Genomic DNA, 114,343 nt, shown 5'->3' with positions numbered 1-114,343 from the left:
CCATTCCTGACTCCGGCGAAGCGGGGAATTGATCATGTCCAAACGAGCGTTCGTTCGCGAAAGGCGCACGCCGCCAACAAGTGTTGCGCCGGTGCGGGTGGCCGTGGCTGCGCCTCTGGCACTGCCCGAACGCGAGCCCCGCAACATCTTGCTGATGATCGCCCTGCCGGCTCTGCTGATCGGGATCGTCGGCACCCTGGTCGTGATGTACGCATCGGGCGTGCGGTCGCTGCAGTCGGGGTTCTTCCCGATGATCGGCCTGGTCGGCTTCGGTGCGCTGATGTTCGGCGGCCGCTTCGGTCGTGGGCGCCGAATCACCTGGGGCGAACAGGAAAAGCAGCGGCGCAGCTACCTACGCCAACTCGACGACGACCGCGAGGAAGTGCAACGAGCCGCCCAACAGCAGCGACGGTCCCAGCTGTTCATCCACGCCGACCCGCAACGGTTCGACAGCATCATCGGCGGCCCCCGCATGTGGGAACGGCGCCCCACCGATCCGGACTTCCTGGACGTGCGGCTCGGTGTGGGAGTACAGCAAGCCAGCGAATCAGCGGTCTCACTGCAGTGGCCCGACGTGCCGATCGGGGAAGAGCTGGAGCCCGTGACCGGCGGCGCACTAAGGGATTTCATTCTCGAGCAGAGCAAGATCCGGGATATCGGAAAGGTGCTGAGCCTCCGCTCGAAACCCGGGTTCAGTTTCATCGCCGAGGACCCGATCGAGCTGCATGGACTGATGCGCTCGATGCTCTGCGCGCTCGCGGTCTACCACAGCCCGCACGATCTCAAGCTCATGGTGGTGACCCGACATCCCGAGCACTGGCAGTGGCTGGTCTGGATGCCGCATAACCAGCATGACGAGATGTTCGATGCCTGCGGGCTGCGTCGGCTGGTGTTCGCCTCACCCACGGAACTGGAAGAGGCGCTCGATGCCGAGTTGCACCGCAAGGGTCGCGGACCCTGGACCCCGCCGGCGACGTCGAGCCCGACCTCCATGCCGTCACCGATCGAGGTGTCGTCGGCGCTGGGACCGCATTGGGTGATCGTGGATGACAACGTCGGCACACCCGAACAGTGGGAAGGCGTGACCGGTCAGAAGGGCATGGCCGGCATCACCGTATTGCGGTTGGCAACCCGGGTCGGAGTCGGCGTCGGCTTTACCGACGAGAGCCAGCGCTTCGCGTTGCGCGCCGGTAGGCTCAGCCACCGCAACGCCTTCTATGCGGTGGCGGACATGCTTGCCGACAGCACGGCCAACAGGTATGCGCGTGCGCTGGCCCGCTGGTCCCCGATGAGCGCGGACGAGCTGTCCGAAACCGAAAGCCAAGGCGGTGAACTACTTCGGGCGCTCGGCATCAACGATCCGAGAGAACTCGACGTCGACAAATTATGGGCCGAGAGCCGCGGTCGCGGAGACCCGCGATGGGCGATGGTGCCGGTCGGGGTCAAGCAGAGCGGCGAACTGCAGTACGTGATCCTGCGCGCAAAAGACTTCGGTGGCTACGGCTTTCACTCCGTCGTGATCGGAACCTCCGGTTCGGGCAAGTCGGAGTACTTCCTTTCTTTGTGCAGCGGCATCGCGCTGACTCACTCGCCGGAATCGTTCATCGTGATTTTCGTCGACATGAAATTCGAATCGGCAGCCCAGGACCTGCAGGGGTTCCCGCACGTCGCCGGATCGCTGTCCAATCTGGGCAAGGACGATCGGCACCTCGCGGAGCGGATGCGCAAGGCCATCAACGGCGAGATATCGCGCCGCTACCGGCTTTTCAAGGACGCCGGCGCCCGCGACGCCAACGAGTACGAAGAGATGCGTCTGGCGGGCCGGGATCTGGAGCCGGTGCCCATCCTCCTGGTGATCATTGACGAATACCTCGAACTGTTCATCCACCATCCGGAGTGGATCGACCTGGTCATCCACATCGGGCAGGAAGGCCGCGGCTGCAACGTCTTCTTCACCCTGGGCGGCCAGCGGCTGGATCTCTCGTCGCTCAGTAAAGCCAAGAGCAACATCGCTTTCCGGGTCGCACTGCGTGCCGAGACCGCCGAGGACTCCCGGGACGTCATCGGCAGCGACGCCGCGCTGCATCTGCCGTCGCAGGAGAACGGCTACGCATTGCTCAAAGTCGGGCCGCGCGACCTAGACCAATTCCGCTGCTTCTACGTGTCCGCGCCGTTCGTCGTGCCGAAGCGGGCGGCGGAGGTGGACCAGACGATCGCCATGAGCTTCTCCCAGCCGCGGGCCTACACCTGGGCGTATCAACCGCTCACCGAATCCGACAGCGCGGCGCTGGCCGTCGCCGACGAACCCGCAGAACCCGACGAATTCCTGTTCCACCCCGACGGCTTCCGCAAGAAGAAGCTGGTCGATGTCGTCCGCGAATCACTCATTTCGCACCCCGCGCGACCGCCACACCAAATCTGGCTTCCCCCACTGGAAGTCAGCGAACCGATCGACGCGCTGGTGGCGCGCTGGCGGGGACGGCCGTGGCATGTCGACTATGGGCGAAACCCCGGTCTGGTGTTCCCGCTGGGCGTGGTCGACATCCCGGAGGAGCACGACCAGCGGGTGCATGCGATCAACGCCGAGACCGACAACATCATGGTGGTCGCGACGGCGCAGCGCGGTAAGTCCACCACCTTGATGACAGTGATGACTTCGGCTGCGCTGATGTACCGGCCCGAACGGGTCACCTTCTTCTGTATCGGCGCGTCGCTGTTCCCCGTCGAAGACCTGCCCCATGTCGCGTCGGTGGTCAGTCCGACCGACGCAGAGGGTGTTTCGCGGACGATCGCCTCGATCGAGGGACTCATCCTGGCACGCGAGGCATCCTTCAAGAGGTACCAGATCGACATCTCGGAATTCCGGGAGCGGCGGTTCGGCGTGGACGGCCCAGGCAGCGACGGCACCGATCCCGACGACAAGTTCGGTGACGTGTTCCTCGTCATCGACAACTTCAGCGACCTCTATGACAAGGACGCCGCCATGGGCGAGCGTGCAATCGCGATCGCCCGCCAGGGACTGTCATATGGGGTGCACATCATGACCAGCGCGACCGCCTGGTTGGTGGGTCAGAAACAGCAGCTGGTCAATGTGTCGAACGCGCGCATCCAGCTGCGGCTGAGCAATCCCGACGAGACCCAGATGGGTGAGGGATTCGAGCGTAAGAAGGCGGCGCGGAACACGTTGGACCGGCCCGGCTTCGGACTGACCCGGGAGGGCTTCGAGTTGTTGGTCGCGGTGCCCGAGGTGGTCGGGGCGGCCGGTGACCGGGTGGGCACGCGCGACATCGGAACGCTGATCGCCGACGTGACCGGGGTGGGCAGGGTGGAGAGCCTGGCGCGGCTGCCCGAACGGATCGGCCTGGCCGAGGTCGCTGCCGCGTTCCTGGCCGGCGCCGGGCACGCGGACCCGTTGAACATTCCGTTCGGGATCGGCGAAACCGCCCTGCAGCCGGTCATGTTGCCGGCTCGTGTGGTGCCCAACCTCCTAGTGGTCGGACGTCAGGCCTGCGGGAAGACGACCACGCTGGCGGCGATTGGGCAGTCGATCGTGGCGCGGTGCACTCCGGAGCAGGCTCAGATCACCATCATCGACCCCAAGACCTCGCTGATCGGCAAGATCCAAGGTGAGCATGTGCGGGCCTACGCCTACACCGCCGACGACATCGACACCGTGATCGCCGAGTTGGCTGAATTGCTGCGGGACCGGCTACCGCCCTCGGGCTTGAGCCAGGAAGAGTTGCTCAGCCGCGGCGACTGGGACGGTCCACACCACTTCGTCCTAATCGACGATGAGCAGGAACTACGGCCGCACGGTCTGCTCGGCAAGAACGCGGCGACCGCGCCGTTGTGGGGCCTGATCGAACGAAGCCGCGAGATCGGCTTGCATGTGATCGCCTCGCGGCTGCCCGGCAACTGGGCGGGCGTCGCGGTTACCAACCCGTTCCTGCAGAAGATGACGGGCTCCCGGGCGCCGACACTGTTCATGGACAACGACCCCGCGGCGGTGAAAGTGTTCGGCCGAACCAGCGCTCAGCAGCTGCCGCCCGGCCGTGGTTTGTTGGTCACCACCGACGGAGTCATGGAAGGAGTCCTGGTAGGAGACCTGCAGACCTGAATCGACAGGCGAAGGCAGCCACCCTAGACTCAGCGCAACTTGCGGCCGCTCGGGCGGGTCGCGATCAATCGAGAGGCAGATATGACTGGGATGTTCGGCATGGTGCCGGGTGCCGTCGACTTGTCGGCGGCCACGGAGGCAGGGCTCAGCGAGGGGATGGCCGCGACTACCGCGGCCGGTGCCGCCGCACTCACCGGGGTGCTGCCGATGGCAGCAGACGCCGACTCAATCGAGTTCGCCGCTGCCCTGAATGCCGCCGGCGCCGCCTACCTCGCGACATCCGCGGAGCACATCGGGCAGCGGACCGCCTTCTCCGGCGCCCAGGGTCTGGCGTCTGCGGCCACCGTCGCCGCCGAGGCCGCCAACGCGACCGCGATCGGGCTGTAGGACGAGCAGATGCCGGATCCCCGGTGGACTGGCCCACCTGAGGTGGTCGCCGCCATCTTCGAAGCGGGCTCCCCCGCGTCGGTGATTGCCAACAATGTTGTGTGGGTGACCGAGACGGCCAACAAGGAGCTGTCGGCCGGGCTTTCCGCGTTGAACAGCCTGGCCACCGCGACGCAGTGGCAGGGCGTGGGCTCGGTCGCGTCCACGGTGGCGGTCACCGGGCTCAACGCCGGACTGCAGACGCTGGTGGGCTGGACAGCGGAAAAAATCAACGTGACGCAGGCCGCCGTCGAAGCCTTCACGCTCGCGCGGTCAGCTGTCATCCCCTCGGTGGTCTCGCAGACCAACCGCGACGAGTGGAGCGTGCTCAACGCCACGAATTTCTTCGGACAGAACACCCCGGCGATCGTCGAACGCGACGTCGAATACTTTGCCGAGCACTGGCCGCACAACTCGAGCGTGGGCTGGACGTACTCGGCCGCGCTGAGCGCGCTGGTTGCGGCGCTGGCGGTTCCGCCGCCGATCGCGCCGATGGGCGCTTCCCCGGCTGCTCCGGCGGCCGCGGCTCAGGCGGTGGCCCAGGCGGCCGCGCAGACCGGCATGCAGGGCGGCGCGCAGGCGTCGGCCCAGGTCGTGCAGACCGCCGGCCAGGCCACCGCGGCTCCGACCGACAGCGTCGGCCAACTCGGCTCGCTGCTGCAGGAACCGGTGCAGCTGGTGTCCGGTGCCACCGAACCGCTGAAGCAGCTGCTGCAGGCGCCGATGCAAGCGATGCAGGGCATCAGCGGCCTCCCCCAGGGCATGATGCAGGCGTTCGCCGGCATGTTCCCGTCGACCGGCGCCGCGGCCGAAGTCGCGGCGGTGACACCCGCCGGCTCGGTCCCGCTCGGCGCCGTCGGCGGCGCGCTCCCGGGAGGCGGCGGCACCCCGGGCTTTCCGGGCGCTGGGCTGACCAGCTACACCCGGCCCACCAGCAGTTTCGAGCCCGAAGCCGGTGGCAGGCCGACCAGCCTGCGCGCCGGGGTGCTCAACGCTGCGGAAGTCCGCGGCCCGACGGTCTCCACCGGAGGCGCTCCGGTGCCGATGACACCGGGGGGCATGCTGGCCCGCGGCCAGGAGACCGACAAGCAGGAAGTGGCGCGGGCGCGGGTCGTCGTCAGCGACGAACGCACCGACTCGCGCTAAGGCAGCGACAACTGGGCCCGTCCGGTGTCAGCGCCCCGGTCCCGGCGGGCCGGCGAACGCTTGGGCGATGCCCAGCCAGCGCCGGGCATCCTCCCCCACCGCCTCGATGTCCAGCTCGCGCAGCGCGCGGCGCTGGGTGACCAGGAAGCAGAAGTGTTCGGCCGAGCCGGTGACCCGCTGCGCGGCGTCGGCCGGGCCCCACGACCAGGTGTCGCCGCCGGGCGCGCGCAGCTCGACCAGGAAGGGTTCGGTCGGCGGCGTGAGGTTGTTGACGACGAACGCGTAGTCGCGGGTGCGCACACCGATGTGCGCGATCGAGCGCAGCCGATCGGTCGGCGGCCGGGCGACCCCCAGCGCGTCGGCGACGTCGAGCCCGTGCGCCCAGGTCTCCATCAGGCGCGCCGTGGCCATGGACGAGGCGCTCATCGGAGGCCCGAACCAGGGCAGCTTGCGTCCATCGGTCACCTCGAGCAGGGCGGCGTGCAGGCGATGACGGGTGGTCCGCCAATCGGCCAGCAGCTCCTCGGGTGGCACCGCGGCCAATTCTTCGGCGCCGGCGTCCACGAAACCGGCCGGGTCGGTGGCCGCGGCGGTCAGCACCTCGGCGAAGCCGCTCTCGTCGGTCACCGACAGCAGCGACACCCGGTCGGTCCACAGCAGGTGCCCGATCTGGTGGGCGATGGACCAGCCCGGCGCCGGCGTCGCCGTCGCCCAGTCCTGGGGTGCCAGGGGCGCCACCAGCGCATCGAGCTCGTCGCTCTCGGCCGCCAAGTCGGCGACGAACGGACCCGGACCTGCCATCTTCGCTACCTCCTACGTCGTCTGGCCGAGGCGGCCGACCAGGCCGTGCGTCAACAGTCCCAGCAGATAGACCCCTGAACCGCACAACACGAACGCCGGCGCGTGCCCGTCCGCCGGAATGAACACGGCCGCCACCGAGACCGCGGCGATGAACGATACCCAGAACAGGGCGTCCTGCACCGCGAACACGTGACCGCGCAGCGCGTCGTCCACGTCGATCTGCATCGCCGCGTCGGCGGACAGCTTGACCACTTGGCCGGCCAGCCCCAGCAGGAATCCGCACGCCACCATCACCGGCAGCAATAAGCTCGCACCGGCGCACTGGATGACGGCCGCGGCCACCAACGCGGCATTGGCCGTCGCGTAGCGGCCCCACCGGCGAACCAGCACCGGGTTGGCCACATTGGCCAGGAAGGCGCCCAACCCGGTGGCGCCGAAGAACACCAGGGCAGTGCCCAACCCGTCGCCGTCGACGTTCTTCATGTTGTGCACCAGCAGCAGGATGACCAGCGAGTTGATCCCCACCACCATGCGGTGGGCGGCCAGCCCGGACAGTGCCGCGGCAACCGTGGGACGCTGCACGACCGTCCGCACGCCGTGCAGCCACCCGGTCAGCACCGCATAGCCGGCCGACCCATGGATCGCGCGTTTCGTGTCGTCGGGACCCAGCACCCGCGGGCCGAACCGCCATGACAGCACCAACGCCAGCGCCACCGGGATGAGTGCGGTAAAGATCACCACCGCCGCGCCGTGGTCTCCGGCGCCGCCCAGCCACCGCGGCACCAACATGAAGTTCGCCCCCAGAAACGCCGCGACCGCCCCCGCCGCGGTGGCCAGCGAGTTCATCGTGACCACCTGCTCACGCGGCACCACATGCGGCAGGCTGGCCGAGAGCCCGGACGCGACGAATCGCGCCATGCCGTTGGCCAGCAGCGCGGCGCAGAGCAGCAGAATGTCGCCCGCGCCGACAGCCAGGCTCGTGCCGATCGCAACGATGAAACCGAGCCGCACGCTGTTGGCGCCGACCAGCACCAGCCGCCGGTCCCAGCGGTCCATCAGCGCACCGGCAAACGGTCCCAGCAGCGAGTACGGCAGGAACAACACCGCGAAGGCCCGCGCGATCGCCATCGGGTCGGCGGCCCGGTCCGGGTTGAACAGCAGCGCGCCCGCCAGACCGGCCTGAAACAGGCCGTCGCCGAACTGACTTGCCATGCGTACCTGCAGAAGTCGCCAGAAATCCGGCAGCTCGCGCACCGACCGCCACAATTCGGCGGGTGCGCTTGCCTGCATCCGGGTGCGAATCACTAAACCCACTTCCACGATCGGCACAGGCAAGGCTGGATCGGCTCTGCGCCGTCTCAATCACAGTACAAATCCCCGCCGACCGCGGCTGTTTGCGCCGACCTCCACGGCGCGGGTGCGATGATGTGTTAGTGGCGCCGCAGGAAGATCCCGACGACAATTTCGCCCCTCCCGCACAGCGGGTGCGGGCCGGCACGTTGCTGCTTGCCAACACCGATTTGCTGGAACCGACGTTTCGGCGCAGCGTCATCTACATCGTCGAACACAACGAGGGCGGCACCCTGGGGGTGGTGCTGAACCGGCCCAGCGAAACAGCGGTCTACAACGTGTTGCCGCAGTGGGCGAAGATCGCGGCCAAGCCCAAGACGATGTTCATCGGCGGGCCGGTCAAGCGGGATGCCGCATTGTGCCTCGCGGTGCTGCGGGTGGGTGCCGAACCCGACGGTGTTCCAGGATTACGCCACGTGGCGGGCCGCATGGTGATGGTGGACCTCGATGCGGACCCCGATGTGATCGCCCCGGCCGTCGAAGGAGTGCGGATTTTCGCGGGGTACTCCGGCTGGACCATCGGTCAGCTCGAGGGTGAGATCGAACGCGACGACTGGATTGTGTTGTCGGCGTTGCCCTCTGACGTGCTAGTGCCGCCCCGCGCGGACCTGTGGGGTCAGGTGCTGCGCCGCCAGCCGCTACCGCTGTCGTTGCTGGCGACGCATCCGATCGACGTCAGCCGCAACTAGTCGACTACTCGCAGGACAGCGTGCAGACGCCGCAGCTGCCGGCGCAACCGGCCGGCTGGGCGGCCGCTTCCCGGCGCAACGCGAACCGCGCGCTCTGCAACGAGCCGGTGGCCAGCGTGCCGAGCGCGCCGGCGACGCAGACGATGACCACCACCAGCGCCGTCTGCGCCGACGCCGCCAGCGCCACCACTCCCCCGGCCGCCAGCATCACCGCGGCCGCTAGCTGGGTAGGCGCCATCGACCGCAGCGCCAGCTGGGTGGGCTCGGAGGCGGGCGCCTGCGAAAGTGACCAGATCCCGAACGCGGCCGAAGCTATGGCCGCACATACGCACACCAAGCCCGCGATAAGCATGGGCTCACAATACGAGCCCGCCGAAGTTTGTGCGTGCCGGGGCTTCGCCGTTGCGCTAGCGCGCTGCGACCGGTGTCAGCGGCATTAGCGGCGGCAGCGCCGGTGTCACCGCGCTGGGAGCCGGACCGCCGAGCGCGGGTTGGCCGGGAACTCCCAGCGGCGCCGGGTGGACCGTCTGGGGCGCCGGTGCCTGCGGTGCCGGGGGTGCCGCGGGACGGGCGGGCGGCGCAGGCGCCGGTGCCTGGGGGGCCGGCTGACCGGCGGCGCCGGGGGCCGTCACCCGGAAGCCGTTGACGATGGCGTCGGTGGCCGGCGCGTCGCTGACGGCCTGGCTTGCCGCCGTCGTCACCGACAGGGACACCAGGTACTTGTCGTTTCCGGAGCTGGCCAGCACGTGACGCCGCGAGGTGTTGAGCGTCATGTCGTTTTCCCGGTAGGTGCCTTCGATGACCGACGACGGGAAGGTGCCAAGGTTGGTCAGTGACGCATTGGTCGTCTGCCAGGCGAGCAGCCGCTGGCTGTCGACGAACCCGTGCGTGATCGCCTCTGCCGGGTCGAAGTCACCGACCAGCTTGTACACCACCACCTGCGCGTTCGAGGTGTACACGCTATTGCCGCCGACGCGGTCGGCGATCACTACGAACGCGTCCGGCACATTCGGGTCCGGTACCTGCGTCCAGCGGGACGGCACCGGCAGCGTGATCTCGAGCGCCTTGAAGTTCAGCGGCCGCTGCGCCTCGAGCTTGACCCCTTTGCTTTCCAGGTACTCGCGCAGGGTGCCGGTGACGGCTGGGGTCGCCGCCGGGGGCGTGGGCGCTGCCGCGGCCGGGGCAGCGGCCTGCACCGGGGCCTGCACGGGGGCCTGCACCGGGGCCGGAATCGGCGCAGCGGGAGCCTGCAGGGGCGCCGGCGCCTGCACCGGTAGGGGAGCGATCCGGTTGCTGTTGGCACCGCCGGGAAACACCGTGGAGCTCTGGCCGGGGATGGTGGCCGGCTGCATGGGAACCGGGCCGGGCACGGCCGGCTGTGGGACCAGGGGTTCCGCGGATGCGGTTCCGCCGGCAATCATCACGAGGCCGACGGCGCCGGCGGCCATGCCACCGGCGAGTGTTCGCCAGGTGCGCGCGATCTGAATCATCTCGGTCGGTCCCTCCGGAATAACTCGGGGCGCTGGTTGTCGTTGAAGCCCACCTCGAGGCTGAATGTAACCACTGCTCAGGGTGCCTACCACGCTCGAAATCGAGCTGGGATGAACCTCTGACCGGTGCGCAATGGAACCGATATCAAGCTGTGGCCGCCGGAGCGGGGACGGCGGGTTGGGGCCTGCCCTTTACCCTGTTGGGCGTGACCGAATCGCCGACCGTGCAGGACGCGGACTCCGACGCGCCGCGATACCGCTATACGGCCGAGCTCGCCGCCGATGTGGAAAGCAAGTGGCAGGACACCTGGGCCCGGCTGGGGACGTTCCACGTGCCCAACCCGGTCGGCTCGCTGGCGCCCACCGACGGTTCGGCGGTTCCCGAGGACAAGCTGTTCGTGCAGGACATGTTCCCCTACCCGTCGGGGGAGGGCCTGCACGTCGGCCACCCGCTGGGCTACATCGCCACCGACGTCTACGCCCGATACTTCCGAATGCAGGGCCGGAACGTTCTGCACGCGTTGGGCTTCGACGCCTTCGGCCTGCCCGCCGAGCAGTATGCGGTGCAAACCGGCACCCACCCGCGTACCAGAACCGAAGCCAACATCGTCAATTTCCGTCGGCAGTTGGGCCGGCTGGGGCTTGGGCACGACAGCCGCCGCAGTTTCTCGACCACCGACGTCGAGTTCTACAAGTGGACGCAGTGGATCTTCCTGCAGATCTACAACGCCTGGTTCGACACGGCAGCCGACAAGGCCCGTCCCATCGCGGAGTTGATCGCCGAACTGGATTCCGGTGCCCGGCGTCTGGACGACGGGCGGGACTGGGCGACGTTGTCGGCGGGGGAGCGGTCGGACGTGATCGACAGCTTCAGGCTGGTCTACCGCTCGGATTCGATGGTGAACTGGTGCCCAGGTCTGGGCACGGTGCTCGCCAACGAAGAGGTCACCTCCGACGGGCGCAGTGACCGCGGCAACTTCCCGGTGTTCCGGAAACGGTTGCGGCAATGGATGATGCGGATCACCGCCTATGCCGACCGCTTGCTCGATGACCTCGACCTGCTGGACTGGCCGGAGAAGGTCAAGACCATGCAGCGCAACTGGATCGGGCGTTCGACCGGCGCCTCGGCGCTGTTCTCGGCCACCAAGGCCGACGGGTCGGGTGCGGACATCGAGGTGTTCACCACCCGGCCCGACACGTTGTTCGGCGCCACCTATCTGGTGCTGGCTCCCGAGCACGAGCTGGTGGACGAGCTGGTGGCTGACGGCTGGCCCGACGGCGTCGAGGTGTCCTGGACGTACGGCGCCGCGACACCCGCGGAGGCGGTGGCCACCTACCGACGCGCCATCGCGGCCAAGTCCGACCTCGAGCGCCAGGAGAGCCGGGAGAAGACCGGCGTGTTCCTGGGCAGTTATGCCACCAACCCGGCCAATGGTGAACCGGTGCCCATCTTCATCGCCGACTATGTGCTGGCGGGTTACGGCACCGGAGCGATCATGGCCGTGCCCGGCCACGACCAGCGGGACTGGGACTTCGCCCGCCAGTTCGGCCTTCCGGTCGTGGAAGTCATTGCCGGCGGTGATATTTCGGAGTCGGCCTACGCCGGTGACGGCGTGCTGGTCAACTCGGGCTTCCTGGACGGCATGGATGTGGCGGCGGCCAAGGAAGCCATCACCGCCCGGCTGCAGTCCGAGGGCAGGGGCGAGGCCCGGGTCCAATTCAAGCTCAGGGACTGGCTTTTCGCGCGGCAGCGGTATTGGGGCGAGCCGTTTCCGATCGTCTACGACAGCGAGGGCCGGGCCCATCCGCTCGACGAGGCAGCCCTGCCTGTCGAACTGCCGGACGTGATCGACTATTCGCCGGTGCTGTTCGACCCCGACGACGCGGACAGCGAGCCGTCGCCGCCGTTGGCCAAGGCCTCCGAATGGGTGCATGTGGAGCTGGACCTCGGCGACGGGTTGAAGCCATATACCCGCGACACCAACGTGATGCCGCAGTGGGCCGGCAGCTCCTGGTACGAGCTGCGCTACACCGACCCACACAACTCGGAGCGGTTCTGCGCGAAGGAAAACGAGGCCTACTGGATGGGTCCCCGGCCCGCCGAGCACGGTCCCCAAGACCCCGGTGGCGTCGACCTGTACGTCGGTGGTGCCGAACACGCGGTGCTGCACCTGCTGTACGCGCGGTTCTGGCACAAAGTGCTCTACGACCTTGGTCACGTCAGTTCCCGGGAACCGTTCCGCCGCCTGGTCAACCAGGGTTACATCCAGGCGTTCGCCTACACCGACGCCCGCGGTTCTTACGTGCCCGCCGAGGAGGTGATCGAGCGCGACGGGAAGTTCGTCTACCCAGGTCCCGACGGCGAGGTCGAAGTCTTCCAGGAGTTCGGCAAAATCGGTAAGAGCCTGAAGAATTCGATCTCCCCTGACGAGATCTGTGACGCTTACGGCGCGGATACACTGCGGGTCTACGAGATGTCGATGGGCCCGCTGGAGGCGTCACGGCCATGGGCCACCAAGGATGTCGTTGGCGCACAACGCTTTCTGCAGCGAGCGTGGCGGCTGGTGATCGACGAGGAAACCGGTCAGACCCGGGTGGTTGATCGCGAGCTGGAGACCGACACGCTGCGGATCTTGCACCGGACGGTGGCCGGAGTGTCCGAAGACTATGCGGCGCTGCGGAACAACACCGCGGCGGCCAAACTCATCGAGTACACCAACCACCTCACCAAGCAGCACCGCGACGACGTCCCCCGTGCGGCGGTCGAACCGCTGGTGCTGATGCTGGCGCCGCTGGCTCCACACCTGGCCGAAGAGCTGTGGTCGCGGTTGGGTCACTCGAAACCGTTGGCGCACGGGCCGTTTCCGGTGGCCGACCCGGCCTATCTGGTGGACGACACGGTCGAGTATCCCGTCCAGGTGAACGGCAAGGTGCGCGGCCGGGTGGTGGTGGCCGCGGATTCGGACACCGCTGCGGTGCAGGCCGCGGCTCTGGCCGACGAGAAGGTGCTGGCGTTCCTGGCGGGCGCGTCCCCGCGCAAGGTGATCGTGGTTCCCGGCCGGATGGTCAACCTGGTCGTGTGATCTACCCGGTTACCTACCGTGGCCGGATCACCACTTCGTGGACGTGACCGTCCGGCGGGGTGGCCACCACCTGGGCGACGACTTCGGCGACGGTCTCAGGCCGCAGAAACTTGCCCGGGTCGTACTCGCCGCCCTCGTAGGCGACCAGCTCGCGCTGCATATCGGTGTCCACCCGGCCCGGGTGCAGCGAGGTCACCAGCAGTGCGGGCTCGTCCTGGCGCAGTGAATCGGCGAAGGCGCGCAACGCGAACTTGCTGGCCGAGTAGGAGGCCATGCCCGGTGACACGTTGCGTCCGGAGCCGGAGTTGATGAAAACCACGTGGCCACGCGCCTGCCGCAGCGCCGGCAGCAGCGTCAGCGTAAGGGCTACGGCGCCAATGACATTGACAGCGAAGGTAGCGCGCCACTCGTCGACGTGAGACTCGGCGACCCGGCCGGGGACGGAGACCCCCGCGTTGTGCACCAGCACGTCGAGTTCGTCGATGACTTCGCAGCTGGATTCGATGGAGTCGGTATCGGTCAGGTCCAGCGGGAACGTGGTGGCGCCGAGCTGCTCTGCGACGGCGTCCAGGCGCCTAGATGGCCGGCCGGCCAGCAACAACGTGTGCGTGGGGGCCAGCGCCGTGGCGATGGCGGCGCCGATGCCGCCGCTCGCGCCGGTGATAAGTGCGGTGGGCATGAGTTCAGCAGTTACCGAACTTGTTGAAGTCAAACACTTTCAGGGCACTCAGCGGAGCCGGCGGGCTGCCCGGCCGGTTCGCTGCTGGCCAGCCGGTCCAGCGGCGGCAACGCTTTCATCAGCGTTTCCTGGTCCGACTCGGGCAGCTTGCTGAGCATTGCGGCCAGGGCGGCGTGCCGGTTGGCCAGCGACTCGTTGTGCACCGCCCGCCCCTGCGGGGTGATGTCGACCAGGACCGCGCGTAGGTCGGACGGGTCGCGGGAGCGCTTCACCAGACCGATCTTCTCCAGCCGGCGGATCGCCACGGTGGTGGTTGGTGTCCGCACCCGTTCGTGCGCGGCGAGATCGGTCATCCTGATTGGCCCCCGATCAAGCAGAGTGATGAGAATCGACAACTGTGCCAGCGTCAATTCGCCGGCTACCACGTTGTTCGGGTCGCCGCGGCGCAGAATCGCAAACAGCTTGGACAGTGAGCGGTGCAGTCCCTCAGCGAGCTCCGTCACCTCCGGAGCCGTGGGTTCGCTGTCCGCCATAAACCGGCAGTCTATCCCGACACGCCGGTGGGCGGAGACACCGTGTCGCGCGGGCGTGCCCGCCGGGGAAAAAGCCGGGTCAAAGCGCCTGGGAGGGAGTCCGCCGCAACCTTTCGGCCGCCACACCATCGAGGATCTGCTCGGAAGCTCCGGACTCCACGACTTTGCCGTGGTCGGTGAACACGACGGGCGGGGAGGTTTCCAGGTGGTCCCGCGGCACGAAGACCCCGCGCCGGCACAGCTCGGCGATCATGGTCTTGGCCATCAGCTCGGAGCGGCCGACGCAGGCGGCCCGGGCGGCTTCCGGGTCCCGCCGGTGCATCGCGTCGTTCTCATTTTCGTAGAACGGCAACATGTCGTCGCGGCCGTGCTGGTAGGTCATGAAGAACACACGCGGGATCAGGTTCTGCGACGCGCGGATGGTGGCGTGCAGTCGCGGGCCTGCGTACTCGTCGTTGACCACCCGCCGGTACTCCCAGGCGATCTCGGCGAAATTGCGGGGCTCCTTGGCAATCCGCAATGCCCGCAGCAAAGCGTCCAGTTCGCCCAGGATGCGCGGGGTGGGGTTGGCGGCCGCTCGCGCCGACGCGATGCCGTTGAGCAGCCCGTCCAGTTCGTGATGCTCCAGCACGGTGGCTTCGTCGAAGCGCTCGACGAACGCGCCACGGTGGTATCGCGTCGAGATGATCCCGTCGTGTTCCAGCTGGACCAGTGCCTCCTGGATGGGCACGCGGCTGATGCCCAGACCCTGGGCGATCTCGTTGCGGTCGACGCGGTCGCCGCTGCGCAGCCTGCCAGTCAGGACCAGGTTGAGGATGTGGGTGACAACCTGGTCCTTCTCTTTGGTTCCGTACTTCTTCGGCATTGGTCCTAGCAGTCTCTTCCAGGCGGCCCACCGCCCCTAGCGGGCAAGTTTCTCATGACCGGCGCGATACGTAGAGACGTTTTGCCGATGAAACTCCGATTAACGGGAGCTGTCTCGCCACCTGCAGAGGGCTTCGGCGGCCGTCAGGTCGTAGTCCGGCCCGTCGCAACCGACCGTCAGCAAAGTGACGCCCAAACCGGTGAGCGCCTCGGCGTTGGCGATCAGCTCTTTGCCGCCACCGACCCCCGCGGACCGTTCGATGCTGGCCGGATCCCGGCCCACCGCCTCGCAGTGTTTGGCGAGGACTTCCGACTTCGCCGGATACTCGTCCGCCGAGCTGAAGCTGTGCCACAGGTCGGCGTGCTCGGCGACCAGGCGCAGCGTCTTGCGTTCGCCGCCGCCACCGATCAGCACCGGGATGTCGCGGGTGGGGACCGGGTTGAGCTTGGCCAGTCGCGAAGTGATCCGGGGGAGCGCCTCGGCCAGGTCGTCCAGCCGGCTGCCGGCGGTCCCGAACTCGTAGCCGTACTCGTCGTAGTCTTTTTGCTTCCAGCCGGATCCGATGCCCAGGATGAGCCGGCCGTCACAGATGTGGTCCACAGTGCGAGCCATGTCGGCCAACAGTTCTGGATTGCGATAGGAATTGCAGGTCACCAACGCGCCGATTTGAATGCGCGAGGTTTGTTCGGCCCAGGCCCCCAACATCGTCCAACACTCGAAGTGCGCGCCATCGGGATCACCGTAGAGCGGGAAGAAATGGTCCCAGTTGAACGCGACGTCGACGCCCATGTCCTCGCAGCGACGCACGGCGTCGCGGATGTCGCCGTAGTTGGGGGCGTGCTGTGGTTGCAGCTGCACACCGATACGAATGGGACGGCCGGGCTGGGCGGGGGAAGTCATAGTAACCACCGTAGGCGCTCGGCCGCGCCGGCGAGGTCAGATGCTGCTGTGCTGGCGCACAACACAATGCGTTCCGGTGTATACGGTGGGCATGCACTTCATGCAGTGGATGCACAGACCGTCGCTGGCCACCCCCCGATGAAAATTGTTGACCAGATAGGGATCTCGCAGCAGTGCCCGCGCCATTGCGACGAATTCGAAACCCTCGGCAAGCGCTCCTTCGACGGTGTCGAGCCGGTTGATTCCGCCGAGCAGGATCAGCGGCATGGACAGGGCCGCACGGAACTGCCGGGCAAGCGGGAGGAAGAAGGCTTCTTCGAATGGATAGGCACGAAACATGCGGCGACCGATGACACGCAGGCCCAGTCCGACCGCGCGCGGCTGCGAGGCGATGAATTCGTCGAGGGGAACGTCACCTCGAAAGTAGTACATGGGATTCTGCAGCGAACTCCCGCCGGTCAGCTGTAGCGCATCGAGGTGTCCGTCGGATTGCAGTAGGCCGGCGGTGGGCAGGCTGTCGGCGAGCCAGAACCCACGGCGTACCCCGTCGTCCATGTTGAACTTCGCGGTGACTGCAACGGACTGGCCGACCGTGCGCCGAACCCGCTCGGCTACCCGGCGCGCCAACTCGGCGCGCCGAGTGGTGTCGCCGCCGTAGCTGTCTCGCCGCTTGTTCAGGCTCGGGCTAAAAAAGGAGCTGAGCAGGTAACCGTGGCCCATGTGGATTTCGACCGCGTCGAATCCGGCTTCGACGGCATTGCGGGCGGCAGCTCCGAAGTCGTCGACAACCGCCTCGAGCTGACCGGGTGTGGCAGCGCGGACCAAACCCATGGCCGGGGCGCTGAGGCGGGTGGACGGCGCCAGGGTCGCGGTCTGGTTCGACAGCGTGTTGGCTACCAGCCCGGCGTGCCCGATCTGCGCGCAGACATGTGCACCCGCTGCATGAACGGCATCGGTCAAGCGGCGCAACTGCGGTACCCGATTGCGGTCGAGCACAACGGTGTCACGGTGCACTCGTCCGCCGGGGGAGACCGCACAGTAGGCAACGGTGGTCATGGCCGCTCCGCCGCGGGCTACTTCAGTGTGGAAGTCGACCAGTGCATCGGTGACCTGTCCGCGAGGCATCACACCCTCGAATGTCGCCGCCTTGATGAAGCGGTTCTTCAACGTCAGAGGACCGAGCCGCATAGGGGCGAATGCAAGTTTCGATACCATTGGCACCGAAATATATCACCGGGCTAAGGCTGATCAAAGCCCGGCCGCAGAAATTTCCGCAGGTAGCCGACGATGCGCCGCGCTGGTACCGGTCGCGGCCAGTCCTCACCGCGGAAGTGGGCGTCCGTGCCACCATCGACGAAAATGATGCTGCCGCAGAGGAACTCGGCGGAATCGGACAGCATGAAGCAAACCCACTGGGCCAGCTGGTCCGGGTCGCCGAAGCCGCCGACCGGAACCGGAAAGCGCTGCACCGCCCGACGCTGCCGGGGGTCTGCCAACTGCTGCTCGAGCAGCGGCGTCAACACCGCACCCGGTGCCAACGCGTTCAACCGGATCCCGGCCCCGGCCCATTCCGTTCGGACCGCGTGGCGCCGCAGCCACCGGCTGACCGCAATCTTGGACGCGGCGTAGACCATGGCGGGCCGGGCCGGGCCGAAGACACGCACGCTGCGCACGGCCCGATCGACATCGCCGGCCAGCAGGGCACGCACCGTCCGGGCCGGAACCATCGGTGTGGTTGTCGTCGAGTTACTCGACACCACAACGACTTTCGCTCCGCCTGCGGCAGCCAGCGCTGGCCGCCACCGATCGAGAAGGTCCACCACCCCGAGGTAATTGACCTCAGGGATGCGGCGAAGGTTGCCGGGCGTGGGGCCGATGCCGGCGGCCAGGACAGCGCCGTCGAGCCGGCCGTCGGTCGCCGCGAGCACTTCGCGTGCCGCCCGCGTGCGGCCCTCCGCCGCGGAGAGGTCGGCGACGACCTCGGCGTCCCGAAGGTCGACCCCGATGACGGTGTGGCCGTCGGCGCGCAGCCGGTTCGCGGTGGCACGGCCCATGCCCGACGCCGATCCGCTGATTGCGTAGATACCCATGATTGTGCTGACCGGCCCACCAGAAGTCGAAGTTACGATGCCGTTGGCATCATAAAGCCTCTCAAGGCCCGGAAGGCTATCATCGCTCGAACGCAGGTACCGTCGCGGACTTCAGCAACTGCGCAATGCGGTTTCGCAGAACTTCCGAATTGTCTTCCACGCCAACGGTTGTCAGAAACAATGCAGCACCGGCCGCCATCGCCAAGGTGGCCCGGGCGTCCAGCTCGGCGCGGTGGCGCTCCCGCCGATTGGACGGCTGTGCCTTTTCGGCGAAGAGTGCCACCGCGGGCCCACTGAAGGCGGCCCACAGCGTCTTCCGGAGGTCGTCGTTCTCTTGTAGAGCGAGCAACAATCCCGGTACCGCCGTCCGCACGTCTGGTCGATCGAACAATTCATGGCTGCCGCGCACCACCCATTCGATCCAACCCGTCAGGTCGGTGCCCTCGAATGGCGCCAGGTCCGGGGACTCACCCAGGATCGCGTGCAGCACCAATTCGGCTTTTGAGGACCAGCGCCGGTTCAGGCTGGACCGGCCGACTCCCGCTCGGGCAGCAACCAGGCGCACGCTCAGATCGTCCCAACCGACCTCGAGCAGCAACTCACGCGTGGCTGACAGCACCCGATCGTCGATGGAGGTGTCCCGCGGGCGACCGGCGGGCCTGGATCGATCGTTACTGGGCATCCGGCGATCGACCTCGACCGGCATCGATCACTGCGCGCACCAGTTCGATCAGCGCCCGCGGTTGATCGCTCTGCACCGAGTGCCCCGAGTTCTCGACGATGTGGGCGCCGCGGAATCGCGGTGCGCGGCGGCCGAGTTCGGCGGCGTCCTCGTCGGTGACGAAACCCGATGAGCCGCCGCGGATCAGGGTCACCGGGGCAGCCAAGCCGGCGACGTCGTCCCACAGCGTGCTGAAGTCGGGGAAGACGCGGATGGCGTCGTAACGCCACGTCCAGTTGCCGTTGTCCAGGCGGCGGGAGTTATGGAACACGCCGCGACGCAGCGCCTTGACCTCGCGGTGCGGCGCCGCAGCGATCGTCAAGTCCAGCATGGCCTGGAAGCTGGGGAATTCCCGCTCACCGTGCATCAGTGCGACCGTGCCCTGCTGTTCCTTGGTCATCTCTGAATGCCGTTGCAGCGCAGACGGAGTCACGTCGATGAGCACCAGCTGATTGACCAGGTCGGGGGCCTGCGCGCCCAACCGAATGCCGGTCAGCCCACCCAGCGACATGCCGACCACGAACTCGGCGCTCGGTGCCAGCTCGCGCAGTACCGGCACCAAGGTGTCGGCGTTGTTCGCGGGGGAGTAGTCGCCGTCCTCGCGCCAGCCGGAGTGGCCGTGGCCCGGCAGATCCACCGCCAGCGCAGGCTCACCGAGGCCAACGATCACGGTGTCCCAGGTGTGGGCGTTCTGGCCGCCGCCGTGCAGGAAGACCACCCGCGGTTCGGGACCACCCCAGCGCAGCGCACTGATCCCGCCGGCCCGCACCCGCTCCACCGGCGGTAGGGGACCGCTGACACCCGCCTGTTCGGCGTTCTCGGCCAGCAGGTCGAACTCGGAAAGAGCTGTCAGTTCGTCATGCGAGGTGTCGGTCATCCTCGCGACTCTACGAGCTGGGCCCGCCGGAGACTCTACGAGTTACGCCTCGATGATGAACTCTTCGAGCTGGGCGCGCGCGATGTCGTCGGGCAGCTGCTCGGGTGGGCTCTTCATCAGGTAGGCCGACGCCGGGATCACCGGGCCACCGATGCCGCGGTCCTTGGCGATCTTGGCCGCCCGCACCGCGTCGATGATGACCCCTGCCGAGTTCGGCGAGTCCCACACCTCGAGCTTGTACTCCAGGTTCAACGGCACATCGCCGAAGGCGCGGCCCTCCAGCCGCACATATGCCCACTTGCGGTCGTCCAGCCAGCCGACGTGGTCGGACGGCCCGATGTGCACGTCCTTGGTCTTGAACTCACGCTGCAGGTTGCTGGTGACGGCCTGCGTCTTGGAGATCTTCTTGGATTCCAGGCGCTCGCGTTCGAGCATGTTGAGAAAGTCCATGTTGCCGCCGACGTTGAGCTGCATGGTGCGGTCCAGCTGCACGCCGCGGTCCTCGAACAGCTTGGCCATCACGCGGTGGGTGATGGTCGCGCCGACCTGGCTCTTGATGTCGTCACCGACGATCGGCACACCGGCATCGGCGAACTTCTTGGCCCACACCGGGTCCGAGGCGATGAACACCGGCAGGGCGTTGACGAACGCGACGCCGGCGTCGATGGCGCACTGGGCGTAGAACTTGTCCGCCTCCTCCGAACCCACCGGCAGGTAGGAGACCAGCACATCGACCTTGGCGTCCTTGAGGGCCTGCACCACGTCGACAGGCTCGGCGTCGGACACCTCGATGGTGTCGGCGTAGTACTTGCCGATGCCGTCGAGCGTCGGGCCGCGCTGAACCGTCACATTGGTGGGCGGCACGTCGGCGATCTTGATGGTGTTGTTCTCCGAAGCGAAGATCGCCTCGGACAGGTCGAAGCCGACCTTCTTGGCGTCGACGTCGAACGCGGCCACGAACTTCACGTCGCGGACGTGGTACTGGCCGAACGTCACGTGCATCAAGCCCGGCACGGTGCTGTTCTCGTCGGCGTCGAAGTAATACTGGACGCCCTGAACCAGCGAGGACGCGCAGTTGCCGACGCCGACGATGGCGACTCGTACCTCGGACGCCTGGGGCGCGTTCTGCTCACTCATTGGGCGTTCTCCTAACCTCGTAACTCTGTGTCTCTACGTTGTTCGATCTTGTGTTTCGCGAATTCACGTCTGTTCGACGTGATTGGGTGCGGCCAGCTCCGCAGCGATGAGCTCGTTGAGCCACTTGACTTCCCGCTCGCTGGACTCAAGCCCGAGTTGATGAAGCTGGCGGGTGTAGCGATCGAAGGAACTGCTGGCCCGCGCCACCGCTTCGCGCAGACCTTCCCGGCGCTCCTCGACCTGACGGCGTCGGCCCTCCAGAATGCGCATGCGCGCCTCCGCCGGAGTGCGGTTGAAAAACGCCAGGTGCACCCCAAAACCGTCATCGGTGTAGTTGTGCGGTCCCGTGTCGGCGACAAGTTCGCCGAACCGGCGGCGGCCCTCGTCGGTCAACTGGTAAACGCGGCGGGCCCGCCGCACCGGTGTGCCGGCGGGCGCGGCGTTCTCGGCGATCAGCCCGTCGGCCTGCATGCGCCGCAGCGCCGGGTACAGGGAACCGTACGAGAACGCGCGAAAGGCCCCGAGCAGGCCCGTCAGCCGCTTACGCAGCTCGTAGCCGTGCATCGGAGATTCGATGAGAAGACCCAGAATGGCAAGTTCCAGCATCGTCACACCTCCCTTTTGCGCAGCTGATTACGACTGATTACGACATTACGACGCCTCGCGTCATCGTATCGCCCCGATATATTAGCGACAACACCACCGCCCGTTAATGCGCAGTTCGTCACACGCTCAGCTCACGTAGCGGACCTGTTTGACCGTGCCGTCGCCGGCCAGCTCGATGGACCCGCTGCCGTAATCGCCGGAAACGTAGATGGTCAGGGACAGCGCTCCCGGCGTGGTCGGGTCCTTCGCCGGCTCCACGATCAGATACGTCGACTTCACGTCCTGGGGTTTGATGCCGACGGTTTCCGGGGCGCCGCGCAGGATGCCGACCACAGCTTTCACGTCGAATTTGCCGAGGTCGACGAGCGCGGTGTCGGTGCTGCTGTTCTTGGCGGTACTGCTCGGATCGCCCCAGCCGCCGCGGTAGGTGTAATCGAGCACCCGGCGCTCGTCGGTGGGATCCTTGCGGTCGATCGACGCATAGTCGGGATAGACCAGCAGGCGGTAGCCCATGGTGTCGCCGAATCGTTTCCGCGTTTGTTCCAACAGCCCCGTGAGTCCTCCGAGCGAATGCAGCTGCTTCGGCGGCGTCAGCACGACCGCCGCGATGCCGTCGGACTTGGCACCCGGATCTGAGGTGAAGTCCAGCGGCGACGTGGTGTTCCCGTACAGCCCCCAACCGATTGCGATGCCCAGCAGCGCCGTCACGCCGAAGGCGGCCACCACCAGACCCCGCCCGGTGGACTTTCTCTCCCGCTTGACCACGGGGTTCTGCACCGGCTGCGCGATCTCCGCGGACTGCAGGTCATCCACCAGCAGCTGCAGATCGTCCAGTGTCACCGCGTTGGTCGCCATGCTGACGCGTTCACGGTGTTCCTCCATCGACAACTCGCCGTCGTTGAAGGCGTCGTCGAGAATCCGGCATGCGCGTTGCCGGTCGCTGTCCTTGGCCCGCGTTGTTCCCCAACCGCCACGAGATTTCGCCACGTGGATGATCGTAGAAGTCGGGTGCCCGAGCGGCACACCGTGTGAGCACCGGTAACTTCACGCGCCCCTGGCCGCCCCTGCTTCGTGCGGCGCGACAACACCCGCGGCTGCGTATCGGTGCTGGGGAAGGCGACGTACTCTGGTCAGCGTGCGACTGCAGCGACAGGTAGTGGACTACGCCCTTCGGCGGCGCTCGCTGCTGTCCGAGGTGTATTCGGGACGCACCGGCGTCTCCGAGGTGTGCGACGCCAATCCCTATCTGCTCCGCGCGGCGAAGTTTCACGGGAAACCGAGCAAGGTGATGTGCCCGATCTGCCGCAAGGAACAGCTCACGCTGGTGTCCTGGGTGTTCGGCGAACACCTGGGCGCGGTGTCGGGGTCGGCGCGCACGGCCGAGGAGTTGGTTTTGCTGGCCAGCCGGTTCTCGGAGTTCGCCGTCCACGTCGTGGAGGTGTGCCGGACCTGTAGCTGGAACCACCTGGTCAAGTCGTATGTATTGGGTGCGGCAGTTCCCGCACCTCCCCCCAGGGGGAGTGGCGGCCGGCGGACGGCGCGCAACGGCGCCCGCACGGCCAGTGAATAGCGAAGGGCGCCACCACCAGTCGTCCAGCGACACACCGGGCGAGCCGGTGTCCGGTGGGAAGCGTCCCGGCGGTGACCGCGGTGGCCCGCCGCCGCCGCGACGGCCGGTGCCTCCCGACGACCGGTTGACCACGATCCTGCCGCCGATCGTCGACGACGACTCGGCGCGGCATGCCGACCCGATCGACAAGGTCAAGGCCGCGCTCAACAATCCGCCGTCCACTCCCGTCGAGCACGACGCGCTCGATCAGGTCAAGGCCGCGCTGGATGCCCCGTCGCCGCGGTCCGGCCGGGATCGGCTCGGCGGCTCCGGGCGCCCACCGGGCGGACCGCCGCCGCCCGGCCCGACTGGGCCCTCGGGTGGCCGGGGACCGCTCGGCGGCCGGAGGAAGCCAACCTGGTCCGAGCAGATCAATTGGCGGTGGGTTCGGCGCTCGATATACCTGAGCGCGGCGGTGCTGATCTTGCTGCCGATCATCACCTTCACGATGGCCTATTTCATCGTCGACGTGCCGCGGCCCGGTGACATCCGTACCAATCAAGTCTCGACAATCCTGGCCAGCGACGGTTCGGAGATCGCCAAAATCGTGCCGCCTGAAGGCAATAGGGTCGACGTCAACCTCAGCCAGGTGCCGGTGCACGTCCGTCAGGCGGTGATCGCCGCCGAGGACCGCGGCTTCTACAGCAACCCGGGCTTCTCGTTCAGCGGGTTCGCCCGTGCGGCGAAGAACAACCTGTTCGGTGGCGACCTGCAGGGCGGCTCGACCATAACGCAGCAGTACGTCAAGAACGCACTGGTCGGTTCCGCGCAGCACGGCTGGAGCGGAGTGATGCGCAAGGCCAAGGAATTCGTCATCGCCACCAAGATGGCGGGGGAGTGGTCGAAAGACGATGTGCTGCAGGCCTACCTGAACATCATCTATTTCGGCCGCGGCGCCTACGGAATCTCGGCGGCATCCAAGGCCTACTTCGACAAACCCGTCGAGCAACTCACCGTCTCCGAGGGCGCGCTGCTGGCCGCGCTGATCCGCCGTCCCTCCACGCTGGACCCGGCCGTCGACCCCGAAGGGGCGGTGGCCCGCTGGAACTGGGTCCTGGACGGCATGGTGGAGACCAAGGCGTTGGCCGCCAATGACCGCGCGGCGCAGGTCTTTCCGAGGACGGTGTCACCGGACCAGGCACGGGCGGCTTACCAGACCACGGGCCCCAATGGCCTGATCGAGCGGCAGGTCACCAAGGAGCTGTTGGAACTGTTCAACATTGACGAACAGACGCTCAACACGCAGGGACTGCAAGTCACAACCACAATCGATCCGCAGGCGCAACAGGCGGCGGAGCGGGCGGTGTCGAAGTACCTGGACGGGGAGGATCCCGACATGCGGGCCGCGGTGGTCTCGATCGACCCGCGCACCGGAGCGGTGAAGGCTTACTACGGCGGGGCCAACGCCCAGGGCTTCGACTTCGCCCAGGCGGGCCTGCAGACCGGTTCGTCGTTCAAGGTGTTCGCTCTGGTTGCCGCTCTCGAGCAGGGCATCGGTCTGGGTTATCAGGTGGACAGTTCGCCACTGACCGTCGACGGCATCAAGATCACCAACGTCGAGGGTGAGAGTTGCGGGACCTGCAACCTTGCCGAGGCGCTGAAGATGTCGTTGAACACTTCCTACTACCGGCTCATGCTCAAGCTCAAGGGCGGCCCGCAGGCGGTTGCCGACGCCGCGCACCAGGCCGGTGTCGCCGAAAGCTTTCCCGGCGTCGCGCACACGCTTTCCGAGGACGGCAAGGGCGGACCGCCCAACAACGGGATCGTGTTGGGGCAGTACCAAACTCGCGTTTTCGACATGGCTTCGGCCTACGCCACCCTGGCCGCGTCCGGCATCTACCACCGTCCGCACTTCGTGCAGAAGGTGGTCAACTCCGAGGGTCAGGTGCTCTTCGACGCCAGCACCGCGGACAACAGCGGCGACCAACGCATCCCGAAAGGCTGTGGCCGACAACGTGACCGCGGCCATGCAGCCGATTGCCGGCTACTCGCGTGGCCACAGCCTGACGGGGGGACGGGCATCGGCCGCCAAGACCGGGACGACGCAGCTCGGTGACACCACCGCGAACAAGGATGCGTGGATGGTCGGGTACACCCCGTCCCTGTCCACCGCGGTGTGGGTGGGCACGGTCCGAGGTGACCAGCCGTTGGTAAATGCCTCCGGCGGTGCGGTGTACGGCTCGGGCCTGCCGTCGGACATCTGGAAATCGACGATGGACGGTGCCTTGAAGGGCACGCAGAACGAAACCTTCCCCAAGCCGACCGAGATCGGCGGCTATGCGGGCGTCCCCGCTGCACCGCCACCACCGCCGCCGCGGCCCTCCGAGACTGTCATTCAGCCCACCGTCGAAGTGGCGCCAGGAATCACCATCCCGGTGGGCCCGCCGCAGACGGTCACCGTGGCACCGTCAGCACCACCGGGCGCGCCGGGTGTGCCGGGATCGCCAGCGCCGCCGGGGGTTCCCGGACTTCCGCCGCCGGCTGACATTCCCCAGCCGCCCCCGTGACCGAGGTCCCAACCGCACGCGCCACCATCTCGCCACTGCCGATCGCTGCCGATCGGCGTAGCGCGGACAATCGCGACTGCCCCAGCCGCACCGATGCGCTCGGGTCCGCCCTGGCGGGCGTCATCGGCGGACCCGTCGGACGGCACGCGCTGATCGGCCGGACTCGCTTCATGACCCCGTTGCGGGTGATGTTCCTGATCGCGCTGGTGTTCCTGGCGCTTGGTTGGTCGACGAAGGCCGCGTGCCTGCAGAGCACCGGCACCGGGACGGGTGATCAGCGGGTCGCCAATTGGGACAACCAGCGCGCCTATTACGAGTTGTGCTACTCCGACACGGTGCCACTTTACGGCGCAGAGTTGTTGAGCCAGGGCAAGTTTCCGTACAAGTCCAGCTGGGTCGAGACCGACAGCGGTGGCCGACCGCAGGTCCGTTACGACGGCAAGCTCGCGATCCGGTACATGGAATATCCGGTGCTGACCGGGGTTTACCAGTACCTTTCGATGGCGGTCGCCAAGACCTATACCACCCTGAGCAAGATCGCGCCGCTGCCGGTGGTGGCCGAGGTGGTGATGTTCTTCAACTTCGCCGCGTTCGGGTTGGCGCTGGCCTGGCTGGCGACGGTGTGGGCAACGGCGGGCCTGGCCGGTCGCCGGGTGTGGGACGCGGCGCTGGTAGCCGCGTCGCCATTGGTGATCTTCCAGATCTTCACCAATTTCGATGCGCTGGCAACGGCTTTCGCGATGGGCGGCCTGCTGGCTTGGGCGCGGCGCCGGCCGGTGCTCGCCGGGGTGCTGATCGGACTCGGCGCCGCGGCCAAGCTGTATCCGCTGTTGTTCTTGGGGCCGTTGTTGGTGTTAGGCATCCGGTCCGGGCGGCTGCGGGGGGTGGCGCGCACGGCGCTGACCGCCGCGGCGACCTGGCTCGCGGTGAATCTGCCGGTGATGGTTCTCTATCCGCGTGGTTGGTCGGAGTTCTTCCGGCTCAACACCCGTCGCGGCGACGACATGGATTCGTTGTTCAATGTGGTGAAATCGTTTACCGGTTGGCGCGGGTTCGACCCCGCACTGGGCTTCTGGGAGCCGCCGACGGTGCTCAATGCCGTGGTCACGGTTTTGTTCCTGTTGTGTTGTGCGGCAATCGGTTACATCGCGCTCACCGCCCCACACCGACCGCGACTGGCGCAGCTCGCCTTCCTGGTGGTGGCGGTCTTCTTGCTGACCAACAAGGTGTGGAGTCCCCAGTTCTCGCTGTGGCTGGTGCCGTTGGCGGTGCTGGCGGTGCCGCACCGACGGGTGCTGCTGGTGTGGATGACGATCGATGCACTGGTGTGGGTGCCGCGGATGTACTACCTGTACGGCAACCCGAACCGTTCGCTGCCTGAGCAGTGGTTCACGACGACGGTGCTGTTGCGTGACATCGCGGTTATAGCGTTGTGCGCGCTGGTGATTCGCCAGATCTACCGGCCGAGCGAGGACTTGGTGCGCTGGCAGGGCCGGGTAGACGACCCTGCGGGCGGAAGCTATGACCTGGCGCCTGACGCGCCACCCGGCTGGTTACCGATGTGGTTGCGGCCCAAGTCTTCGCGGCAGCAACCGGCGGCAGACCCGGAAGCCGAACTGGTCGGGGAGAGGCCCTGATGCAGATCGCCATTCCGTTGTTTCCCCGATTCACGGCCCTGGACGCCATCGGGCCGTACGACGTCCTGCAGCGCCTGCCTTCGGCGCAGGTGGTGTTCGTGGGTCGACAGCGCGGTGAGGTCCGCACCGAAAACGGCATGCTGGGCGTCACGTGCGATGCCACCTTCGACGAGGTGGATTCGCCCGACGTCGTGGTGGTCCCTGGCGGTATCGGCACCCGCGTGCTCATCGGTGACGAAACCATCAGCGGCTGGCTGCGAGCGGTTCACCCGCGCACCACCTTCACCACCTCGGTCTGCACCGGAGCGCTGCTGCTCGGCGGGGCCGGATTGCTCGACGGGCTCACCGCGACCACCCACTGGGCCGCCGTCGACGAGCTGAACAAGTTGGGCGCCCGATATGTGCCGGAGCGGGTCGTCGAGCATCTGCCGCAGCGCATCATCACCGCCGCGGGGGTGTCCAGCGGCATCGACATGGCGCTGCGGTTGGTGGAACTGCTCGTCGACCGCGAGGCCGCCCAAGCCATCCAGCTACTGATCGAATACGACCCGCAGCCCCCGTTCGCCGCGGGCTCGGTGGCCAAGGCCGATGACGCGACGCGGGCCAGGGCCGCGGAGTTCCGGACGACGCGGAAGTGATTTCCCAGGTCGGTACGGCGTCCGGTACCCTGATGCGGTTGCCGACGCAGGCGACCCTCCTGCCACGGAACGTCCGTGGCCGCTCAGACCAGAGGAGGTGATGAGGTCCCTATGCGTCCATACGAAATCATGGTCATCCTTGACCCCACGCTCGACGAACGCACCGTCGCCCCGTCCTTGGAGACGTTCCTGAACGTCGTCCGCAAAGATGGTGGAACGGTCGAGAAGGTCGACATCTGGGGCCGGCGGCGGCTGGCGTACGAGATCGCCAAGCACGCCGAAGGCATCTATGTCGTCGTCGACCTCAAGGCCGAGCCCGCGACGGTTTCCGAGCTTGACCGCCAGCTGAGCCTGAACGAGTCGGTGTTGCGCACCAAGGTGATGCGCACCGACAAGCACTAGACGCCCCTGTCGGGGCCGATGCCTACGCTCGTTCGTGAATAACCATCAGGCCAGGACCAGGTAAGAATCAGGCGGGACCAAGGAGGACATTGTGGCTGGTGACACGACTATCACTGTCGTTGGAAACCTCACTGCTGACCCGGAACTGCGGTTCACGCCTTCGGGTGCTGCCGTGGCGAACTTCACCGTTGCGTCGACGCCGCGGATTTATGACCGCCAGAGCGGGGAGTGGAAGGACGGCGAAGCGCTGTTCCTGCGCTGCAACATCTGGCGGGAAGCGGCCGAGAACGTGGCCGAAAGCCTGACTCGCGGCGCGCGGGTGATCGTCACCGGCCGGCTCAAGCAGCGGTCCTTCGAGACTCGCGAAGGCGAGAAGCGCACCGTGGTCGAGGTCGAGGTCGACGAGATCGGACCTTCGCTGCGGTACGCCACCGCCAAGGTCAACAAGGCCAGCCGCAGCGGCGGTGGCGGTGGTTACAGCGGCGGCGGCGGTGGCGGATCCCGGCAGTCCGCGCCGGCCCAGTCCGGCGGATCCGGTGACGACCCGTGGGGCAGCGCCCCAGCATCGGGTTCGTTCGGCGGCGGTGACGACGAACCACCCTTCTGATTTTTAAAGAACCTCAGAGCACGAGAACGGAAGAACAACAGACATGGCCAAGTCCACCAAGCGGCGCCCGGCTCCGGAGAAGCCGATCAAAGCGCGCAAATGCGTTTTCTGCGCCAAGAAAGACCAGCAGATCGACTATAAGGACACCACGCTGCTGCGCACCTACATCAGCGAGCGCGGCAAAATCCGCGCCCGCCGGGTCACCGGCAACTGTGTACAGCACCAGCGGGACATCGCGGTTGCGGTGAAGAACGCCCGCGAAGTCGCCCTGCTGCCCTTCACCTCCTCGACGCGGTAACAGCCGCGCGCGCAACGAAAGTACTCAACGATGAAGCTGATTCTCACGGCTGACGTCGACCACCTCGGTTCCGTCGGCGACACGGTCGAGGTCAAAGACGGATACGGCCGTAACTTCCTGCTGCCACGCGGTCTGGCGATCGTCGCGTCCCGCGGTGCCCAGAAGCAGGCCGACGAGATCCGTCGGGCCCGGGAGACGAAGACGGTCCGCGACCGCGAGCACGCCACCGAACTGAAGACCGCGATCCAGGCGCTTGGGTCGGTCGCCCTGCCGGTGAAGACCGCGGCCGACAGTGGCAAGCTGTTCGGTTCGGTGACGGCCGGTGACGTTGTGGCGGCCATCAAGAAGGCGGGCGGCCCCAACCTGGACAAGCGGATCGTGCGGCTGCCCAAGGCGCACATCAAGTCCGTCGGCACCCACCCGGTGGTGGTGCACCTGCATCCGGAAATCGACGTCGAGGTCTCGCTCGAGGTCGTGGGCCAGAGCTAACTCGCCATTGGCTTACTCACCCGGTGTGGCCGCATCTGATCGGCCGCACCGGGTTTTCGGCTGCCTGGAGCTGGCGAACAGATTGCGGTTGCCGACCGGCCGACGGCGTAACCTGCCATTCACGCGGCGAAAATCTGACCGAAAACCAACACGCCCGAGGCGATAACCTGCGCCGACACGCCGTAGCAATTCTTGTCCACACCAATTTCCTGGCGTTGTATGGCGGTCAGCAGCAGTGATGTCCTAACACCCCGCAGTGATCCACAAGTTCTCCACACCCCCCTTAACACTGGCGTCAACGGATATGCACACGCGATGCACAGCTTCATGAACAACCACCCTTGGACGATGCGCCAGCAACGTTTACGTTCATCCCGGCGCCTTGGCCAATTGGGGCCATGAGGTGGGACGGGGGTGGGTGTCAGTGCCTTGACTTACGCTCTGAATCGCATCTTTCGAATATATGTTCGGTGCTAAGTCAAGAGGAGGTGAGGGCCGATGGCGGTCGTTGACGATCTGCCACATCCCGGGATGGATTCCCCGCCTCCGAGTGAAGATTACGGTCGTCAACCGCCCCAGGATCTCGCCGCAGAACAGTCGGTGTTGGGCGGGATGTTGCTGAGCAAGGACGCTATCGCCGACGTCCTGGAGCGGCTGCGGCCCGGCGATTTCTACCGGCCGGCGCATCAGAACGTCTACGACGCCATTCTGGATCTCTACGGCCGTGGTGAGCCGGCGGATGCCGTGACGGTGGCCGCCGAGCTGGATCGTCGCGGGCTGCTGCGCCGCATCGGCGGGGCGCCGTATCTGCACACCCTGCTCTCCACGGTGCCAACCGCGGCCAACGCGGGCTACTACGCCACCATCGTCGCCGAGAAGGCCCTGCTGCGGCGCCTGGTCGAGGCCGGCACGCGGGTTGTGCAGTACGGCTATGCCGGGGCCGACGGCGCCGACGTGGCCGAGATCGTCGACCGGGCGCAGGCCGAGATCTATGAGGTGGCCGAGCGTCGGACGTCCGAAGACTTTGTGCCGCTTGAGGATCTGCTGCAGCCGACGATGGACGAGATCGATGCGATCGCGTCCAACGGCGGTATCTCGCGTGGTGTGCCGACCGGCTTCACCGAGCTGGACGAAGTCACCAACGGCCTGCACCCGGGGCAGATGATCATCGTTGCGGCGCGCCCGGGTGTGGGGAAAGCGCTCGCGTTGGACACGCCGCTGCCCACTTCGTACGGGTGGACAACGATGGGCGACGTCGCGGTCGGTGACTGGCTCCTCGATGCGGACGGCATTCCGACTCAGGTCATGGCGGCGACCGAGGTCATGCTGGGCCGCCCGTGCTACGAGATCGAATTCTCGGACGGCACAGCTATCGTCGCGGACGCAAACCACCTCTGGCCGACCGGCTGGGGTATTCGAACGTCGGCACAGCTGCGCAGCGGTATGGACACCATCGCGCCGGCAGGATCGTTTGGACGTGACGTTGCGGTTCTCGCGCCCGCGCTGCAGATCGTTTCGGTCCGCCGGGTGCCCAGTATCCCGGTGCGCTGTGTCGAGGTGGATAACGACCGGCACCTGTACCTGGCCGGCGAGGGGATGGTGCCGACGCACAATTCCACGCTCGGTCTGGATTTCATGCGCTCATGCTCGATCAAGCACCGGATGGCCAGCGTCATCTTCTCCCTGGAGATGAGCAAGTCCGAAATCGTCATGCGGCTGCTGTCGGCGGAGGCCAAGATCAAGCTCGCCGACATGCGGTCCGGCCGGATGACCGACGACGACTGGACGCGGCTGGCGCGGCGGATGAGCGAAATCAGCGAAGCGCCACTGTATATCGACGACTCGCCGAACCTGACGATGATGGAGATCCGCGCCAAAGCGCGGCGGCTGCGGCAGAAAGCCAACCTGAAGCTCGTCGTCGTCGACTACCTGCAGCTGATGACCTCCGGCAAGAAAGTCGAGTCACGTCAGATCGAAGTGTCCGAATTCTCCCGGCATCTCAAGCTTTTGGCGAAAGAGCTGGAGGTCCCGGTGGTTGCGATCAGCCAGCTGAACCGCGGTCCCGAGCAGCGGACCGACAAAAAGCCGATGCTGTCCGACCTCCGTGAGTCGGGGTGTCTGACGGCGGCCACCAGGATTCTGCGCGCCGACACCGGCGCGGAGGTGACGTTCGGCGAGTTGATGCGCACCGGCGAGCGACCGTTGGTGTGGTCGTTGGATGAACAGCTGCGCATGGTGGCACGGCCGATGACCAATGTTTTCCCGAGTGGACGCAAAGAGGTGTTCCGGCTCCGGCTGGCCTCCGGGCGTGAGGTCGAGGCCACCGGTAACCACCCCTTCATGAAGCTCGAAGGCTGGACTCCCTTGGAGCAGCTGAAAATCGGTGACCGCATCGCGGCGCCGCGGCGGGTGCCCGAGCCCGTCGACACACAGCGCATCGAGGACTCAGAAGTCATCCTGCTTGCCCACATGATCGGCGACGGATCGTGCGTGCAGCGCCAACCGATCCGCTACGCATCGGTGGACGAGGCCAACCTGCTGGCGGTGACCTTCTCGGCCATGCCTTTCGGCGTAACAGCGGTGCGCGACGAGTATCCGGCGGCCCGTGTCACGACCCTTCGGATGCCGGCCCCGTACCGCTTGGCGCATGGCCGGCGCAACCCGATTGCGGCCTGGCTCGACAGTCTGGGTTTGTTCGGTAAGCGCAGTCACGAGAAGTTCGTGCCGGCAGCCATTTTCCGCGCGCCCAACGACCAGGTGGCGCTATTCCTGCGGCATCTGTGGGCAACCGACGGGTCCGTGCGGTGGGACGACAAGGTGGGCCAGGGGCGCATCTACTACGCCACGACAAGCCGACGTTTGGCCGATGATGTTACGCACTTGCTGTCGCGTGTCGGTGTTTTCGCACGGATCAAACTGGCGAAAAAGCTTGGTTACCGGGATTCGTGGCGCGTGCACATCTATGGTGCCGAGAATCAACTCAGGTTCCTTCGCCACGTCGGCGTGCATGGCGCGAAGTCGGCAGCGGCACAAGAGGTGGTATCACACCTTGAGCAGCTGTTGCGTAATCCGAACCTCGACACGGTGCCGCAGGGAATTTGGAGTCAAGTCCGGGATGCATTGATCCGCAAGGGGATAACGCATCGTCAGTTTGCCGGCGCGATGGGTGCGCAGTTCTGCGGGTCAACGACGTGGAAGCATGCGCCCAGTCGATCCAGGTTGCATCGCGCCGCAGCGGTGCTTGAGGACCGTGAAATCCATGCATTGGCCACCAGCGACGTCTACTGGGACACGATCGTCGAGATCACCAGCCTCGGTAAGGACGACGTCTATGACGGGACCGTGGCTGGCACACACAATTTCGTTGCCAACGGCATTGGAGTTCACAATTCCTTAGAACAAGATGCGGACATGGTTATCCTGTTGAATCGCCCCGATGCCTTTGAGCGGGACGATCCACGCGGAGGAGAAGCGGATTTCATTCTGGCCAAACACCGTAACGGCCCAACCAAGACCGTGACGGTCGCGCACCAGTTGCACCTGTCGCGGTTCGCGAACATGGCGCGATAGGTCGCAGACCACTGTAAAGATCCAGCGGGGATTAGCAAGCGGCCCCTGATCGTTTGACCAAGTGCGAGCTGTCAGGCCAGATTTCACGCGAACGTGACACCCGTGAGCTCTTCCGATGCCGCCCACAACCGTGCTGCGCTGGCGTTGTCGCGCAACGATTTCCAGAGCTTCTGTTCACCAGGAGGCCCACCCACGTTCCCCACCCCTTGAGGTCCGTAGAACCCGGCGTCTTTCGCTTCCGGTGATACCGCGGCCATCAGTGCCGGCAGCCCTGCGCTGCCGATCGTTCCGACGATCAGGTGCCGCGCCGAAAGCCAGCGGATCACCTTCACGCCGGTCGTGTCCTGCGCCCGGCCCACCTCCTCGCGCGCAGCGAGAAGGCTGGTCGGAGCGACTCCGGGATGCGAGATGTTACTGCTGATGCCCCAGCCCGCAGCCAGGCTGCGCCGGCTGAGCTCGATACCGAAAAGCCCCACCGCGAGCTTGGATTGACCGTAGGCGCGCATCCCGTCGTACGCGAGTTGCCATTGGAAGTCATTCCAGTTGATCGCGCCGCGGCGCGCCGCGATGCTCGTCTGCGAGGTCACCCGCGCCCGTCCCGCCTTGAGCAGTGGCAGCAGGTGGCCGGTCAATGCGAAATGGCCGAGGTGGTTGGTGCCGAACTGCAGCTCGAACCCGTCAGCCGTGGTTTGTCTGTCAGGTGGCGTCATGACACCTGCGTTGTTGACGAGCAGGTGGATCGGAGCTGCCTGGGCTATTAGCTTTTCTCCGAGCGCCGCCACCGACGCCAGCGACGACAGATCCAGCTGCTCGAGCGACAGTTTCGCTTCAGGATGTTGTTTGCGAATCGTCGCGACGGCAGCCTCACCCTTGCGTTGGTTCCGCACCGGCATGACGACCTCGGCGCCGGCGCCCGCAAGCGAGGCAGCGATGCCGATTCCGACGCCGTCGCTGGCGCCGGTGACCACTGCTCGCTTGCCGGTCAGATCGGGAATCGTGATGTCGTACTGCCTTGCGGGCATGTGTTCGCTCCATTCGACGCGCTGATGGCTTATGACGAAAGGGTGTCCGAGACCGCGACCGGTATCCAGGACCCGACGATCCGTGGCTGAGCGATCGATTACACGACAGGATGCTCACATGATCGATCGCGTAGGACTGGCTGAGTTTCTTCGCCATCGCCGTGAGTCGCTGCAGCCGGGCGACGTGGGGCTGCCTAGCGGACAGCGCCGCCGGACCACCGGTCTGCGCCGCGAAGAAGTGGCTGCACTCTGCCACATGTCGACCGATTACTACGCGCGACTGGAGCAGCAGCGAGGCCCGCAGCCCTCCGAGCAGATGATCGCCTCCATTGCCCAGGGGCTACACCTTTCGCGCGACGAACGCGACCACCTCTTTCACCTTGCCGGACACCGACCACCGGCCCGTGGATCGCTTATTGATCACATCAGCCCCGGGATGCTGCGAATTTTTGACAGGCTGACCGACACCCCGGCCGAGATCGTCACCGAGATCGGGGAGACTCTGCGGCAGACACCGCTCAGTGTCGCCCTCGTTGGGGACCTGACGCGATACACCGGCGATTCGCGAAGCATCGGCTACCGCTGGTTCACCGATCCGTCGGTGCGCCACATTCATCCGCCCGAGGATCACGAGTTCTACTCGAGAATGTACGTTTCAGGATTGCGGGGAGTGCTGGCCTTGCGTGGCCCTGAGTCGAAGGCCGCTCGACTGGCCGAGCAATTGAAGGTACGAAGCGATGAATTCCGAACCCTATGGGAGAGGCACGAAGTCGGTATCAAGCCACGCGACGTCAAGCGTTATCAGCACCCCGACGTTGGCTTGTTGGAATTGAACTGCCAGGTCCTGCTGGACCCTGATGAATCGCACACGCTCTTGGTGTACACAGCGGTACCCGGGAGCGAAAGCTACGAAAAGCTTCAGTTGTTATCAGTGATCGGCCCGGCCCCGTCGGCATGACATTCACGCGTCGCTAGAGCACGCTGCATACCTCGGAGGCTGCCCGCTCGCCAGCGCGCACGGCACCGCCCCAGGCCGCGTCGCCGGATGGCTCACTCCCGTCGCGGTCACCAGGAGCGAGGACACGATGTATCCCGGTCCCGTGACCGCACAGCCAGTGGCGAGGTCTGCTGCAGCTGCAAACATTCGCCGCTGTCGGTCGCGTGCTCCCGCCCACTGCGGCCCGCGACACACCCGCACCCGGCGGTCAGCCGCACCGCCGCACACACAAGCGGTAGCCAACCCGTTGGTGTATATGCAACAATAGCGACCATGAGTATTTCCCCGGTGGAGGAGATCGTGGCTGACTGCGTCGCGTTCCGCACCCGACTTCTCGGCCGGGCGATGACAAGTCTTTACGACCGCGCCTTGGAAGGCCACGACCTGAGCATCGCTCAGCTCAACCTCCTGGCGGCGCTGGGCAAGGTCGGCCCGTGCTCGCCGGCACGGTTGGGCCAGCTGCTGATGCTGGATCGATCCACGGTCAGCCGCAATCTAAGTCCGCTGCTCAAACAGGGCTGGGTGGCCGCGGTGTCTTCAGACGCCAAGGGGATCCGGGAGATCGAGCTGACCTCGTTGGGGCGCAAAAAGATTCACGCCGTCGTGCCCGTCTGGCGGCGAGCCCAGCACCAAGCGGCCGCACTGCTTGGGGCGCAAGGAGTGAATGCGGTCAAGGCACTGGCCAGCACAGTGGGGGACCTGCCGACCGATTGACAAGCACCCTCGGTGGAGGGAAGCCCCCAACTAACCATATGTTGTATCTACACCAAAGGAGATCACATGAAACTCGACTTCACCAATAAGGTCGTGCTGATCACCGGCGCCTCCAAAGGGCTCGGCAAGGGCATTGCCTTGGAGTTCGCCAGGCGGGGCGCCGCGGTGGTCCTGGTTGCGCGCTCAGCCGTCCCTCTCGAACAGCTCGCACAGCAGATCCGGCTGCTGGGCGGTGAGGCATTGGCGGTGCCGACCGACGTGACGTCCGCGGAGCAGGTCAGCGCGCTGGTGAGTAAAACGATGGACCGATTCGGCAGGATCGACGTGCTGGTCAACAACGCCGGCATCGCCAGAGTCGGTCCCGTCGAGTCACCGACATTCGCTGATGACGCCCGACAAACTATGCAGGCCAGCCTGTTTGGTGCGATCAGCCTGACCCAGCAGGTGCTGCCGATCCTGCGTCGGCAGGGCTCGGGCACGGTGGTCAACATGTCTTCGGTAATGGGTCGCAAGGCCATCGCTCGCTTTGGCTCCTACGGACTCGTGATGCACGCGATGTCGGGATTCTCCGACGCGCTTCGCCAGGAGTTGGCCGGCACGAAGATCAACGTGTCGGTGATCTATCCTGCGCTGACCGCCACCACGCTGCTTGAGGAGGTCGACGAGGCCGCCATGCCGCCGGCGTTTCGCTACCTGACTCCGCTGACGGTAGACGCGGTGTCGCGCGCGGTGGTCGTAGCTGTTGGTCGCGGCAAGCGCCGCGTCGTAATCCCGAGAATCGTCACGTTGCTGCTAGTCACCGAAGCAATCTCCTCGCGCATGGCCGACCTTTTCCTCACCGGGCTGGCGCGTTACCGCTGGTTTGGCTGGCCGGTAGGGCTAAGTCGTGGAAAGACCTACCACCAGAGCATCCCGCGATCCAGCGGCACAGTGTGCCGCGCCAGAGCATGAGGCAGCCGGCGGTGGCGGTACCGGTCACCCCGGTCACGACCAATGCGTGAGGATAGATCGGCGATGCGCTCACGGCTCTCCTCGCAGGTTGTGCTGGCCGGTATCGGGCGCAAACATGATCGGTGCGGGAAGTGGCAACGTGTTATCCGTGAAGCGCGAAAGCGTCCCGCATGGCCGCGACGGCCTTTCTGTCGCCCTCGAAGCGGACCCGGCGCAGGGCGGATTTTCGGGTGGCAGTGTCGCCGCCGAGGCGGCTGGCGATGAGGTCGGCGGCGGTGGCAGTGACGGTGACGGCGGGCTCACCCTGGGCTTTGGCGAGATGTCCGTTGCTGACCGCGAATTCGAAACGGCGGCCGTCGATGTCGATGCGGTAGGTGGCGTCGAGATCGGTTGCTGTGGCAGGGTTAAAGGACAGCAGCAGGCCGGCCAGAAAGCCGTTGAGTGGGGTGATGGCGCTGGCGTCCATCGCGTCGATTTTGTCGAGTCCGAATAGCGCGATGGCTTGCACGATGGGCAGCACGCGTTGCCAGGCGTCGTCGGTGAGGGTGTACACGGTACGGCCGATCGGCGCGGGTAAGTCGGTGCGGTCGATCAAGCCGGACTCTTGAAGCTCTTTGAGCCGTTGCGCGAGCAGGTTGGTGGCGATGCCTGGCAATTCGGCTCGCAGGTCGCTGTAGCGGCGGGGCCCGCCGATCAGTTCGCGCACGATCAGCAGCGTCCAGCGTTCGCCGATGACGTCGAGACCGCGTGCGATGGGGCAGTTCTGGTTGTACACCCGTGTCGGCACCAGAAGATCTTAACAATTGTAGATGTGTTAATACACCGTGAGGTTGATTTATTTGTTAAGACGCTTTAGTGTCATGTCTCTAGCCACGTTGCGGGTCGTTCTAGATGGACCGGTGATGCCACCAGGTGGCTGGCATCGAGAGGTTGGAGTTGCGGTGTGAAGAAGCACTTTGAGGACAAGGTGGTGCTGGTTACCGGCGCGTCACGCGGTATCGGCAAGGCGGTGGCGCTGGCGTTCGCCGAGCAGGGCGCGCAGATGGTCCTTGCCGCGCGCTCAGCGGAGCGCCTCGCTGATGTCGCCGAGGGCGTGTCGGGGTTGGGCTCGCAGGTGCTGGTGATGCCTGCTGATGTGACGTCACACGCCGATGTTGTGGCTTTGGTGGATGCCGCTTTGCGGCGATTCGGTCGAATCGATGTGCTGGTCAACAACGCCGGCATCGGGCGGGTGGGTTGTGTCGAGTCCGCAGAGTTCAGTGACAACGTGCGGGACACGCTTCAGGCCAGCCTTTTCGGGATGGTCGACGTGACCCAGCAGGTGTTACCGACGATGCGGCGGCAGGGCTCAGGCGCGATCGTCAACATGTCATCGGTGATGGGCCGCAAAGCGTTTGCGCGTTTCGGCTCCTACGCCATTGTGATGCACGCGGTGTCGGCGGTGTCGGATGCGCTTCGTCAGGAGCTGGCGGGCAGCAACATTCGGGTATCGGTGATGTATCCCGCGCTGACCGCCACCGACCTGTTACGCGATGTAGACGAGGCGCAGATGCCGCCGCCGTTTCGCCACATGACTCCGTTGACGTCAGAGGCTGTCGCCCACGCTGTTGTCACGGCAGTGCATCGGGGAGCACCACGGGTCGTGATGCCAGGACCAGCGAAACTGCTGCTGCTCGGCGAGGCGTTTTCGCCCCGGATCGGGGACCTGATGGCGTCAGCTCTGGCGCGGCGCTCTTTCATCCGGCTGGTGGGCATGAGCCGGGGCAAGACCTACCACCAGATGATCGGTGTCGGCTCAGGACCATGACACCACCAGCCACGCCACCGGTCAGCTGTTGCGGCAACGCATTTCGGCGGTAATCACTGCGGCCGGTGACGACGGGCCGCTGCACTTCTCAAGGACTGACGAGGTTCACCCATGGCGGCGTCAACAGCTCGCGTCGAGGACACATTGTTCACGATCTTGGCTCCACAAATCATCCATCGTCGCGAACTTCCGCCAGAGCCAACCCACAGACACCGAGCTCCGGTCTCCTGGGCCAGTTTCACCGCCACCCGCAAAGTATCGAGCTGGCTGGCACCAACTAACTGACGTCGTGAAGGGCTGCCCTGCAGATTCGCGCATGCCGGTACTGATGGTGGTGCACGCGCATCCCGACGACGAGTCCAGCCAAACGGGCGGCACGTTGGCGTGTTGCGCCGCAGCCGGTTGGCGCACGGTCCTGGTGACATGTACCGACGGTAGCCAGGGGGACGGCGGTGACGGAGTCAAGCCGGGCCAACCGGGTCACTACCCGCAGCAGGTCGCCGCACAGCGCTCACGCGAACTAGCCATCGCTGCAGACATTTTGGGCGTATCTGATCTGGTCACGCTGGGCTACCCCGATTCAGGGATACCGGGCGACTACGATCCGCCGTCACCGTCCGGGGCATTCAGTCATCTTCCGCTCGCACCGATGGCGGACCGGCTCGCGGGGTTGCTGCGCGCCTACCATCCTGACGTACTCATCACCTATCCGCCCAACGGATTATCGGGCCATCCCGACCACATCCGCACCCACGAGCTGGTCCGCGCAGCGCTTGACATCACCCGCGTAGCCACGGAAGCGGCCGCGGCCGTTGCTCCGCAGCTGTACTACATTGCCATGTCCCGCAGCCGGTTAGCCTCACTGGCATCCCAGGCACGCGCCGAGCTGGGGCCCGAGGCCTGGTCTCCACCCGAGTCGATGGCGATCGACGACGCCCAGATCACCACCGCCGTCGACATCACCGACTATTGGGACATCAAGCTGGCCGCACTGGGCGCCCATGCCAGCCAGTCCGATGCTGCCGCACTGCTGACGCTGTTCACCGCCGCAGGCCGGCACGACGATGCCAGGTGGTTCGAGGAATATGTCCGCGCTGAACCCCACGCCGATCCATCCCGCACCGGCGAAACCAGAGGACAGTTGATTTAGTTGTTCTAACACTTTAATATCTTGTCCTATGAGTACACGTCTTCCCGTTTTCCGTGATCGCCCCGTCGCCGCGTTGGCGGTGATCTGCTTGAGCGTCTTCGTGATCAACGTCGACGCCACCATCGTCAACGTCGCCCTGCCGACCTTGTCGAACCAGCTGCACGCCGATACTGCGCAGCTGCAGTGGATCGTCGATGCCTACACCTTGGTCATGGCCGGGCTGCTGTTGTCGGTGGGCAGCCTAAGCGACCGCTATGGCCGGCTCGGTTGGCTCAACGGTGGGCTCGCACTGTTCGCGCTGACGTCCGCGATTGCTGCGCAGGCTAATTCGGCGGATCAGCTGATCGCCGCGCGAGCCGCGATGGGCGTCGGTGCCGCGGTAATCTTTCCGACCACATTGGGTTTGATCACCAACATCTTCATCGATCCGGTGTCGCGGGCCAAGGCCATCGGGCTGTGGGCAGCCATGGTCGGTGTTGGCGTCGCGGTCGGACCGATCAGCGGGGGATGGCTGCTGGAGCACTTCTGGCGGGGCTCGATCTTTATGGTGAACATCCCGATCGCGCTACTGTCCATCGTGGGTGGGATCCTGTTCGTGCCCGCCTCGCGCGACCCGAATGCCCCGCGCGTCGACGTCCCCGGCTTGCTGCTGTCCGCGGCAGGGATCACCACGCTGGTCTATACGGTTATCCAGGCCCCGACATGGGGGTGGACGAACACCCGGACCGTCCTCGGATTCGTGCTCGCCGCAGTCGTTTTGGCTGGTTTCGGGTTTTGGGAGCGGCGTAGCACCCATCCCATGCTCGACGTCTCGGTATTCGCCAACCGCCGCTTCTCGGGAGGCAGCCTGGCCGTGACGGCAAGCTTTCTCACGCTGTTCGGCTTCATTTTCGTGGTCACCCAATACTTTCAATTCGTCAAGGAATACAGCGCCTTTCAAAGCGGAGCCCGCTTGTTGCCCGTGGCCATTTCGATCGCTGCGACCAGCATCCTCGGACCACGCCTCGTCGAGCGCATCGGTACGACGGCGATGGCGGCGGGCGGACTTGCTGTCTTCGCGGCCGGCCTAGGATGGTCCTCGACCGTCAGCGCCGCAACTACCTATCCCGAGATGGCCATGCAAATGTGTCTGCTGGGCGGCGGTTTGGGCCTGACGATTGCACCGGCCACTGAGGCCATCATGGGATCACTGTCCACCGAAAAAGCCAGCATCGGCTCGGCAGTCAACGACACCACCCGCGAATTCGGCGGTACGCTGGGCGTGGCTATCGCCGGCAGCGTCTTCGCCTCGATCTACAGCTCTCGTATTGCCTCAGCACCCAGCCTGGCGGGACTGCCGGCCGACCTACACTCTGCGGCTGGCCACTCAATGGCGGTGGCGCACAGCGTCATCGGCCACATTCCACCCACGCTCATCCCTGAGGTACGAGCGGCTATCAACGCCGCGTTCCTCGACGGCTACCACGTCGCCACCCTGGTGTGTGCGGCCATCGCCCTAGGCGCGGCCCTGGTCGTGGCCTGGCTGCTTCCCGCCCGGGCCGATCAGACCATAACCGCGGACGAGACCCTCGAACCGGCCAACGTCACAGCGTGAGTTCACCGAACCAGATTCGGCCCGGTCGGACGGAAGTGGGCAGGACCGGATCGTCGAGGAAATCGTCGGGTCCGCCCACGCGGGCTGGGGCTCGGTACGCCTGTCGGCCGAGCCGACGCACTAGAGCACGCTGCATACCTCGGAGGCCGCCCGCTCGCCAGCGCGCACTGCGCCGTCCATGTACCCGGGATGGTCATCCAGGGATGCCTCCGCGCCGGCCCAGTGCACGTTGCCGACCGGCCTCACAATCGCGTCTCTGCACTGACTGCGCGATCCCGGGGCGAGCATGTTGACGCAGCCTGAAATCCATGGCTCGTTCGTCCAGAGCTTTTCCAAATACTGCGAAGGCTGGCCAGCCTTGGAACCAAACAACGAAATGAGGTCTCGCGTAAGCGCTTTGCGTCGGGCATCGCTGCTCTCGAGAACTTCGTCGGTCCACCTCAAGGTGGTGTGACCGGTGGCCGGGAGCATGAACGTCACGAGGATGCCCACGCTGCCATCGGGCGGCGAGTTGTCGGACACGAACGGCGTCATCATCAGATCGCTCAACGCCTGCCCGTTCAACCCGTCGTCGCGCCAGAAGGGGCGCTCGTACACCATGAACAACTTGTTCATCGAGCCGCAGCCCCCACCGTGCTGCAGTTTGGTGCGCCGTGCTGGGAGGTCGGGCGTGAACCGGATGCGCTGCGCGTCCCCGGGCGACATTGCGACGATGACTTGCCGGCAACGCACGGTGGCGCGCCGCGACTGTACCGCGATCTCACCGCGGCGCGACTGGTCGATTGCCTCGACCGGTGAATCCAGAATCACGACACCGGCGGGCAGCTGCTCGGCGAGTGTGATGGCGATGCGTGCCGAGCCGCCAACGATCCGCGCTTCCTGCGCCCCGCCCTTCACCTCGATCGCCCCGGACATTCCGCCCGTTGCAGCAAAAAGATGCAGCACCGAGAGCAGCGACACCGAACGTGGGTCCTGGCTGAGAACGATGGAGAACGCGAGCCCCATGAGCCACTTGGCTTCAGCGGTCTTCGCATGTCGATCGATCCAGTGCCCGAACGTCGTGCTGTCCCATTCCCCCGCCCGGGGTGCCTGCCACGGCGTGGCCAACGGTACGCGGCGAGCCATTCGCTCCAGCCGGAATTGCAGGTGCGCGTAGTCCAGCATCACCAATGGGTGCAGGGGCGGGACCACTCCGTCGTACAACTTGCGTCTGCCATTCCGCAGGTAAATCGCCTTGCCGTCCGTGTGGGTGGGAAAGGTGGACAGTCCCAACTCGTCGACCAGCGCCAGCACGGCATTCTGTCCGGGTCCGACCCACTGACCGCCGCCCTCGGTGATCACGCCGTCAACCACGTCGATGTTCATCGTTCGGCCGCCGACCCGGCCGTTCGCCTCCAAGACGACGACCGAATGCCCGGCTTCGACCAGCCGGCGCGCGGCCGTCAGGCCCGAAATACCGGCTCCCACCACGACGACGTCGACATTGTCGTGCATGCACAGGCTTCCTTCAGAGCGATTCGACGATCTGGTCACGCGGGACGCCCACCGCCTCGAGAGCGTCGTAGAACTTCTTGGGATCGGCCCAGTCCTCCGGCGCGAAAGCGCCCGTGCGCTGCTCGGCGTCGTCCAGAGCGAGCAGCGCGAACGCGGCACATGGCGTGCCGGTCATGCCTCCCATGTTGTTCATGACGTTGCCGTCGGCCATGCGCGTGCGCCGGCTCGACACCGCGGGCTTGCCGTCCCGCAGGCCGTGGACCTGAACCAGTAGCCCGCCCCGGTAGGGGTAGCGGCGACGCGCCGCCGACAAGACGAAAAACTTGAGCATCTCGCCGCGGCTGATCTCGCTCCGACGGATCTGTGCGCGCATCCCGTTGAGGGCGTGCTTCCAGCCGGCGGCCGATCCCAGCCCTCCTGTGGCGACGCTGAAGACGAAGTCCACGCCATCCTGCATCGAAATCTCGCCGTTCTGGATGGCGAGAGCGACACCGCGGAAGAGGCCGTTCATCGGGGCCGGGTCCAAGCCTCCGACGCAGCGGATGCGTGATGCCTGGAAGTACTTGCGCGGCAGCGTAACCGGCTCGGGGTGAGCTGTCTCGTAGAGGAGAACCTCTTCCTGATCCGCCAGGATTGGAAACGTGCCCGCCGGCAGGAAGGACTCGTGAACGGTGCGGGCGCCGTGGTCCCAGGTTTCACAGTCACCGGCCGAGATGGACAGCATGTGCTCCAGGACTGCTCGCCCGACATTCGGTCGTTCCTCGCCGACGAGCCAGCACAGGTCGATCCGCTCGACGGTGTCGAGATCGTCGGCAGCATCGACGGCCATGACGTTGGACATGCCTGGTGAAGCGCCGCACCCGACATAGATCGGGATGCCCGCCTGCTTGGCTCTGCCATCGAGAGAGAGTGCATGCTCGGTGCTCTCGACATCGTCGTCGTAGTCGAGATACGGGATCTTGAGTTCTAGACACGCCTCGATGACCGGGGCGGAAGTGCGGACGTACGGACCAGCGCCGAGGATGACGAGCGATGCCCCGGCAATCGTGGCGCGTAGCGCGTCTGCATCGTAGAGGTCGAGTTGCTGCGCCGTAGCGCGACCATCCAACTTCCTGGCCAGGGGTTCTACCAGCTCGGGTCTGATGTCGCTCAGGACGAAGTTCAGATCGGTTGGCGCCTTGGCCAGCGCCTCGACGGCGACCCGGCACATCTCACCAGCCGCCCCGATGAAGACCACCTTTTTCGTAGCCACGTCGCACCTGTCCTTCCAGTAACCAAACTCGATTCGAATTCGACTCTTTCATAGGACCGGCACGCTGTCAACGTCTGATACGATCTCGACTCGTGTTCGAAAAAGCCGCGGCGGGCGACGTCTCGTCACGTCGGCCGGTGGTGCAGCGACGTGGGCGAGAGCGGGTGCAGGCAATTCTTGATGCCGCCTCAGCGCTGCTAAGCGAGCAGGGCTACGAGGCGGCCACGCTGAAAGCGGCCGGTGAGCGGGCTGGCATCCCAACTGCATCGCTGTATCACTATTTCTCCGACCGACACCAGGTCGATGCGGAACTGGCACGGCGCCACCTGCGCGAGCTCGAGGCTGAGCTGTCCACGGTCGCGGACAACACCAAGCTGCGCACACTGCGCGACGCCATCGACGCGGTCATCGACCCCTACGTCGCCTACTTCCGCGAACACCGCGACTTCCTTCAGCTCTGGTTTGCGGGCCGCAGCCCGACCCTTAGCGCATTGGCGCGCACCTTCGACGAGATGCAAGCCCGGCGGTTTTGGGGCTTGCTCCTCGACCGCAACCTCATTGGCTCCGATACCCCCGAGTTCGTCGTGCAGCTGGCGTTCGAGGCCGGCAACCGCCTATTCGACGTTGCATTCCGGCTATCACCGACAGGCGATGACACAACGATCGATGAGGCGCGTCGACTCCTCACCGCCTACCTTGAGACCTACAAACCGAAGCAATCCAAGGCGCGGCGACCAGCGGTGCGTGAGGCCTGAACCGCGCGCCACTGCCAGCCTTCGATCGCCTCACGGACGGCATCGGTGGGTCACGTACTGTGCAGACCGTGGATATCAACGGAGCTAGCGCAATCGTCACCGGAGGGGCGTCCGGGATCGGAGCCGCCACCGCCCGCCAACTCGCCGCCAAGGGTGCCCGAGTCGTCGTCGCCGACCTGCAGGCCGAACGAGGCCGGGAACTCGCACACGAGATCGGCGGCGTGTTCGTCAACGTCGACGTAACGAACACCGAACAGATCGAAGACGCTGTCAACACCGCAACCGACCTCGGCCCGTTACGGGCACTGGTGAACTCGGCCGGCGTGGGCTGGGCACAGCGCACGATCGGCAAGGACGGTGAGTTCGCCTCTGCGCACAACCTGGACGCGTACAAGAAGGTGCTCGCGATCAACCTGGTCGGTACGTTCGACTGCATCCGGCTGGCCGCCACGGCGATGAGCCGGAACGAGCCGACCGAGACCGGTGAACGCGGTGCGATCGTGAACATGACCAGCGTCGCCGCCTTCGACGGCCAGATCGGCCAAGCCGCCTATTCTTCCTCCAAGGGCGGCGTCGTCGGATTGACCCTGCCGGTTGCACGCGACTTGTCCGCGGTCGGTATACGCGTCAACACCGTGGCGCCCGGCCTTATTGACACCCCGATCTACGGCGAAGGCGAACATTCGGAGGCCTTCAAAGCGAAACTGGGTGAATCCGTGCTCTTTCCGCACCGCCTGGGCAAGCCCGACGAATTGGCATCCATGGTCATCGAGTTGATCACCAACTCGTACATGAACGCTGAAGTCGTTCGTGTCGACGGCGGAATCCGGATGCCCCCGAAGTAGATTGCCGCTGCTATTCGACCGTCCGGCAGCCAGTAAGTCCCGAGACGGGCCCGCTGCCGGGATCGGCCGATGTCAGTGGGTCGGGGCACCCTTGCTCGTAACTACGAGAGAAGGGTGGTGGGATATGTGCTGGCAGTGCGACAACCCCCACGGCACCATCGACGATTACCTGGATGAGTTGCGCGACATCATCGCGGATCACGGTTGGGTGGTGCAGTACGTCGAGCACGACGCACGGCCGTTTGCGTACACGATCGGGCTGACTGATCGGGGTCTGCCCGAATTGCTGATCACCGGGATGCTTCCGCAACGGTCAACGCGCATCTTGAATTCGATCGCACACCAGATCGTTGATGACGGCATGGTCCTGCAGCCCGCCGTCCACATCGATTACCAGGGAGAATTCCTGCTCGAAGTGGTCGAGGTCGAAAACCCAGATGTGCACCTGAAATTCGCGGTCCGGTTGTGTGAGCCGCCCCTCCGCGCATTTCAGCTGGTCTGGACCGACGATCGGCGCCGCTGGCCGTGGGATCGCGGGTGGAGCCACGGGCGACGCCGGCAGCCGGTGCTGGGCATCCGCACTCCGCTGACGGAGTGAGAATCGAGACGTCTCGGCGCGACGTTACGCAATAGCTTGTCCTGCAGCCTATTGCGGCGCATAGCAACCGCTTAATCGCGCCCAAGCCCACGATCGGGCGCACTCATGTCACCGGTGGCGGGGATGCCCTCGGCCAAGCCATAGCGCAATAGGACCGTGCCTTTCCCGCTGGCCGCGGGCGGTTCGAGAAGGGTGAGGTTGGTGGGTACCGTGCCGCCGCCGAACACCTTCTTACCGACGCCGAGCATAAGCGGGTGCAGCCATAGGTCAATTCGGTCAAAAAGCCTCTCGCGCAACAACGTTTGTACCAAGTCCAGGCTGCCGACGACCTTGATGTGCTCGTGCCGATCACGGATATCGCGTACCGCGGCGGCCAGGTCCGCGCCGAGCAGAGTAGATCCGTGCCACGAGAGGTTCGGCCGCCCGCGCGAAGCCACATACTTCGGCACCCGATTGAACAGCGCCGCGATCCCGCTGTCCTCGCCGCCTTCCTGGTGCGGCCAGTATGCGGCGAAGATGTCGTACGTCCGCCGACCCAGCAGTAGCGCGTCGGTGCCCTCGTACGTGGCACCAACCTGCGCGCCGGCAACCTCGTCCATCAGGGGCGCCTGCCAGCCGCCGAACGGGAACCCGGTCGGGTCCTCCTCGGGACCGCCGGGCGCCTGCCCGACGAGGTCTAGGGTCGCGAACAGCTCGATGTGAATCAGGCCCATGCCTTGCTCCCGGTTTGAGTCAGTGCGGTCGGGAACTTTGACTTCCGAGCGCGGGCAAACTCACCGCGGCAACCTCATTCGTCAGACGAGTCCTCGCATTGTTCCTCGACAGCGGCCAGGACGTCTTGGGCCGCCTGCCGGAAAACCGCCAGACGCTCCGGCCCCAGCACGTCGATGAACAGCTCCCGCACCCGGGCGGCGTTCGCGGGAGCCGCCGACTCGATAGCGGAGCGGCCAGCCGGCATCAGCACGATCTGCGGATAGCGCGGATCAGCGGCCGGATCGATCTCGCGCCTGACCAGTCCGCGCTTCTCCATCCGGCTGAGGTGGTGGGACAGTCGGCTCTTCTCCCACATCGTGGCCCTGCCAAGCTCGTAGGCGCGCATTCGGCCACCCGGTGCCTCGGAGAGGTTCACCAAGATCTCGAAGTCCGAATCCGACAGACCGAACTCGCGCTGCAGGCATCGCGCAAGGTGTCGCTCCAGCAGATGGTGCATGTCGACGAAGCTGCGCCAAGCGATCTGCTCGTCCTTGTTTAGGTGCCAGCGCTCGGCCATGGTCGTCAGCCTACTCGCCCAGGTTGACATATCAACCCATAGCGCATACCGTCGATTGGGTTGACACATCAACCAGGAGGCAAAAACATGACATCGAAGAAGCTGATTGCAGTGGTGGGGGCGACCGGATCCCAAGGTGGCGGCCTGGTCAAGGCAATCCTCGGCGATCCGCATGGCCGGTTCGGCGTGCGCGCGCTGACGCGCAACCCACAGTCCGGCGCCGCCCGGGACTGGGCAAACGCGGGTGCCGAGGTGGTGGCCGCCGACCTCGACGACGGTGCAAGCCTGCGTAGCGCGTTCGAGGGCGCGCACGGGGCGTTCATCGTCACCAACTACTGGGCCCCCTTGTCGGCGGAGGACGAGGGCGCGCGGACGCGAGCCGACAGGGAGCTGGCGCAGGCCGACACGGCCGCGCTCGCGGCCAAGCAGGCCGGCGTGGAGCACGTCATCTGGTCGACCCTGGAGGACACGCGTGACTACTTCGGCGATGACGACCGCGTGCCGACCGTCGACGAGCGATTCAAGGTGCCGCACTTCGACGCTAAGGCCGAGGCGGACGAGTTCTTCCGCGAGTACGACGTGCCGACCACATTCCTGCGCACCACCCTGTTCTTCGAGGGCTTCACCGACGCGTTTGCCCCGGTGCGAGGAGACGACGGTCGACTCCGGCTGACGCTGCCGATGGCAGACCAACGCTTGTCGGGTATCGCCGTCGGCGACATCGGCAAGACGGCGCTGCAACTTTTCGCGCGCGGCGGAGCTTACCTCGGCCAGACCCTCAGCATCGCCGGCGACCACCTCACCGGTCAGGAATACGCGTCAGCGTTGAGCGAGGTGTTGGGCGAAACCGTCAGCTACGAACCGCCCAGCTGGGACGAATTTCGAACGCAGGGATTTCCCGGCGCGGTCGAAATGGGAAACATGTTCCAGTACTACGCCGAGAATTCTGCCCGTTTCGTCGGCGACCGCGATCTGGCTCAGGTGCGCGAAATCAACCCGGAGTTGCAGTCTTTCCGCGACTGGCTTGCGCTGCACCGCAACGAGATTCGGGCCGCCGGCTAGATCCGGCGCCGTTGTGCTCTGAGTGCTCCGGCCACTCGTTCAACGAAGGGATATAGGGTAACTCCCCGGTGTCGATGCGATGCTGGCCGACTCAGCTGAACCGGATGTCAACCGTCGCTAGACCGAAGATCTTCTTCCCCGCCGACTTCGCGCCGACCACGATGACGCCGGTGCGGGCGTCGGGGTCCAGCGATTTGACCCGGCCGTTGAATTCGATGTCGGCGCCCTCGGCGGCTGACACGATCGCGGGAGCCGACAAGCGCACCGCGTAACGGGTCACCGCGCCCGGGTCGCCCGACCAGGCGGAGACGAATCCGGCGCCCAAACCCATCGTTAGCATGCCGTGTGCGATCACGTCCGGCAGCCCGGCCAGTTTGGCCAGGTTCTCGTCCCAGTGGATCGGGTTGGCGTCACCAGCCACTCCCGCATAGTTGACCAGGTCGCCACGGGACAAGCGGGCGTGGTGCACCGGCAGCTCGTCGCCCACCTGGACATCCTCGAAGGGCCGCGTGCCGGGGGTGCGCGTTCCGCTTCCCCCGGAGATGTGCACATCTCCCTCGGGACGCACCGTCTTCTGATAGGTGGCGTCGGATTCGCTGATTTCGATGATGTTGAAGTCATGCATCATCGCGTTCTGCACAGCGGACTTGATCGCGGGGTCCACATCCTCGGCGGTGACGCCGACGACCGTGGTGTGCAGGGTGTGCACCCGCTCCCCGGCGGCATCGGTGAAAGTGTTGGTCACGGTGATCAGGTCGCGGCCGGCGATCCTGCGCACCGAGGTCAGCTCGACATCGACGTGCAGCTCGTCGCCCGCGACGATCGGGCGGTGCTGCTCGAAGACTTCCTCGGTTTGCACGTAAGTGTCGTATCCGACGACCACCGATTCGAACATGCGGCGATTGCATGCCATCCCCGGTACCGAGGTGAACGTCAGCGGCGCCACCAGTTCCGGGTATCCCAATTCGGCGGCCGCGGCGACATCCCAATGCGCGGGGTGATAGTCCTGCACCGCGCGGGCGTACTCGCGAACCTTTTCGCGGCCGACCAGGTACGTGCCGTCCATTTGGTAGTGGTGGCCGACCCGCGATTCAAGTGTCGACGACGTTGCTGCTGTCATGACTTTCGCCCAACTGTCCAATCGGCTTGTTTGTTCAGACCGACCTCAGCACAGTAACCCGCGGGCACCTGGGCGATACGCGCACGTGTTTCTCCGATTGCGACATCTGGTCGCTCGTGGGGTACCGGAACGGGTATAAGAGCTATCAGATCCCGTCACCGAAGACGCCTAGAGGAGAACAGCCATGCAGTCCGTCAAGGGAGTCAACGTCCTAGTCACCGGAGCCGCCATGGGCCTCGGCAAGCTGTTCGCCACCCAGGCGGTCAAGGAGGGTGCCGCCGCGGTGGTCCTCTGGGACGCCAACGAGGCCGCACTGAAGGAAACAGCGGCCGAGCTGGAAGCGGCGGGGGGCACGGTTCATTACGAAACCGTCGACGTCACCTCGCAGGACGTGGTGGCCGAGGCCGCCGAGCGGACCCGCACCAGCGTCGGGACGATTCACGTGCTGTTCAACAACGCCGGCATCGTGCGCGGCAACGGCTACTTCTGGGAGAACCCACCACGGGACTTCCTGCTCACCATGGAGGTCAACTCCATTGGGCCGATGCTGGTACTTCGCGAATTCCTGCCGGCGATGGTCGAATCGAACACACCGTGCCGCGTCGTCAACATCGCGTCCTCGGCAGGCCTGAACGCCATCCCTCGCATGGCCGCATACGCCGCTTCCAAATGGGCCGCGATCGGATTCTCCGACTCCGTGCGACTGGAGCTCGAACAAGCCGGTCATGAACACGTCAAGGTGACCACAGTCTGTCCGACCTACATCAACACCGGCATGTTCGAGGGCGCGAAAGGCATCCTGTTCACTCCGATGCTCGAACAGGAGGACGTCGTGGAAGCGACGTGGTCGGCGATGCTCAAGGGCCAGCCGTTTGTGGTGATGCCGTGGACGTCGAAGATGAACAAGGTGCTCAGCGCCGTGCTGCCGATTCGGTTGCGCGACATCTATCTTCGGCGGGTCGGCGTATACAACTCGATGGACGAATTCAAGGGACACTGAGCCCACGGGTCCATCGGGTGAGCCGCCGGCTGGTCGGCACGATCGACCTTGCCGACCTGGATGCGCTATGCGAACTTCGCGGCGCTGAATTCCTGCCGTATCCGCTTCTGCGCGAAGGTGTTCCGGGCGAATCCGGCGCCGGCGCCCAATCAGTCGCCGCCCGCTTCGACGACGGTGACCTACGGGTCTTCCGCCACTGGATCGAGACGCATGAACACGCCGAAGTCTGGGTGGAGTGCCGGGTGCTGTACCGCGACGACGACACCCCAGACACTCGATTGTCGGCTTGCCGTTCCGCAGGGTTGGGCTTCCTTGCGGCCCAGCGGCCCGGCCAAGACCTAGTGGATGTCTTTGAACTGTCACCGCCGGACATCGCGGCCGCGATTGCGCAAGGGGTCCGGCCGAGCGGTCCCGGTTCCCGCCCGCAGGTCGTTATCCCGAAGTACGTCAACTACTTCCGCGGGTCGGCAGCCGAGTTCGCCGGCTTCGACGACTTCGACGACGACTACGAGGTCACGATCCGGGCGGACCGTCCCGCGGTGGAACAAGCGACCGTGGTACGGGATGACGACGTTTTGGCGCTGGCTACCATTCAGTCGCACTGCGAGCCCGCCCGGGCGTGGGGTGTCGACTGGGCGAAGGACTTCCTGGTTTGGGTGCAACTCGATGCCGACGGCGACTACATCTACGATGCTGAATTCCAGCACGCGGTGCCGGCGACCTACGAGACATTGCGGAGTCGGATCGACCGGTTGGTCGAGGCGGACCTGGCGGAATCGCGGCGGCGCGGAACCCGTTGATTCGCGGTCTATTCCGCGGCCAGGATGGCCGGAAATGGGGTACGGTCGCGAGGCGTTTCGGCCGGGAAGCAAGGGGACGTAGCTTTGAGGCTCGGCGGTTCACCGGGCCGCGCCCTGGCTTCGATCTGCAGGCTGTACCCGTCGGGGGCATAGCCGAATCGGTTGGGTTTGTAGAAGCCGTCTCGTTCATAGACGTACCAGCCCCAGCGTTTCCAGATGTCACCGGCGCTGGCAACGAGGGAGCTGGTGTCGGTGCCGGGCGGCGGCTTGAGGTCCCCGATTGTGGTGAATTCCTCGGGCGGGTTCGCGGAAGTGTCGTCTTTGCACGGGACGCTGTTCGTGCCGCCGCTGTAGCGGGTCGCGTCCAAGGTGGTTCCGGGGGGAAGCTCCTGCAAAGTCCTTCGCAGGTAACCGATTACCGTGTCCTGCGCCTGCTGCTGGGTGGCCGGGACGGCGGGTTGCAGCTTCCAGCCCGGCGGCGGTGGGGGTGTGGATGTCATCGGTGGTCCTCCAAGGGGGGTAGCTCCGGACGGCGTTGGCGGGCCAAGCGGGGCGTGGTGCCCACACCCGCCCACGAGCAACGCCGCGGTGATTGCGCCGGCGCCGACTTTCGTTGTGACTCGGCGGTTTCGGCTCATCGTCCCGGCTCCACTCCGTTGGGGCCGATCACCTGTGGCGGTGGTACACCGGCGATGACGGCGCCCATGTTGGCCAGCGCGGGATTTCCGGCGTTCCAGTAGCTGCTGTGCGCCTCGACATTGGGAAGAAGTCCGAATGGGCCGAAACCGGGCCCCGGATCCGCCAACAGAGCAGTTGCCCCGAAATCGGATCCCTTGGGGTCGGGGCCCAGGGTCAATCCGGTGACGAGATCGATCGGGTCGTTCCAGGCCCGGATGGCGAACACCCTCGCTCCGGGGTCCAGGCTCAGGTCGCTGGCGTGGTCGACCAGCATCCCGGGGCTGCCCACGGCGATGACGTTGTTGGCGTCCAGGTGGTGCCCGCCGGATGCGGCCGCACCGACTTGAGTTGAGCCATAACTGTGTCCGACCACGGTGTCGATCGACGGTGTGCCGACGTGGGACGCGCGCTGCCCGCTTTGGAATGATTCCAGGGCCCCTGCACCGGCGCGGGCCGGGTCGGGCCAGGCCGCCTCAGTGAGGTCCATCGGTCGGTCGTAGCCCATCCAGGTCGTCACTGCCACGTCACCGGGACCCAGGGTCGTAGTCGCCTGCATCGCGGCGTTATACATGGCCAGCGACTTCTTGTCGCTGCCGTTGAAGGTCGCCATGTCCTGTCCGGTTCCCGGCACCAGGATGGCGTTGCGGGACGCCTTGTCAGGGTTGCCGATCGCCACCGCGGCATGTCCGTTCTCGTCGATGATGCCGAGATAGCGCTTCGGGCCGTCGGTACTGTTCAGCGTGCTCTGCACCGCCCGGTAGCCGTCGAGATCGTGCCGGGCTGCCAGCAATTGCGGCGCCAGCACCGCCAGTTGGTCGGCGGTTGTCGCGCTGTGGTCGCCCATATACTGTTGCGCGGCAAGCGCATTCAACCGCTCCTGCAGGCGATCGACCGTTGCCGCAGTGTGCTGTTCGAGCTCCGCGAGGTGCTGGCGGTTGTAGTGGTCCCTACCCAGGTGATCATCGGGATCCCAGGGCATCCCGGGGTGATTGCCGAGGTTGTGGTCTTGGCTGTAGAGCCAGTCCTTCTCATCCGGGGTCAGCTGCTGCCAGAGGTCGTGGAACGCCTTCGGGTCCTCCGGTAGCGGCTTGGACAGCGCGTCTTGGATATGCGGTCGCGGGTCGTGCGGAGGATGTCCGGCGGCGACCGGATTGAAGTTGGCCGCCAATGCTTTTCGGTCGCTGTCCAGCTGCCGCGCCACCGCCGATTCGGACTCCCACCACTTGTTCGCGGCGGCCCTGATGTCCCTCTCGAAATTGTCGCGGTCCTGGGTACGTTTGGGATCCGGCGCGCCGTTTGCCTGTTTCCTGGTGTCGGTGACCGACAGGTCGTCATTGACGCGAAACTGGTTGGCCTCCGCATCGGCGATCTTGGCTCGCGCCTCGTTGAGCCTGGGGATCACCGAGCTGTGGATGTCATTTGCGGCTCTGTCACCCATCGCGTCAATGGCGTCGCGCAACCGGTCAATCGCCGCGTAATCCTTGGCGGCCATGGCGACCGCCGCGTCTCTGGTGGCCCCCGACCATGGCTGGCCGCCCGGGAAGGTCACCAGCTGCCGGTAGGAGTCGGCGTGGCCGGCCATCTCTTTCGCCGACTTCTTCCAGGCGTCGACCATGTCGAGTACCGCCTGCGGACTGGCGGCGTCGATCTGTTTGCGGGTGACCATCCGGGCGCTTCCTCAGCTCCCGGGCGCCAGGGTGCCAGCGCTCTCGATCACCGTGATCAGGTCGCCGTCGGTGCGCGCAAATGCGTTGCGAGCCTGCTCAATCAGATCCCCCACCTTCGTGAACCTGTCGGCAACCACGGTCTGCAATCCGGGAATCGTGTCATAGCTCACCTCGCGGGCCGCGACCAGCGAGGGCGAGTCCGCGTCGGCATCCGGGACAGCACCGGCAGACGGACGGTGCGCGACCATCCGGAGCACTTCACCCAGGGTCCGCAACTCCGGGCGCAAGCGTCCCAGCGCCTCCAGTTCCAGCTCCAACTGCGTGGTCATCCGCTGAACCCCCCTTGGTTTCCGGGACTGAACGAACCCTAACAGCGGGTTCGGCGAAATTGGCGCGCCGATTTCAGGCCGGTCTTAGGGCTTGACAACATACAACCAATTGGTTGTATGTTGGGCCGGTGATTGTGGATGCCGAGGACCGGGCGGATGCCTTGTTCCAGGCGCTTGCCGATCGGACCCGGCGTGACATCATGCGCCGGGTCTTGACCGGTGAGCATTCGGTTTCCGCGCTCGCGATGAATTACGAGATGAGTTTTGCCGCGGTACAGAAGCACGTCACGGTCCTGGAAAGGGCCGGCCTGCTGACCAAGCGTCGCAGCGGTCGCGAACAGTTGGCCAGCGGCGACGTCGCGGCGGTGCGGTCGGTGGCATCCATGCTCACAGAGCTGGAACACCTTTGGCGTGATCGGGTTGCGCGCATCGACGAACTCATCGCATCCGATGCAAACAGGGAGGACTGAACCATGCCCGTGACCGACGTCCAACACGACCTCGAGAACCTGACCTTGACCATCATCGCCGACTTCGCCGCGCCGGTGCAGCGTGTCTGGCAGGTCTACGCCGATCCGCGGCAGTTGGAGAAGGTCTGGGGGCCACCGTCTCATCCGGCGACCGTCGTCGACCATGACCTGCGACCAGGCGGCCGCATGACGTATTTCATGACTGGTCCAGAGGGGGAGAAGTACGCCGGGTACTGGAATATCACCGACGTCGACGAGCCGAGAAGCTTCTCGTTCGACGACGGCTTCGCCGATGAGGACTTCAACCCCAACCCGGACTTGCCCGTCTCGACGAACGTTTACACCTTTGCCGAGCACGACGGCGGGACCCGCGCGACCTTCGTCAGCACCTTCTCCTCCGCCGAGGCGCTCCAGCAGGTGCTGGACATGGGCGTCATCGAAGGAGCAACGTCGGCGATCAACCAGATCGACGACCTGATTGCCGCCTGACCTTAAGCCACAAGCGGTTTCGGGTCGTCGATCACCGAATAGTCGCTGGCGTCGCCCTGGATCGCCTGGCTGCGTTCACCGCGGACGCTCACCGGGACGTCGCCGGCGAGAGTAATTCGGTGCACCCGGCGGGGTTGGTCGCCGAAGTCCGAGACGGCGTAGTGCTGGGTGGCGCGGTTGTCCCACATCGCGACGTCGCCGAGTTCCCAGTTCCACCGGATCGTGTTCTCCAGCCAAGTGATGCGGTCCTGGAAGATGCGGTATAAGGCCTGCGACTCGGCGCCGTTGAGGCCCACGATCGACTTCGCGAAAGAGCCGAGCAGCAACGCTTTTTCGCCGGTCTCCGGATGCACTCGCACCACCGGATGCAGCGTTTCGAAATGAGTCGACTGGAATTCGGCCGCATATTTCAGCATCGCTTCCGGGTTCGCCTGGGCTGCAGCCAGCTTGACGGGATCGATCTGGGCGTAGTCGAACGTGTTGTTGTGCACGGCCCACAGGTTTTCGGCGAGTTCCTGCAACGGTTGCGGCAGCTGCTGAAACGCGGCGACGGTGGAGGCCCACGTGGTGGTGCCCCCGTAGGAGGGCAATTCGACGGCGCGCAGGATCGAGGCCTTCGGTGGGCGGTCGACGAAGGTGACATCCGTGTGCCACTGATTGGCGCCGCTGCCCCCGACGGCCTCCAATCGCATGACCTTGCTGCCCTCGAACTTCAGCGTCGGATGCGGAGTCGTTGGTACGCCCAGGCTTTCGGCGAACGCGTAGTGCGAGTCGTCGTCCAGGTGATGTTGGCCGCGGAAGAAGATCACCTTGTGCGTGAGCAGAGCCTGGTTCACCGCCGCGGCGGTCCCGGCGTCGAGCTTCCCGAGCCGCACGCCATCGACGCGGGCGCCGATGTTCTCGCCCAGCTTCACCACACGAAGATCGCTACTCATTTGTCCGCGCCTTTCGAAGTATCCCCGCGTGTAGTCGCCTGTATACACACGGCTCACCGCAACGGTAGGCACGCGGCGCCGCCATCGCAACGCTTGTGATCAGGCTGGACGAAAACGGCTCAACCGGTTCTGCTGGCCACCGACACGTGCTCGTTGGGTACGCAGTGCGTCATCGTCAGTCCTTCGACGTCGCGAGGTCCGTTCTTGCCGAGGTTGGCGCGGCGATGTTCGTCGGCATCAGTCAGCGTCTGCGATTTCAGCGGTTCCAGGTGCCGGACATCGTCGGGCGTGATGCTTAGACCCTCGCCAACCCGGATCCCCAGTTCGTCGTCGCACATCAGGAAGTGCCACACCATGCGCTCCTGGACCTCGCGCACCGCCTCGGAGATGCCATTGACCAGGTTGAGCACCAAGTCGTCCTTCTCCCACTGCTCCATCAACTGGTAGCGCTGTCCGGCCTGGGTGTAGTCGTCAGTGCGCGCTATGCGCTTCTTCGTCAACCGGCCACGGATCTCGGGACCGACCTCGTCCGGGCGCTGGCTGGTGGCCTCCCGCAGGCCGCCAGTGATGGACGGCTCGTAGTTGACGTGCGGGTTGGCGCCGTTGTTGTCGACGCGGTACTGCATCTGCCCGCCCTGCTGGTTGGTGGACACCTTCGCGTTCTTCGCCTGGTTCACCGGAAGTTGCAGGTAATTCGGCCCCACCCGGTAGCGCTGGGTATCGGAGTAGGAAAAGGTCCGGCCGACCAGCATCTTGTCGTCGGAGAACTCGAGACCGTCGACCAGCACGCCGGTGCCGAAGGCGCTCTGTTCGTTCTCGTTGAAGAAGTCCGACACGTTGCGGTTGAGCACCATGGTGCCGACCAGTTTTGGCGGGAACTCGTTCTCCGGCCAGGTCTTGGTGTCGTCGAGCGGGTCGAAGTCGAGTTCGGGGTGGTCGTCGTCGGTCATCAGCTGCACCAGCAGCTGCCACTCCGGATAGTCACCGGACTCGATGGCCTCGTAGAGGTCTCTACTGGCGTGGCCGAGGTCTTCGGCCTGGATCGCCGCGGCATCCGCCTCGGTGAGGCTCTTTACTCCGATCTTCGGCATCCAGTGGTACTTGACCAAGTGACTCTCACCCTCGGCGTTGACCCACCGATAAGTGTTGACGCCAAAGCCCTGCATGGTGCGGTAGTTCGCCGGGATGCCGCGCGGGGAGAACAGGTTGACCAGCATGTGCATCGACTCCGGCGTCTGCGACATGAAGTCGAAAATGCGGGCGGGCTCCTGCCGGAAGGTGACCGGATCCGGCTTGAGCGCGTGGATCACATCGGGAAACTTCACCGCATCGCGGATGAAGAAGACGCCGAGGTTGTTGCCCACGAGATCCCAGTTGCCGTCCTCGGTATAGAACTTGACGGCGAACCCGCGCGGGTCTCGCGCTGCCTCCGAGGAGTCTCGGCCGCCGATCACCGTCGAGAAGCGAATGGCCAGGTCGGTGCGTTTGCCGGCTTCGGAGAAGACCTTGGCTCTGGTGTACTTCGCGATCGACTCGTCGCCCCACTTCCCGGTGGCCTCGAAGTAGCCGTAGGCGACGAAGCCGCGGGCGTGCACGACGCGCTCCGGGATGCGTTCCCGGTCGAAATGGCTGATCTTCTCCAGGAAGTGGTAATTCTCCAGGGTCGCCGGCCCGCGGGCACCGATGGTGCGTTGATTCTGGTTGTCGTAGATCGGGTGACCTTGGCGGTCGGTGAGGATGTCACGGGTGTCGTCGGGATCGGGTGGTATTGCGGACACATCGGTCATTAAGGCTCCTGGGCTTGTTCGCTACATCAGCTGATCGGTCGCGTACCCGTCCGCGCCGCGCCGAAACTCACGCGGTCCGGGGGCGGCTGCGCGCCTCGGACTTGGCCAGCAGACTGCGATACAGCGCAACGTATTTGGCGACCATCGCGGAGACGTCGTGTCGGGCGACCGCAATGCGACGGACCTGGGTGCGCGATAGCTCGGTGACGACTGGAATGCCGCGCGCCATGGCGGCCACGTCCCCGGGCGGCACCAGGCGGCCGCACCGTTCATCGACAAGTTCTGGGATGCCGCCACGAGCGAACGCCACCACCGGCGTCCCGCAGGCCATCGCTTCTGCCACGACCAGGCCGTAGGGCTCGTCCCACAGCGGGGTCACCAGCGCGGCGGCGGCTCCGCCCACCAGCGCGGCCAGGCGGTGCTGGTCGAGATGGCCCGCATACCGCACCCGGGCGCCCAGCTGCGGCCCGATCCTGCGGCGGAAGAACTCGTCATCGACGACTGGCCCGGCCAGCACAAGGGGGTGCCCGGAGTGCTGGGCCGCTTCGATCGCCAGATGTGGCCCTTTCTCGCCGACGATACGACCGGACCACACGACGTAGCGCCCACCCGGCCCTGCAGGCCACCGCGCGACGTCGATGCCGTTGGGGACGACGGCCGTATCGATGCCGGTGTGCGCCCAGACGGCGGCTGCCTGCCGGCTGACCGCCGCGAAGGTGAGGCCGCGTCGGCGAACCGCGCCGACCGCAGCTTCCAATACCGGGAACGGCGGTGTGTGCAGGGTCGTCAGCATCGGCGTCCCGAGCCGTGGCGCCATCAGGATCGGGACGTAGTGCAGGCTGTGGTTGTGGATCACGTCGTAGTCGGCGGCGCCGCCCTCGGCCAGCCACGTCATCAGCGCGACGAATGCTTTGTGGTCGGAATCCTTGACCGCGCCCGGCAGCGGGAACGGTCCGGAGGCCGCTGAACTGCGCTGCAGCGTATCGATCGCCAATCCCGGATGGGCCGGCCCCAGATCGGAGTCCGCCGCGGCGAACAGTGTGACCTGGTGACCCTCGCGCACCAACGCGCGGGCCAGGTGTCCTACGTGCGCCTCGAGTCCACCGGCATAGGGCTCCCGGATCGGGTGATGATTGTGCGCGATCACCGCGATGCGTTGGGGCGAGCGCACACGTACTCCCTTCGGCCGGATTGAGTCTGTGTGCAGATACCCGCGTCGCCGGTGCCCTAACACGGAACGGTACGTAGGCCACACGCTCGACGAATCGATGGCCCCGGGGACTCGCCAACCCCGGGGATTTTCACGGGCTCACCGCACGGCCGAAGGTGCGAATGTTGAGCCGAATCAACACGATCGAGGATGACCATGGACAGCAGTGTGATCAGCCAATTCGCCGCGGCGTTGTCTGGCCCTGACGCAATAGTTTCCGACGCCGGTGAGCTGGCTGCACGGGGCCGCGACTACTGGGGGTTCGGCGGGTTGCCCGGGGTTTCCGTCCGGCCGGTTTCCCGCACCGAGGTGATCTCGGTGCTGCGCATTGCGGCCGCACACCACATTCCGGTGGTCACCCGCGGCGGTGCGTCGAACTGCAGCGCCGGCATGATGGCCGCACCCGATCGGGTAATGCTGGACATGTCTGCGATGAACCGCGTGCTCGCGATCGATCCCGAGGCGCGTACCGCTCGCGTCGAGGCGGGTGTCATCAACGCCGACCTGCAGAAGCGGCTGATCGGCTACGGCCTGTGCTTCTCCCCTGACCCGGTCTCGGCGCCGCTGTCCACCATAGGTGGCAACATCATCGAAAATGCCGGGGGGCCACACGCATTGAAGTACGGCGTTACTTACAACCATATCCACGAAATCGAGGTGGTGCTGGCCGACGGCACCCTGGTGAACCTGTCCGCCGACGATGACGGGCCGGACCTGCTCGGAGTGATCATCGGTTCGGAGGGCACCCTCGGCATTGTCACCGAGGCAACCGTGGCGTTGCGGCCCATCGCACCGGTGACTCACAGCTTGATGGGCAGCTTCGCCTCAGCCCACGACGCCGCCGATGCTGTCGCGGACATCATCCGGACTGGCACGGTGCCCGCTGCGCTCGAGTGGCTGGACCGTGCCGGAATTGCGGGGTTGCAGGCGTTCACCGACACCGGCTACCCCACGGATGTGGATGCGATCGTGCTGGTCGACGTGGACGGCACCGTCGAGGAAGTTGAGCGTGACGCTTCGACAGTGGAAAAGGTACTGCGCCGCAACGCCATTGAGGTTCGGGTTGCCACCGATGACGAGGCTCGCGAAAGGCTCTGGTACGGCAGGCTGCACGCGCCGGACGCGGTGGTACGCAGCGGCCACGACTACTTCATCGGGGACGTCACCGTGCCGCGTAACCGGATTCCCGAGATGCAGGAAGCCATCCAGCGCGCCGCAGCGCGGCACACCGACGGACTGTTGTTCATCGCGGTGGCCGGGCATGCCGGTGACGGGGATCTGCACCCCATCTCCTTTTTCGACTCAACAAATCCCAAGGCGGCCGCGGCGCTGGAAGCCGCGAACAATGAAATCATCGACGCTGCACTGGAACTCGGCGGAACGTTGACAGGTGAGCACGGTGTCGGCACCGAGAAGCGCCAGTTCATGACCAAGCGTTTCAGCCCGGTGGAGATCGCCACGCAGCGCGCCGTCAAGCGCGTCTTCGACCCCACCGGCTTACTCAATCCGGGCGTGCTGCTGCCCGACTTGTCGCCAGACGAGCCCGCGCTCGCCTCGTTCGAGGCAACCGTTCGCGCCGCACTAGCGGGCCACCGGCGCCAAGATTCGGTGAAGAATGAGCCGGCGGCCGCGGCAGCCTTTGGCGATACCCAGATCGATCTCAACGCCGCGAATCTGAGCCTGACGGTCGGTGCCGGCGTGCGGCTCGATGAGCTGGCCGCCCATTTGACTGAGCAGCACATGACTTGTGCCGCACTACCCACTGTCCCGGACGGGCGCAGTGTAGGAGCGCTGATAGCCAATGCCGCTGGTACCGAGCGGCGCGCGGTGCGCAACAATCTGCTCGGCCTTCGGGTCGTCCTCGCAGACGGTGGCGCACCGGCCCGGTTCGGCGGCGAGACCATGAAAGATGTCGCGGGTTACGACCTCAAGCGGCTCTTCATCGGCGCGGTTGGGGCATTTGGCGAGATTGTGTCGGCCACGTTCAAGGTCAATTGCCTGCCGGCGGTATGAGCAAGGACGAGCCGTGTGTCCGCCGGGACTCCAGGTCGCGGTGCGCTCGGGCGGCCTCGGTCAGCGGATAACGTTCACCGATGGTGACATCGACCGTGCCGTCGTTGATCGCTCGGAAGAGTTCGGTTGCGCGCCAGGCGAACTCGTCGTAGGTCCGGTTGAAATGGCTGCGCAGCGGGCGAGTCAGGTACACCGAACCGGCGGTGCGCAGCCGCTGCGAATCGACCGGCGGCACCGGTCCGCCGGCGGCGCCGAACAGGACGAGCGTGCCGCGAACGGCCAGGCTGGCCAGGCTGGCGTCGAAGGTGGTCCGGCCAACTCCGTCGTACACCGCCGAGACACCGCGACCGCCGGTCAGTTGGCGAACAATGGACCCGAATTCGACCGGATCGGTTGGATAGGCGAGCACGTACGTCGCTCCGGATCGGCGCGAGAGGTCCGCCTTGGCCGACGTGGATGTCGTCGTGATCACCCGTGCGCCGAGGCTGACGGCCCATTGGGTGAGGATCAGGCCGACACCGCCGGCGCCCGCGTGCACCAAGATGACGTCACCCGGTTTGACCGGATAGACAGAGTTGACCAAGAAGTGTGCCGTCAGTCCTTTCAACAGGGCGGCGGCCGCGTTGTCGCTGCCGATGTCGGCGGGCACGTGAGCTACCAAAGCCGCTGGCGCGGTGCAGTATTCGGCGTAGGCACCCACGGCGTCGGCGCTCGCGACCCGATCGCCCTGCTGAACCGTCGACACGTTCGCGCCGACACTCACGACGGTACCGCACACCTCACTACCCGGAATGAAGGGCAGCGCGCGGGGGTACCTGCCGGATCGGAAATGGGTGTCCATGAAGTTGACCCCGATCGCCTCCGCCTTGATCACCACGCCGTTGGCAGCGGCTGTCGGCTTCCGGGCTTCGGTGTAGGTGAGGACCTCCGGTGCGCCGGTTCGGCTCACCGCCACCGCGTACATGGCGGCTCTGTCAGTGGCCTGCCAGCCACGCCTGTTCTTCCCCCGGGTTGGGCAGTACCCGCCCGCCCTCCATAGCGAAGTGGGCGGGGCTGTTCTGGATGATGACGAGAATGCGCGCCGACGGAATGCCGGTCACTCTGGTGGCAGCTTCGGCGACTTCGCTTAGGAGCCGGCTGGTTTCGTCGTCAGGGTGACCCGTGCGCACCCAGCCGCTGATGAGCAACGGCTGGGACTGCTGGGCATCGGTGTAGACCGCGTCCAGTGCAAGTTCGTGGAACACCACGTTGATGTAGGTGCTGGGAACGTGGTTGACGCGGGAGTGGATTCGGGTGATCTCCGCAGCCAGTTCCGCTTTGGTCTGCGCGTCGAGCGTCGAGGCGACGGTGGTGCAGGTGTAGATGGGCACTGATCGACCCTCAGCCCAGGAATGGAAGTTGAGGCACGGTGGGCACCACGATGACCGTCGGTCCGTCCGCGGCCAGCGCCGCGGAGAACTCACTGGCCAACGCATCGGTACTGTCGACGGTCACCGCCCGGCAGCCGAATCCCTTTGCCAAATACTCGATGTCGAGACCGGGTAGGTCGAGGCCCGGTACGCCCGGTGTCTTCTCCAGGAGCGCGAAAGACTTGAGGATCGCGTACTCGCCGTTGCGCAGGACGACGTAGACGACGGGCAGCTTGTGTTGCGCGGCGGTCCAGATCGCCTGAATCGAATACTGGAAGGAGCCGTCGCCAATTGTGGCGACGATGGTGCGCTTGACGCCGCGGGCACGGTCCCCGAGCGCGACACCGACCGCGGCCGGTACGCCCCAACCGATTCCGCCGCTGCCGGTCGCGTAGAAACCCGCACTGCGCGTGGTGGGCAACCAAGTCTGCTGTTCGGCAATGGTCGACGTCGACTCCATTACCAGCGCCGAATCCTCGGGCTTGAGCGTGCTGAGCACCTCGTACACCGCGTTGGCGGTCATCGGCGCGGACGCCGGCACGTCGGATTTGCGTTGGTGCGTCAACGGCGGCGGTGCCTCCCGGCCGGCGGGTACCCGGACCGTCTCGGTCAGGTACCTCAAAGCCTGCCCGACGTCACCGACCAGACTGTCCCCGACGGGCGCCACCGCAGCGCGTTCCGGACTGGCGGTGATCTGTAGCAGTTCGGTGCCTTCGGGCAGATACTCGCCGGCCACGTAGGGGTAGTAGCGGAAAACCTCCGCGCCGACCACGACCACCAGGTCGTAGCCGTGCAGCACCTGCTCCACGCCGGCGATGGTCATCGGCAGCATGCCGGCATAGAGCGGATGGTTTTCGGGAAACGAGATGCGGTCGGGCAGTGAGCTGCCGTAGACGGGTGCCTTCAATTTCTCGGCGAAGGCGACCCCGGCATCCCAGGCGCCGGCGCGGTCCACCTCCGGTCCCAGCACGAGGGCCGGACGCTGGGCACCGCTGATGCGCTCGGCGAATCGGCGCAAGCGATCGGGGTCGGCGGTGGTCCGGTCGGCAACCGTGCGCACGACCGCTGGACCGAGCGCGGGCTTCTCCCAGTCGTCGAGGGGTATCGACAAGAAGACCGGGCCGGCTGGCGGCTGCAGCGCCGTCGCATAGGCGCGCATGAACGCACCCGGCACATCCTCGGCCCGGGCCGGTTCGTACGCCCACTTCACCCACGGTTGCGGCAGCACCGTTGCTTCTTTGTTGGCCAGATACGGGTCACACAACAACATCTCGCGTGTTTGCTGGCCGGCAGTGACAATGAGCGGGGTATTGGCGCGGTACGCGGCCACCAAACTACCGACGGCATTGCCGGTTCCCGCAGCCGTGTGCAAATTGACCAGCGCCGGCCGCCCGGTGGCTTGGGCGAACCCGTCGGCAATGGTCAGCACCGACGCCTCCTGCAGCGCCAGGACATAGGTGAAGTCGTCCGGGAAGTCCCTCAAGAAGGATTGCTCGGTCGATCCGGGATTCCCGAACACCGTCGTCAGACCGAGCTTGCGGAGCAGTTCGTAGGTGACTTCGTGAACGTTCTTTACGTCGGTCATCGGAGCACACGGCCTTTCTCGTCGAGTGCGGAAGCGGCGGCCGCTCGCCTTCCACGGCGTCGAGTCAAGCACCGGTGGCCAGTTGCCGACCCCGGGTAAACCCCCGGTCTCCGGCGCGCCCCGGGGCGGTTTCGGTGCGAATATGTTTGCGTGCGCGACAATATTCGTGGGTTGCTGGGCCGGCGGCAGGAGCAGCAGCTGCTGGCCGGTTTGCTGGGCGGCGCCCGCGAAGGTCACAGCGGCGTGCTCGTCGTGCGGGGTGAGCCTGGCATCGGCAAGACCGCACTGATCGAGCACCTGCTTGAGCAGGCCTCGGATTTCCGCGTCATCCGCAGTGCTGGAGCCGAGTCCGAGATGGAACTGGTTCATGCAGGGGTGCAACAGGTTTGCGCTCCACTACAGGAATTGCTGGGCCGGCTTCCCAAACCGCAGCGGCTTGCGCTGGAAGTCGCACTGGGAGTCAGCGAAAGCGACGGGGCACCGGATCGGCTGCTGGTCGGTTTGGCTCTGCTCACCCTGCTGGCGGAGGCGGGGGCCAGCCGACCGACGATCTGCGTCGTCGATGACGCGCATTGGGTCGACCGGGCTTCGCTGCAGGCGATCGGCTTCGCGGCGCGGCGGTTGCTGGCCGATCGCGTCGTCATGATTTTTGCCGCGCGGGCCCCGGTCGCCGAATTGGCCGACCTGCCGGAGATGGTCCTGGAAGGTCTGTCGGACAGCGACGCCCGGGCGCTGCTCGCAGCACTGCTGCCGGGCCGGATCTCTGATCGCATGCGCGACAGCATCGTCGCGGAATCGAGGGGTAACCCGCTGGCGTTGCTCGAGTTGCATCGGTCCCTTGACCCGACCGACCTCGCCGGCGGTTACGGCCTGGCGCACGGGAAATCGATTCCCGGGCGCATCGAGCACAGCTTCATCGAGCAGTTCAATGAGCTACCGGCACCCACGCGCACGCTGTGTCTGATCGCCGCTGCGGAACCAACCGGGCAACCGACCTGGTTGTGGTCGGCGGCGGCCCGGCTGGAAATCGGTGTCGAGGCCGCCGCGCCCGCCGAAACGGCCGGCCTGTTATCGATCGACGGCCGTATCCTGTTCCGTCACCCGCTGGTTCGCTCCGCGATCTATAGTCACGCACCGCTCTCGGAACGGCGGCGGGCACACGAAGCACTCGCCGCTGCAATCAGCGATGCTCCCGACCACCGGGCCTGGCACCGTGCGCATTCCACTGCGGCCCCTGACGAGGAGGTCGCCGCCGAACTGCTCGCCGTTGCCGAGCAGGCACGGGCGCGCGGCGGTATCGCGGCCGCCGCGGCGTTTCTGGCAGCGGCCGTCGACGCGACACCGGATCGTCAGCAGCGGGTACAGCTGGCATTGCAAGCCGCGCAGGCCAAGCTCGACGCGGGATCGCTCGACGCCGCAACACGGCTGTTGGACCTCGCGAGCGAAGTCTCCGACGACGAATCCGTCAGTGTCCGAGCTGATTTGATACGCGCGAAGCTGGCGTGGGCCGCTCGCCGGGGTCCCGATGCACCGCCGTTGTTGCTGGCCGCCGCCCAGCGGCTCACCGGGATCGACCCCGCGTTGGCGCGGGACACTTATCTCGAGGCGTTGATGGCCACCCTCATCGTGGGCCGCTTCTTCGACCCGGAGAATCCGGCGGGGCTCGTTGCCCGCGCCGCCAGCCGGGCCCTGGCCACCGGCCGGCGCGACACGGTCGACCTGTTGATGGAGGGGCTGATCGTCCGACTGACTGACGGCTACGTTGCGGCGGCACCGCTGCTGCGAACCGCGATCGCGGAATATGTACGGGAGACCCGATCGGGCACCTCGGATCCGCGCTGGCACGATGTCACCAACCGCATCTGTCTGGACTTGTTCGAGCAGGACGCCTATGACTTCCTCACCAGCCAGCAGGTGGAGATGCAGCGTGCCACAGGCGAATTGACGCTCATCGCGTCGTCCCTGTCAACCTACGCCGGGCTTTGTGTGACGCGGGGTGATTTCGCTGCCGCGGAGGCGGCGTTGCAGGAGGTGGAGATTTTGGCCACCGCAACCGGCACCCCGCCGCATCTCTCGATCGTGCCGTACCTGGCTGCCTACCGGGGCGAGGAGAAGCACTGTCTCGAATCTGCGAGGGTGATCATCGAGGGAGCCAGCGATCGCGGCGAGGGCACCGAAGTGTCGGTCACGCTCTATGCGACCGCCATCCTGCACAACGGTTTGTCGCAATACCCGAAAGCCTTGGCGGCGGCGCGGACCGGGCTCGAACACGACGATGTCGGCATGTCTTCGTATCTGCTCACCGAGGCGGTCGAGGCAGCCGCCTACTGCGCTGAAACGGACTTGGCCACGGAGCTTTTCGCCCAAATCGATGAACGCGCGCAGGCGAGCGGAGCCGAAACCGCGTTGGGCATCGCGGCGCGCTCGCGAGCACTTGTCGGTGCGAGCGCCGACCCGGGCGCGGACTATCGGGCAGCGGTGGAGCACCTGTCGCGCGCCCCGGTGGTCGTCTATCTGGCGCGCACCCACCTGGTCTACGGCGAGTGGTTGCGGCGGGTGAATCGCCGCGCCGATGCCAGGACTCAGCTGCGGCGCGCCTACGATTTGTTCGCTCAGATGGGCGCGGCCGGCTTCGCCGCTCGGGCGCGCCGCGAACTGCAGGCGACCGGTGAGGCGGTGCACAAGCCGGTGAAGGGCACCACGATCGGGCTCACCACGCAGGAACGGCAGATCACCCGACTGGCGCGGCAGGGGTGCACCAACTCCGAGATCGGCGCGCAGCTTTTCATCAGCCCGCGCACTGTGGAGTGGCATCTGGGCCGCATCTTCGCGAAGCTGGGCGTCAGCTCGCGGCGGGAATTGCGAAACCTGGCCTTGGAAATGGTTTGAGTAATGGCGTGACTAGGTCTCCGCGCCGCTCACCGTCTCACCGACGTGGTGCCGCGGAAACGACGAAATGATGGCCTCAACGGGGGACCGCCAGTTCATGCCGAAGTCGGCCAATGTGCGCGAATCATCGGTCGGTGTGGCCGCGATCAACAGCAGCGCGGCCTCGTAACTCAGCCCGTCACCGAGCGGCACGATCCCCGACAGCGCATCACCGACCCGGCTCAAAGCGCGGAATACCCGGTGATCTAGCGGGATACGGATGAAGCGACGGCCGGCTCCACGCTCGAGCGCGGTGATCATGTCGTCGAACGCGACGAGCTCCCCGCCACACACGTAGCGGCGCGGGCCACGTCCCGGATTCATCAGGGCGGCATGCACATCGGCCACATCCCGGACGTCGATCATCTGCATGCCGCCCCGCAACTTCGGCGCGATCCCGAGTCGCACTATCGGTGCCCAGCCGCGTTCGGTAACACCCGGTGCCGTGTGAAAGGCCGGTCCCACCACGCTCGAGGGATAGGTGATCACGACGGGCGCACCGTCGTCCTGCAGCTTGCGGGCCATTCGATCGGCATAGCCCTTGGTCTGCGCGTACGGGCTGCGACCCGGCGCTGTCGGGGTATCGGGGCCGATGATGCCGTCCGGCGGCGGGAACAAGGCGCTGTAGCTGCTCACCATCACGATCGGATCCAGACCCGTCCGCACTGCGTGCCCCAGCAGCGACTCCGTTGCGTAGGCGTTGACTTCCCACATCAGTGCCGCGCGACGGTTGTCAGTGCCGACGACGCCGGCGGCGTGCAGGACCGCGTCGCAGCCGTCCAGCAACGCCTCGATGGTGCGCTGCTGGCGGATGTCGCCCTGTTGCACCTCGACCTCGCCGAGTTCAGAAAGCTTGGGCACTACCGGAGCGTCCGCCGCCCCGGGTTCGATGAGTAGGCGGATGCGGTGGCCCTGGGCGAGCAGGGCTCGGACACAGTGAGCTCCCAGGTATCCGGTCCCACCGGTGACGCCGATCAGCATGGTTCTCCCTCGTGATGGCTCGTCCGGGCGACGGACCACCGCCCCCATATTACGATGCCAGTGGCATCGAAAACTAGAGGACACCGGCGGGCTTTGCTGATTACGCTGGCAGCAGTCCTGCTGGGGAGCGCCGCGTGATCACTTTGGACCGCCTGGTCAATGTGTTGGGTAGCTACGGGGTTCGGCTGCGCTCGGCGACGGTTCCGCGGTCGACCGAACTGGGCAGCGTGGTAATACACGAGGTTGCCCAGAACGGCCCCGTGCTGGGCGATGTCCTACTGGCCATCGATGCCGCGTCGTACCAGGAAGCGCTGCAGTGGGCGGTGTCGGCGCATGCCGTGGTGGTGTTGGTGCGCGCCAGCGCCATGCCCACGACCCCAGACGACGGCGCGCGGGTCGGCGCGGTGCTGCTGGTCGACGACGCGCTCTCCTGGAGCGAGCTGGCCGCGGTCGTCTACGGGCTGGTACTCGAGGGTCGCGAGACCGCCGCGGGCCGCGGTCCGACCGATCTGTTCGCACTCACCGACAGCTTGGCGGATGCCATCGGTAGTGCCGTGGTCATTCACGATCGCCTGATGCAGGTGCTGGCCTATTCACGGCTTCAGGAGCACGCCGACCCAGCGCGGGTGGAGACCATTCTGCTGCGGCAGACACCTGAGCGCCTGCGCAAGTTCTTCGAGGCCGACGGTGTGTTCGCCCACTTGGAGGGCTCCGATGACCCGCTGTTCGTCCCGCAGGACGCCGAGCACGGCCTGACCGGTCGGATGGTGGTGGCGGTGCGGTCGGGACGCGAGCTCATGGGCTCCGTGTGGGTGGCGTGTTCGGCGCCGCTGGACGGCGGGGCCCGAGCCGCGCTGGCCGACGGGGCGCACACCGTCGCCCTGCATCTGCTGCGGTCGCGGGCCAGTGCGGACCTCGAGCGCCAGGTCGAATCCGATCTGGTGATCCGGTTGTTGCAAGGCAGCCCCGACGCCGCCACGGTCATCACCAGACTGGGCCTGCCGTCGGGCCCGCTGCGGGTGATCGCGTTGCAGGCATCCATCGCCCGGGAGCGCGATGCGGCACTGCTGCTGGCATTCGAGCGCGCCACCGCCGGGTTCGGCTGGTCGCGACCCGGCCGCAGTGCCTTAGTCGCGAAAACGGTGTACACGCTGCTCCCCGGTGACGAGCCCGCGGCCGCGCGTCGCTGGGTCACCGGCTTGCGGGCCGCCTTGCCGGAAGGGGCGACAGTGGTGGCGGGCATCAGCGGAGCGGTCGACGTGTCCGACTTGCCGACCGCGCGCCAAGAGGCCGACGAGTGCTTGGCGCTGCATGAGGCGTCGCCGGCGGCCGCGACGCCGGTGTACGACGAATCGTGGGACGACATCCTGCTTCAGCGGTTGCGGACGGCGGCGCGGTCCGGTCGGTCCCCGGACCGCGGACCGGTGGCCGAGCTGCGGCGCCACGACACCGCGAACGGGACCGACTACGTGGCCACGCTGCGGGCCTGGCTGGAGGCCCAGGGCGATCCGGCGGAGGCCGGCGAGCGGCTGGGAGTGCACGAGAACACCGTGCGGTACCGGATGCGCAAGATGGCCGAGATCACCAATCTGGCGCTGGACGACGCCAAGAAACGGTTGGCCATGATGATCCAGCTTGCGGCCGGCGACATCGACTGATCGTCCTGTCGAAACGGGACAATGCCCGGGCTCGGGATTGTCCGGCTCCGTCAACGCGGGTGGCTGTCGGCCGCTTCACCATGGAGGTGTCGAAGAGAGAAGTACGCCCGACGCGCCTGCCCATAGGAGCTCCGATGCCTACCCCGCAACCCGATCAGCGACGGCGCGACCGCCAGCGCTCGGACGCGGGTGTCGGGATGGAGACTTTCACCCTGGGTCTGCCGCGGTGGCTTCGGGTGCTGTTCGGCCGCAATCCCTTGATCCGCAGAAGCGACCGAATCGAAGCGCTGGCTTTGGCGTTGTGCGTCGCGGTGACGCTGCTCGCCGCACCCTTTGCGGCCGCCGTCGGCACCGCGATTCACGATTCGCGCGCCCGCTCCTATGCCGAGCAGGCAGAGAGTCGTACTGCGGTCAACGCGACTGTCCTCGACCGCCCGGCTCGTAGCGACAGCACCTGGGTGCAGGCTCGGTGGTTCGCTGCCGGCACCGAGCACACCGGCGTGGTCCAGTCGGAATCGGCGCCCAAACCCGGTGAGGTGATCGACATCTGGGCGAATCCGGACGGCTCCTACGCCGGCCCGCCGCACATGTCCGCCGCGCGGGAGGCGGTGCTGGTGGCCATGGCGATCTGGTTGAACGCGGCCGTCGGCGCGGCGGCCCTCTTTGCGGCCACCCGGGCGGCGTGCAACCGGGCCCGCGACGCGGGCTGGCGGCCCGAGCTGGTGACCGGCGAGGGCAACGAGCAGCCCAGTCGGTTCTAACGAACTCTGCCCCCCGGACGGGGCCCTCCGAGTCGTCAGGGGCGGTTGCTGTCTTTCCGCCCGCCCCTGGCGACGACCACTTGGATAGGAAAGGACAGGCAGTGACGATTCATCGCAGTGCGCAGCGGGTGTGGATCTCGAAGCAGGCCTACGACCGGCTGCAGCGAGAGTTGGCGACGCTGCGTCGATCGTGTCTCGCCCCGAACGACGGCGGCGAGGACCGCGCCGACGACATACAACGCTGGCAGGCGCGGATCCAGGAAATCCACGATCTGCTGGTCGACGTCACCATCGGCCAGGACCCGCCGGATGACGGGATCGCCGAGCCGGGAATGGTCTTGACCATCCGCTACGACGACACCGGGGAAGTCGAGACTTTCCTGCTGGGTCTGCGCGGTGCCGAGCCCGGTGACCTTGAGGTCTACTCCGTCCAGTCCCCGTTGGGCGCCGCGCTGGAAGGGGCGCGTCCCGGCGAGCGGCGAACCTACGCCATGCCCAACGGTGCGCAGCTCACCGTCACACTGCTGCAAGCGGTCCCTTACGGGATCCACACGGGCGCAGCGTGATTCACGCGGCGCGCTGGTACTCGACCGGACTGCGGTGCGTCACCGCGCGAAGCGGCTCCCACCGGAACATGCCGGCGCCCTGCGCATAAGACAGGTGCCCACCCAGCGCGCCGCCCACACTGATCGCCGCCAGGCCGGCGAGGGTGTACACCCGCGCCGCCCGGAGCCGATTGTTGCGGTACGCCCGATAGGACAGAGAAAACATCACAACGCCGGCGAAGTTGGATAGCGCGTGCACGAGCCCCACCCGCTGCTGTCGCCGGCCGAGCAGTGTGTAGTCGGCCCACCCGGCCAGCAGCGTGGGTGGCGTGGCGGCCAGACCGACGGCAATCAGTCGGCGGGCGGTGGTGACGTCTTTGAAGATGACGTCGAAGACCGCCGACGTCATCCAGGTGCCGACCGGGATCGTGATGAGCAGCGGGTGCACGGGGTGGCCGAGCCAGGATCCGCGCAGGGCCCTGGCCAGGCCACCGCGCCCGACCACCTGTCCGGCGACACGAGCGGCGACCGCTGCGGGTTCGTCGAGTACCTCGAGTCGCTCGACTCCGCCCAAAACGTGATGCAGGTTCATTGCGCCTGACTACCCCGTTGCGCGGCGTCGAATCGTGCAATTGGAGCTTTACCTCAGGACCGCCGACAGGTAACCCGACGCGTTGCCGAACGCGGCCAGCTCGTCATCGGGAACCACGAATCCATGTGCGGCGTAAGCCTGTTCGGTGTTCCTTACCGTCACCCGCCATCCCAGCCCCGTCAGGTACTCGGCCGCGCTGTTGCGTTCCCCGGTGTAGAACAGTTCCGCCAGGTTGATATTGGAGCCGATGCGCCGCGACCGCTCGGTCAGCTTCTCTGCCCAGTCAGACGGGATGTTGCGCATGTCCATGTGTTCGGTGGCGATCCTGCTGCCCGGTGCCGACAGAGCGGAGATGTCGTCGAACAACCGGTCCTGCGCCTCGGGCGGCAGGTAGACCAGCAGGCCTTCGGCGATCCAGGCCGTCGCCTGCTGCGCATCGAATCCCGCCGCTTTGAGGGCCGACGGCCAGTCGTCACGCAGGTCGATCGCCACGGTGCGGCGCTTCGCGGCAGGTTCGGCGCCCAGGTCGGCCAACGTGCGCGTCTTGAATTCGATGACATCGGGCTGGTCGATCTCGTAGACGACCGTTCCGGCACGCCACGGCAGCCGGTAAGCCCGCGTGTCCAGCCCCGAAGCCAGGATCACCACCTGCCGAACTCCCGCCTCGGCCGCCTCGACGAAGAAGTCGTCGAAGAATCGGGTGCGCACGGTGATCTGCTCTTTCATCGCGCGGCGGGTCAGCAGGGGATCGTCAGTATCGCCGATCTCACCGTCGAGCAACTTGACGAAGGTATCTATGCCGACCGCCCGAACCAGCGGGGCCGCCCAGGGATCGTTGAGCAGCGCCTCGGGTCCTTCCGAAGCAATCGCGCGCGAAGTGGCGACGGCCGTGGCGGTCGCTCCCACGCTCGAGGCCAGATCCCAGGTGTCGTTGTCGGTCCGAGCCACGCCCGTCTCCTCTCAGCGGGTGCACCGCATAGTTAGCTTATATAACTTCTGAATCCACTGTACGCGCGAGCGGCGTGAGGGCTCCTCAGTGCTCTCGACGACTAGCGTCGCGCCCGCGCTCGGTCGACCCGTATGCCGCTGCGCACTTCTTCGCCGCTCGGCCGGAAATTTGAACCAAATATATGTTCCGGTTAGGGTTCGTCCGAGGCGGAGCAAAGGGGACGGCAATGGCGCGTGGGCGATTCAAGGCGCGTCCCATTGCGATGACCAACGGGGCGCTCCGGGTCGGCATGATGGTCCTGCCGCGGATTCCGGCTTCGGCGAAGCGCATGCTTGCCGGCGGCCGGCGGATCACGGTCGACGGCAACACACTGGATGCAACGGCCCAGTTGATACTTGCCGCGCAACGACTTTCGCGTACCGGCGGTCTCGGAGTCTCCGGCGATCCGGAGATCGCCCGTGCGCTGATGCGCGACTCGCACGCGGCGATGGCGCCCCGAATCCCTGTCCCGACGAAAGACCTCACCATCCCGGGCCCCGCCGGTGGGCTGCGGGCGAGGCACTACCGGACGACGGGCGCGACACCGGCGCCGTTACTTGTCTTCTTTCACGGCGGGGGTTTTGTCGTCGGGGACATCGAGTCTCACGACGGACTGTGCCGAATGATCTGCCGGGACGCCGCGGTGCACGTGTTGTCGATCGATTACCGATTGGCGCCTGAACACAAGGCCCCCGCTGCCGTCGAGGATTGCGTCGCGGCCTATCGATGGGCACTGCAACACACCGCGGAACTGGGCGTCGATCCATCTCGAGTCGGCGTCGGCGGTGACAGTGCCGGCGGTACCTTGGCGGCGCTTGTCACGCTGCGCTGCCGCGACGACGGCATCCCGCAGCCGGCGCTGCAGGTACTGCTCTATCCGGCACTCGATCTCGCCGGTCAAACCCGATCACGGAGGCTGTTTTCGGAGGGGTTCTTCATCTCCCGGTACGAGATCGAGTGGTTCACTGAATCGTTTCTCGGCGGCACCGATTTTGCACCCGACGATCCGCGGATGTCGCCGCTGCGAGCCGATCTGACGGGACTGGCACCCGCACTGGTGTTCACCGGCGGATTCGACCCGCTGCGCGACGAGGGCAACGAATATGCCGCCGCCCTGCGCCGGGCGGGGGTCGCCGTGCAGCACCAGCAGTTCGACACGCTCCCGCACGGTTTCGCCAGCATCGCCCCCTTGGGAGGTGGCAGCGCCGATGCGATAGCTTCGGCGATCTCGGCAATTCGGACCCACTTCGGCCACTAGGGAGCGACTTGATGGCGTCACTGGAAGGCAAGATCGCGTTCGTGACCGGAGCCTCGTCGGGCCTGGGTGCGGAAACCGCGCGACTGTTGTCCCACAGCGGTGCAACGGTTTTCGGTATCGCGCGGGACACCGGTCGGCTCGCCGAGGTATTCGCCGATATCGATCGCGGCGCATATGCCACGACGGACGTGAGCTCGCCGCAGGCCTGCCGGGACGCGATAGCGCAGTGTGTCGAGCGGTTCGGTGGGCTCGATGTGCTGATCAACATCGCGGGCCGGCACCAGATGCGCCGAACCGAGTTGATGAGCGACGACGACTGGGCCGACGACCTTGCGGTCAACCTGAACGGCCCGTTCTTCCTGTGTCGCGCCGCGCTCCCTCATCTGCTCGCCCGCGGTGGCAACATCGTCAACGTCGCCTCCATCGCCGGGGTCGAGGGCCAGGCGTATTCGGCCGGTTACTGCTCTGCCAAGCACGGTTTGGTCGGGCTGACCCGTGCGTTGGCGGTCGAGTACACCGCGGATCGGTTGCGGGTCAACGCCGTATGCCCCGGGGGCATGCTCACCCCGCAGATTGAGCAATTCACCGCCCCGGAGAATCCCAACTACGACCTGATTCTGCGCTCGGCCGCACCGCGCGGCATGATGCAGCCGCACGAAGTGGCCAGTGTCATCGCGTTTCTCGCCAGCGACGACGCCGCGGCCGTTCACGGCGCCGTGTACCGAGTGGACAACGGCAAGGGTGCCGGCTGATAGCGAGGCTCGGTTCACCGCCGGTAGAAGACGTCACCTTCAACGGTGATCGTCGACTGGTTCACCCAGAGCACGTTGAAGTAGACGGGCGCGGGTCGACGGGTCTGGCTGCTGATGATCGTCAGGATGCCGCCGTTGGACGACGCGTTCCAGCTGCACGGGCCCGAGGTCGTCGGCACCCCAGCGGCGTTCGCCAGGGAGCAACCGCTCTGGCTCACCAGCAGCTGTTCTGATCCGTTGCCCGTGATCCAGAAGCCCACCGGGGCAGCCGCGCCGCCCGCGTGGGCGATGCCCGTCGAAACGGCCAGCAGGCCGGCGGCCAAACCCGTTGCAGCAAAACACTTTTTAATGTGTATACCCCACATGATCGTGTCTCCTTTGCCGATTGACACGATCAGCGTCACCGACGCCGCTCAACGGATTCTTGTGGTTTCCTTGTTGGTCTCCTGGTTGGTCTCCTGGTTGGTCTGCTGGGCCGTCAGCAGCTGCGGCAGCAGGAATTCCAGCTGCCCCACCTCTTCGATGTTGTGCTTGACCCAGGCTCGCAACATGTCATCGGGGAAGCGCCGGTGGACCATGCGGTTGATCGCCGTGAAAAGCGGCGTGCGCGCTCCGACGTCGAGCACCGTCACGTAGTGCGCGCCGTCCAATCCGGCCGACCAGGTGTGCTCGAGCTGAAAGACGATGACGCCGGCGATCCGCGTCACCAGCCGAATGCCAGTCTCATCCAGCTTTTCCACGCGGTCGACGACGTCCACCCGGAACTCCGGCCGCGCGCCGAAGGCCTCCACGATGCGGAACCGCGCGCCCTCGGCGGCGCCGCCACCGGGTGCCGGACGGGCCAACTCCCAGCGGATGTGATCGATCGGATGCCAGGCGAGATAGCGGTCGATCGTCTGGCCGCCATACTCCATCGTGCCGCCGAGATTGGTGAACCAGTCCAGCAGCATCGCCGGGGTGACACCGGTCAGCACCCGATGGTCGATGGTGACGCGGCGACGGTGATGCGGGGCTCGGGTGAAGCGCACCGTCGCGGTGTCGACCGGTCGCAGCGGATAGAGAACGGGGCGAGCCTGCATGGCGACCTCCAAGATACGGTAACGTTTCTTGCTCTGAGGTTAGGTCGACGCGGCAAGAAACGCAAGCGTTTCTTGGAAGGGATTGGGAATGGCGCGACGGTACGGCGCGGAACTCGACAGCGCGATCAGGAACGCGGTCCTGCGCCTGGTTAGCGAGAACGGGCTGACCGGGGTCACCATGGAGGCCGTGGCCAGCGCCGCCGGAACCAGCAAGGCGGTGCTCTACCGGCGCTGGCCCGACAGCAGGGCGCTGCTGCGCGACACGCTGCTGCGTACCGCGGTCGCCGCGATCCCCCACGACGACACCGGCAGTTACCGCGAGGACATGTTGGGGATCCTGCGCGGCTGGGCTGAGCTGTTCACCGGTCCGCAGGCGCCCGTCGTCCGAGCCGGGATCGCCGCGTTCGCAACCGATCCCGAGCTGCGGGCGGCCTTCCGCACCGATGTGATCGGCTGGCGCAAGAAAGAAATGGCCGACCTGCTGGCCCGCGGGATCGCCCGCGGCGATGTTCGGGCGGACGTTCCGGTCGAGATCGCCCGTGAGTTGGGTCAGAGTGTGCTGTGGCATCGCTTGTTGGTGACCGGCGACCCGATCAACGACGAGCTGATCGTGCAACTCGTCGACGAGGTGCTGGTCCCGTTTGTGGCGCCGCGACCGTCCCGCGGTGCTGAAATGTGATCGGTCGCAACCATCAGCCGGCTTCGAGGTCGCCATGCCGGATAGCCGCATCGTGGTACGTGGAGGCCAGATAGTCAGCATGGACCCCACCGTGGGCATCCTGCCTCGCGCCGACTTGATCCTGGTGGGCGGTCCGGCCATCAGCCAACATCCGCTGCTCGATCCCGTTGGCACGCTGGTGTTTGTGCTCGGTTGCCCGGTACCAACCCGGCCATGCTGGAACTGCTGCAGGCATTGGCGACGGCAAATCTCGCCGACGCCTGAGGGACTACCGCGCCGAAAATTGGTTGAACATCTCAGCATCGGATGCGATCGTGGTCGGTTGCTCTGCCAAACCGACCGACGAGAAAGCAATGACACTCACCGACCGCCCACTCGCGCCCATCGATGACCTCGGCGCGTGGCTCGACGGCCTCGATTACGGGGTCCGGCCCGCGCTGCGTGCCCTCGGTGAACTCTTGGTCGGCGTCGCCGAACGCGAAACCGCCGAAAGCGCAGAGCGTTTCACCGCTCGTTGCCTCGGTGTACCGGACTGTGGCCACCTGATCGACGAAGAACGCGAGCTCAATCCGGTGTCACGGCTGACCACGGCGCTGGCGCTGGCGGAGTGGATCGATGCACATGCCGAGGTGTGCGAAACCGGCCCCGGCGAGTGCGCCTATCCGCCGAAATGGACGCAGACTGAGATCGGCGACCAGCGCTACCGACACCCGCTGTGCCTGCGTGTGCATTTTCCCGAGGGCACGTTGCTTACGGACGCGGGCTGCGTCATCCACATCGAGGCGCGCGAGTCGATCATGCACTCGGCCGAGGTGTCCGCCTACGTGACACCGGACAACCAAGCACACGCCCGCGTCGTCCTCGACCGGCTCGCCGAACGCGCCAACGGACTCAACCCCTACCGGGGCCGCGCGGTGCGCGCCAGCAATCACCACGGACTGAACCTCACCGTCATCGAGCTGCCGTCGGCCGCGACCCGTGACACGGTGATCGTGCCCGACGCGGTCTGGACCGAAGTCGACCTGGGCATCACCGCCGTGCGTGACCGGCACGGCATGCTCAACGCGCATGGCCTCGGTGTGCGCCGTGGGGTACTGCTGTGCGGCCCGCCCGGCACCGGCAAATCGGCAGTAAGTGCCGTCGTCGCTCGCGAGGTGGTCGGGGAATTCACCGTCATCTATGTCGAGGCCAAGGCCGGTGAGGAGCTGTTGACCGCTGTGGTCGAAGAGGCTCAGCGCCTCGGGGGTCCCGTGCTCATCGTCCTCGAGGACGTCGATCTGTGGTGTCGTGCCCGCGCCGCCGGTGACCGCGGACTCTCGGAGTTGTTGCAGGCGATGGACATCGACGCCGACGCCCGCATCCTGACCTTGGCCTCCACCAACGACGCCGCGACGCTGGACAAAGCGGCGATGCGGACCGGCCGCTTCGACTCCGTCGTCGAGGTGGGCTACCCCACCGCGGCCGAGGCGGTCCGCATCCTGGCGGCGCTGATCCGCGACATTCCCGGCGGTCCGGCGGTCGACACCGAGGCGGTGGTGGCGGCCTTGCCCGAGCGGACCACTGGCAGCGACATCCGCGAGGTCGTCCGGCGCGCGGTGTTGGCCGGCGACGAGGGGAACATCAGCACTCCGGCCCTGCTTGCCGAGGTGGGCGCCGGCAGGTACCGGGCGTCGGTTCCGGCCGGCATGTACCTCTGAGGGCTACCGCCTGCTCTCGTCAGCGAGCTGGTCCGCCGATTGCTGCGCGCCAGGGGCGTCCGGGTCGACAGCCTGCTGTTCCAGCTGCGCCTCCTCGGCGAGTTGCTCCTCGGTCGGTTCCCTGGCATCCGCCGGCACGCCTACCGGCTTTTCTTTATCGTGCTGATCCACGCTTACCTCTCTGAGCGGCTGAGTATCCGTACCCAGGGTCTCCCGGTTAAGCCCCTTCGAAACCCGGTTACGGTCGAACCATGGATTTCGAGGAATACCGGAAATACGACGCCACTGGGCTGGCGCAACTGGTCGCCGACAAGGAGGTGTCGCCGGCCGAATTGCTCTCGCTGGCTCGGGACCGGGCGTCGGCGGTGAATCCCCGGATCAACGCCATCGTGCGCGACATCCCCGCCGCTCCCGATGAACAGGCGACCGGCCCGTTCGCTGGAGTTCCGTTCCTGATCAAAGACATCGCGCAGGACTACGCCGGTCTGCCCACCTCGCAGGGGTCTCGTTCGCTGATGTCGACTCCAGTCGCCGAGCACGCGACGGTCGTCCGGCGCTGGCTCGACGCAGGGCTGGTGATCTTCGGTAAAACCAACCTGCCGGAATTCGGGGCGAAGGGCATCACCGAGCCCGATGCCTGGGGACCGGCGCGCAACCCGTGGAACCTGCAGCGGACGCCGGGTGGGTCATCGGGCGGCTCGGCGGCCGCCGTCGCGGCCGGGATCGTGCCCTGTGCGGGCGCGAATGATGGTGGTGGGTCGATACGGATCCCCGCGGCATGCTGTGGGTTGGTCGGTCTGAAGCCAGGTCGCGGGCTGACGCCCCTGGGCCCAGCGACGGCCGAGGCTATGCACGGTGCCGCCGTTCAAGGCGTCGTTTCCCGAACGGTGCGTGACACCGCGGCAATGCTTGACGTCATCAGCGGTGGGGAGCCGTTCGGGCCCTACCTGCCGGGCTTGCCGGACGAACCCTTTGCCTCCCATGTCGACCAGGATCCGCCGAAACTGCGGATCGGGGTCCGCGTTCCGTCGGCGATCAACCCGAAGCCCCACGCCGAAGCATTCGCGGCGGTCGAGACGACCGTGCGCGCCCTGACCGAGCTCGGGCACCACGTGGACGAACTGCCCCGGGCGCCGTACGACGATGCCGCGCTGGCCCGCGACTTCCTGTTGTCCTGGTTCGTCCACCTGGCCTGGGATGTCGACCAAGCGAAGCGCCTCACCGGTGCGGGCAACGAGTCGTTCGAGCGGGACACCTTGATCATGGCCGCGATCGGCCGGGCGACCAGCGGCGTGGACTACGTGGACGCCGTCGAACGGCGCCACGAGCACACCCGCCGGCTGACCACCTTCTTCGAGTCCTACGACCTGCTGCTGACCCCGACGCTGGCGACGCCGCCGCCCAGGATTGGTGAGTTCGAGCTGCCCGCTGCGCTACAACGCGCATCCGACGCGTTGATCAAGACGCGCACGGCGAGCCTGCTGCGGTACACCAAGATCGTCGACGACCTGGTGGACAAGAACCTGGGCTGGGTCCCCTACACCCAACTGGCCAACCTCACCGGCCGCCCGGCGATTTCGCTCCCCCTGCACTGGACCGCTGACGGTATCCCGCTGGGTGTGCAGTTCAATGCACCTCTGGGTGGCGAGGCGGTGCTGATCCGGCTGGCCTCTCAGCTCGAACAGGCGGTCCCGTGGGCCGACCGGGTGGCGCCGGTGTAGCTGGCGGTCGTCGCCGGTAAGCGGATGACACCGCGAATGTTGCGGCCCGCCAACATCTCCCGGTAGCCCCCGTGGGGGACGAATTTTCTGTGCTCAATACCACAGCTCGTACTGTAACGTCTACGGTAAATAGGAACAGCTGCGGCGTCCGGGAGGGGTGCAACGGTGCCGGAAGTTCTTGCCCGACAGGACCGATCGCGGCCTGATATCGATTTGACCGATGGAGCTTTCTACGCCGGTGATTCACGCTCGTACTACAAGTGGATGCGTGCACACGAGCCGGTGTTCCGCGACAGCAAGGGCTTGGCCGCCGCGGCCAGCTACCAGGCGGTGATCGAAGCCGAGCGCCACCCCGAGGTGTTCTCCAACGCCGGCGGGATCAGGCCCGACCAGGCCGCACCTCCGATGATGATCGCGATGGACGATCCGGAGCATCTGCTGCGCCGCAAACTCGTCAATGCCGGCTTCACCCGCAAGCGCGTCAAGGACCGCCAGCAGTCGATCGGCGCGCTTTGCGACGCACTGATCGATGGGGTGTGCGAACGAGGCGAGTGTGATTTCGTCCGGGACCTCGCGGCCCCGCTGCCGATGGCGGTCATCGGCGACATGCTGGGGGTGTTGCCGCAGGAACGCGAGATGTTCCTGCGCTGGTCCGATGACATGGTCAGCTTCCTCAGCAGCACGACCGCCGAGCAAGATTTCCAAGTCTCGGTGGACGCGTTCGCTGCCTACACCGAATACATGACGAGCATGATCGCGGCGCGCAAGGCAGAGCCGACCGAGGACCTGGTGAGCGTGCTGGTGCATGCGGAAGTGGACGGGGAGCAGCTGGCCGACCACGAGATCGTCACCGAGGTCCTGCTCCTGCTGATCGGTGGCGACGAGACCACGCGCCACACCTTGTCTGGCGGCACCGCACAGCTGCTGCGCGAACCGGAGCAGCATCAGCGGCTGGTGCGCGACCCGCAGCTGTTACCCGCCGCGATCGAGGAGATGCTGCGCTGGACGTCGCCGGTGAAGAACATGGCGCGCACGGTGACCGCCGACGTCGACTTCCACGGAGCGCAACTCAGGCAGGGCGAGAAGATCATCCTGCTGTTCGAATCGGCGAACTTCGACGAGACGGTCTTCGATGACCCGGAGAGCTTCCGGATCGACCGGCACCCGAACAACCACATGGCTTTCGGCTTTGGCACCCATTTCTGCCTCGGCAACCAACTGGCCCGCCTGGAACTGTCGATGATGCAGGAACGGCTGCTGCGGCGGCTCCCCGATCTGCGGCTGGCTTCGGATTCCCCGCTGCCGTTACGCCCGGCGAACTTCGTCAGCGGGCTGGAAAGCATGCCGGTCGAATTCACCCCGTCCGCGCCGTTCAGCCGGTAGCGGTTTTCCCGGACGGCCATCCAGGCCGGATGACCAGCGTTAAGCTGCTCGGTGGCCTCGGGACAGCCTCGACAGGCCAGCACCACCGCGTGGTGGCGATGGGGAATCGACGATGACTGCGATCTTTAGCCGGTGGCAACGGGCCGACCAGTATGACTGGCTCTCCGGTTATTTGGCTGCGCGGGGAATCAGCGGCGCCACCCGTGCCTTGATGGCGTTCATCTCCGCGTCGATGGTGTTGTGCCTCTTCGCCTTGATGGCAGGGTCGGACGGACCGCGCGGGTCGGTGCCGATTGCGATGACGTGGGCTGCGGTCGCCCTGGGTATCGCGGCGACGTTGCTCTGGATCTGGCGCTGGCCAACACGTACCCAGTCCGTGGCCTTCGCGGTCAGTTGCAATACCGCAGTCGCGCTGGCCTGCCTGGCGCATCCCAACCCGCTCGCCGCGTTGATCGGGTGCATTGCCTTCGCCACCTTTGGCGCATACATCGCCTTCTTTCACACCACGGCCTTCGTGCTGTACAACTTCGCGGTGGCCGCGGCGGTCGCCGGCTACGAGGCTTTCCAACTGGCGGACGCCGGGCATCCGTCCCTGGCAGGTGTGGATCTATGGCTGGTGCTTGAGGTCAACATCGCGCTGCCGTTGGCGATCCGAATCCTGGTTCGGGCCTTATCTGGCGACCTGCTCCGCGCTGACCGCGATCCGCTGACCGGGCTGCTCAATCGGCGAGCGTTTCAGCACAACGCCCTGGGGATGATGCTGGCCCGCCGCGGCATCGACGCGCATCTCGTGGTGCTGGTGATCGACCTGGACAACTTCAAAGGGCTTAACGACAACCGCGGTCATGCGGCCGGTGATCACGCGCTGGTCCAGGTGGGCCAGGCATTGCTGGCCGCCGCCGACGACCAGGCCGTAGTGGCGCGCAGCGGCGGTGAGGAATTTCTGGTGGCCGGCACGGCGGCCAAATGCAACGCCGAATCATTGGCGACGCAGATGTGCCTGGCCGTGGCCGGCTCGACCGCCGAAGTCACGGCAAGCATCGGTACCGCATGCGCTCTGCTGGACGACGCACCGGCGGGCGACCACCAGGCATTGCTGGAGCGGTTGATCACCGACTCCGACGCCGCGATGTACCAGGCGAAGCGCCTCGGCGGAAATCAGTGGTACCACCACGACCTGTGCTGAGCGGTATGCGACCATCGACGCGTGGCGGATCAGCTGGTCGAGATGATGAATGCGAGTCTGGCATCGACGATTCCGATCGCCGACCGCATGGGCGTGCGGGTGATCGAAGCGGGCCGGGGTTTCGCCGCGACCAGTGTTCCGGTTGAGGGCAACGGCAACCACTTCGGTGTCATCTACGCCGGCGTCCAGTTCACCGTGGCTGAGATCCTCGGTGGCATCATCGCGTTGTCCACATTCGATGCCGCCAAGTACTTCCCGCTGGTGAAGAACGTCGATATCTCATTCGTCGGAATGGCGACCACGCCGCTGCGTGCCGAGGCCAAGCTCGACGAGGACACCATCGCGCGCGTCCAGGCCGAGGCTGAGGAGAAGGGCAAAGCCGACTACACGCTCGAGGCGGTAATCACCGACGCGGCCGGGGCCGTGGTCGCCACCACCAAAGGGCTTTATCAGCTGCGCGCACATCGTCGCTGAAAGTTGACGGTGCCGGGCTCGCGCCTCTCGGCAAGTGGTCGCTCGAAGCGACGGTTCTGATGTGGTACCCGGGGGAATCTCCGGCACCGCCGATCTGGTCAACCGGCAGGGCCGCCGGGATATTCCACGATCGCGCGAGCGGTTTATGTCCCGGGCGGGCCGGGTAACAAAGTTTGCAGCGACTTGACTCGATGGCGGGCAAAGAGTTGTCGGACGTGTAACCGGAAAAGCAAGGAATTGACCGTGAGCGCCAGACACCGCCTCAGCGCAGCACCGAAATCCACATTCCCCGGTGTGGGCGCAGCAGCATTTTCGGCATCCTTGCTGGTGGTGGCGTTGTTCGCAGCGCTGCTCAGCAGCCCACTGTTTATTTCTACGGATAGTGCCGAGGAGGGACCCGCGGCCCCCAGTGCGGTCCCGCCAGCAGGCGGCCAGCTCAGCCAGGAGGGAACACTCGTAGCCGTCTCAGCCGGTTCATTGACGGCGCGCAGTTCCGACGGCTACGTCCAAACCTACGTCGTGACCCCGGACACACTCGCGATTACGAAGGGTGGAAGTGCACCGATTGGCAACACTTCGGGTTTCTCGGTCAACGACGAAGTCGCAATCATCGGGACGATCCGTAACGGGACACCGATGGTTACCGCAGTCGCACATCGCGACCTGGCGCACGGAGACGCGCGACCGATGGATTTCCTCGCCGTCGCCGAGAACTGATTGTGGCCGAACAGTAACGCGGACAACGTTATCGCCGGCCCTGCCGATGGGTACCCCAGAATTATGAGCGTCCTGACATCCACCGCCGCCGACCCGGTTCGGCTAACTTGCGCGGGTGCGGCCGACGCCACGACGGCGGCGGCGTGGCGCCGCTTCCTCGACCGCTGGCTCGAACAGCGGGTGCAGGGACCGGCGGAGATCCGCGAGGACATCGTCCTGAGTGTGAACGAAGCACTGGCCAACTGCGTGGAGCACGCCTACCGCGGCCATCGCGCGGTGGGCGGAATGCGCCTGTACGCCAGCTACGATCCTGCCGCCCACACCATCAGTGTGCGCGTCAGCGACCGGGGAACCTGGCATCGTCCGGTGCGCCGTCGCCCGGATGACCCGTTCGCGTCCCGGGGCATCATGCTGATGCATACCCTGGCCGACCATTGCACCATCAATGCCCGCAGCACCGGCACCACCGTCTGCCTGAATTACAGCATTCCGGCGGAATCCTCTGCGACAGCTGACAATTGAGCGGGCCTGCCGAACAGGGCGGTGATCTCGGCGACCCTGGGGTCCGCACGCAGGCCCTCCAGCGTTGTCGGCAGCGGTAGCCGCCAATTGGGGTATTCGTCAACTGTGCCAGGCAGATTGGGCTGACGGGTCTCACCGAGTACGTCGTAGGGTGAGATCAGTTTCAGTCGGCTCGGGGTAGCCGCAAGGAAGCGGTGCATCGCCACGATGATCGACGTCTCGTCGGGATCGGCCGCGGAAGCCTCGGCAGGCAACAGGTTTTCCGAGCGCAGCAGCGCCAACCACTCGGTGCGTTCCCGGGCTGCTGCGGCCTCCTCGGCCGGCACGTCGTCAAGCAGCCCGAGATCGGCGCGCGCCCGAACGTGCTCGCCGCGCAGGAAGCCGGCCGCGGTGGGCAGGTCGTGGGTGGAAAGGCTGGCCGCCGCCCTCGACGGCCACCGCGACGATGGCAGCAGGGGTTCGCCGGGCGCGGACTCGTCGCGGGTGAACCACGACACCGCGCAGCCGAGCATCCCGTTGTCGGCCAAAGCCTGCGTGACCTCCGGTTCCACGGTGCCCAGGTCCTCGCCGACCACCGTGGCCTTGGCCCGGTGAGCTTCCAGGGCCAGCACGGCCAGCATCACGTCGGCGTCATAGTGCACATAGGTGCCCCGGTCCGGGCCGTCACCGGGTGGAATCCACCACAGCCGCCACAGGCCCGCGACATGATCGATCCGCAGCCCGTCGGCGTGGACGAGTACGGCCCGGACCATCTCCCGCAGCGCGGCATAGCCGGTTTGGGCTAGCCGATCCGGCCGCCAGGGCGGCAGGCCCCAGTCCTGACCGCGTGGGGTGAAGTTGTCGGGCGGGGCTCCCACGCTGACCCCGGTCGCCAGTACGTTGGCAAGCGCCCAAGCGTCGGCCCCTTCCGGGTCCACGCCTACGGCGAGGTCATGCAGCACACCCAACGCCATTCCGGCGTCGCGGGCTGCCTGCCGCAGGGCCACCAGCTGCTCGGCGCACCGCTGCTGCACCCAGGCATGAAATGCCACCCGAGGAGCCAACTCTCGGCGCGCCGCCGCCACAGCCGCTCCGTTGACGTCGCGTAGCGGATCGGCCCAGCGGGTCCAGCGGCCGCCGTGTACCTCGGCCAGTGCGCAGTAGGTCGCGAAGTCGCGCAGGCCGTCGGCGGCGGACGGGTCGTCCAGCGCGGTGGGCCGGCCCGCAACGCGCCAGAGCAACTCCAGCGCCGAGCGCTTGGCGGCCCAGACCAGATCGTGGTCGATCCGCGAGGTGGTAGCCGACACCCGCAGCGCATCCACCTCGGCGCGGGTGTCGGGGTCGGCGCTTCGGTAGACGTCGAGGTCTTCGATGCGTAGCGCCAGCGGGTTGGCGAAGCGCCGGCTGGACGGGGTGTACGGCGACGGTTGGACCGGATGGGTGGGACCCGGCGCGTGCAACGGGTTCAGCAATACCGCGCCCGCCCCGTGTTCGGCGGCGGTCCACGTCAGGAACTCTCTGAGGTCCCCGAGGTCGCCGATGCCCCAGGAGCGGGCCGAGCGCAGCGCGTAAAGCTGCAGCATCCAGCCCCAAGTGGCCGGGGTCGGCGGCACCTGAGCCGGGGCGGCCACCACGGTGACTTCCTGCCCGTCCCGGGTGTGCAGCCGGTGCCAGCCCGGGGACAGTTCGCCCGGAAGCTCGTCGCGCAACTCGGTCTGGCTGCCGTCCTCACCGACCAGCAGACGAGCCCCGGGGACGGACCGCGGCTGCCCGGTGCGCACGGCGATGGTGGCCGGCAACACCCCGGCGCGGTCACGCTCGTCGAGCCGGGCCAGCTCGCGGCGCCGGTCCTCGTCGGTGGCCGCCTCGACATCCAGCAGACCCAGCACCCGGACCACCACGTCCGCGTCGACGTCTACCGGTTCGCGTCGTTCATTGCGGTAGGAGGTGGCCACCCCGTGCGCCGCGGCCAGCCGGCGCAGGTCTTCAGGTATCGCGCCGGCGCGGCGCCGCATTGAGGACATCGCGACCGTATACCCGCGGGCTGCCCGCTAACACGCAAATTGCCTGCCGCCGTGGCGGTTTGCACATCAAAGTTCGTCGGAGAAGTCCGCGGTGAGCCAGCGGTCCGGGCGAACGGTGAACATCACGGTCGCTTGACCTTCGAGACTCCGCACAAAGGCGCGTCCGCCCTCTTCGCCGAGGTACCGGATGGCGATCGCCTCCTGCACGTCGTCGGGAGCGGGCGTCGTGGTGTCCACCACCGTGCCTTCCACGACGACATACTGGTACGGCGGATCTTCGCGTTGCACAACGAGTGTCACCGCACCGGCCTGCTCGATGAGCCTGGCCTTCCGCGTCGTCGGCCCGGTGGTGAAGCGAACGAGCCCGTCGGCGTAGTCGTACCAGATCGGCGCGCTGGCCGGCGGGCGGCCTCCGCCGGAGTCGATCGAGAGCACCGCGACGTGCTTGTCGGTGAGAAACGCTTCACGTTCGGCTTCGGTGAGAGATTTCATGTGCGGTGGAACACAGCGGACTCACAGCCCTATTCCCCGGACTCCGAGCGTCAGAGTCGGCCCAGCAGTTCGGCCTTCTTGGCCGCGAACTCCTCGTCGGACAGGATGCCCCGCTCGTGCAGCCCGGCCAGGGACTCGATGGCCGCAACGATGTCGGTGGCGTCCCCGGAGCGGCCGGCCTGCTGTTGCGGCGCGGGTGCGGCGGTGGGTGTTTCGGCGACCTGCTGTGCCCCGAGCTCGTGCAGGCTCGAGACGTCGAAGGTGCCGAACTGGCTGGTGAAAGTGACCGACCCGGCCCCGCCGCTCTGTTGCTGCTGTACGCCGGTGATGTGATGCTCACCGGTGTCGAAAACTCTCGTGACACCGTTGACCTGTATCGCCAGCCGGCGAGTGCCGGGGAAGATCGCATACCGCGCACTGTTCTGCCCGCCCGACGAACTGGGCACGCCCAGATCGGCCGGCCACCAGTTGCCGGAGGTGAAACCCTGAGCCTGGACTTGGCCGCTGGGGGCGGCGAACACGGTGGCCGACGAAAGCAGTTGGGACAATTCGTTGCACAGCGCATCGACGCGCGCTTTCAGCGCGTTGTCGAACATGTTGCCGACCATCGTCATTCCGCCCCGCATCCACTGACCCGACCCGCCGAGCTCGGGGATGTTGAACTGTGCCATGGCACCGCCACCGGCGTGCAGGGCGAACAGCAACGCCAGCACCGCCTCCCGCGAGATGCCGTGGCGCTGCGCGATCTCGGTGACGGCGATCTCCGCCTCGGGGGTGACAGTTGCCTTCATCAGTTGCGAGTCTTTCGTCGGGGATACCGGATTCAGCTTACTGAAGCTGCCTGGACCCGGCTCGGGTCGAATACCCCGCGCGGGCGTCAGTAAAAACCACCGGCGCCGCAAAGTCTTGTGCGGCACACGGGCAGTCCATAGGGTTGACGGCGAGTTGTAGTCGCACGACTACAGCGCCCGACGTCCCATGGAGGATCCGCGTGAGTCCCACCCCACCGACGGACGCGCCCAACGTCGTGGTGATCGTGCTCGACGATCTCGGCTTTGCCCAATTCGGTTGCTACGGTTCGGATATCGCGACACCCACCATCGACCGGCTAGCTTCGGATGGCTTGCGCTACAACCGGTTTCACGTGACCGCCCTGTGTTCACCCACTCGGGCGGCGTTGTTGACCGGCCGCAACCACCACGCGGTGGGCATGGGCTTTCTGGCCGACCTGCCCACGTCACACCCGGGATACACCGCCCGCCTGCCCCGCTCGGCGGCCGCGTTACCGCGGTTGCTACGCGACGCCGGTTGGAGCACTCTTGCCGTGGGCAAGTGGCATCTGGTGTCGCGCGGGCAACGCACCGACGCCGGTCCGTTCGACCAGTGGCCGCTGGGGTTGGGCTTCGAACGCTTCTACGGTTTTCCTCGCGGTGACGCCAATCAGTGGGCGCCCGAACTGATTCGGGACAATTCGTTTGTCGAGGCACCACGCCGCGACGGCTATCACCTGACCGAGGACCTCGCCGACGAAGCCATCCGGATGGTGCTCAACCAGCAGGCCGGTGCGCCCGGTAAGCCGTTTTCCTGTACTTCGCCACCGGCGCCATGCACTCACCACACCATGTGGACCGCTCGTGGGCCGACGCATACGCCGGCCGATTCGACGACGGCTGGGACCGGTGGCGCGATCAACTCTTCGCGCGGCAACTCGAATCGGGGGTCGTACCCGCCACCACCGCGCTGACACCCCGGCCGTCGTGGGTACCGGCCTGGGACAGCCTGAGCACGGACGAGCGGCGACTGTACGCCCGCATGCACGAGGTGTACGCCGGATTCCTCAGCCACACCGATGCGCAGATCGGCCGCCTGGTAGCCGCCCTGGAGCAGATCGGGCAGCTGGACAATACGCTGATCTTCGTGCTGTCGGACAACGGGGCCAGCGCCGAGGGTGGTGTGACCGGGACCGTCAACGAACACCGGTTCACTCACCGCATCCGCGACAACCTCGCCGAGAACCTCGCACTGCTCGACGACTGGGGTGGCACCGAGACCTACCCGCACTATGCCTGGGGGTGGGCCTGGGCCGGCAATACGCCATTTCGGCTGTGGAAGCGCTACACCTGGCTCGGCGGGACCCGTGTTCCGTTTATCGCCCACTGGCCCAAGCACATTCGTGACGGCGGCGTGCGCCCACAATTCGGTCACGCGATCGACCTGTTGCCCACAGTGCTCGATGCGTGCGGCGTGCCGGCGCCGGAGTCGGTCGACGGCATCGCCCAGACGCCGGTGCAGGGCGCCAGCCTGCTGCCCACCTTCACCGATCCGTCCGCTCCCGATCCGCGCTCGGTGCAGTACTTCGAGATGCTGGGGTCGAGGGCCATCTTCGTCGACGGCTGGAAGGCCACCACGGATCACGTCTCCAGCGGCCTCATGGACGAGGACTTGTTGCTGCCCGGCAGCCGAAACTTCGACCAGGACACCTGGTCGCTGTTCAACCTCGACGAGGATTTCTCCGAATCGCACGACGTCGGCGCCGAACATCCCGACGTGCTCGAGCGGCTGAAGCGGCAGTGGTCGTCGGAAGCCGAAGCGAATAATGTGCTGCCGTTGCTGGATTCACTGGTGGGGCGGTTGGCGGCCTTCGTACCACCGCAATATCCCATCGGCCAGACGGTGACGCTCTATCCGCAGGCCGGCCCGGTGTCCGACGAGGCGATACCGTTGCTGGCCGGCGGTGGCCGGATCATCGCCGACGTCAACGTGGCCGACTCCGCGCCCAGCGGAGTGCTCTTCGCAATCGGCGACCGCAATGGCGGGCTGGCCGGGTACGTCGTCGACGGCAGGCTCACCGTAACCCTGGCGCTGCCCGGCGGCAGCTTGAAAGTGCAAGCGAACGAGCCACTTCCGGTTGGTCGCCACCTGGTTGGATGCGTGCTGCGCCTGGTGTCCACCGGGGTGAGTGCCGAAGCGGTAGTCGACGACGCCGTGGTGGCCACCGCCACGTCCGAACACACCCTGCCATTCGTCTGGCAGCACGGCGGCACCCGCGTGACGCTCGGGTACGACCGCGGCCTGCCGGTGAGCGGCGACTATCAACCACCGTTCGCGTGGAACGGCACCCTGCACTCGGTCACGGTGCACGCCGGCGATTCCGAACCCAACCAGCTGGAGGCTTTGCGCGGCGCGCTGACGGCGGACTGAACCCTGGAATGGATCGGGTGCGGCGATGTGTTGAGAACTCGTATGGCTGATCAAATCGAACTGAGTCCCACCGACTGGGTACGCAAGCAGACCGAGAAGATCCTGGAGCAGGGCACCACCGACGGCGTCGAGATCTTCGACAAGCCCGTCGTCCTGGTGACCATCACCGGAGCGAAGACCGGAAAGCAGCGTTACGTCCCGCTGATGCGCGTCGAGAAAGACGGCCGCTATGCGATCGTGGCGTCCAAAGGCGGCGCACCGGCGCACCCGTCCTGGTATTTCAACCTCAAGGTGAACCCGATCGTGACGCTGCAGGACGGCGAGAAGGTGGTCACCCTGACTGCGCGCGAACTCGAGGGAACCGAACGCGAGGAGTGGTGGCAGCTCGCGGTCGAGGCCTACCCGCCCTACGCGGAGTATCAGACGAAGACGGATCGGCTCATCCCGGTCTTCGTCCTGGAATAGCGCTAGTCAGCGAAACTCAGCGCGGGTTTTTCTCGCCCGCTTCCACCTCGACCGGCAGCCGGTTCTCCGGTGGGGCCACCGGGCAGGTGGCGTAGTCGGTGAACGCGCACGGCAGGTTTGACGCCCGGTTGAAGTCCAGCGTCACCTTGCCGTCCTCGTCCGGCAGGGCCACCGAGAGCGACCGCGCACCGGGGTAGGTGGTGACACCGCTGGTCGCGTCGGTGAACAGCACTTGCAGCCCACCGTCTTTCCCGCCGAACGCGACCAGCCGCAGTGCGAGGCCGGCCAGTTCGAAGTCGATGACGCCGACCGCATTGAGGTGGTGGCGAAGTCCTTCCACCACCGCGCCGGTGGTCACCGTTTCAGGCTGCTGGTAGGAGCTGAAAATGCCTGGCACGCGCCAATTTTCGTTGGGCGGATAGGTGGGTATGCCGCGGTATTGCCGCAGGTGTGGTGACCTGGGATCGTGGATCCGCAGGGCGGCGGAGCCCGTCCGGCGGATCACTTCGACACGGCGCTCCCCGATGTCGACCAGCAGCCCCGGTGCCCCCTCGACGGGCTCGAGCCGGTCGGCTCCGTCGATGCCGTCTACTTCAACGGCGTCCGCGTCGGCCCGCCAACGGCCCGGCAGGTCGGCGACCGTCTCGAATTCTTCTGTGAGCCAATACAAGCCGGTCAAGCTCACCCAACCCAGTGGGTCGCGGAAATAGGCTTCCCGCTCGGCGTGCCAGCGTTCCCAGGCCGCCTCGAACGTGTCCGCTTCGGACTGGGCCTCTAAATGCGTCCCCGTAGTCATCGTTGTCGAACTCCTTCGTGTACGAGTGAGTCGCCCGAACGCTGCCGAGCGTCACGCCAAGCTGGCCCTCAACGCTGACCGGCACGCTGGCGTGACGCTCGGCGCAACGATAGCCCCGCTGCGTTCATTCCCTGGAATCAAAATCTGGAATCTGGCCCGCCGCTAATCTTGAGCCCACCGGTACGTCTGCGTACGTGTCGGCAGAAGGGAGGCGGCGATGGTCGAAGCGACGACGGACCCCATTCGGCTGCCGCCGCGGCCTCCGATACCGAAGGTCGTCCGGGGCGTCGGGTTCCTGGGGGGCCGGCATCGCGGGCTGGCAGGCAGGTCCCCACAGACCGAGACCCGGGTAGCCGGATGAGCCTGTCCAAAGATTTCGACGTACGCGGGCGGGTGCTGGAAGCGGGGGAGCTGCCCGCCTGGCTGTCGGAACACAGCCTGGGCAACCGGTTCGGTTTGAGCGTTGCCGCTACCGGTACCGGCTACGACGCGCGGGCCGTGGCGCTGGCGATCGTCGCCGCCGACGGGGACGGTCGTTTTCTCGACCTTGCCGCGCTGACCCAGGATGACACGGAGGCGTTGGTGTCCTGGCTCGCCGACCCGGGGCCGCCCAAAGCGGTGCACGACGCGACGACGGCGATGCACGCGCTGGGGCGACGCGACTGGGCCCTGCGCGGCATCACCTCCGACACCGTCCTGGCGGCCCGCTTGCTGTGTCCAGAGCGTCAATCCGGTTCGCTCAACGAGCTTTTGGTGCACCACATGCGTTGTGCGCTGCCGACGGAGGCCTTTGAGGGACACAGCCCGCAGGGGTTGATCTTGCAGGCATGCGCGGTGCTCGACCTCGCCGACGTACTGGACGAGGAGCTGGCGCGCATCGACTCCTCCTCGCTACTGGGGCGGCTGGAGCTGCCGGCGCAACGGGTGCTGACCGAGCTGGTGGGGGTAGGCGTCGCCGTGGACCCTCGGATACTGGCGGCCAACGCGGCCCCGAAACCCGTTGCGCCGGACGGGCGTATCCACGTTGCGGCTGCCGGGCACGAGGTATGCGAGGCGGTCGTGGCGGGCGAGGGCTATGCCGAACTGATGGTCGCGCAGTACCGCGATCTGGACACCCCCATCCTGGCGCACTGGGCCGGCGAAGGTGCCGTGATCGACCAGGCCCGCAGGCTCGGATACGCCTCGACCCTGCTGGGTCGGCGACGCTACCTTCCGGGCCTGGGCAGCAATGATCCCCGGATGCGTGCGGCCGCCGAGCGCGCCGCCGTCGCGATGGCGATCCGGGGCAGCGCGGATGACATCGTCAAGGTCGCGATGATCAATGTGGACCAGGCGATCAAGGCGGTCGGCCTGAGATCGCGGCTGGTGCTGCAGCTGTCCGGCCGGCTGGTGTTCGAGGTTGTCGCCGACGAGCGTGATGACTTGGCCGGCTATGTCCGCGACAGCATGTGCGGCGCCTACCCGCTGGACGAGCCGCTCGAGGTATCGATCGGCTGCGGCCCCATCTTGGCCGCGGCTATGTCTCACATCCGCGAATAACGGCTCAGCGCAAAGCTGTACAGCCCGTAAGCCGCAAACCCGAAAGACGCCAAAGCCAGCAACACCATCCCGATGCGGGTCCCGGCAAGGGTTTTCACGGCAGCATCCAGTCCCGCCGCCTTGGCGGGATCGACGTCGACGGACGCCTTGACGACCAGCACCCCCGCGATGCCCAACACCAGCCCCTCGACGACATAACCGCAGCCGCCGAGCACCGCCACCACCTTGGGTCGATCGGTCAGGTCGGTCAGGAATCTCTTCGATGCCCCTTTGTACGCGTGATAGCCACCGACCACGACCACCGCCACACCGCCGACGATCAGGGCCGCGCGGCCCGGTGCCGACTGCATCAGCCGGGCGCTGAGGCCGGCGGTCTGCTGACCGCTCGGCTGGCGGTCACCGAGAGCGAAACGCACCGCGGTCAGACCCACACCGCAGTAGACCACCATCAATCCCAACGCCTTCAAGCGATTTCCCGTGCTCGCATCCTGCGGGTCGCCGTCGACACCCTCGGCCGGATGCAAGCCGATCAACGCCTCGGCGAGTCGCCACAGCGTCAACGGGATCAACGCCACGGCGAGACCCCACAACGCCGCCTCGCCGCCGCCGCCGGCCGCCACTGTCGCCAGGGCGCCGGACGGATCGGCGTTGGCCGAACTCCCGCAAGCGATGCGGGCGATCAGATACGCGATCAGCAGATGGATGACACCGCTGACGATGAATCCCGTTCTGGCAGCGAACCGTACGCCGTCGTGACGAGTCGCGTCGTGCAGAAGCTTCCACCGCATGACGTCACTCGTCCGCGTCGTCACCTCCACCGTCGGCGGCCGACGACGGATCCGCGGTGAACTCTTTGGAGCTGTCCTTGCCTCCCTCACCCTCTGCGGCCTGCGGTGGTTGCTCGGCGCCCTCCGGGGGTGGCTGTTCGGCAGTCGTCACGATTTCTCCCTTCCAGGGGGTGCGTGTCCCTCTCTGCTACCCGGATCGCGTTCCGGGGAAACCGGCCCGCGGGCACGGCGTCCGTCCGAGGTGGCCGCTGTGTTTCAATAGCCCATCGACAGCTGGCGGCAGGCTCTTTCCACGATGCGGTTACCGAAGGTGCCCGCAGTGGCCCCGGCCGCCGATGTGCCGTCGGGCCAGGTGCTTGAATTGCCCGGGCGGGGGAACACCTACGTCTACGACTCCGGGCCATGCGACGGCCCCACCTACGTCCTGCTGCATTCGCTGGCCTGCACCGGGTTGATGACCTGGTACCCCGCGCTGGACGCCATCCAGCAGTTCGGGCGCGTGGTCATCTTCGACCAGCGCTGCCACGGCCAAGGCATTTCACCGCCGCGAATGCTGTTGGAGGATTGCGCCGACGACGTCGTCGCAGTGGCCGACGTCCTGGGTATCGACAGCTTCGTGCCGGTGGGCTACTCGATGGGGTCGCTGGTCGCGCAGCTGGTCTGGCGGCGGCACCGCGAACGGGTGGACGGGCTGGTGTTGTGTGCCGCCGCTGCGGCGGTGAGCCGGGCCCAGTACGAGCGGGTGGCCACCGGGTTGTTCGCGGCTCTCATCGAGTCACTCACCCCCGCACCCCGCCGCTGTCAGCCCGCCGGTGCGGTGACGCAAGGCTTCCTGCCCGACCACCAATGGGTGCTCGGGCAGTTCCGTAGCACCTCTGCGGGCGGCATCACCCGCGCGATTGCCGAAGTGGTCCGGTTCGACTCGACCTCGTGGGTCGGCGACATCGATGTGCCGACCGCGGTGGTAGTCACGATGAAGGATCGCGCGTTCGGTGTGGCCCGGCAGAAGTGGCTGGCGGACCGGATTCCGGACGCGGTCATGGTGCCGATCGAGGCGGGCCACGCGGGGTGCACTTTTGCGCCCGCCGCGTTCGTCCCGGGGGTCGTGCAGGCGATCGAATCGGTACACCGTCGGCTTCCCACGTGCCAGCATGGAGGGCGGGCGGTTCCCTAGCACGGGCACGGCTGAGAGGAGCGGTGGTGAAGCGACTCAGTGGTTGGGATGTGCTCATGCTGGCCAGCGAGACGCCCAACGTGCACCAGCACACCCTCAAGGTGGCGGTAGTCGACACCTCCGGCTTCGGAGGTGGGGCGTCCTTCGAGGCGTTTCGTGACGTGTTTCGCGACCGGTTACCGGTGCTCGAGCCGATGCGCTACCAGATGGTGGCCACTCCGTGGCGGGTGCATCGCCCGATCTGGCGCGAGAACGCCGAACTTGACCTCGACTACCACCTGCAGCACGTGCGGGTCCCGCCGCCCGGCGGGCGGCGCCAACTCGACGTCCTGATCGGCGAGATCGCCAGCACGCCGCTGGACCGTAATCGCCCCCTGTGGCAGTTCTATTACGCGGAGGGGTTGAGCGACCAACGCGTCGCGGTGATCGGCAAGGTGCATCACGTGCTGGCGGACGGCGTCGCTTCGGCGAATCTGATGGCGCGCACGGTGGACTGGACCGGGTCCGAATCCGAACTGCCGCAGGCTGCTTCAGGCTCCCCAGCGCCGACGACCCGAGAGGTGCTGCGGTTCGTGGCAGCTGACCATGCCGCGCGGCTCGCCACGTTGCCGTCGGCCGTTCGGGACGGAGTCGTCGGCGCTTACCGCTTGCAGCGCCGCGCCCGGCACCGGCTGCGGCACCCTGAACTAGCCGGCCGGTTCGACCCGGCGCCCACCTTCCTCAACCACAAGCTGTCGCCGGGAAGAACTTTCGCCAGCGCCTCGTTGCCGCTGGCCGACGTCAAAGAGCTCAGCAAGAGACTCGAAGTAACCATCAACGATCTGGTGCTTACCGTCGCGGCGGGTGCCCTGCGGCGGCTGTTGCGCGATCACGGTGAGGCCGCCGACCGGCCGCTCATCGCCTCGATCCCCACCGCCACCGATACGTCGCCCGACCGGATCACCGGCAATGCACTGGCCACCATGCTGGTTTCGCTGCCGGTGCAGATTGCCGACCCGGTAGCGCGCCTGGGCCTGATCCGGACGTCGACGCGCATCGCCAAAGAGGATCACCAACTGCTTGGCCCCACGCTGGTGGGGCGGTGGCTGGAATTCGTGCCGCCCACCATCACCCGCGCGACGTTTGCGTGGATGTCGCGGCGTGAGGCACCCAACCAGTTGTTCAACCTGATCGTGTCGAACGTGCCGGGCCCGCGGGAACGCGGTCGCATCGCCGGTGCTGAGATCAGCGAGTTCTATTCGGTGGGCCCGCTGGCCGCGGGTGCCGCGCTGAACATCACCGTCTGGAGCTACGTCGACCAGCTGAGCGTCTCGGTGCTCTCCGACGACGCCACCCTGACCGACACCCACGAGGTGACCGACGCTTTCGTCGACGCCTTCGCCGAACTGCGTCAGTCGGCGGGATTCCCGGGCGCCGCCGACATCGTCCCGGCGCCGACCGGCTGAGCAGGTGCCACGGCCGCGGGACTGGGTACTCCCCGGCCATGTTCGAGCGTGCCTCGCTGATGCACGGCGTCATCCCGGCGGCGGTACAGTGCCTGGCCGCCGCGGCGTTGGTGTATGCCATCGGATGGCGCGGGCGGCGCTGGCGCACGCGGCGGGTACCGCTGGCCTTTGCTGCGGCCGCGGGCACGGGCGGGCTGGCGTACTGGTATTACGGCACGCTCGGGTTGGCCAGTGAGCCGGCACCGTGGCAGATGTGGCTATGGGTGACGCTGGTCGGGCTAGCCGTCGCGCTGGCCATCCTCGGCTGGCGGGACGCCAACTGGTGGCGGCGCAACGTACTCGTATTCGCCGCGTCGTTCTGCCTGCTCAGCACTGGGTTGACCATCAATGGCTGGCTGGGTTATTTCGCGACCGTGCACAGTGCCTGGAGCCAACTGGCCAGCCGGCCCCTGCCGGGCCAGCTAGACCAGGAGACCATGCGAGCGATGCAACGGCTGGGCGTGGCACCGCCGAACGGAGCATTGGTGCCGGTGCACACCAGCACCAGAGTGTCGGGTTTCGCCCACCGCACCGAATGGGTCTACCTGCCGCCGGCGTGGTTCACCAGCACGCCGCCACCCGCGCTGCCGGCAGTACTGATGATCGGTGGCGAGTTCAACACCCCGGCCGACTGGGTTCGCGCCGGCGATGCCGTCACGGTGCTCGACAGCTATGCCGCCGCACATGGCGGAAACGCACCCGTAGCAGTATTCGCCGACGCCACAGGCGGATTCACTTCCGACACCGAGTGCGTCAACGGGCCGCGCGGCAACGCCGCCGACCATCTGACCGCTGAAGTGATCCCGGAGGTCACCGATCAATTCGGGCTCGGCACGCAGACCAAATGGGGCGTCGCCGGCTTCTCCTCGGGCGGCACATGCGCGGTCGATCTGGCCGTTATGCACCCTGGAACGTTCAGTGGGTTCATCGACATCGGCGGCGATATCGGGCCGAACGCGGGCACTCGCGAACAGACGATCGAGCGGCTGTTCGGCGGCAACGCCTTCGCCTACAGGTGGTTCGATCCGGCCACCGTCATCACCCGCCACGGCCACTACGCTGACCTGTCCGGGTTGTTCGCGGTTCCTGGCGCGTCCGCAGACCTCAAGGCGGTCGGCCAGGACGCCGCCGAGGCACTGTGCGCACTCGGTACCGCAAACGGCATCTCCTGCAAGGTCGTGGCCCTGCCCGGCAAGCACGACTGGCCCTCGGCCGCCACGGCCTTCGCCCTCACGCTGCCCTGGCTCGCAGAGCGGTTAGGCACTCCGGACGGGACAACGGCGGCGGTGCCCTAGTTTGTACTGTGCTTGCGGGTGCGGCCCGTTGGGTATCCGCCCGCGAGTACCGATTACAAGGGGGCGCCGGGTGCCGATGAAGGTGGGTTGTCCGAAACGCATGGAGTTCGGACCGTGCGGCGGAGTACGACCCGACGGGCAATGCGAAATGCAGGCCGGCGCATGCGTATTCGACGACGTGGTGCCGTGGGCAGGCCCCGCGCCGGCACGGCGACCCGCCAGGTGGCAGAACTCCGGTCCGTTCGTGCTCACCGACTTCAGCTGCGCGCCCTTCGACCGCGGTGACGTCGCGGCCACCGCCGTCATCCTCGCGCCCGCCTGCGATGCCGTGCTGGTGGGTGAGCATCAGAACAAACCAGACTTTCCGCCGACGCTGATGGGATCGCTGTTGCTCGACGCGGGCGTGGTGCCATGGATCACGTTGTCCTGCCGCGACCGCAATCGGGTGGTGCTCGAACAGGAACTGCGCGGGTTGCGCAGCATCGGGGTGGACACCGTGCTCTGCGTGACCGGCGACGGACGCGGTTACGACGTACGGCCGGACGTGACGCAGACCTTCGATCTGGACGGGCCGCGGTTGGTGTCGCTGGCCGCATCCGTCGGGGTGACACCGGCGGTGCCCGAAACACCGACGGCGCCGCCGGTGCATGCCCGCCCCGCCCGCCTGGTGGAGAAGCAACGCGCCGGAGCGGATGTGGCGGTGCTCAATCACGTCCCGTATCCCCGGATGATCGCCGAATTCATGACGGCGGCGCGGTCGGCGGGCCTGTCGATCCCGGTGATCGCCGCCGTGGCCGTTTTCACCGACAGTGTGTCCGCGGCCGTGCTGCAGGGACTGCCGGGTCTTGAATTGGATCAGGCGGTGACCGAGCAGGTCTTGACCGCAACGGATCCGGTGGCGGCGGGGATCGCGGCCGCCGTCGCCGAAGCCCGCGAGCTGATTTCAATTGAAGGTGTTGCGGGCGTTAACGTTTCCGGGCTCGCTTCGGCGTCCGGAGCGCACATCGGTGCGGAGATCAAGGCCGAGGTCGGCCGCAGGATCAGGGAGGAGGCGCAATGACCGACGCTATGCAGGCTGAGTTCGACACGGTGGCCGAATGGACCGCCCGGGTGGCGGCCGATTTGGGTCCGGACTATCACATCCCCGCCGGTTGCCGGGGTAGCGGCAGCCCGGCGGCGCTGGATTGGCTCATCGAGCACATGGAACTCCAACCGGGCGCGGCCTTCTTGGACTCCGGGGCCGGCGTCGGCGGCCCGGCCGCCTATGCCGCGCAGGCGCGCGAGGTGCTCCCGGTGCTCCTGGAGCCGGAGACGGGTGCTTGTCGCGCCGCGAAGCGATTGTTCGGTTATCCGGTGGTTTGCGCATCGGGATCCCAAGCGCCTCTTGCTGATTCGGCCTTCGACGCCGCGTGGTCATTGGGAGTGTTGTGCACGACGCCGGATCAACGCCAGTTGCTGGAGGAGCTTCGCCGCACCGTGCGGCGCGGCGGCTACATCGGCCTGCTCGCGTTCGTCGCCCACGACGACATCCCAGCGGATCAGCTTGAGAGCAACCACTTTCCCAGCCCGGACGGACTGGCCGACCTGGTCGGCCAATCCTCGCTGCGGATCGAGGAATGGCTGCGAACCGCTGAGCTGCCGGCGATACCCGAAACGTGGAATGAACGGGTCGACGCCGTCACTCAGGCGCTCTCCGAACGCTACGGCCACACCGAGGCGTGGCAGCTCGCCGAGCGGCAGAGCGGGCGAATAGGGCGGCTGCTCGAAGAAGAGGTGTTGACGGGCGAGTTGCTGGTGCTGCGGCACGAGTGACGCTCAGCGCTAAGTGTCGAGCGCACCGGCGGCCACCGCAGCCGCATTGACCTTGGTCAGCACATCGCGCAAGTGCTCCAGCTCGGCAAGGTCAACGCCGAGCCGCTCGACGACCGCTTCGGGAACCTTCAACGCCTGCCGGCGCAGATTGCGGCCCTGCGGTGTCAACTCGACATGGGTGGTTCGCTCGTCGGCGGCGCTGCGGGTCTTTGTGATCAGGCCCTGGGCCTGCAACCGTTTCAGCATTGGTGACAGGGTAGCCGAGTCGATCTGCAGGAGTCCGGCAATTTCCTTGACGGACAACGCTTTTCCACCGGCTTTGGCGTTGTCCCACAGCGCCAGCATGACCAGATACTGGGGGTGGGTCAGCCCGAGCGGTTCCAGCAGTGGCCGGTAGACGGCAAGTACCGCGCGATTGGTTGCGGCCAACGCGAAGCACACCTGATGTTCCAGTGCCAGCGGGTCTACCGCAGCGGTTCGGGTGCCCATGTCGCCTTCGTAACCGTCGGGATGATGATCAGAACGGGCTACTGTTCGCCTGCCATTCGGCCGACTCGGGGCGCGGCCCGTAGCGGCGCGCGTAGTCCTCGTGAATGTGAGCCTGCTTCTGGCGCTTGATCACGTCGACAAGGTTGGGGTCGAGGCCGTGCTGGGCCAGGCGGTGCCGGCGCCACACCTTGTTCAGAGCCATCGCGATCAACAACGACCAGATGTAGATCGGCGCTGTCATCTCCAGGTGCACGTACAACGACGCCGGCAACAGCCAGAACGGGGCCAGTATCAACAGCGGGGGTATCCCGATGCGGATCATGTGCCGGCGGATGGCGCCCTCGCCGGCCAGGTCGTTGGCGACCCACTCCCGCATCGAGTCGGGCAGGCGACGTCCGTACGAATAGGCGATGTTCTGCCAGATGTTCGGGCGATCCGCAGCCACGGTGCACTCCTAGAGTTCGGGATTCGATTTCCATCGTACCCAACTAGTTAGTGCACTAACTATGTGGGATCCGTCACCTCGGGCAGCAGGACTTGTCAGTGGGTCCTGCGAGGATGGGGTTATGTCTTCGATCGCGTCGGCGTCGGCGCCGGTGCGGGTGCGGCCTATGGATCGGTTGGAGGTGTTGTTCGAGGAGTTGGCGGAGTTGGCCGGGCAGCGTAATGCCATTGATGGGCGGCTGGTGGAGATCGCCGCCGAGCTTGAGCGTGACGAGTTGTGGGGCATGACCGGGGCGCGGTCGTTGGAGATGGTGATGGGCTGGAAGATGGCCCTGTCGTCGTCGAACGCGAAAGCGGTCGCGGCGATCGCGCGCCGGGTCGAGGAGTTCTCGCGGTGTGTGGCGGGGTTGCGGGAGGGCCGGCTATCGCTGGATCAGGTCGGGGTGATCGCCGCCCGCGCCGGTGAAGGTTCGGATGCGCATTACGCGCAACTGGCGGCGGTGGCCACGGTCAACCAGCTGCGTACCGCGGTCAACCTCGAACCCCGACCCACCCCAAACCCGGTCCCGAACCCCCGAGCGGCCGATCATCACCAAGACTTCCGATGAGGCGGGCAGCTGCTACCGGATCAAGCTTGACCCGCATGATGCGGCGACGTTTGATGCCGCGCTGGCCTCGCACCGCGACGGGTTGATCGCGCAGTGGAAACGCGACCACCCCGACGGCAACACCGCGGGTGACGACGAGGCGCGGGCGCCGTTGCCGGGCAACGGGGAAGCATTCCTGGCGCTGATCGAGGCCGGCTGGGACGCCGATGTGGCCCGCCGCCCGCACGGCGCGCACACCACCGTCGTGGTCCACCTGGATGTGGACAAGCCCGCCGCCGCGCTGCATCTGGGTCCGGTGCTGACCGAGGCCGAACGCCAGTACCTCAGCTGTGATGCCACCTACGAGGTGTGGTTCGAACGCGACGGTGTCCCCATCGGCTCCGGGCGCAGCACCCGCGAGATCAACCGCCGCCTGCGCCGCGCCCTCGAGCACCGCCACCGCAGCTGTGCGGTGCCCGGCTGCGGGGCCACCCGCGGCCTGCACGCCCACCACCTCCAACACTGGGAACACGGCGGCCCCACCGAACTACACAACCTGATCCTGGTCTGCCCCTATCACCACCGCGCCCACCACCGCGGCCTGATCACCATCACCGGACCCGCCGACCAACTCCTGGTCACCGACAGCGAGGGCCAACCCCTGACCTCGGCATCACTGGCACGCCCACCCACCCAACCCCCACCGGAGGTCCCACCCTGCCCCGGCCCCCTCGGCGAACGCGCCGACTGGTGGTGGTACGACCCCTACGAACCCAAACCACCAACCAACAACTAACCCGGTGATCGGGCCGGGTCACCAACTGACGTGCGCTGACATCAAACATGTTGGGGCATAGTGGAGTTCGCCGATTCCGATGGGTCTAGTCCCAACGAAAGGCCACCGACGGGTCACCCGCGTAAGCGATCGAGACCTCGCCGTTCGACCACGAAACCAGCCCCTCCACCGGGCTGCCGCGCCCCATCTGACGAAATCGTCACGATTAGGAGTGCGTTGCGAGGGTAGAGGGAGCCCCATGCGAGCAATGGTTTACCGCGGTCCGTACAAGGTGCGGGTCGAGCAAAAGGACATCCCGCCGATCGAACATCCCAACGATGCGATCGTGCGGGTCACCATGGCCGCGATCTGCGGATCGGATCTACACCTGTATCACGGCATGATGCCCGACACCCGGGTCGGAATGACCTTCGGGCATGAGTTCATCGGCGTGGTCGAAGAGGTCGGACCGTCGGTGCAGAACCTGCAACGGGGTGACCGGGTGATGGTGCCGTTCAATGTCTATTGCGGCTCTTGCTATTTCTGTGTGAGGGGCCTCTACTCCAACTGCCACAATGTCAATCCCAACGCCACCGCGGTGGGCGGCATCTACGGCTACTCGCACACCTGCGGTGGGTATGACGGTGGCCAGGCGGAGTTCGTGCGTGTCCCATTCGCCGATGTCGGGCCGGCGAAGATTCCGGACTGGATGGACGAAGAGGATGCGCTGCTGTGCACCGATGCCTTGGCGACGGGATACTTCGGCGCCCAGTTGGGTGACATCGGCGAGGGGGACACCGTCGCCGTCTTCGGTGCCGGGCCGGTGGGTTTGTACGCGGCCAGGTCTGCCTGGCTGATGGGCGCGGGACGTGTGATCGTGATCGACCATCTGGAATACCGGCTGGAGAAGGCCAGGACGTTCGCTCTCGCCGAGACCATCAACTTCGCCGAGTGCGACGACGTGGTCGTGAAGATGAAAAAGGAAACCGACTATCTCGGCGCGGATGTCGCGATCGATGCGGTCGGTGCGGAGGCCGACGGCAACTTCTTGCAGCACGTCACCGCGGCCAAGTTCAAGCTGCAGGGCGGCTCGCCGATCGCGGTCAACTGGGCAATCGACTCCGTTCGCAAGGGCGGAACAGTGTCCATCATGGGGGCGTACGGCCCGATGTTCAGCGCCGTGAAGCTCGGGGATGCCCTGAACAAGGGCCTCACCCTGCGGATGAACCAGTGCCCGGTCAAGCGCCAATGGCCACGGTTGTTCTCCCACATCGAGAATGGCTATCTGAAGCCGAAAGATATTGTCACGCACCGTATCCCACTGGAACATATCGGCGAGGCATACCACATTTTCTCCGCCAAGCTGGATAACTGCATCAAGCCGGTCATCCTGCCCACCGCAAGTTGACGACAGGACATCCCATGGCCTACCTACCGAATCTGCCGGAAACTCACGATTCCGACGCGCTGCGGGCCCGAATCCCGGGCTGGGGCGCCGATCTCGACCCTCGCGACCGACCCTCGTATCCGAAACTCGAGGTGAACCCACCGCCTGCGACTGGCGCCCACTGGGAGTTTCCCGAGCGGCAGCCCGAGAAGTGGCCCCGCGAGCGGTCGATCGAGCACGGAATGCTCACCCCGGTGTTCGGAACGTCGACACCTCCCCGGGGACTCTCCGGCGCCATCCGCAAGTTCTCGTACCGCAAATACAGCGAGGCGCGAGCGGCACATTGGCTCTTGCTCATCGCCGCCGACCGCGTCGATGCCTTCGAAAGTCACCTCGCCTCCCTGTTGAGTTTGCATCCGGACAACCCCATCACCGAGACCGGGATCCGGAGCGAGTTCACTCACAACGGCTTGTCGGCCAGGCGCGCTTCCAAGCGAGTCGACAATGCCCACACCTGGATCGACCCGATCCTCGTCGGTGCGCCCTGGGCGGTACCTGTGATCGCCGGTGCGCTGGCGGTCAGGGCCGTCCGGCGGTCCCGGAATCCAGCCTGAGTCAACGTGATTGGCGTGCGATGACGGTCATCGGATTGCAGACACGCCGGGCCGTGACGCCGGGGGGTGCCGGCGGCCGGAGCCTGGCGAGTTATCTGCTGATGCCTCGCCCCCGAGACCTGGTCAAGGGCTGGCTATTCGTCGCGACGTGTGGGCTGGGCATGCTGGGCGTGGCCCAGGTGAATTGGCACTCACTGGCGCGCGCGCTGATTGTCCTGGCTGCGGTCGAACTCCTCGTTTACCCCGCCCGCTACCAATGGAACGACGCGCGCGGGTTCGTCGCCGACCAGAGGCACCCGTCGTCGCACGGTCGAGGCCGGCTGCCGGGTCCGATGAGCAAGGCGCGCTCACACGTGGCCGCCAGCTGTGCCGTTGCCGCGGCGAAGCTCGCGATCACCGGTTTGCTGGTGCTGCTGCTGCCCGCTCTACACCTCGCCGGCCTCCTGGCTTTCGCCGTTGTCGGGGTATTCGGAGTTGCCGTCGTCTACGAGATCCTGCGGTCCACCACCACCGGCCGGGACAGCGTGGTTCCCCCGCCCGTGCGCCCGGGCATCGTCTCGCTGTGGGTGGTGGTGGGCGCTGGATATGTGGTGCGCGGCATGTTGGGCCTGGGTTCGGCCGTCGACCTGGGCCGGCACCCGATGCTGGCGGTGGCGTCCGCGGTCGCCTTGTGGTGTTACGGCACCGCCTTCGTCACGGCCCGATGGGCGATTGAGGCTACGGCGTTCGGAACCGTTCGCAACGGCGAGGTGACCTGGACGGCGCACGCCGATCAGGCTCGTGAACACCTACTTGCGCTGGTGCGGTGGTTGCCGTCTGGAACCAACCAGCGGCTCAACGACATTCGAGACTGGGCCGCACTGAACGGACGCACGCCGATCACCGCACCGTGGAATATCGCGATCGTCGGCGCCGGAGCGGGGGCCGCCCTGTCCGGTCGACTGCTGTGCGGCGATGCCCCGGCTCAACACCTCACGGTCGCTGCGGCGGTGGGCGGATTGGCGGCCGCCGTGGTGGTGTGGGCGGCGGGACGGCGCCCGATCGTCCTGGTCACGACGGCCCTATTGGTACTGGCTGCGCTCACGCTGCTACAGGTACCGCGACCGGCCGTGCTCGTCTTGCCCTGGTTCCTGGCGATGAGCGCATACGTGTTCTCCACCACCCGCACGATGCGCAAGCTGGACCGCGACGATGCCCAGCCGAATGTGTTTGCTCGCTGGATCGGGCGGGCGGCAGCCGCGGCGGGCCGGGTGGTATTGGGCGCGTCCACCTGGCGGGCGATGCAAACGCAGCAGACGTCATCGGGAGAACGGCAGACGTGGACGACGTCACGGCCCAGCACCTGATGCCGGTTGCGCAGCGTGCCGCACAGGCCGGTGCGCGAATTGCGTTGCACTGGCGCGAAAACGCCGAGCAGTTGCAGGTCGAGCAGAAGACCGGCCCCCGCGATTTGGTCAGTCGAGCCGACCGGGAAGCCGAGGAGGCCATCGTGGCGGTGCTGACCGAGATGCGCCCCGCCGACGGCATCTTGGCCGAGGAAGGCGGCGCCGTCGCCGGCACCAGCGGCGTGGTGTGGGCGGTGGATCCGATCGACGGCACCACCAACTACCTGTACGGGCGGGCGGACTGGGCGGTCAGCGTCGCTGCGATGCGCCAAGACGACGGGTGCGTCCTGGCCGGGGCCGTAGCCGAACCGGCGCTGAACCTGCTCACAGCCGCCCACCGTGGCGGCGGGACCTGGCAGCAAGGGCGCCGAATGACCGTTGGCGCGCCCGACGCGCTTGATCACGCGCTGATCGAGGTGAACTTCGGTCGGGACAGCCAACGCGACCGGGCCGGGCAAATGGTCGACGCCCTGGTCAAACCGTCCCGCGATGTTCGCCGCGGCGGCAGCGCGGCCAGTGCTCTCGCGCAGGTGGCGTCCGGCCGCGCCGACGCGGCATGGATACCCGGCTTACAGCCGTGGGATGGGGCGGCGGGGGTTCTGCTCGTGTCCGAGGCCGGCGGCACGGTGGGCGACCTATCCGGACCCACATCGGGTTGCTGGCCGGCCAGCGGCGATGTTCTTGCGTGCGGGCCGAAACTGTGGGCAACGCTACAGTCGATTCTCGCCCCGATTTACCGCTGACTCGTTTGAACCAACCTCACCCGGGTAGACGGTGGACGTCTTGGGCGTCTAGCAGCTGCGCTTCCGCTGGTTCTCTGCATATTTGGGGGAAGCAAATGTCTAGTGTTGTCCGCCTGAGGTCCAATGTCGGCGTGCCGCTCAGTAACGCCACGCTGCAATTGCATTGCCGCACAGTAAGGGTGCCGAACTACGACAGGTCCGCATTGAGGCCTTCAGTGGTGCACATCGGAGTGGGTGGCTTTCACCGAGCGCACCAGGCCGCCTATTTTGATGACCTTGCGTCCCTGGGCGTTTCACGCCAGTGCGGGATCGTCGGCGTCAGCCTACGCCACCGGCGCACCAAAGATATCCTCTCCGAACAGGACTCGTTGTACACACTGGTGCAGCGCAGCGGTCAAGAAGACACGGCACGAGTCATCGGGTCATTGCAGGGCTGCCTGTATGCGGGGGAGGACCCGGCCGCCGTTGTGACGGCGCTGACCGACGACCGGACGCGGATCGTCAGCCTGACCATCACCGGCAACGGCTACTACCTCGACCCGAACAGCGGTCAGTTTGACACTGAAGCCGACGACGTTCGCGCGGACCTTCGGTCTCGGACCGACTTCACCACTGCCTGGGCGTATCTGGCGGCAGCCCTTGATCGACGCCGGCGCGCCGGCAAGCCGCCCTTCACGGTGCTGTCCTGCGACAACCTGCCGGACAGCGGCAAAGCGACTCGTACCGCACTGGTTTCGTTCGCCGCCGCACGGGACGAGTCGCTGGCGCGGTGGATCGACCGGCATGTCTCGTTTCCGTCCAGCATGGTCGACCGCATCACCCCGCAGACCGGACCGGCCGAGCGAGAGTTGGTGGAGCGCAGCTTCGGCATCGCCGATCGGCTGCCGGTCGTTGCCGAACAGTTCGGCCAGTGGGTCATCGAAGATACGTTTTGCAACGGTCGACCGGCACTGGAAGAAGCCGGCGTGGAGTTCGTCACCGATGTCTCGGGCCACAAACTCGTCAAGACACGACTGCTGAACGGAACACATTCCGCGTTAGGGTATTTGGGAACGTTGGCCGGTTACGAGCGCATGCACGAGGCGATGGATGATCCTGTCATCTACTCTTACGCAGAACAATTGATGCGATCCGAAATCGCGCCCTTGCTGCCCGCTGTGCCGGGACTGGACATACAGGCCTACTGCACAACGGTACTCGAGCGATTCTGCAACCCACGCATCAGCGATCAACTGTCTCGGCTGGCGGCGCGCGGCTCGGCGAAGATTCCGTCGTACCTGCTGCCGTCTTTGCATGAGGCAATCCGTTCTGGCCGACCGCATACGCTGCTGACGCTCGCGGTGGCCGGCTGGTTCCGGTACCTGCGGGGCTATGACCTCAGCGGCGCCAAGATCCACGTCCAGGATCCGCAGGCCCGATTGTTGACCACCCTGGCCACCATGGGTAAGAGCAACCCCGGCCCCTTGCTACGACTTGAGCCGTTCGATGATCTGCGAATGGTCCCCCATTTTCCGCAGCAGCTGGGCGAACTGCTACAGAGTATCGACGCACGCGGAGTGACCGCCGCGATGCGGCGTCATCTGTGGAGCGATACTCGGGAGTTGATGCGGCGGTGACACGTCTGCAGGTAGTTCGCCGATTCGATCCAGCACCGATCACCACGGTGCTTTGTGACGCAGACGGTAACCTGTTCCCTTCCGAGGCGCCCGCGTTCGACGCGTCGGCCGAAATCACCAATCGCTTCCTGGTCAGATTTGGTGTGCCGGAGCGCTATACGGCCGAACAACTCCGAAAGAGCACCACGGGCAAGAACTTCCGCACCACGGCTGTCGATCTCGCCGTACTGGGCGGCGTGCCGATCGATCCCGCGCTGGCCGCGGGCCGCCCGTACGCCCGAATCGCCACCGCCGATGATGTTGCCGCCGGGCGTGCATTGTGTGCTGCGGAACTCGAGGAATGGGTCCACGAGGAGCGTCGGCACGTCACCGCGCATCTGGGTGCCACGCTGCGCCCGGACAGTCGCGTGCAGCACGCCATGCGCGCACTGGCTGCGCGATACGCACTGGCGGCGGTGAGTTCCAGTGCAGCGGCTCGCCTCGACGCGTGCTTTGCGGCCACCGGACTCGATGCGTTCATTCCGTCCGCGTTGCGTTTCAGTGCGGAGGACTCACTTCCGGTTCCGACGAGCAAGCCGGACCCGGCGGTGTATCTGTTCACCGCTGAAGTGCTGAGTATCGACCCCGCCGAGGGATTGGCGGTCGAGGATTCGGTTCCGGGCGTGCGCTCGGCGGTTGCTGCGGGTTTCGTCACCGTTGGCAATCTGATGTATGTGCCGAATGCCGAGCGTGCGGTGCGGAGCAAGGAGTTGGTTGAGGCGGGCGCCAGCGCCGTCACCGATTCCTGGTCGGCGCTGACGATGTACCTGCTTTCGCTGCAGACATCGACGCAGCTGTTTCCGAGCCGGCTCAACGGGTAGCCACTTTCTCCGAAGGAGGACGACATGTCTGCTGCCGACGAGTTGCCGTTGCCGGATTACGACCAGCTGCCCCTTGGCGATCTGCGCCACCGGATCCGCTTACTGCAGGAGTCGCAATTGCACGAGTTGATCTCGCACGAGCATGCGCACGGCCAACGGACGCCGGTGCTGCAGGCGCTGCAGGCGCGCTTGGACGAGTTGCAGGCCGGCGCCAAACCTTCGGGCGGCGACCCCCAAAACACACCGGAGGTGCACGGCACCTCGCACGGCTCGACCGTGCAGGAAGCGACCGCCGCGCAGGCCAACACACCCCTGCGGCACGGGGTTGCCGGTCAGACTCCGGCCCGCGGCGAGCCCTAGCACCGCCTATGGTCGAGCGGTGACCATCGCATACGACGACGCGCTGCGTGACCAGATCCGCACGCGGCTGGGCAATCACCAGCGGCGGACGGTGACCGACCCGACAAAGCGGCACGCGGCGGTTGCGGTGGTGCTGGTCGACTCCGAGGTCGGCGAAGACCGCATCGACCCGGCGCCAGTCGACGAATGGATCGGCGGTCGGCCGATGCCGGAGGAGGGCCTGGACGGTCATATGGTCGACGTGGCCGGCGGTGCCGCTTTTCTCTTGTGCCGCAGAGCAACCCGCATGACAGCACACGCCGCGCAATGGGCGTTGCCCGGCGGCCGCCTGGACCCGGGTGAGAGCGTGATCGACGCGGCGTTGCGGGAACTGGACGAGGAGGTCGGGATCGGATTGCCGCAGTCCGCGGTACTGGGATTGCTCGACGACTATCCGACCCGGTCGGGATATGTCATTACACCGGTGGTGATCTGGGGTGGCGGCCGGCTAGATCCGCGGCCGGCGCCCGAGGAGGTGATGGCGGTCTACCGGGTGGGGCTGCATCAGCTGCAGCGACCCGATTCGCCGCGATACATCAGTATCCCGGAAAGCCCACGCCCGGTTGTCCAGATTCCGCTGGGAAACGACCTGATCCATGCGCCGACCGGTGCGGTGTTGTTGCAGCTGCGCTGGCTGGGATTGGAAGGCAAGGACGATCCGGTCGACGAACTCGAGCAACCGCCGTTCGCCTGGAAATAGGTGTCAATCCTGGTCGTCGCGGTCGGATCTGTTGCGGGAGGCGAATTTGGCGTAGCCGACCAGCCCGATGAAGAAGACCACCATCGCCACCAGGAGAATCAGCACCATATTCGTGGTCCCAGTGCCACCCATGCGCCAAGGCTACGCGTGGGGTGGGGCAGAGAGGATCCCTGTGCGCGCTGCAAGCTCGATGTGCTGTAGAAAAACGGGGTGCACGGCGATTCTGACGGTGGCGTCACGGCGGACTCGCCGCCCTACTTCCTGCGTGCAGAGAACGGCTTCGTGCCGACCGCGATTGCGCGGGGTGGTTGGGGGCCGTCGCTGAGCGGCCACGTGGTTGGTGGCCTGTTGGGTTGGGCGGTCGAGCGTGCGGTCGACGACCCGCAGTTTGCGCCCGCGCGCCTGACCGTCGACTTGCCGCGCCCCACCGCCTTGCAGCCCGTCGAGGTCCACACCCGCGTGCTTCAAGACCGGCGGCGGCTGCGCCTCGTCGAGGCCGCCGTCGTTCAGGAGGGGAACACCGTGGCGCAGGCCAGTGCACTCTTCCTGCGGCGCGGTGCCCAGCCCGACGGGCAGATCTGGTCGCAGCCGGTGCAGATGCCGCCGCTGCCGGAACTGCAGGACGTGCCAACCTTATTCATCCGCACCTACGGGTGGGGCGCGGAGCTGCAGAACCCGGATCCCGAGTGGGCGCAGACGTTCGGCCCGAAATACACCTGGCTGCAGGAAACACGCCCCCTGATCGACGACGAACCGATGACGGCTTTCACCCGCGCGGCCATGGCCGGCGACATCACGGCGTCGATCGCCAACTGGGGAACCCAGGGTCTGGAATTCATCAACGTCGACTACACGCTCACCTTGAGCCGGCTGCCCGACGGCCCCCACCTGGGGCTCGGCTCCCTCACCCACTACAGCGAAGACGGTGTCGCCACCGGTGCAGCGGTCCTGGTCGACCGCCGGGGGCCGATCGGCAACGGTGTGTCCGTTGCCATCGCGCAAACCGGGTTCAGGCCGTCGCAGGGCTCACGCGGTGCTGCCGGTGCGGGTGACGACGCAAGCGCACCGCGCGGCTGAGCGCAGCTGTGGTCGCCAGCGCCGCCAAGGCGGCGAAGATCAGCGCCGTCTCCGGACCGGGCCCGAGCACGGTCAACAGCAGCGGCAGGCCGAAGCCGACGTAGGTCACGGCATAGAAGATCCCAGTCAGGGTTCCGCGAAACTGTTGCGGCGCCGCGGCTTCCACATCGATCAGACCCTCGCGCAGGCATAGACCGGACGCGCATCCGAGCAGAACCACAAGCGCGAGGCCCAGCCCGAGTGGCATGCTCGACGGCGCGACAGCCAGTGCCGCGTATCCGAGTGCGGCGAGCAACGCCCCGACGGTGCCGGTTTGCGGGCCCCACCGGCGCGACCGGGCCACCAGCTGGATGACCCCGCTGGCGCCGTTGGTGATCAGCGCCGCGACCCCGGCCGCCAGGGGTGCGGCCAGACCCGTGTGCACCTTGGTGGGGATGGTGACGAAGGCGACCGACGCCGAGGCGAACACCCACGGAGCCAGCGGCATGGCCCAGCCCAACGCGAGGCGCCGGGAGTGACTCCCCGGCGCCTCGGATCCCGGTGCCGGCTCCGGCCGCACCGGCGCGGCCCGCTGTGACACGCCGACGGCGACGATCATCGCCACCGCGACCAGGCCGGCGGCGACGGCGAACGACAACCGCACGCCGGACTGCGCGATCGAGGCGATCGCGCCCGAAGCGAACGGCCCGACGGCGAAACCGGCCATCAACACCGCGCCGGCCAGGGCCGCCCCGGTGGAGCCGTGCAGATCCGAGGCCCACGATGTGCACGAGCTGACGGCAAGGCCCACGCCCAAACCGACGATCAGCCGCCCCACCATCAGCACGCCGGACTCCTGGGACGGCAGCATCGCCACCGTGCCCAGCAGGACTGTCAGCGAGCCCACCAGCGCTACCGAGGCGCGCCCGAAGATGTCGGATGCCCGCCCGCCGACGAGCAGGCCGGGCAGCAATCCGATCGCGTAGACACCGAAAATCACGTCGAGGGTGGCGGCGCTGAGGTGCTTGCCTGCACCGAGGGCCGGCATCAGCGCGGTGAAATGGCTGGCGGCCCAGCCCATCGCCAGCAGGGTCGCCAGCACACCAGCGAACAGAAGCCTGGTCGTCTCGCTCGAAGTTCTCAGCGTTGGGGTGCTCACCGGGGCACAGACAATGCCGGCCGGGCGCGTTATTCCGCGTTATTCCGAGACGAGAGCTTCCTCACTATCTCAGGAACGGGGTTTCGTGCTAGACACCAGTACGTGGCAGAACCGGCAGTCCTCGTCGAGCGCGACCAACACATCCTTACCATCACCATCAACCGCCCGGAGAAGCGAAATGCCTTCAACCCGGAGGTCTTGTGTCGGCTCGCCGATGCCTGGGACCTACTCGACGAAGATCCCGACCTGCGGGTAGCGATCATGACGGGGGCGGCGGGCAACTTCTCCGCCGGAGCGGATCTGGATCGGTTGGTGAGCGCACTGATCGCCGGTGAACCGCCGCAGAACGAGTACGAGGAACGGGTCAAAAGCGATTTCTCGTTGATCTACAAGGGGTTCCTGAAGGATCACTACGTCAAGAAGCCGATCATCGCCGCCGTAGAGGGCTACTGCTATGCCGGGGGGATGGAGATCCTGCAGGCCTTTGACATCCGGGTGGCCGCCGAGAACGCGCAACTTGCGATCAGCGAGGTGCAGCGCGGCCTGTTTCCGATGAGCGCATCGACGATCCGGTTGCCCCGCCAGATTCCCTACACCGTTGCGATGGAAATGTTGCTGGTGGGCACGCCAATTTCCGGACAGCGGGCCTACGAGGTCGGGCTGGTCGGGCACGTCACGCCCGCCGGTGGAGCACTGGCCAAGGCGCGGGAGATCGCCGCGCAGGTGGCGGCCAACGGCCCGCTGGCCGTGCGCAACATCAAAGCGTCGGTGCTGGAGAATCTGGAAAAGACCGAGGCCGAAGCCTTTCCGCGGGAACTCGAGCTCGGTATGGCCGTCATGGCGTCGGCCGACGCCAAGGAGGGTCCGCGGGCGTTCTTGGAGAAGCGGGCGCCGAACTTCACCGGCAAGTAGTCACTTCACCGGATCAGGGGCCCGACGGGCGGCGAGCAGACACGCCGCGGTCAGCAACTGCCAGAAGGTGATCGAGTACACGCTGCCGCGTTCCCACACCCCGTCGCCCAGTATCCGGAAATCGGTGTTCGAGGAATCGACCACCAGCAGGGCCAGCGACAACAGCCCCAGGGCCGCAACGACTTCGGAGGTGCGGCGGTACCAGCGGCAACCAATGCCGACCACTCCGGACCCGGCCACGATGGCGACGTTGCCGCCCACGATGGCCAGTGCGGCGCCGGCGACGTGCACCTTGCCGCTGTATACCGTTCCCACCACGATGTTCCCGGCGGCGTTGGCGGCGGCCATGGCCAGGAAGATGCCCGTCCGTCGACTGGCCTGGACGCCTGCGATCAGAACGGCGCCGAGCAGGAACGTGGTGCCGTACGAGCAGAACGCGGTATGCATGAGATGCGTCCTGGAGCCGGCGACCCCGAGATCACTGATGTAGTTGTCCGCATAGCTGTAATGCGGATAACCGGCGGCGGCGAGCCCCTCCAGGAGCAGGTACCCGACTGCCCCGAGGACCCAGATTGCCGCACCGCATTTCCGGCTCAAGCAGCCGGTTCCAGATGAATGTTCCTGGCGCCCCGGGCATTCCGCAGGCCCGAGCAGTTGACACAGCCGACGCACCCCACGCAGTCGGTGCACCGCACGCACGCGACACAACCCACGCACCGGGTGCAGGCGATGCAGGCCAGGCAGGCCACGCATTCCTGGACCAACACGCAGATCACGGTCAACAGACTGGCGATCACCCCGACGCTGCCCGCCGTCGCGGCCGATCCGGCCACCGCGACGCTGCCCGCCGTCGCGACGGATCCCGCCACCGCGACGCTGCCCGCGGTCGTCGCCGATCCGGCCACGGCGACGCTTCCCGCGACAGCGGCGGAGCCGGCAACGACGCGGCTTTCTATGACGCCTATCGAGCCCACCACGGTCTCGTCGTCGGCAACCGGATTCCGGGCCGAGTCCAACAGAAATCCCATGCGCCTCATCATGTCATCCCGCCGTGTCCAGCAGCGCCGTGACGTCGCCCGTCATACAATGTGTTTCACCATGGACCTTGAGCGCATCACCCATCCGCTCCGGCTGGCGCGCGGATCCCACCACCCGGGATCGGCCAAAGGGTGCGCCATGAACGTCATTTCGTACATCAACGGTGACGAGCGGATCACCGACTTTCCGGCAACCTCCGCGCGGCCGCTGGCCGCATTCGTCCAGCTTTGCAACGACCAGCTGGCCGGGCCGGACGGCTACCTCGCACCGGCCGACGCCGTGGTGGCCCTCGATTTGGGTTGGCTGACGGTGGGGACGGCCGACGTCGGCGCCGGTGTAGCACGCCGGTGGGTGTCCAAGCTACTGATCAGCCCCCCGTGGGGAGTCATCCGATACGCGGAAGATATTGCGGCCGAAGCCATCTCGACGATCGCCGAACTGCATCGCACCCTGGCCCCGGGCGAGTTGCCGGACATCGCGACCTGGGACCGGGCCGGCCGGGTCGCACGCGAGGTCAGTGCGGCGATGCCGCCGAGTGCGCAGAAGTACGCCGTGCGCGCCGCCTACCAGTCGACCTTGTTCGCCGACACCGACGACTGGGACGCGCTGGACGCCGTGACCGGCAACGCGCTGCGTGCCCATCGGCTGGCCAATCTCGACGACAACTCCGCTGTGATCGTGGCGGTGACGCGGCACGCCATCCGCTCGTGGCGCCGGCTGGCGGGGTTGTCCGTGGTAGGCCAGCAACGCCAGTTCGCAGCGGCCTAGCGGATGGCAAGCCCGGTCAGCGCACGCGAAATCACCAGGCGCTGAATCTCACTGGTGCCCTCGAAGATGGTGAAGATCTTCGCGTCCCGGTGCATCCGCTCCACGGGGTAGTCCCGGGTGTAGCCGTTACCGCCGAGAATCTGGATCGCCTCGTCGGTCACGTACACGGCG

111 protein-coding genes and 5 pseudogenes (2 of these 116 running past the window's edge) are annotated in these 114,343 nt (G+C 66.4%); 66 read left to right on the top strand and 50 right to left on the bottom strand.

Annotation, left to right across the window (positions count from 1 at the left end; genetic code table 11):
* The 4 genes from eccB to BN972_RS21220 form a co-directional block, all read left to right on the top strand.
* Positions 1-32: the 3' portion of a type VII secretion protein EccB gene (eccB, locus tag BN972_RS21235; protein ID WP_036363614.1), read on the top strand. It extends 1,468 nt beyond the left edge of the window; the window shows 32 of its 1,500 coding nt (coding positions 1,469-1,500); its start codon lies off the left edge, out of view; its stop codon occupies positions 30-32.
* Between the two features lie 2 nt (positions 33-34).
* Positions 35-4,117: a type VII secretion protein EccC gene (locus tag BN972_RS21230; RefSeq protein ID WP_036362207.1), complete on the top strand. Its 4,083-nt coding sequence runs from the start codon at positions 35-37 to the stop codon at positions 4,115-4,117.
* Positions 4,118-4,198: 81 nt separating this feature from the next.
* Positions 4,199-4,504, top strand: a complete 306-nt coding sequence (locus tag BN972_RS21225; protein ID WP_235192541.1) for a PE domain-containing protein — start codon at positions 4,199-4,201, stop codon at positions 4,502-4,504.
* A gap of 9 nt (positions 4,505-4,513) precedes the next feature.
* Positions 4,514-5,689 (top strand): PPE domain-containing protein, encoded by a 1,176-nt coding sequence (locus BN972_RS21220; protein ID WP_036362200.1) that lies wholly within the window; start codon positions 4,514-4,516, stop codon positions 5,687-5,689.
* A 27-nt stretch (positions 5,690-5,716) separates the two neighbouring features.
* On the opposite strand, the gene BN972_RS21215 is transcribed toward BN972_RS21220, so the two are convergent.
* Both BN972_RS21215 and BN972_RS21210 read right to left on the bottom strand, forming a co-directional pair.
* Positions 5,717-6,490, bottom strand: a complete 774-nt coding sequence (locus tag BN972_RS21215; RefSeq protein WP_036362197.1) for a TIGR03084 family metal-binding protein — start codon at positions 6,488-6,490, stop codon at positions 5,717-5,719.
* 12 nt (positions 6,491-6,502) lie between these two features.
* Positions 6,503-7,819 carry an MFS transporter gene (locus BN972_RS21210; RefSeq protein ID WP_099051166.1) on the bottom strand — a complete coding sequence of 439 codons (1,317 nt, stop codon included), beginning with the start codon at positions 7,817-7,819 and terminating at the stop codon, positions 6,503-6,505.
* Between the two features lie 104 nt (positions 7,820-7,923).
* Here BN972_RS21210 and BN972_RS21205 point away from each other — a divergent pair, with 104 nt between their 5' ends.
* Complete coding sequence (locus tag BN972_RS21205) at positions 7,924-8,529, top strand: YqgE/AlgH family protein (protein WP_036362194.1); 606 nt, start codon at positions 7,924-7,926, stop codon at positions 8,527-8,529.
* Between the two features lie 4 nt (positions 8,530-8,533).
* Here the strand turns inward: BN972_RS21205 and BN972_RS21200 are convergent, their stop codons facing one another.
* Complete coding sequence (locus BN972_RS21200) at positions 8,534-8,881, bottom strand: hypothetical protein (RefSeq protein WP_036362192.1); 348 nt, start codon at positions 8,879-8,881, stop codon at positions 8,534-8,536.
* A gap of 55 nt (positions 8,882-8,936) precedes the next feature.
* Complete coding sequence (locus BN972_RS21195; RefSeq protein ID WP_036362190.1) at positions 8,937-10,019, bottom strand: LpqN/LpqT family lipoprotein; 1,083 nt, start codon at positions 10,017-10,019, stop codon at positions 8,937-8,939.
* Between the two features lie 206 nt (positions 10,020-10,225).
* Here BN972_RS21195 and leuS point away from each other — a divergent pair, with 206 nt between their 5' ends.
* Positions 10,226-13,102: a leucine--tRNA ligase gene (gene leuS / locus BN972_RS21190; protein ID WP_036363609.1), complete on the top strand. Its 2,877-nt coding sequence runs from the start codon at positions 10,226-10,228 to the stop codon at positions 13,100-13,102.
* Between the two features lie 13 nt (positions 13,103-13,115).
* On the opposite strand, the gene BN972_RS21185 is transcribed toward leuS, so the two are convergent.
* The 11 genes from BN972_RS21185 to BN972_RS21135 form a co-directional block, all read right to left on the bottom strand.
* Positions 13,116-13,781, bottom strand: a complete 666-nt coding sequence (locus tag BN972_RS21185; RefSeq protein ID WP_036362187.1) for an SDR family oxidoreductase — start codon at positions 13,779-13,781, stop codon at positions 13,116-13,118.
* A 29-nt stretch (positions 13,782-13,810) separates the two neighbouring features.
* Positions 13,811-14,314, bottom strand: a complete 504-nt coding sequence (locus tag BN972_RS21180) for a MarR family winged helix-turn-helix transcriptional regulator (RefSeq protein WP_036362183.1) — start codon at positions 14,312-14,314, stop codon at positions 13,811-13,813.
* Between the two features lie 79 nt (positions 14,315-14,393).
* Positions 14,394-15,179, bottom strand: coding sequence for a GntR family transcriptional regulator (locus BN972_RS21175; RefSeq protein ID WP_080697054.1), 786 nt, complete (start codon positions 15,177-15,179; stop codon positions 14,394-14,396).
* 99 nt (positions 15,180-15,278) lie between these two features.
* Positions 15,279-16,079, bottom strand: a complete 801-nt coding sequence (locus BN972_RS21170; protein ID WP_036362180.1) for an LLM class F420-dependent oxidoreductase — start codon at positions 16,077-16,079, stop codon at positions 15,279-15,281.
* 36 nt (positions 16,080-16,115) lie between these two features.
* On the bottom strand, positions 16,116-17,294 hold the full coding sequence (locus BN972_RS21165) for an NADH:flavin oxidoreductase (RefSeq protein WP_036362177.1): 1,179 nt from the start codon (positions 17,292-17,294) through the stop codon (positions 16,116-16,118).
* 23 nt (positions 17,295-17,317) lie between these two features.
* Entirely contained in the window at positions 17,318-18,169 is an 852-nt protein-coding gene (locus tag BN972_RS21160; RefSeq protein WP_036362174.1) for an SDR family oxidoreductase, read from the bottom strand.
* Positions 18,170-18,248: 79 nt separating this feature from the next.
* Positions 18,249-18,851, bottom strand: coding sequence for a TetR/AcrR family transcriptional regulator (locus BN972_RS21155; protein ID WP_036363605.1), 603 nt, complete (start codon positions 18,849-18,851; stop codon positions 18,249-18,251).
* The gene (locus tag BN972_RS21150) at positions 18,841-19,767 is read right to left on the bottom strand and encodes an alpha/beta fold hydrolase (RefSeq protein WP_036362171.1); all 927 of its coding nucleotides are present in this window, start codon (positions 19,765-19,767) and stop codon (positions 18,841-18,843) included. Before BN972_RS21150 ends, BN972_RS21155 begins: the two co-directional genes overlap by 11 nt.
* A gap of 42 nt (positions 19,768-19,809) precedes the next feature.
* A complete protein-coding gene (locus tag BN972_RS21145; protein ID WP_036362168.1) occupies positions 19,810-20,904 on the bottom strand; it encodes an inositol-3-phosphate synthase in 1,095 nt (364 codons plus the stop codon).
* 63 nt (positions 20,905-20,967) lie between these two features.
* Complete coding sequence (locus BN972_RS21140; protein ID WP_036363603.1) at positions 20,968-21,510, bottom strand: PadR family transcriptional regulator; 543 nt, start codon at positions 21,508-21,510, stop codon at positions 20,968-20,970.
* 126 nt (positions 21,511-21,636) lie between these two features.
* Complete coding sequence (locus BN972_RS21135) at positions 21,637-22,497, bottom strand: DUF1707 SHOCT-like domain-containing protein (protein ID WP_235192540.1); 861 nt, start codon at positions 22,495-22,497, stop codon at positions 21,637-21,639.
* A gap of 148 nt (positions 22,498-22,645) precedes the next feature.
* Here BN972_RS21135 and BN972_RS21130 point away from each other — a divergent pair, with 148 nt between their 5' ends.
* The 9 genes and pseudogenes from BN972_RS21130 (at position 22,646) to BN972_RS21090 (ending at position 33,267) form a co-directional block, all read left to right on the top strand.
* On the top strand, positions 22,646-23,080 hold the full coding sequence (locus tag BN972_RS21130) for a DUF5318 family protein (protein WP_036362163.1): 435 nt from the start codon (positions 22,646-22,648) through the stop codon (positions 23,078-23,080).
* Positions 23,073-25,626 (top strand): annotated as a pseudogene (locus BN972_RS21125) (transglycosylase domain-containing protein). Before BN972_RS21130 ends, BN972_RS21125 begins: the two are co-directional and overlap by 8 nt.
* Positions 25,623-27,318 (top strand): annotated as a pseudogene (locus BN972_RS21120) (glycosyltransferase family 87 protein); the annotation flags it as partial. The pseudogenes BN972_RS21125 and BN972_RS21120, both read left to right, overlap by 4 nt.
* Positions 27,263-27,901, top strand: coding sequence for a DJ-1/PfpI family protein (locus tag BN972_RS21115; RefSeq protein ID WP_036362159.1), 639 nt, complete (start codon positions 27,263-27,265; stop codon positions 27,899-27,901). The pseudogene BN972_RS21120 and the gene BN972_RS21115, both read left to right, overlap by 56 nt.
* Before the next feature lie 111 nt (positions 27,902-28,012).
* Positions 28,013-28,303 carry a 30S ribosomal protein S6 gene (gene rpsF / locus BN972_RS21110; protein ID WP_036362157.1) on the top strand — a complete coding sequence of 97 codons (291 nt, stop codon included), beginning with the start codon at positions 28,013-28,015 and terminating at the stop codon, positions 28,301-28,303.
* A 91-nt stretch (positions 28,304-28,394) separates the two neighbouring features.
* The gene (locus tag BN972_RS21105) at positions 28,395-28,910 is read left to right on the top strand and encodes a single-stranded DNA-binding protein (protein ID WP_036362155.1); all 516 of its coding nucleotides are present in this window, start codon (positions 28,395-28,397) and stop codon (positions 28,908-28,910) included.
* A gap of 43 nt (positions 28,911-28,953) precedes the next feature.
* Positions 28,954-29,208, top strand: coding sequence for a 30S ribosomal protein S18 (rpsR, locus tag BN972_RS21100; RefSeq protein WP_036362152.1), 255 nt, complete (start codon positions 28,954-28,956; stop codon positions 29,206-29,208).
* Between the two features lie 30 nt (positions 29,209-29,238).
* Positions 29,239-29,697, top strand: coding sequence for a 50S ribosomal protein L9 (gene rplI, locus BN972_RS21095; protein WP_036362149.1), 459 nt, complete (start codon positions 29,239-29,241; stop codon positions 29,695-29,697).
* 498 nt (positions 29,698-30,195) lie between these two features.
* On the top strand, positions 30,196-33,267 hold the full coding sequence (locus BN972_RS21090) for a replicative DNA helicase (protein WP_036362146.1): 3,072 nt from the start codon (positions 30,196-30,198) through the stop codon (positions 33,265-33,267).
* Positions 33,268-33,350: 83 nt separating this feature from the next.
* Here BN972_RS21090 and BN972_RS21085 read toward each other — a convergent pair whose 3' ends face one another.
* Positions 33,351-34,289 carry an SDR family oxidoreductase gene (locus BN972_RS21085; protein ID WP_036362144.1) on the bottom strand — a complete coding sequence of 313 codons (939 nt, stop codon included), beginning with the start codon at positions 34,287-34,289 and terminating at the stop codon, positions 33,351-33,353.
* 118 nt (positions 34,290-34,407) lie between these two features.
* Between BN972_RS21085 and BN972_RS21080 the strand changes: the two genes are divergently transcribed.
* The 3 genes from BN972_RS21080 (at position 34,408) to BN972_RS21070 (ending at position 36,951) form a co-directional block, all read left to right on the top strand.
* Positions 34,408-35,247 carry a helix-turn-helix transcriptional regulator gene (locus BN972_RS21080; RefSeq protein WP_051545709.1) on the top strand — a complete coding sequence of 280 codons (840 nt, stop codon included), beginning with the start codon at positions 34,408-34,410 and terminating at the stop codon, positions 35,245-35,247.
* Between the two features lie 312 nt (positions 35,248-35,559).
* Positions 35,560-36,000, top strand: coding sequence for a MarR family winged helix-turn-helix transcriptional regulator (locus BN972_RS21075; protein WP_036362137.1), 441 nt, complete (start codon positions 35,560-35,562; stop codon positions 35,998-36,000).
* 66 nt (positions 36,001-36,066) lie between these two features.
* Positions 36,067-36,951, top strand: coding sequence for an SDR family NAD(P)-dependent oxidoreductase (locus BN972_RS21070; RefSeq protein WP_036362134.1), 885 nt, complete (start codon positions 36,067-36,069; stop codon positions 36,949-36,951).
* 142 nt (positions 36,952-37,093) lie between these two features.
* Here BN972_RS21070 and BN972_RS21065 read toward each other — a convergent pair whose 3' ends face one another.
* Positions 37,094-37,738, bottom strand: coding sequence for a winged helix-turn-helix transcriptional regulator (locus BN972_RS21065; RefSeq protein WP_036362130.1), 645 nt, complete (start codon positions 37,736-37,738; stop codon positions 37,094-37,096).
* A gap of 156 nt (positions 37,739-37,894) precedes the next feature.
* On the opposite strand from BN972_RS21065, the gene BN972_RS21060 reads away from it, so the two are divergent.
* The 3 genes from BN972_RS21060 to BN972_RS21050 all read left to right on the top strand — a co-directional run bounded on the left by BN972_RS21060 (position 37,895) and on the right by BN972_RS21050 (position 41,502).
* Positions 37,895-38,758, top strand: coding sequence for an SDR family NAD(P)-dependent oxidoreductase (locus tag BN972_RS21060; protein WP_051545708.1), 864 nt, complete (start codon positions 37,895-37,897; stop codon positions 38,756-38,758).
* 316 nt (positions 38,759-39,074) lie between these two features.
* Positions 39,075-39,908, top strand: a complete 834-nt coding sequence (locus BN972_RS21055) for a PIG-L deacetylase family protein (RefSeq protein ID WP_051545707.1) — start codon at positions 39,075-39,077, stop codon at positions 39,906-39,908.
* 28 nt (positions 39,909-39,936) lie between these two features.
* Complete coding sequence (locus BN972_RS21050; protein WP_036362126.1) at positions 39,937-41,502, top strand: DHA2 family efflux MFS transporter permease subunit; 1,566 nt, start codon at positions 39,937-39,939, stop codon at positions 41,500-41,502.
* 120 nt (positions 41,503-41,622) lie between these two features.
* Here the strand turns inward: BN972_RS21050 and BN972_RS21045 are convergent, their stop codons facing one another.
* Positions 41,623-42,996 (bottom strand): flavin monoamine oxidase family protein, encoded by a 1,374-nt coding sequence (locus tag BN972_RS21045; RefSeq protein WP_036362123.1) that lies wholly within the window; start codon positions 42,994-42,996, stop codon positions 41,623-41,625.
* A gap of 13 nt (positions 42,997-43,009) precedes the next feature.
* A complete protein-coding gene (locus BN972_RS21040; RefSeq protein ID WP_261785926.1) occupies positions 43,010-44,233 on the bottom strand; it encodes a saccharopine dehydrogenase family protein in 1,224 nt (407 codons plus the stop codon).
* Positions 44,234-44,340: 107 nt separating this feature from the next.
* Here BN972_RS21040 and BN972_RS21035 point away from each other — a divergent pair, with 107 nt between their 5' ends.
* The 3 genes from BN972_RS21035 (at position 44,341) to BN972_RS21025 (ending at position 46,446) form a co-directional block, all read left to right on the top strand.
* The gene (locus tag BN972_RS21035) at positions 44,341-45,003 is read left to right on the top strand and encodes a TetR/AcrR family transcriptional regulator (RefSeq protein WP_036362117.1); all 663 of its coding nucleotides are present in this window, start codon (positions 44,341-44,343) and stop codon (positions 45,001-45,003) included.
* Between the two features lie 68 nt (positions 45,004-45,071).
* The gene (locus BN972_RS21030; RefSeq protein WP_036363592.1) at positions 45,072-45,848 is read left to right on the top strand and encodes an SDR family NAD(P)-dependent oxidoreductase; all 777 of its coding nucleotides are present in this window, start codon (positions 45,072-45,074) and stop codon (positions 45,846-45,848) included.
* Positions 45,849-45,972: 124 nt separating this feature from the next.
* Positions 45,973-46,446 (top strand): DUF4262 domain-containing protein, encoded by a 474-nt coding sequence (locus tag BN972_RS21025; protein WP_036362114.1) that lies wholly within the window; start codon positions 45,973-45,975, stop codon positions 46,444-46,446.
* Between the two features lie 71 nt (positions 46,447-46,517).
* On the opposite strand, the gene BN972_RS21020 is transcribed toward BN972_RS21025, so the two are convergent.
* Positions 46,518-47,159 (bottom strand): dihydrofolate reductase family protein, encoded by a 642-nt coding sequence (locus tag BN972_RS21020; protein ID WP_036362111.1) that lies wholly within the window; start codon positions 47,157-47,159, stop codon positions 46,518-46,520.
* A 74-nt stretch (positions 47,160-47,233) separates the two neighbouring features.
* Positions 47,234-47,716: a MarR family winged helix-turn-helix transcriptional regulator gene (locus BN972_RS21015; RefSeq protein ID WP_036362108.1), complete on the bottom strand. Its 483-nt coding sequence runs from the start codon at positions 47,714-47,716 to the stop codon at positions 47,234-47,236.
* Positions 47,717-47,803: 87 nt separating this feature from the next.
* Here BN972_RS21015 and BN972_RS21010 point away from each other — a divergent pair, with 87 nt between their 5' ends.
* Positions 47,804-48,778 carry an NmrA/HSCARG family protein gene (locus BN972_RS21010; RefSeq protein ID WP_036362106.1) on the top strand — a complete coding sequence of 325 codons (975 nt, stop codon included), beginning with the start codon at positions 47,804-47,806 and terminating at the stop codon, positions 48,776-48,778.
* A gap of 91 nt (positions 48,779-48,869) precedes the next feature.
* Here BN972_RS21010 and BN972_RS21005 read toward each other — a convergent pair whose 3' ends face one another.
* Positions 48,870-49,898 carry a fused (3R)-hydroxyacyl-ACP dehydratase subunits HadA/HadB gene (locus tag BN972_RS21005; RefSeq protein ID WP_036362103.1) on the bottom strand — a complete coding sequence of 343 codons (1,029 nt, stop codon included), beginning with the start codon at positions 49,896-49,898 and terminating at the stop codon, positions 48,870-48,872.
* A gap of 184 nt (positions 49,899-50,082) precedes the next feature.
* Between BN972_RS21005 and BN972_RS21000 the strand changes: the two genes are divergently transcribed.
* Both BN972_RS21000 and BN972_RS20995 read left to right on the top strand, forming a co-directional pair.
* Entirely contained in the window at positions 50,083-50,898 is an 816-nt protein-coding gene (locus BN972_RS21000) for an SDR family NAD(P)-dependent oxidoreductase (RefSeq protein ID WP_036362100.1), read from the top strand.
* 17 nt (positions 50,899-50,915) lie between these two features.
* Positions 50,916-51,698, top strand: coding sequence for an ESX secretion-associated protein EspG (locus BN972_RS20995; protein ID WP_036362097.1), 783 nt, complete (start codon positions 50,916-50,918; stop codon positions 51,696-51,698).
* A gap of 8 nt (positions 51,699-51,706) precedes the next feature.
* Here the strand turns inward: BN972_RS20995 and BN972_RS20990 are convergent, their stop codons facing one another.
* The 3 genes from BN972_RS20990 to BN972_RS20980 form a co-directional block, all read right to left on the bottom strand.
* A complete protein-coding gene (locus tag BN972_RS20990; protein WP_036362095.1) occupies positions 51,707-52,198 on the bottom strand; it encodes a hypothetical protein in 492 nt (163 codons plus the stop codon).
* Positions 52,199-52,332: 134 nt separating this feature from the next.
* Positions 52,333-54,042, bottom strand: coding sequence for an alpha/beta hydrolase (locus BN972_RS20985; RefSeq protein ID WP_051545705.1), 1,710 nt, complete (start codon positions 54,040-54,042; stop codon positions 52,333-52,335).
* A gap of 12 nt (positions 54,043-54,054) precedes the next feature.
* A complete protein-coding gene (locus tag BN972_RS20980; protein WP_036362093.1) occupies positions 54,055-54,372 on the bottom strand; it encodes a hypothetical protein in 318 nt (105 codons plus the stop codon).
* A 128-nt stretch (positions 54,373-54,500) separates the two neighbouring features.
* On the opposite strand from BN972_RS20980, the gene BN972_RS20975 reads away from it, so the two are divergent.
* Both BN972_RS20975 and BN972_RS20970 read left to right on the top strand, forming a co-directional pair.
* Complete coding sequence (locus BN972_RS20975) at positions 54,501-54,842, top strand: ArsR/SmtB family transcription factor (protein WP_036362090.1); 342 nt, start codon at positions 54,501-54,503, stop codon at positions 54,840-54,842.
* A 3-nt stretch (positions 54,843-54,845) separates the two neighbouring features.
* Positions 54,846-55,331 carry an SRPBCC family protein gene (locus BN972_RS20970; RefSeq protein WP_036362087.1) on the top strand — a complete coding sequence of 162 codons (486 nt, stop codon included), beginning with the start codon at positions 54,846-54,848 and terminating at the stop codon, positions 55,329-55,331.
* A 2-nt stretch (positions 55,332-55,333) separates the two neighbouring features.
* Here BN972_RS20970 and BN972_RS20965 read toward each other — a convergent pair whose 3' ends face one another.
* From BN972_RS20965 to BN972_RS20955, 3 genes are all read right to left on the bottom strand, one after another.
* Entirely contained in the window at positions 55,334-56,266 is a 933-nt protein-coding gene (locus tag BN972_RS20965; RefSeq protein WP_036362084.1) for a TauD/TfdA dioxygenase family protein, read from the bottom strand.
* A 119-nt stretch (positions 56,267-56,385) separates the two neighbouring features.
* Entirely contained in the window at positions 56,386-58,053 is a 1,668-nt protein-coding gene (locus BN972_RS20960; RefSeq protein ID WP_036362081.1) for a catalase, read from the bottom strand.
* A 67-nt stretch (positions 58,054-58,120) separates the two neighbouring features.
* Positions 58,121-59,224 (bottom strand): glycosyltransferase, encoded by a 1,104-nt coding sequence (locus BN972_RS20955; RefSeq protein WP_080697048.1) that lies wholly within the window; start codon positions 59,222-59,224, stop codon positions 58,121-58,123.
* A gap of 195 nt (positions 59,225-59,419) precedes the next feature.
* Here BN972_RS20955 and BN972_RS20950 point away from each other — a divergent pair, with 195 nt between their 5' ends.
* Entirely contained in the window at positions 59,420-61,276 is a 1,857-nt protein-coding gene (locus BN972_RS20950; RefSeq protein WP_235192539.1) for an FAD-binding oxidoreductase, read from the top strand.
* Here BN972_RS20950 and BN972_RS20945 read toward each other — a convergent pair.
* The 3 genes from BN972_RS20945 to mdlC are packed head-to-tail and all read right to left on the bottom strand — an operon-like array spanning position 61,254 to position 64,270.
* Entirely contained in the window at positions 61,254-62,240 is a 987-nt protein-coding gene (locus BN972_RS20945; RefSeq protein ID WP_036362072.1) for a quinone oxidoreductase family protein, read from the bottom strand. The genes BN972_RS20950 and BN972_RS20945 overlap by 23 nt on opposite strands.
* A gap of 10 nt (positions 62,241-62,250) precedes the next feature.
* On the bottom strand, positions 62,251-62,646 hold the full coding sequence (locus BN972_RS20940) for a tautomerase family protein (protein WP_036362069.1): 396 nt from the start codon (positions 62,644-62,646) through the stop codon (positions 62,251-62,253).
* A gap of 10 nt (positions 62,647-62,656) precedes the next feature.
* On the bottom strand, positions 62,657-64,270 hold the full coding sequence (gene mdlC, locus BN972_RS20935) for a benzoylformate decarboxylase (protein WP_036362066.1): 1,614 nt from the start codon (positions 64,268-64,270) through the stop codon (positions 62,657-62,659).
* A 150-nt stretch (positions 64,271-64,420) separates the two neighbouring features.
* Between mdlC and BN972_RS20930 the strand changes: the two genes are divergently transcribed.
* Positions 64,421-67,159, top strand: a complete 2,739-nt coding sequence (locus tag BN972_RS20930) for a helix-turn-helix transcriptional regulator (protein ID WP_036362063.1) — start codon at positions 64,421-64,423, stop codon at positions 67,157-67,159.
* Between the two features lie 12 nt (positions 67,160-67,171).
* Here the strand turns inward: BN972_RS20930 and BN972_RS20925 are convergent, their stop codons facing one another.
* A complete protein-coding gene (locus tag BN972_RS20925; protein WP_036362060.1) occupies positions 67,172-68,179 on the bottom strand; it encodes an NAD-dependent epimerase/dehydratase family protein in 1,008 nt (335 codons plus the stop codon).
* A 134-nt stretch (positions 68,180-68,313) separates the two neighbouring features.
* Between BN972_RS20925 and BN972_RS20920 the strand changes: the two genes are divergently transcribed.
* The 3 genes from BN972_RS20920 (at position 68,314) to BN972_RS20910 (ending at position 71,164) form a co-directional block, all read left to right on the top strand.
* Positions 68,314-69,837, top strand: a complete 1,524-nt coding sequence (locus BN972_RS20920; RefSeq protein ID WP_036362057.1) for a PucR family transcriptional regulator — start codon at positions 68,314-68,316, stop codon at positions 69,835-69,837.
* Positions 69,838-69,971: 134 nt separating this feature from the next.
* Positions 69,972-70,598 carry an Rv1733c family protein gene (locus BN972_RS20915; RefSeq protein WP_142277126.1) on the top strand — a complete coding sequence of 209 codons (627 nt, stop codon included), beginning with the start codon at positions 69,972-69,974 and terminating at the stop codon, positions 70,596-70,598.
* 107 nt (positions 70,599-70,705) lie between these two features.
* On the top strand, positions 70,706-71,164 hold the full coding sequence (locus BN972_RS20910; protein WP_036363584.1) for a GreA/GreB family elongation factor: 459 nt from the start codon (positions 70,706-70,708) through the stop codon (positions 71,162-71,164).
* Position 71,165: 1 nt separating this feature from the next.
* On the opposite strand, the gene BN972_RS20905 is transcribed toward BN972_RS20910, so the two are convergent.
* Positions 71,166-71,735, bottom strand: coding sequence for a DUF2231 domain-containing protein (locus BN972_RS20905; RefSeq protein WP_036362050.1), 570 nt, complete (start codon positions 71,733-71,735; stop codon positions 71,166-71,168).
* Between the two features lie 48 nt (positions 71,736-71,783).
* Complete coding sequence (locus BN972_RS20900; protein WP_036362046.1) at positions 71,784-72,683, bottom strand: class I SAM-dependent methyltransferase; 900 nt, start codon at positions 72,681-72,683, stop codon at positions 71,784-71,786.
* A 227-nt stretch (positions 72,684-72,910) separates the two neighbouring features.
* Between BN972_RS20900 and BN972_RS20895 the strand changes: the two genes are divergently transcribed.
* Both BN972_RS20895 and BN972_RS20890 read left to right on the top strand, forming a co-directional pair.
* Complete coding sequence (locus BN972_RS20895) at positions 72,911-73,981, top strand: alpha/beta hydrolase (protein ID WP_036362042.1); 1,071 nt, start codon at positions 72,911-72,913, stop codon at positions 73,979-73,981.
* An 11-nt stretch (positions 73,982-73,992) separates the two neighbouring features.
* On the top strand, positions 73,993-74,733 hold the full coding sequence (locus tag BN972_RS20890) for an SDR family NAD(P)-dependent oxidoreductase (protein WP_036362039.1): 741 nt from the start codon (positions 73,993-73,995) through the stop codon (positions 74,731-74,733).
* Between the two features lie 14 nt (positions 74,734-74,747).
* Here the strand turns inward: BN972_RS20890 and BN972_RS20885 are convergent, their stop codons facing one another.
* Together BN972_RS20885 and BN972_RS20880 are read right to left on the bottom strand one after the other, a co-directional pair.
* Positions 74,748-75,137, bottom strand: a complete 390-nt coding sequence (locus BN972_RS20885; protein ID WP_083041970.1) for a hypothetical protein — start codon at positions 75,135-75,137, stop codon at positions 74,748-74,750.
* Between the two features lie 9 nt (positions 75,138-75,146).
* Positions 75,147-75,812, bottom strand: coding sequence for a hypothetical protein (locus BN972_RS20880; protein WP_036363581.1), 666 nt, complete (start codon positions 75,810-75,812; stop codon positions 75,147-75,149).
* Between the two features lie 88 nt (positions 75,813-75,900).
* Here BN972_RS20880 and BN972_RS20875 point away from each other — a divergent pair, with 88 nt between their 5' ends.
* Complete coding sequence (locus tag BN972_RS20875; protein WP_036362033.1) at positions 75,901-76,491, top strand: TetR/AcrR family transcriptional regulator; 591 nt, start codon at positions 75,901-75,903, stop codon at positions 76,489-76,491.
* Positions 76,492-76,844: 353 nt separating this feature from the next.
* Positions 76,845-78,188 (top strand): AAA family ATPase, encoded by a 1,344-nt coding sequence (locus BN972_RS20870; RefSeq protein WP_036363578.1) that lies wholly within the window; start codon positions 76,845-76,847, stop codon positions 78,186-78,188.
* Positions 78,189-78,191: 3 nt separating this feature from the next.
* Here the strand turns inward: BN972_RS20870 and BN972_RS29800 are convergent, their stop codons facing one another.
* Entirely contained in the window at positions 78,192-78,359 is a 168-nt protein-coding gene (locus BN972_RS29800; protein WP_167659590.1) for a hypothetical protein, read from the bottom strand.
* An 80-nt stretch (positions 78,360-78,439) separates the two neighbouring features.
* Here BN972_RS29800 and BN972_RS20865 point away from each other — a divergent pair, with 80 nt between their 5' ends.
* From BN972_RS20865 to BN972_RS20840, 6 genes are all read left to right on the top strand, one after another.
* Entirely contained in the window at positions 78,440-79,909 is a 1,470-nt protein-coding gene (locus BN972_RS20865) for an amidase (protein ID WP_036362030.1), read from the top strand.
* 264 nt (positions 79,910-80,173) lie between these two features.
* A complete protein-coding gene (locus tag BN972_RS20860; RefSeq protein ID WP_235192538.1) occupies positions 80,174-81,292 on the top strand; it encodes a cytochrome P450 in 1,119 nt (372 codons plus the stop codon).
* Positions 81,293-81,404: 112 nt separating this feature from the next.
* On the top strand, positions 81,405-82,478 hold the full coding sequence (locus tag BN972_RS20855; protein ID WP_036362023.1) for a GGDEF domain-containing protein: 1,074 nt from the start codon (positions 81,405-81,407) through the stop codon (positions 82,476-82,478).
* A 21-nt stretch (positions 82,479-82,499) separates the two neighbouring features.
* Complete coding sequence (locus tag BN972_RS20850; protein ID WP_315968804.1) at positions 82,500-82,952, top strand: PaaI family thioesterase; 453 nt, start codon at positions 82,500-82,502, stop codon at positions 82,950-82,952.
* A 243-nt stretch (positions 82,953-83,195) separates the two neighbouring features.
* Positions 83,196-83,669, top strand: a complete 474-nt coding sequence (locus tag BN972_RS20845; RefSeq protein WP_036362020.1) for a hypothetical protein — start codon at positions 83,196-83,198, stop codon at positions 83,667-83,669.
* Between the two features lie 63 nt (positions 83,670-83,732).
* Positions 83,733-84,191, top strand: a complete 459-nt coding sequence (locus tag BN972_RS20840; protein WP_036362017.1) for an ATP-binding protein — start codon at positions 83,733-83,735, stop codon at positions 84,189-84,191.
* Here the strand turns inward: BN972_RS20840 and malQ are convergent.
* From malQ to BN972_RS20825, 3 genes are all read right to left on the bottom strand, one after another.
* Positions 84,149-86,194 carry a 4-alpha-glucanotransferase gene (gene malQ, locus BN972_RS20835; RefSeq protein ID WP_036362014.1) on the bottom strand — a complete coding sequence of 682 codons (2,046 nt, stop codon included), beginning with the start codon at positions 86,192-86,194 and terminating at the stop codon, positions 84,149-84,151. The two genes, BN972_RS20840 and malQ, sit on opposite strands and share 43 nt — an antisense overlap.
* A 66-nt stretch (positions 86,195-86,260) precedes the next feature.
* Complete coding sequence (locus tag BN972_RS20830; RefSeq protein WP_036362011.1) at positions 86,261-86,686, bottom strand: pyridoxamine 5'-phosphate oxidase family protein; 426 nt, start codon at positions 86,684-86,686, stop codon at positions 86,261-86,263.
* A gap of 50 nt (positions 86,687-86,736) precedes the next feature.
* On the bottom strand, positions 86,737-87,477 hold the full coding sequence (locus BN972_RS20825) for an SHOCT domain-containing protein (RefSeq protein WP_036362008.1): 741 nt from the start codon (positions 87,475-87,477) through the stop codon (positions 86,737-86,739).
* 200 nt (positions 87,478-87,677) lie between these two features.
* Here BN972_RS20825 and BN972_RS31265 point away from each other — a divergent pair.
* The 3 genes and pseudogenes from BN972_RS31265 to BN972_RS20815 form a co-directional block, all read left to right on the top strand.
* Positions 87,678-88,238, top strand: a pseudogene (locus tag BN972_RS31265) (sulfatase-like hydrolase/transferase); the annotation flags it as partial.
* 53 nt (positions 88,239-88,291) lie between these two features.
* Positions 88,292-89,887 carry a sulfatase-like hydrolase/transferase gene (locus BN972_RS20820; RefSeq protein ID WP_200869753.1) on the top strand — a complete coding sequence of 532 codons (1,596 nt, stop codon included), beginning with the start codon at positions 88,292-88,294 and terminating at the stop codon, positions 89,885-89,887.
* Between the two features lie 42 nt (positions 89,888-89,929).
* On the top strand, positions 89,930-90,352 hold the full coding sequence (locus BN972_RS20815) for a nitroreductase family deazaflavin-dependent oxidoreductase (RefSeq protein WP_036362004.1): 423 nt from the start codon (positions 89,930-89,932) through the stop codon (positions 90,350-90,352).
* A 16-nt stretch (positions 90,353-90,368) separates the two neighbouring features.
* On the opposite strand, the gene BN972_RS20810 is transcribed toward BN972_RS20815, so the two are convergent.
* Complete coding sequence (locus BN972_RS20810) at positions 90,369-91,148, bottom strand: DUF1684 domain-containing protein (RefSeq protein WP_051545702.1); 780 nt, start codon at positions 91,146-91,148, stop codon at positions 90,369-90,371.
* Between the two features lie 375 nt (positions 91,149-91,523).
* On the opposite strand from BN972_RS20810, the pseudogene BN972_RS31395 reads away from it, so the two are divergent.
* Together BN972_RS31395 and BN972_RS31390 are read left to right on the top strand one after the other, a co-directional pair.
* Positions 91,524-92,126, top strand: a pseudogene (locus BN972_RS31395) (DNA polymerase I); the annotation flags it as partial.
* Positions 92,127-92,234: 108 nt separating this feature from the next.
* Positions 92,235-92,687 carry a DNA polymerase gene (locus BN972_RS31390; protein WP_080697140.1) on the top strand — a complete coding sequence of 151 codons (453 nt, stop codon included), beginning with the start codon at positions 92,235-92,237 and terminating at the stop codon, positions 92,685-92,687.
* Here the strand turns inward: BN972_RS31390 and BN972_RS20800 are convergent.
* Positions 92,672-93,475 (bottom strand): DUF1206 domain-containing protein, encoded by an 804-nt coding sequence (locus tag BN972_RS20800; RefSeq protein WP_036361999.1) that lies wholly within the window; start codon positions 93,473-93,475, stop codon positions 92,672-92,674. The genes BN972_RS31390 and BN972_RS20800 overlap by 16 nt on opposite strands.
* 4 nt (positions 93,476-93,479) lie before the next feature.
* Complete coding sequence (locus BN972_RS29635; RefSeq protein WP_158086321.1) at positions 93,480-93,626, bottom strand: hypothetical protein; 147 nt, start codon at positions 93,624-93,626, stop codon at positions 93,480-93,482.
* 168 nt (positions 93,627-93,794) lie between these two features.
* On the opposite strand from BN972_RS29635, the gene BN972_RS20795 reads away from it, so the two are divergent.
* From BN972_RS20795 to BN972_RS20775, 5 genes are all read left to right on the top strand, one after another.
* A complete protein-coding gene (locus BN972_RS20795; RefSeq protein WP_235192537.1) occupies positions 93,795-94,649 on the top strand; it encodes an alpha/beta fold hydrolase in 855 nt (284 codons plus the stop codon).
* Between the two features lie 26 nt (positions 94,650-94,675).
* The gene (locus tag BN972_RS20790) at positions 94,676-96,094 is read left to right on the top strand and encodes a WS/DGAT/MGAT family O-acyltransferase (RefSeq protein ID WP_051545701.1); all 1,419 of its coding nucleotides are present in this window, start codon (positions 94,676-94,678) and stop codon (positions 96,092-96,094) included.
* A gap of 38 nt (positions 96,095-96,132) precedes the next feature.
* Entirely contained in the window at positions 96,133-97,428 is a 1,296-nt protein-coding gene (locus tag BN972_RS20785; RefSeq protein ID WP_051545700.1) for an alpha/beta hydrolase, read from the top strand.
* A 100-nt stretch (positions 97,429-97,528) separates the two neighbouring features.
* A complete protein-coding gene (locus BN972_RS20780) occupies positions 97,529-98,488 on the top strand; it encodes a methylenetetrahydrofolate reductase (protein ID WP_390176226.1) in 960 nt (319 codons plus the stop codon).
* A complete protein-coding gene (locus tag BN972_RS20775) occupies positions 98,485-99,240 on the top strand; it encodes a class I SAM-dependent methyltransferase (protein ID WP_036361991.1) in 756 nt (251 codons plus the stop codon). Before BN972_RS20780 ends, BN972_RS20775 begins: the two co-directional genes overlap by 4 nt.
* 9 nt (positions 99,241-99,249) lie before the next feature.
* Here the strand turns inward: BN972_RS20775 and BN972_RS20770 are convergent, their stop codons facing one another.
* Both BN972_RS20770 and BN972_RS20765 read right to left on the bottom strand, forming a co-directional pair.
* Positions 99,250-99,729: a MarR family winged helix-turn-helix transcriptional regulator gene (locus tag BN972_RS20770; protein ID WP_036361988.1), complete on the bottom strand. Its 480-nt coding sequence runs from the start codon at positions 99,727-99,729 to the stop codon at positions 99,250-99,252.
* Positions 99,730-99,757: 28 nt separating this feature from the next.
* A complete protein-coding gene (locus tag BN972_RS20765) occupies positions 99,758-100,174 on the bottom strand; it encodes a DUF5313 domain-containing protein (RefSeq protein ID WP_036361984.1) in 417 nt (138 codons plus the stop codon).
* Between the two features lie 121 nt (positions 100,175-100,295).
* Here BN972_RS20765 and BN972_RS20760 point away from each other — a divergent pair.
* The 9 genes and pseudogenes from BN972_RS20760 to BN972_RS20720 all read left to right on the top strand — a co-directional run bounded on the left by BN972_RS20760 (position 100,296) and on the right by BN972_RS20720 (position 109,239).
* A pseudogene (locus BN972_RS20760) lies at positions 100,296-101,556 on the top strand (HNH endonuclease signature motif containing protein).
* A gap of 238 nt (positions 101,557-101,794) precedes the next feature.
* A complete protein-coding gene (locus BN972_RS20755; RefSeq protein WP_036361981.1) occupies positions 101,795-102,943 on the top strand; it encodes a zinc-dependent alcohol dehydrogenase in 1,149 nt (382 codons plus the stop codon).
* A 14-nt stretch (positions 102,944-102,957) separates the two neighbouring features.
* Positions 102,958-103,536 (top strand): hypothetical protein, encoded by a 579-nt coding sequence (locus BN972_RS20750; protein ID WP_036361979.1) that lies wholly within the window; start codon positions 102,958-102,960, stop codon positions 103,534-103,536.
* A gap of 20 nt (positions 103,537-103,556) precedes the next feature.
* Positions 103,557-104,882, top strand: a complete 1,326-nt coding sequence (locus tag BN972_RS20745) for a hypothetical protein (protein WP_036361976.1) — start codon at positions 103,557-103,559, stop codon at positions 104,880-104,882.
* Entirely contained in the window at positions 104,855-105,664 is an 810-nt protein-coding gene (locus BN972_RS20740) for an inositol monophosphatase family protein (protein WP_051545699.1), read from the top strand. The genes BN972_RS20745 and BN972_RS20740 overlap by 28 nt, the downstream gene beginning before the upstream one ends.
* Positions 105,665-105,879: 215 nt before the next feature.
* Positions 105,880-107,280 carry a mannitol dehydrogenase family protein gene (locus tag BN972_RS20735; RefSeq protein WP_235192536.1) on the top strand — a complete coding sequence of 467 codons (1,401 nt, stop codon included), beginning with the start codon at positions 105,880-105,882 and terminating at the stop codon, positions 107,278-107,280.
* On the top strand, positions 107,277-108,140 hold the full coding sequence (locus BN972_RS20730; RefSeq protein WP_036361970.1) for an HAD-IA family hydrolase: 864 nt from the start codon (positions 107,277-107,279) through the stop codon (positions 108,138-108,140). Before BN972_RS20735 ends, BN972_RS20730 begins: the two co-directional genes overlap by 4 nt.
* A gap of 24 nt (positions 108,141-108,164) precedes the next feature.
* Complete coding sequence (locus tag BN972_RS20725; protein ID WP_036361968.1) at positions 108,165-108,500, top strand: hypothetical protein; 336 nt, start codon at positions 108,165-108,167, stop codon at positions 108,498-108,500.
* A 19-nt stretch (positions 108,501-108,519) separates the two neighbouring features.
* Positions 108,520-109,239, top strand: a complete 720-nt coding sequence (locus BN972_RS20720; protein ID WP_036361965.1) for an NUDIX hydrolase — start codon at positions 108,520-108,522, stop codon at positions 109,237-109,239.
* A 3-nt stretch (positions 109,240-109,242) separates the two neighbouring features.
* Here the strand turns inward: BN972_RS20720 and BN972_RS30880 are convergent, their stop codons facing one another.
* Positions 109,243-109,371: a hypothetical protein gene (locus tag BN972_RS30880; RefSeq protein WP_261785923.1), complete on the bottom strand. Its 129-nt coding sequence runs from the start codon at positions 109,369-109,371 to the stop codon at positions 109,243-109,245.
* 129 nt (positions 109,372-109,500) lie between these two features.
* Here BN972_RS30880 and BN972_RS20715 point away from each other — a divergent pair, with 129 nt between their 5' ends.
* On the top strand, positions 109,501-110,316 hold the full coding sequence (locus tag BN972_RS20715; protein WP_051545762.1) for an acyl-CoA thioesterase domain-containing protein: 816 nt from the start codon (positions 109,501-109,503) through the stop codon (positions 110,314-110,316).
* On the opposite strand, the gene BN972_RS20710 is transcribed toward BN972_RS20715, so the two are convergent.
* Positions 110,249-111,454 carry an MFS transporter gene (locus tag BN972_RS20710; RefSeq protein WP_036361961.1) on the bottom strand — a complete coding sequence of 402 codons (1,206 nt, stop codon included), beginning with the start codon at positions 111,452-111,454 and terminating at the stop codon, positions 110,249-110,251. The two genes, BN972_RS20715 and BN972_RS20710, sit on opposite strands and share 68 nt — an antisense overlap.
* A gap of 102 nt (positions 111,455-111,556) precedes the next feature.
* Here BN972_RS20710 and BN972_RS20705 point away from each other — a divergent pair, with 102 nt between their 5' ends.
* Entirely contained in the window at positions 111,557-112,366 is an 810-nt protein-coding gene (locus BN972_RS20705) for a crotonase/enoyl-CoA hydratase family protein (protein WP_036361958.1), read from the top strand.
* On the opposite strand, the gene BN972_RS20700 is transcribed toward BN972_RS20705, so the two are convergent.
* Both BN972_RS20700 and BN972_RS28435 read right to left on the bottom strand, forming a co-directional pair.
* Positions 112,367-112,963 (bottom strand): DUF998 domain-containing protein, encoded by a 597-nt coding sequence (locus BN972_RS20700; protein WP_036361954.1) that lies wholly within the window; start codon positions 112,961-112,963, stop codon positions 112,367-112,369. It abuts the gene before it with no gap.
* The gene (locus tag BN972_RS28435; protein ID WP_080697041.1) at positions 112,960-113,394 is read right to left on the bottom strand and encodes a hypothetical protein; all 435 of its coding nucleotides are present in this window, start codon (positions 113,392-113,394) and stop codon (positions 112,960-112,962) included. Before BN972_RS28435 ends, BN972_RS20700 begins: the two co-directional genes overlap by 4 nt.
* A gap of 148 nt (positions 113,395-113,542) precedes the next feature.
* Here BN972_RS28435 and BN972_RS20690 point away from each other — a divergent pair, with 148 nt between their 5' ends.
* Positions 113,543-114,172, top strand: a complete 630-nt coding sequence (locus tag BN972_RS20690; protein ID WP_200869752.1) for a hypothetical protein — start codon at positions 113,543-113,545, stop codon at positions 114,170-114,172.
* Here the strand turns inward: BN972_RS20690 and BN972_RS20685 are convergent.
* A protein-coding gene (locus BN972_RS20685) for an acyl-CoA dehydrogenase family protein (protein WP_036361951.1) crosses the window boundary here: on the bottom strand, positions 114,169-114,343 show its 3' end. 1,037 nt of this gene lie beyond the right edge of the window; the window shows 175 of its 1,212 coding nt (coding positions 1,038-1,212); the start codon falls outside the window, past its right edge; its stop codon occupies positions 114,169-114,171. The genes BN972_RS20690 and BN972_RS20685 overlap by 4 nt on opposite strands.

This window comes from Mycobacterium asiaticum DSM 44297, from assembly GCF_000613245.1.
Classification (GTDB): Bacteria; Actinomycetota; Actinomycetes; order Mycobacteriales; family Mycobacteriaceae; genus Mycobacterium; species Mycobacterium asiaticum.
Note: the sequence above shows the minus strand (reverse complement) of the source record. Positions and strands in the feature narration are given on the sequence as shown.

Coding starts and splice junctions, on each gene's coding strand:
- BN972_RS21230 (WP_036362207.1), top strand. CDS start 35: ATGTCCAAACGAGCGTTCGTTCGCGAAAGGCGCACGCCGCCAACAAGT.
- BN972_RS21225 (WP_235192541.1), top strand. CDS start 4,199: ATGACTGGGATGTTCGGCATGGTGCCGGGTGCCGTCGACTTGTCGGCG.
- BN972_RS21220 (WP_036362200.1), top strand. CDS start 4,514: ATGCCGGATCCCCGGTGGACTGGCCCACCTGAGGTGGTCGCCGCCATC.
- BN972_RS21215 (WP_036362197.1), bottom strand. CDS start 6,490: ATGGCAGGTCCGGGTCCGTTCGTCGCCGACTTGGCGGCCGAGAGCGAC.
- BN972_RS21200 (WP_036362192.1), bottom strand. CDS start 8,881: ATGCTTATCGCGGGCTTGGTGTGCGTATGTGCGGCCATAGCTTCGGCC.
- BN972_RS21195 (WP_036362190.1), bottom strand. CDS start 10,019: ATGATTCAGATCGCGCGCACCTGGCGAACACTCGCCGGTGGCATGGCC.
- BN972_RS21185 (WP_036362187.1), bottom strand. CDS start 13,781: ATGCCCACCGCACTTATCACCGGCGCGAGCGGCGGCATCGGCGCCGCC.
- BN972_RS21180 (WP_036362183.1), bottom strand. CDS start 14,314: ATGGCGGACAGCGAACCCACGGCTCCGGAGGTGACGGAGCTCGCTGAG.
- BN972_RS21175 (WP_080697054.1), bottom strand. CDS start 15,179: ATGCCGAAGAAGTACGGAACCAAAGAGAAGGACCAGGTTGTCACCCAC.
- BN972_RS21170 (WP_036362180.1), bottom strand. CDS start 16,079: ATGACTTCCCCCGCCCAGCCCGGCCGTCCCATTCGTATCGGTGTGCAG.
- BN972_RS21165 (WP_036362177.1), bottom strand. CDS start 17,294: ATGGTATCGAAACTTGCATTCGCCCCTATGCGGCTCGGTCCTCTGACG.
- BN972_RS21160 (WP_036362174.1), bottom strand. CDS start 18,169: ATGGGTATCTACGCAATCAGCGGATCGGCGTCGGGCATGGGCCGTGCC.
- BN972_RS21155 (WP_036363605.1), bottom strand. CDS start 18,851: ATGCCCAGTAACGATCGATCCAGGCCCGCCGGTCGCCCGCGGGACACC.
- BN972_RS21150 (WP_036362171.1), bottom strand. CDS start 19,767: ATGACCGACACCTCGCATGACGAACTGACAGCTCTTTCCGAGTTCGAC.
- BN972_RS21145 (WP_036362168.1), bottom strand. CDS start 20,904: ATGAGTGAGCAGAACGCGCCCCAGGCGTCCGAGGTACGAGTCGCCATC.
- BN972_RS21140 (WP_036363603.1), bottom strand. CDS start 21,510: ATGCTGGAACTTGCCATTCTGGGTCTTCTCATCGAATCTCCGATGCAC.
- BN972_RS21115 (WP_036362159.1), top strand. CDS start 27,263: ATGCAGATCGCCATTCCGTTGTTTCCCCGATTCACGGCCCTGGACGCC.
- rpsF (WP_036362157.1), top strand. CDS start 28,013: ATGCGTCCATACGAAATCATGGTCATCCTTGACCCCACGCTCGACGAA.
- rpsR (WP_036362152.1), top strand. CDS start 28,954: ATGGCCAAGTCCACCAAGCGGCGCCCGGCTCCGGAGAAGCCGATCAAA.
- rplI (WP_036362149.1), top strand. CDS start 29,239: ATGAAGCTGATTCTCACGGCTGACGTCGACCACCTCGGTTCCGTCGGC.
- BN972_RS21090 (WP_036362146.1), top strand. CDS start 30,196: ATGGCGGTCGTTGACGATCTGCCACATCCCGGGATGGATTCCCCGCCT.
- BN972_RS21085 (WP_036362144.1), bottom strand. CDS start 34,289: ATGCCCGCAAGGCAGTACGACATCACGATTCCCGATCTGACCGGCAAG.
- BN972_RS21080 (WP_051545709.1), top strand. CDS start 34,408: ATGATCGATCGCGTAGGACTGGCTGAGTTTCTTCGCCATCGCCGTGAG.
- BN972_RS21075 (WP_036362137.1), top strand. CDS start 35,560: ATGAGTATTTCCCCGGTGGAGGAGATCGTGGCTGACTGCGTCGCGTTC.
- BN972_RS21070 (WP_036362134.1), top strand. CDS start 36,067: ATGAAACTCGACTTCACCAATAAGGTCGTGCTGATCACCGGCGCCTCC.
- BN972_RS21055 (WP_051545707.1), top strand. CDS start 39,075: ATGCCGGTACTGATGGTGGTGCACGCGCATCCCGACGACGAGTCCAGC.
- BN972_RS21050 (WP_036362126.1), top strand. CDS start 39,937: ATGAGTACACGTCTTCCCGTTTTCCGTGATCGCCCCGTCGCCGCGTTG.
- BN972_RS21045 (WP_036362123.1), bottom strand. CDS start 42,996: ATGCACGACAATGTCGACGTCGTCGTGGTGGGAGCCGGTATTTCGGGC.
- BN972_RS21025 (WP_036362114.1), top strand. CDS start 45,973: ATGTGCTGGCAGTGCGACAACCCCCACGGCACCATCGACGATTACCTG.
- BN972_RS21020 (WP_036362111.1), bottom strand. CDS start 47,159: ATGGGCCTGATTCACATCGAGCTGTTCGCGACCCTAGACCTCGTCGGG.
- BN972_RS21015 (WP_036362108.1), bottom strand. CDS start 47,716: ATGGCCGAGCGCTGGCACCTAAACAAGGACGAGCAGATCGCTTGGCGC.
- BN972_RS21010 (WP_036362106.1), top strand. CDS start 47,804: ATGACATCGAAGAAGCTGATTGCAGTGGTGGGGGCGACCGGATCCCAA.
- BN972_RS21005 (WP_036362103.1), bottom strand. CDS start 49,898: ATGACAGCAGCAACGTCGTCGACACTTGAATCGCGGGTCGGCCACCAC.
- BN972_RS21000 (WP_036362100.1), top strand. CDS start 50,083: ATGCAGTCCGTCAAGGGAGTCAACGTCCTAGTCACCGGAGCCGCCATG.
- BN972_RS20990 (WP_036362095.1), bottom strand. CDS start 52,198: ATGACATCCACACCCCCACCGCCGCCGGGCTGGAAGCTGCAACCCGCC.
- BN972_RS20985 (WP_051545705.1), bottom strand. CDS start 54,042: ATGGTCACCCGCAAACAGATCGACGCCGCCAGTCCGCAGGCGGTACTC.
- BN972_RS20980 (WP_036362093.1), bottom strand. CDS start 54,372: ATGACCACGCAGTTGGAGCTGGAACTGGAGGCGCTGGGACGCTTGCGC.
- BN972_RS20970 (WP_036362087.1), top strand. CDS start 54,846: ATGCCCGTGACCGACGTCCAACACGACCTCGAGAACCTGACCTTGACC.
- BN972_RS20965 (WP_036362084.1), bottom strand. CDS start 56,266: ATGAGTAGCGATCTTCGTGTGGTGAAGCTGGGCGAGAACATCGGCGCC.
- BN972_RS20960 (WP_036362081.1), bottom strand. CDS start 58,053: ATGACCGATGTGTCCGCAATACCACCCGATCCCGACGACACCCGTGAC.
- BN972_RS20950 (WP_235192539.1), top strand. CDS start 59,420: ATGGACAGCAGTGTGATCAGCCAATTCGCCGCGGCGTTGTCTGGCCCT.
- BN972_RS20945 (WP_036362072.1), bottom strand. CDS start 62,240: ATGTACGCGGTGGCGGTGAGCCGAACCGGCGCACCGGAGGTCCTCACC.
- mdlC (WP_036362066.1), bottom strand. CDS start 64,270: ATGACCGACGTAAAGAACGTTCACGAAGTCACCTACGAACTGCTCCGC.
- BN972_RS20925 (WP_036362060.1), bottom strand. CDS start 68,179: ATGCTGATCGGCGTCACCGGTGGGACCGGATACCTGGGAGCTCACTGT.
- BN972_RS20915 (WP_142277126.1), top strand. CDS start 69,972: ATGCCTACCCCGCAACCCGATCAGCGACGGCGCGACCGCCAGCGCTCG.
- BN972_RS20905 (WP_036362050.1), bottom strand. CDS start 71,735: ATGAACCTGCATCACGTTTTGGGCGGAGTCGAGCGACTCGAGGTACTC.
- BN972_RS20895 (WP_036362042.1), top strand. CDS start 72,911: ATGGCGCGTGGGCGATTCAAGGCGCGTCCCATTGCGATGACCAACGGG.
- BN972_RS20890 (WP_036362039.1), top strand. CDS start 73,993: ATGGCGTCACTGGAAGGCAAGATCGCGTTCGTGACCGGAGCCTCGTCG.
- BN972_RS20880 (WP_036363581.1), bottom strand. CDS start 75,812: ATGCAGGCTCGCCCCGTTCTCTATCCGCTGCGACCGGTCGACACCGCG.
- BN972_RS20875 (WP_036362033.1), top strand. CDS start 75,901: ATGGCGCGACGGTACGGCGCGGAACTCGACAGCGCGATCAGGAACGCG.
- BN972_RS20870 (WP_036363578.1), top strand. CDS start 76,845: ATGACACTCACCGACCGCCCACTCGCGCCCATCGATGACCTCGGCGCG.
- BN972_RS20865 (WP_036362030.1), top strand. CDS start 78,440: ATGGATTTCGAGGAATACCGGAAATACGACGCCACTGGGCTGGCGCAA.
- BN972_RS20860 (WP_235192538.1), top strand. CDS start 80,174: ATGCGTGCACACGAGCCGGTGTTCCGCGACAGCAAGGGCTTGGCCGCC.
- BN972_RS20855 (WP_036362023.1), top strand. CDS start 81,405: ATGACTGCGATCTTTAGCCGGTGGCAACGGGCCGACCAGTATGACTGG.
- BN972_RS20840 (WP_036362017.1), top strand. CDS start 83,733: ATGAGCGTCCTGACATCCACCGCCGCCGACCCGGTTCGGCTAACTTGC.
- malQ (WP_036362014.1), bottom strand. CDS start 86,194: ATGTCCTCAATGCGGCGCCGCGCCGGCGCGATACCTGAAGACCTGCGC.
- BN972_RS20830 (WP_036362011.1), bottom strand. CDS start 86,686: ATGAAATCTCTCACCGAAGCCGAACGTGAAGCGTTTCTCACCGACAAG.
- BN972_RS20825 (WP_036362008.1), bottom strand. CDS start 87,477: ATGAAGGCAACTGTCACCCCCGAGGCGGAGATCGCCGTCACCGAGATC.
- BN972_RS20820 (WP_200869753.1), top strand. CDS start 88,292: ATGCACTCACCACACCATGTGGACCGCTCGTGGGCCGACGCATACGCC.
- BN972_RS20815 (WP_036362004.1), top strand. CDS start 89,930: ATGGCTGATCAAATCGAACTGAGTCCCACCGACTGGGTACGCAAGCAG.
- BN972_RS20810 (WP_051545702.1), bottom strand. CDS start 91,148: ATGACTACGGGGACGCATTTAGAGGCCCAGTCCGAAGCGGACACGTTC.
- BN972_RS31390 (WP_080697140.1), top strand. CDS start 92,235: ATGGTCGCGCAGTACCGCGATCTGGACACCCCCATCCTGGCGCACTGG.
- BN972_RS20800 (WP_036361999.1), bottom strand. CDS start 93,475: ATGCGGTGGAAGCTTCTGCACGACGCGACTCGTCACGACGGCGTACGG.
- BN972_RS20785 (WP_051545700.1), top strand. CDS start 96,133: ATGTTCGAGCGTGCCTCGCTGATGCACGGCGTCATCCCGGCGGCGGTA.
- BN972_RS20780 (WP_390176226.1), top strand. CDS start 97,529: ATGGAGTTCGGACCGTGCGGCGGAGTACGACCCGACGGGCAATGCGAA.
- BN972_RS20775 (WP_036361991.1), top strand. CDS start 98,485: ATGACCGACGCTATGCAGGCTGAGTTCGACACGGTGGCCGAATGGACC.
- BN972_RS20770 (WP_036361988.1), bottom strand. CDS start 99,729: ATGGGCACCCGAACCGCTGCGGTAGACCCGCTGGCACTGGAACATCAG.
- BN972_RS20755 (WP_036361981.1), top strand. CDS start 101,795: ATGCGAGCAATGGTTTACCGCGGTCCGTACAAGGTGCGGGTCGAGCAA.
- BN972_RS20750 (WP_036361979.1), top strand. CDS start 102,958: ATGGCCTACCTACCGAATCTGCCGGAAACTCACGATTCCGACGCGCTG.
- BN972_RS20745 (WP_036361976.1), top strand. CDS start 103,557: ATGACGGTCATCGGATTGCAGACACGCCGGGCCGTGACGCCGGGGGGT.
- BN972_RS20725 (WP_036361968.1), top strand. CDS start 108,165: ATGTCTGCTGCCGACGAGTTGCCGTTGCCGGATTACGACCAGCTGCCC.
- BN972_RS30880 (WP_261785923.1), bottom strand. CDS start 109,371: ATGGGTGGCACTGGGACCACGAATATGGTGCTGATTCTCCTGGTGGCG.
- BN972_RS28435 (WP_080697041.1), bottom strand. CDS start 113,394: ATGGGATTTCTGTTGGACTCGGCCCGGAATCCGGTTGCCGACGACGAG.
- BN972_RS20690 (WP_200869752.1), top strand. CDS start 113,543: ATGAACGTCATTTCGTACATCAACGGTGACGAGCGGATCACCGACTTT.